Here is a 115343-nt window from a genome sequence, read left to right on the forward strand (position 1 = left end):
TGCCGATGTCGGCGACGATCGCCGAGCCGGTCACCGAGAGGATCGTCGCGCCTAAGAGCAGGACGCGGATGCCGAACGAGTGGGTGTTCGTGACCTGCATCGTGCCGACGATCGTGCCGCTCGGGCCGGAGAGGTGGACGACCTGGGAGACGCGCGCGACGATCGTCAGGCCGGCGTCCTGGTAGAGCAGGAAGTCCGTGCGGAGGATGTCCGGCTTCGCGACGACGGTCGCGAGGAGGAGGACGGAGAGGATGGGCAGGGGCGCGTAGTAGCGCTTGCGGCCCCAGGGCGCCGGACGGAAAGGGCTGCGTCGGATCTCACGCATCTCAACAACCTCGGAGGTGGGACGCGTGCATCCGACGGTCCCACCCGCGGGTGCACGCCGGTCCGAGGACTTAATGCTTCCCAGGGGTCGAAATTTTGGTCTAGGCGGCGTAGAGCTGGATGGTCTTGGCATCTGGGTCGGGCGCTGGCTCTGGATGAGACGCATGTCCGAACAGCACGACGGAGTGGTCTCTGTGGGCCGCGATCGACTTGGAGGCGAAGGAGGTCCTCGCCGTCCACCCACGACGACGCGGTCGCGCTTCGACGCGATGGTATTCTTCGCGAAGGTCTCCGCTGGTGTCGGAACCGGCGGCTCAGTCTCGATGGAGACGTGGTCCACTTCTACAATTGGGAGGCGTTAGGTTGACAGTCTCCGAACCTTCCGGCGCAACCCTATTATACCCTGACGGAAACTGCGCCACCGCCACCATGGAGAGATTTCGTGGAAGTCATTGACGACGCCGAGGCGGCCGGCCGGAGCCTCGAGGCCGAAGGCACGCGAACCGACTTCATTGTCGCGATTCCCGCGTTCAACGAGGGTCCGACGATTGGCTCGGTGGTCCTGAAGGCGAAGCAATACGCCGACGAAGTGGTGGTCGTCGACGACGGGTCCTCGGACGATACCGCGGAGGTGGCGGCCCTCGCGGGGGCGCACGTGATCCGCCATGCGAGGAATTTGGGCAAGGGCATGGCCGTCCGCAGCGCGTGGCTCTACGCGCGGGAGGAGGACGCGGACGCGCTCGTCCTGTTGGACGGAGACCACCAGCACGAACCGAAGGACATCCCTCGACTCGTGGACCCGATCCGAGCGGGACGCGCGGACGTCGTGCTCGGCGTGCGATGGGGGAAGACCTCCGGGATGCCGATGTACCGTCGATTTGGAAAGCGGGCCCTCGACTACGCGACGGCGGCCGCCGGGAAGAATGGCATGCTCACAGACTCCCAGTCCGGGTTCCGCGTCTTCTCCCGGCACGCCCTTGCATCGCTCGAACCGGCCGAAAACGGCCTCGCCATCGAGTCCCAAATGCTTCTGGAAGCTCAGGAGAAGAATCTTCGCATCGAGGAGGTTAGCATCGATGCCCGATACGACGTCGGAGGGTCGACAATTTCTCCGGGAAGGCATGGCACGAGCGTCCTCGGGCGGATCATCACGCTGGTATCGGAGAAGAGGCCGCTTTTTTTCTTCGGCGTATTCGGCGCCATCCTCCTGTTGATTGCCGCAGCGCTCGGAGTCATCCTGCTCCAAATCTACTACACGAGCCGCGATTTCGCCATCGGCTACGCGTTCATCGTGGTGCTCTTCGGAACTGTAGGAATCGTCTCAATCTTCATCGGAATCACCCTTAACGCGCTGCGGCGGATATCCCCGAAATGATTATTCCACTTTGAGGCAGGGACTTCTTGGCCAAAGAGAATGGGAAACGGGCGTTGGTCGCTGGCGCGGGCGGCTTCATTGGACACCATCTTGTGAAACATCTGAAGACCAAGGGAATCTGGGTTCGCGGCGTGGATGTCAAGAAACCTGAATTTGAGCCGAGCCCGGCTGATGAATTCTTGGCTGCCGACCTAAGGGAGTACGCCAACTGTCGTCAAGCGGTCCAAGGGGTCGAAGACGTGTACCAGCTCGCCGCAGACATGGGAGGCATCGGCTACATAACCTCGAACTTTGCCTCCCTGACGCGGAACAATGTCCTCATCAATTCCAACTTGCTGGAGGCGGCCCGCGAAGTGGGAGTCGCTCGGTATCTGTACGCGTCTTCTGCGTGCATCTACCCCGGCCATCTTCAGAAGAGCGAAGATGTGGCCCCTCTCAAGGAGAAGGACGCGATCCCCGCCGATCCCGAGCCCGGGTACGGATGGGAGAAACTCTTCACCGAACAGCTTGTGCAGTACTACCGTGATGACTACGAACTCGACACGCGAATCGTTCGCCTCCATAACGTCTACGGACCCCAGGCCACTTATGAGGGGGGGCGAGAGAAGGCGCCCGCCGCAATCTGCCGCAAGGTTGCGGAGGCCGAGGCAGAGTCGGCGATCGAGGTTTGGGGGGACGGTGAGCAGACCCGCAGCTTCTGCTATGTCGACGATTGCGTCGAAGGTCTCTCACGGCTCATGGACTCCGGCTTCCCGGAACCCCTCAACCTCGGAACCGATGAACTTGTCAGCGTGAACCAGCTCGTGGATATGGTTTGCGAGATCGCTAGAAAGCCCCTGAAGCGGGAATACGACCTGACCAAACCGCAGGGTGTTCGCGGCAGGAACAGCGACAACAGCCTCTTGCGGAAGGTGCTGAGGTGGGAGCCGAAAATCAGTCTGAGAGGAGGCCTGGGTGTCACGTACCCTTGGATCTGGGACCGACTTAACGAAAGAGGACGAGCCAAGCCACCTGCACCGGTTGGGGTTCGCCGAGAACCCAGCGTGCGGGTACGAGCATGAAGATACTCGCATTAGCCTCAACACTGGACTTGAAATACGGGTTGGGGTGCACCCCGTCGTGGTGGCAGCTGCTGAAGGGATTCCAAGAAACCGGCAACGAGGTCATCGCGATCCCGTACCTCGGAGACCCCGTGCAGAGCCTATGGTGGCGCACCTACGAGAATCCGTGCTCTTGGCAGAGCAAACTCTTCAATGCTCTCTCCAGGGTTCGGTCCGATCATCTCAACGGCAAAGTTGGGCCCTCTGCCGCCGTCTCTAAGTTCCTCGTGAAGAACCACATACGCCCTCGCTGGAAAAGACACCTGGACTACGTTCTCTCGAAGGAGAAGGATGTGGACTTCGTCTTCATGATGAACATCCCGGTCAATCACTTCACCGGCCTGCCGAGCCACATGAGGGACGAGTACGGCGTGAAGGTCGCGTACTATGAGGGCGACATGCCCACCATCTTGCCCCAGCACGCGCTGGCCCGGGAGTTCAAGTTCAGCTACTACGTGGATGCCGACCTGTCGGAATACGACGTCTTTTTCTCCAATTCCAAAGGCGCGATTCCTGCCATCAAGAACATGGGAGGGAGAGATGTTCGTCCGCTGTATTGGGCGGCCGACCCCGACCTTTGCAAACCGCTTGAGGCAGCGAAAGAGTACGACGTCTCCTTCTATGGCCACGGGTCCCAGTTGCGCGAGGAATGGCTGGCGAAGCTCATTGCGGAACCGAGCCAACGAAATCCGGAGATTCACTTCGTCGTTGGCGGCAGAGACCTCCGCGTTCCCCTCGGGAAAGCAGAGTTTGTTGGGCCTGTCCCCTATTCCGAATTCGGTCGTTTTGTGAGCCGTTCGAGAATTAGTCTGAATATCACAAGAAGCAGTCATGCGACGGTCTACGCATCTGCGACTTCGCGGCCCTTCGAGCTTGCGGCGTTTGGGGCCTGCATGGTCTCCCAGCCGTACGAAGGCATCCAAGAGTGGTTCGAGGTCGGAAAGGAGCTGCTCGTTGTCGGAAGCGCGAACGAGGCTTCGGAAGTCTATGGCACACTCCTCGCGGACCGTGAGGCGGCGAACGAATTGGGCCGTCGAGCGCGGCGGCGAATCTTGACGGAGCATACATTCCACCATCGGGCCAAAGAGGTGGTTGCTGCGTTACGATCGGCGCCATGAAAGGGGTGTCACAAAGTGGGCCCTCGCAAGTGTGTCTCAGAGAGAGGGAAGAACCAGAGGCGTTGGAGTTCCCATCCATGCGCGTCAGAGCGGCAGAGATCGTCCCTTGGAACGTTCTCTTTCCAGACTGTATCCAATGAGACCCCACAAATACGTGAAGCCTACTCCGCGAGTCGCCAACGGACTCCGTGCCGAAGTCCTACGAAAGTAATGCGCCTGCGGCATAGAAGGAGTACTCACACGATGTACGGTTCATTGCCACGTTTAGAAAGACGCGAATAGTATGTCCCATTCCCTCGCCAAGAGGAGACTTCCAGCTAGCCTCCCGCCTGCAAAGAGCCGGGTTACGGGGTTCGAGTACATCCCAATGAGCTTTGTGGATGATCTCAAGCAAGCGTTTGAAAGGCTCAACTGGAGAAAGTTCATCAAGCGTGATTCTCGTGTGTTTGTGAAACCGAACTTCACGCTGCCATTCTACAAGCCGGGCGTCACAACTACAGAGTCTGTGGTCGAGGCCACGCTTGAGATTCTGAAGGATCGAGCCTCAGAAGTATTTCTTGGAGAGTCCGATGGAGGAGCCAATTCCTTCACGGCTGACTACTCGCTTCATGGCCACGGGATGCCGGAGATTTGCCGTCGTACCGGTGCGACTTTGCTGAACCTTTCAAGTGCGCAACGAAGGAGAGTTAAGGAAACCATCAACAGGATCCCGGTTGAGGTCACTCTACCAAAGCAGCTACTTGAAATTGATGAATCAGTTTCGATACCTGTCATGAAAGTCCATGCCGTAACGGGCGTGTCCCTATCCTTGAAGAACATGTGGGGATGCCACCCCGATGGGATGCGGCTTGTCGATCACACGCATCTTTCGGAGCGACTCGCGCTAATCGCAAAGGTTGTTAACTTGAGATTCGCAGTAGTAGACGCCATCTACGGGCTCACCAGACGCGGTCCAATGCATGGCGACCCAATAAAAGTTGGAGCAGTCCTGGTCGGCGACAACCCGGTCGCTATCGATGCGACAGCAACACGGATGATGGGGTTTCGTGCCGAGGAAATCGATCACATAATTGGGGCAAATAGGGCGGGCCTTGGTCCTCACCGAGAAGGGGAAATTGATGTAGTCGGGGACTTGTCACCGTTCCAACAACACTTCAAGCTCAAGTCCACAATTGTTGACCGACTGGGAAGCCTCACATTTCGCAGTGAGTATCTTACGAGACTGGTTTTCGATTCGGCGCTCTCTAGGCCGATATATGCGGCGGTAGGTCGCAAGTTTCGAAAGAAAATCCTAAAACCCGGAGACGAACTTTGAATGCCGAGATCCCTCCGATTGCTCCAAGTTACCCCATACGCGGCGGCAGGTCCGAGGTTTGGAGGGATACCACTCTCGGTAAGGGTTACGTCTGACGCACTAGAGGAGAGAGGTCATCATGTTACGGTCTGGACGAGCGATTTGGGAGCGAATCCCGGAATCGACTCAGAGTCGACGAACACCGGGGTATGTATTCGTTACTTCCCTGCCAAGTGGAAATCGGTCGGGGAAAAGATCAATTCACCTATCGTTCCAGAGATCATGCTGGCAGGAAGAACTGGCTTGGCTGAGTTCGATCTCATTCACATGCATGGATATTGGAATCTCTTTGCGCCCAGCCTTGCACGAGTCGCCTCGATCGCGAAAGTTCCTTTTGTGGTCCAGCCACGAGGCTCACTATCGGAATACGCACTGCGTGGCTTCGCGAAACGAGTATTCGACTTCTTGTTTCGACGGACGATCGTGAGTCGTACGACACTGGCAATTGCTCTGACTCCAGCCGAGAAACGGGAGATGATCGCAAGGGGTTTCGAAGAGTCGCAGACTGAGGTTATCCCAAACTTCGTCACCGGTCCTTCATTTGATTTACCCACTCGAAAGGCAGCCAGAAGGCATATTGGGCTGCCGCCGAATCGCCCAGTAATCCTGTTTCTTGGACGACTCCATGCTGCGAAAGGAATAGAACGTCTCATTTCGGCCTTCGCTGATGTTAGGCGGATCCTGCCAGAATCGATTCTTGTTGTCGCCGGTCCAGATGAAGGTCGGTTGGCAGATCTTCTCGGCCACTCCAGGTCACTGAATTTGCCAGATGTTCTTTTTCCGGGGCCTCTGCACTCCGACTTGAAATGGCTTGCTCTTCGTGCTGCTGATGTCTTTTGCCTGCCCTCGCGCTCGGAAGGATTTCCGCGCGTGCTGCTGGAGGCGATGGTTGTTGGAACGCCTGTGGTGCTTTCGAATCAAGTGCACATACAGTATCTGGCGGAAGAAGGCGCTGCTCTATTCGTCAACCCGACACCAAAAGACCTCAGTGAGTCTCTTGTGACTGTATTGAGGGATAGTGGTTTGAGATCCGAACTTGTGCGACACTCTCAAGAGTGCCTGGAGAAGCACTTTAGCAAGACTATCGTCACGAGCCATCTCGAAGAGGCTTATCTAAGAGCGATTGATATTCGTCGAGGGGAGTCAGCCAGCCACTCTAGGAATCATTCCGGGAGAGTTGATGATGCCGCCTACTCCTGAACCTCAAAGATCTGTGGAAAATCAGTTGGCTTTGGCTTTCGACCAAGACGGCCGAGTGCCCCAGGGTGCGCAGACGCAGGTGATTGACGGCCGCCTTAGGCAGGTCCAAGCAGCCCTCCGGGTTTCATCCGAAGAGACCAAACCAGATAACTTCGCCATCCATACAATCAGGATGCACCAGGCCAACCCATCCAAGCTCCTTCCTGAACCGTAGGTTCGGACATGTGCGGGATCGCCGGTTACGTCGGACCCGATTCCCGCGCAGCACTGAAGAAGACGATTGCGATGCTGTCGCACCGCGGACCTGATGACTTAGGAATCTATTTGTCCGATGGCATTGGACTCGCAAACGCCAGGTTGAGTATCATTGACATAGAAGGAGGGCACCAGCCGCTTGCGGGAGAGGATGACCTTGTCTGGGTCACTTTCAACGGGGAACTTTTCAACTTTCCCGCGGAAAGATCAAACCTAGAACGAAAGGGACACAGATTCCGAACCAATTCAGACACAGAGATTCTTGTTCACCTGTACGAGGAACATGGACCGCTCTTCGCCGAGCGACTGAACGGCATGTTCGCGTTCGCCATTTGGGATGAACGCCTGCGAACTCTCTACCTAGCGAGAGATTACGCCGGCATGAAACCTCTGTACTACACCTCAGCCAACAACAATACCTTTTGGTTCGCATCAGAAATCAAAGCTCTCCTCCCAACTCAGAGCCACCCCTCACCGAATGTCGAAGCACTTTCAGACTTCCTCCGACTTGGCTACATTCCGGATCGTAGAACAATGTTTCGAGGTATATTCAAGCTGGGGGCGGGGCAAATCTTGAAGGTGTCATCCGAAGGTCAGCAACTGACATCTTACCACAAGTTCCACCCGGATCTGGGGGTGATGCTTGACGATCGGGCTTACGAGGCAAAGCTCCGTTTCGAACTCAATCGGGCTGCCGATGACTGGCTGATGTCAGACGTTCCGGTGGGATGCTTCCTTTCGGGTGGACTCGACTCGAGCCTCGTGGCCGCTTTGGTCGCGAAACGCGTTAGGGGGGAGATACGGTCTTACACAGCTTGGTTTGGCCCGGATTTTTCCAGCGAGTTGCGGGCGGCAAGAGCTGTCGCGGAAAAGCTGTCCCTTCTCTCAGAGGAGGTGCTGGTTGGTCCAAGCCAGGTAGTCAAGGATCTCCGATCAATTGCGTGGTCGCATGACGAGCCAGTGTCCGATCCCGCCGTAATACCCACTTTTTTCGTTTCAAAGGAAGCCGCGCGGAACGTCAAGGTCGTCTTCGCCGGAGAAGGTGCAGACGAGTTGTTCGGGGGATATCCTCATCACCGATTCTTTGGGTACTGGATGGCGTTCAAGAGCGGGAGATTTCACCACCAAGCTGCCAGGATGCCGCAACCCACGAGTCACCTGGTGTCATTGGCCAGCAAGGTGGTAATCCCAGGTTACTCCTTCGCCGAGCGGTACCTAACTTTCCAGACGATCTTCGAACCGGAACTTGTCCGCAGGCTCGCTCCCAGCCTTCCTCCAGGAATTTCTGCTTCTCTTTTCGCTGGGATACTTCACGGGAACGGATTGCCTAGCCTGAACTTGATGCTCCTTTGCGATACGATGACGCGTCTAGCGGAAAGTTACATGATGAAAGCCGATAAAGCAACCATGGCCCACTCAGTTGAGGAACGATCGCCCTATCTGGACAAGCCTTTAATGGACTTCGCCTTCTCAGTTCCTGCCCGTCTCAAGATTACACCTCCTAGGGGGAAGCTTCTTCTGCGAAAGGTTGCGAAAGACCTGCTCCCTCGCTCGATCGTTCGACGACGGAAGGTTGGGTACGGCGTACCGGTTCGAGGATGGGTTCGGAGCGAGGTGGGCGAGTGTTTGGAGGCGCATATCTTTGAGAGCCAGTTGGTGAAGAGCTTGATGGACCAGACGGTAGTTTCTCGAATAGTGCGGAGTCGTCAGATTAGGCCTTACCAATTTTGGCTCTTAGGCAGCTTGGCACTCTGGGACTCGGTTTTCTTCCGAGAGAGTCTTCCAAACTTCGCATAACAATTCATCCTTGATGGTGAGGAGGGCAAAGATGAATCGTCTGATCGGAGTCCCGGTTGCGATCCTCTACGAGGTCTTCTGGACCAGATTTGTCCCTGTGAAATGCTTGTGAAGTGATTCAAATGGCTACGCTGGCGTTTGTAACTGACTGCCCTCCGGATTCCCAAAGCGCGGTACACCGAGTGAGCTACGTTGTTGAGGAACTCGCCAAACAGGGCCATCTGACTAAATCATTCTTCGGAAAACGGGGTGGCATCGCCGGTCATGTTTACTCTCGAATGACGCTCGGCGCCGCCGTGAAGTGCCTGAGTGCTATCCCCCAAGCGGACGTCCTAGTCGTACACAGGGCCGGAGATCCGATTACGGCACTTCTCATCAAAGTTCAAAAAAGGCTGGGTGGGATGTTGGTTTTTGATATCGACGACGCTGTCTACCTCCGATGGAACATCCTTACAATGTCCATCCCGCAAATTGTGAAGGCGAGCGACTTCGTAGTAGTCGGAAGTCACGAGATTGCGAACTACTGCCGACAGTGGAACAAGAACGTACATATCATTCCAAGCGGCGTTGATACTAATCTCTTTCATCCAAGTTCTCGGGTGAGGAGTAAGCACAAGCCGGTCGTTGGATGGCTCGGAGATGGACGCGTCCATGGAAGGAACCTTGAGGTCCTCGTAGAGCCGCTTTTGGCTCTAGCGGACCGCTGCGATTTCAAGTTCAAGATGGTGAGCGCGCTCGGATCCTCGTATATTCGTGGAGCATTCTCCAAACTTGCCGCCCGCATCGAGATCGACTTCGGCCTTCGACGATGGGTAGACATTTCACTCATACCTGAAATGGTCAGCGATTTCGACGTTAGCGTTATGCCATTGATCGATGATGACTTCAACCGCGCCAAAGGTGGTCAGAAGCTGCTCGAATCCATGTCGATGGAAATACCAGTGGTTGCGAGCGCTGTCGGCGAAAACAAGTATATCGTAAGTCACGGCTCTGACGGGCTTCTTGTCTCTTCAGCCGATGAGTGGGAGGCAGCGCTCGCGTCGCTTCTGAACGACCCAGAACGACGTCACACCTTTGGAAAAGCAGGCCGTCGAAAGATTCTCGAGCGCTATTCCAAGGACGTTTGTGCTTCTCACTTCGCGAGAATCTTGGAAGCCACGAGAACAAGGACGACAACATAGGATGGACGGAATTGAAGCGACTTAACGTCGTGCTCGCCTTCATACTACTGGGCATTCTCGGCTGGCTGATACGCGTATCCTCCTGGAGCGGTCTCTCTCCCGTTCGCGGAAGATACACTCCTGGAGTTGACTTCGCTGCCTTCTACACGATAACTCACGGCAGAATCCAGCCGCTCATCCCGTCAACGACTTACACGGGCAACCTCGCCAACGGAATGATCTACCTCGGCGAATACGCAAGAGCGCTACTTAACGCTCCCTTACTGCTCGTGACCGGCCTCGGGTCGTTAGACCAGGGATTGCTGTTCTATGCTGTCACCCCTTGGCCTGCGATACTTGTCCTCCCTCTTACTATCATCCTGGGCGTCCATGCCACCATGCTCGCTAGCCGGGCACCAGCGCAGGCTACTGCCAACGGGAAGGTTTACCTACTCGCGTATGGACTCGCGGTTCTTGGCTTTCCGTCGTTGATACTTCTTACGACCTCATCGGCGACAATGGATTACTTCGGCTGGATCTTCGCTGGGCTGCTATTCTACGTGCTGGTGCGACAACGAACGATTCTTAGCGCACGCTCAAAGTTCGCTGCGATGGGCATCTTGTTTCTTTTCAATCTTCAAGGCTATCACCATACCACGTCTCTCTTTGTCGCGCTGATGCTTGGGGGAGTGGTCGTTGTCCAGTACTATGTCCGGCCGCGAGTTAGAGTCCTAAGTCCCTCGCTTGTCGTCCTGTACGGGGTCGTGCTGGTCTCCTACATTCTCTACCTGACTCTCGCATTCAATGGATACTTCCTAGCCGTCACAGATTCGTTAGGAAACCTTCTGGATGGAATCCTCGGAATTGGCCGGTACGACCCTCTCGCAAGCATCAATGCCAGCAACCAATTTTCCCCGACAAGAATCGTTCTGAGAATCGTAGACGTAACTCTGATCATTGTGGTATTGTCGACCGTTTCCGTCCGAATCGCAAGGAGAAGAGTCGCAGACCCGACAGGATTGACAGTGGCAGGATTCACAGTGGGCATGGCGGCTGCCGCCATCTTCGCAGTCGGATGGGGTGGATTTGGAGAATCCTTCCTTCGAATCTCAGCAATCGCCGCGGTCGTATCGATACTCGGACTTGGCTGGCTGCTCGTCAACTCGGCTGAACGCCAGCGAAAAGCTCTTACCGTACTCGCTGTCTCGGTAATTATTGTTTCTCCGCTTGTCTTCCTGAGCGGCACACCGGCTCTTCGGCTAAACGAACACCAGTCCGAATGGTCAGCTATCGGATGGCTAGGTACGCGCGCGCCGAAGAACCTCACGGTTTTCTCTGACAGCAGACTTGCAAGTCCACTGATTTACTACGGAATTCGTACACCCATAGGTTTTGAGGACGAGGGGGTCTCCCTCGCGAATTCATCCGTCTTACTCGGCATCTACTACGACTTCTTCAGATCGGAAGGCCCCGACAACTCGACGCAAGCAATCTGTTCGATCAACAGATTGTACAGCAGCAACGTTGATTTCGTCCTCTACTCCAGGTACTTCGCCGACCCAAGAACCGGCGTAGTCGGCTATCTAGACACGTATGCGCCGGCGAACGATGACGCTCTTGCGCATCTTGAGAACTCAGCCACGTTCCAACTCGTTTACGACTCCGGTTCGACTTCGGCCTTCGCGTTATCCACCACCGCAAACATTTGCTAATAGCTCGCGTAATGAATTCCCTTTCACCATAAACAGGTGACATCAATGCCGCTCGCGGACCCGACTTGATGAGATCCTGTGCCCATTGCTATATCCTAGGACGACCGATTGATCACCCTACCAAGGTTCACCCTGGAGCGTGCGGTTGACAGTCACCGGAGGCACTGTGCGTCCCGGGCCTGGTTCGGCCAGGGGAACAACTTACCTATAATAGGCACGGCTCGTTTCCGCTGCTTCGTTGAAGTGCCTAGTGACCGGGTGCGCCGGTTTCATCGGAGCGCGTACCGCCATCCGTTTCCTATCCGAGGGCTCCGACGTAATTGGAATAGATAACTTTGATCCATACTACTCCCGGGAGGCGAAGGAGGCTAACCTATCGCGCCTGGAGCAGTACTCCGAGTTCAAGTTCGTGGAGGGGGATTTGAACGAAATCGAATTAGATCCCATTCTGGGCTCGACACACACAGTCATCCACCTCGCTGCACAGCCCGGAGTACGTGCAAGTTGGGGCGATGGCTTTTCCCGTTACTTGAGGAACAACGTGTTGACGACGCACCGACTCCTCGATCGATGCTCATCTATCCCCTTACGGAGTTTTGTCTATGCGAGCTCCGCCTCAGTTTACGGTCAGCCGTCCAAGTTGCCCGTCGAGGAAGACGATCCCACAGATCCGATTTCTCCTTACGGCCTCACAAAGCTTTTTGCGGAACACTTGTGCGTGATGTATCAAGGACGGTTTCGAGCACCGATAGCGAGACTCCGTTATTTCACCGTCTACGGTCCGGGACAGCGTCCCGACATGCTGATACATCGAGCAATCGATTCGGCCCTCCGGGGGCTTACGCTAGAGATCTTTGGAGATGGGCGCCAGAAGCGCGACTTTACTTTTGTGGAAGATGTGGCTCAAGCGAACTGGCTGGCTGCGACCAAACTTTTAGGCCCCTTTGTTTCCAACATTGCAAGTGGCCGTCCCGTTAGTGTCAACAAGGTGTTGGACCTCATTGAGGAAGAAACAGGCGGGAAAATACAGGTGCGACACCTTCCCAGAGCAGAAGGGGATCCTCAAGAGACCGTCGCAGCTACCAAGCGCGCGAGTGCAACAATCGACTTTCGGGTGATGACACCTCTCAAGGACGGAATACACAAACAGGTTGAGTGGCAACGAGCGCTCGAGTTCAGCGGATGGCGTTGAGAAAAGGGTTACTTCTTGTCCGCGAATACGAGACAGACTGGATGGGCGCCCGTCATGGCCCATTCGGCGGCGTGGCTGACAGAATGAAGCACGAGAGTTTGGCTCTCCATGGTTCGGAAACCGCGAACCGGGCGATTCGTCGTGTGATTAGCTGGGCAGCCATCGCTCTTGGCCCGTACATGACCGCCCGGATTTCGCAGGAGCTTGCATCGCGCCGCGGCGTGGATGCCTGGGTACAATTCGCTTTCGATCCCAAAGTGGCAATCAGACCGGTGCTATTCCGGGTTCTCTTTTCCTTGCGTCCTCATCAGCGGCCGGCTGAGATACTCCAGCTACTTCGCCTGCTGGCCCCCGAACGGCCTCGGCGCGTACTAGAGGTCGGCAGTGCCGCTGGGGGAACCCTATTTCTTTTCGCTCGCGCCTCGGCACCGGATGCGCTTCTGATTGGGATGGATCTTGCGCCAAGACACGGTGGAGGGCTCTCAAACTGGAGGGCTGCATTTTTCGAAAAGACGTTTCCACTCCCCCCTCAAATTGTACGCGTCGTACGCGGGGATTCGCACGATCGCGCCACTGTTGCCCGAGTCCGGGAGACGCTGGCCAACGAGCCCCTGGATTTCCTCTTCATCGATGGGGACCACTCCTACAACGGGGTCCGCCTCGACTTTGAGCTGTATTCACCCCTCGTGCGCACTGGTGGACTGATTGCCCTCCACGACATTATGCCTGACTCCTTGCATCGCTGTGGACGCCGAACGATTGCCGACACTGGAGACGTACCACGATTCTGGTCGGAGCTAGTCGGACGCCACCGAACTGACCACGAAATCATCGAAATTGTCGAGAATCCTGACCAGGACGGGTTCGGTATCGGAGTCTTGCGGGCGTGACCAGGAGTACCTCTCAGCCGAGCCTAAGGTGGACGTCGAACCGGCCCCTTCGAGGCGATACCTGTCGGGAAGAAGCGCCGGGGGGGAAAAACTAAACAAGGGCGATACTTGTCCTTTCTCGAGAGGATTGCAGTGCGGCTGCACTTCCAAGCGAAGCCATGGGACCTGTACCTCTCCTTTGCCTATACGACCGTCATCTCGGTTGCCCTCCTCTCCATCGGCATCGGCAATTACGTCGCGATATTCACCGTCATCTTTTTTCCCGGCTACGTCCTACTCTCGGCTCTCTTTCCAACGAGGAATGAGATTGATTGGATTGAGAGAATTGCCTTGTCCTTCGGTTTGAGCATCGCCGTCACTCCCTTGCTGACCCTCGTCCTAAACTTCACGCCCTGGGGCATCAACCTTGTCTCGGTGGTCGGCGCGATTGACCTGTTCATGGTTCTCGCAGGAATCCCTGCCTATCGGCGGAGGATGCGCCTTCCAGCAAGCGATCGCCTCTCAATGACCTTTGATGTAACGTGGCCCTCCTGGGGGGACTACACAACTAGTGACAAAATTCTAACGGCGTGCCTTACGATGAGCATTGGCATTGCAGGCGCCACGCTCGCCTACGTACTCACGTCCCCGGAGCTCCGCGAACGCTTCACGGAGTTCTATCTCCTCGGCCCCGGTGGAAATGCCTCCGGCTACCCGACGGCCCTCAACATCTCCCAGCGTGGTTCCGTCATCCTCGGGATCGTAAACCACGAGGCCATGAGCGTGAGCTACACAGTCCGTATCGATCTCGTCGGTGTGAGGGTCTCCTTTAACGCCACGTCGGGCTCCAACGAGACCGTCGAGGTCAACCGCACGACCTGGTCCACGTTCAACGTCACCTTGGCCGACGGCCGGAACTGGACTCAACCCTACACGTTCCAAATCAACGACACGGGCCTGTGGAAGGTCCAGTTCCTCCTCTTCAAGGACGGCGATGTCTCGAGCGCGTATCGGAAGCTCCACCTGTACGTCACTGTGACGTGACGCCCTTCAGATCCCCATCGCCTCCCGGTCCTCCCTCGTCAGCGCGACCTTCCGCGCGTGGACGTCGGCTCGGAGATCCTCGAGCAGCGCCGCGACCCTCGCGGCGTCCTCCGTCCGCACGATCACCACGCCCCGGATCAGCCGCACGTGGGGCACCTCGTCCAGGAGGCCCTTCCTCCGGTACACGTACTTCCCGCCGTGGCTCGACGTCCGCTGCCCGTACAGGCGCTTCGCGAGCTCGCTCGCCCGGTCCCGGTCGTACCGCGCCAGCCGGAAAGCAATCAGGACCCACGACGCCACCGAAGGCGTTGGCGAAGGAACCCGGACGAACGGCGCCTCTCCTCTCCGCCAGCCGGACACGGCCCATCGGCCCTTCGCCCACGGGCTGCTCGGTTCAATCCCCCTTCGCCCGGAGGGTCGGGCCGAGTCCGCGCGATACCGCGACCCGGGCTTCCTGAAGCCAGGCGGAGAGCGGCGGCAGCGGCTCCCGGGTCAGGCGCAGGAGCCCGGCACGGAGGAAGGGCGCCAGGGTGGCCTCCAGATCCTCGGGGAACAGCTGGTCCAGAGATCGCACGCGGACTCCTTTGAACCGGCACTTCGACGGGAAGAGGCGGCGGACGACGCCCCAGTCGAGCCGCCGGGCCTTCGAAAGCCTCCAGACGTCGTAGTAGTCGCGGACGCGGCGACGCTCCGCCATCGCGCGCAGCTTCTCGGAGACCATGTTCTCGAGGGAGTAGACGCGCACCTTCGCGCGGGGGTAGTCGAACTCGGAGGCGGGCAAGCGCCTCGAACGCAGGGGCCCGACGGGATCCTCGCGCGAGGCTTCGATCTTGACCGTGCCCGCCCCGATGGGCCCGTCGAACCGGACGCGGGCCTGGAGGTCGTCCTCCCCGGCCACGTGCGGCGCGTCTCGCAGGGCGACGCGCAGCCCGGGGGCGGCCTCCCGCACGAGGGACGCCAGATCGGCCGCGAGGACGGCGGCGACGTCCCGGGGTGCCGCGGACTCGAGGAGGGTGAAGTCCAAGTCCTCCGACAGCCGCCATGCCCCGGGGAAGTAGACCTTCGAGAGGGCCGTCCCGCCCTTCAACGCGAGGCCGGGCCCGGCCCGGGAACGGCCGATCCCCACGAGGAGCCACCCGAGGACGTAGTCCTTCTCGATGACGTCCACGGGGAACCGCCGGGTGCGGGCGAGGGACCGGAGCTCTCCGGGACGCAGCGCGTCATCCCTCCATCAGCTCGCGCGGCACGTTGATGCGGAGCTTCCACCGTTCCGTGGTCGGCCCCCTCGCGGGCAGCGCGGGATCCAGCCTCGGGTAGCCCTCGCGGAGGGGCACCTTCCGCAGGCGCGCGGCCTCCGCGGTGTGGCCGGAGGCCTCAAGGAGGTACCCGAGCCGTTTGAGGACCGCGGAGTTCCGGATCCGGCGGGCGTAGCGCAGGACCGTGGGGGAGTCCAAGGAGGCCCACGCCTCCTGGAGGGCCGCCGCGACGAGGGGAATGCCCCCGGCGTGCTCCGGATGGTCGAGGCAGTCCACGACCGTCTTCTCCGGATCCGAGAAGGAGACCTCCTCGCCCTCGATCCGCGCGCTCGTGGTACCGAACATTTTCCAGGGGCGCAGGGTGACGAAGACGATGGGCACGTCGAGCACCGTGCGCCGGCTCCGAGGCACGGTCGTCGCGACGAAGACGGCGGGTGGGGTGGCCTCCGTCATGCCATGGTAGTTGAGCGCGCTCCAGAACCCGATGTAGGAGGGGGACACGAGATGGGAGGCCAGGACGAGGCCATGGACGGTGTACGCCCGCGCGCCCTCGGGCCCGGCGTCGAGGGGCGCAATCAAATACAGGTTGCGCTTGACCCAAACCACCCAGCCCTTCTTCTCCAGCCGGTGCAGGAACCGCCTCGGGTCCACGCCGTAGGCATGGAGGTCGGCAGGCGTGAAGAAGGTCTTCCCTCGGAACGCCAGGTCCGCGAGGACCCGACTCTCGAGGCCTGACAGGCCCTTTCTATACTTGTTTCCCGTAAGGTGCCTGGACATGGTACGTTACGGAAAACGGATATCAGCCAACGCTATTATAGATTGCTGTGGGCGCCGCGACGATGGAGCGTCCCCCACGACATGTACTGCCCGGGCACCCCTTCCCTCGGACGCCTCCGCGACGACCTCGGGACCATCCTCGTCGTCTCGTGCGACGCGTGCCGCTCGATCCGGATCGATTCGGCGGACGGCCGCGGCTCGACGTGGAAGATCACCTACATCGATCCGGCGATACTCTAGGGCGAGACGGGCCTGCCGCCGGCCGGAGGCGCCTCCGCCAACGTCACGATGAAGATCCACGGGGTGCTTCAGGGTCCGGGCGGTTCCACGTCGCTGGACGGCACGCCGTACCTGCTCATCGGCATCGTGGGCACCGGCGCTGGCGCGGCCCTCGGCGTCGCATGGGTTCCTTCGGCGCAGGCGTCACCGACCGCCCGCTTCGCCGCCAGGCCCCCCGCCCTCCGACTGAGTTCGCCCCCGCGGACCTGAGGGTCGGTGGGATTCCACGCTCCGACCTCTCTCCAGTGTGGAAAGGTCCATATACCATGTCAGCAGTCTATTCTCTAGGGAACGGACGAATGCTTAGCAAGACGAAGATTTCAAAGGGATTCCAGACCGTCATCCCGTCCGCGGTGCGCGACCGCTTCGACGTCGAGCCGGGAGACTACGCGGAGTGGGAGGAGGGCCCCCAAGGCCTCGTGGTCCGCTTCCGGAAACGCAAGCGGCTTCGCGACCTCGCGGCGATCGGCACGGCCCTGGCCGACGCGGTCGAGGTCAAGAAACGCGTCCAGCGCGGGTTGCGATGATCTTCGTAGACTCCTCCTACTTCATCGCGGTCGCAAACCGCGAAGACCGATGGCATGGAGACGCAAAACGCCTCACGCGTCGGCTCGAGCGCGAAGACCTTCTCACGTCGGAGCTCGTGTTGTCGGAGGCGGTGACGGGTGTGGGCTCTGTCCTTGGAGGGAAGGCGGGCAAGGAGGCCTACGACGTCATCGTTGACAACTGCGCCATCGAACTTGCCACCCCCGAACGGTGCGCCCGGGCGATCACCGTGTTCCGCCACTACGACGGGTCGCTCTCCTTCGCGGATGCGGTCTCGGTTGTCCTGATGCAGGAGCGGGGCGCGCAGACGATCGCCTCTTTCGATAGCGACTTCGACAAGGTTCGCGGCATCGAGCGTCTCGCATAGCGGATGGGGATTCGGGTCGCGGGATTGTATCGGGACCGACTCGCTTCGGCCCGCCGCTGGCTTCATCCATCCGGTGGAAATCTATACAGCATGTACACAGCGTATGCCTAGAGGCGCGGGATGGCTACGAAGACGATTGCCCTGGACCGCGAGGCCTACGAGCTTCTCCGGAAACGCAAACGGAAAGGAGAGAGCTTCAGCGATGCCGTCAAGCGAATCGCCCGCGAGCCCCGACGCTTGTCGGACTTGCAGGTGCCTAGCGAAAGCACCTCTCCGGGAGCGAGATCCGGGAAAACGAGGGTGTCGAAGTCGGTTGCGATGAGCCCTCCGTTTCGTCGGTTTCTCGATCGGCTCGCCCGGGACCTTCGACCCGAGCGGGTCGTCCTGTACGGGAGCCGGGCTCGAGGGACCCATCGTCCGACCAGTGACTACGATATGCTCATCGTTGCGAGGCGGTTTCAGGGCGTCCCTTGGGTAGAACGCGCGGCCCTCGCGATTCGCCTTTGGGACCTTCCCGTGGACCTCGAGCCAATCTGCCTCACCCCGGAGGAGTTCCGCCGGCGGTCCAAGGAGATCTCGATTGTTGGCGTGGCAGCGCGAGAGGGGATCGTAGTTTTCCCCTGACGGGTCCGAGTTCGAGTCAAGAAAGGGAATCCCATCTCCCGGCGAGGAGGGAGCCGGGAGGACGTCCGCTTCCTCGGCGCATTCGCCCCGTTCACCGACCCGGCCGAAATCTGTATGTATCATCTACACGGCTCATGCGGACAGGCGCGACATGGAAACGAAGAAGATCGCCCTGGACCGGGAGGCATACGAGCTTCTCCGGAGACGCAAACGGAAGGGAGAGAGCTTGAGCGATGCCGTCAAGCGAATCGCCCGCGAGCCCCGACCCCTGTCGGACTTTGCGGGAGCCTGGCGGAAACATCTCTCCGAGCGCGACATCCGGGAAATCGAGGAGGCGATCGCGCGGGGCCGCGCCGCGGATCGGGAACGGATGCGCAAGAGAATACGGCGGCTGGGATGACCGGCGCGCTGGGACACGGACTTCGCGCGGATCCCCGGCTCGCGATCGAAGGCTACTGACTGCGGCCGGGGACAGGGACACGCAACGAAAAGTAAGCGTCGCCAGGATCCCAATCTTCGACGCGTCGACCGCGTGGCGGCACACGTGACAGCCCCTCTTGCTCGAGGCAACATCGGTTTGCAGGGTTCCAGGCGACGAGGAACAAACAAAAATAGCAGCCGACAGCTGCAGGTAGGGGCGATGGAGGGGGCGAGTAACTCATCGAATCGCGCGGCGACGGCTCGCCTGTGGACGAGCGTGAGGATCGCGGCCCTCAGGCCGTGGCCCTGGTTCGTCGCGGCGGGGATCGCCGCGCTCGCCGTCTACGTCGCCAGCGTGCTCTCGACGGCTACATTCGGATGCATCGGATGCCCTGCCGAGGTCCCGCCGAATCCTTACAATAGCGCGTTCGTCGTCTTCCTGATCCCGGCCGCGACGTTCCCGTCCCTCGCCGTGCTGGTCTTCTGGCCGGTTCTCAAGCGCCTGACCGGCCGAGGCGCGGAGGACCTCTCCGTGGAGAGTCGACTCGTGACGCACCTGGGTTCCGTCCTCGTGTTCACGATCGCCGCGGCGATCACATGGCTTGCGTACTTCATCTATGCGGGCCTCCTCACCGGGTCATTTTTGGCCGCGGTCTACGTGCTACCCCTCGTGCTCCTCACGATCCCGCTTGGCCTCATGTTCCAATTCCTCCTGGAGATGGCGAGCAGCGTCCTCAAGGGACAACGGCCTGCAGGGGCGGTCATCGTTGCGTACGCGCTCCTCGTCTCGCCGCCGCTCCTCGCCCGCTCGGGGGTATTCTCGCTCTTAGGACCCGTCGGATTCCTGATATCCGGCCCTCCCTTCGCCTACTATCTTGCGACCGCGGCGTATGGCGGGAACTACGGCTACGTCGGCGGCGCCGGGCTGGCCCAAGCGATTTTCTTCGGATGGTTCGCAGTGATCTCGGCTTGGTGGGTGGCGTGGGCTCGACAGAAGCCGAAAGCCCGCTGAGGCCCGCCGGGTCAGCCCGCTCCCGCAGTCCGGCGTGCGGACCGACGCGCCTTCCGGAGGGATCGGGACCGCCCCGCGAGGACGGCGAAGAACACCCAGGATTCCTGTGAGGGTTTCCTCCCCGCGTCTATAAATAGTTATGACTCATTATAACGAATGATGAGCCTCACGACGATCCCGGTTTCCAAGGAAACCCGCGACCAGCTGAAGCGGCTCGCCTCCAAGGGAGAGACGTACGACGATCTGCTGCGCCGCCTCATCGAGGATGCGGGGGCCCGCCTCCTGTACGAGCGGGAGAAGCGCATCCTCGAGACCGAGGAGTTCGTCCCCCTTGACGAAGCGTAGGGTCCTCCTCTCCAAGACCGCCACGCGCCAGCTCGAGCGATTGCCCCGGGATGCCAATCGGCGAATCCGGGAACGGCTCAAGGCCCTCGAGGACGACCCGGTTCGTCCCCGGCCCGGCGCGGACATCCGCCCCCTCTGGGCCCACGACGATCCTCCGCTATACCGGCTTCGAGTCGGCGACTACCGCGTGTTGTACTTCGTCCTACCGGAAGACGTCCGTGTCACGGAAATCGTCCATCGCTCGCAGGGATACCGCGGACTGGACTGAGGCCCGAGGCCCTCGGACCGGTCGTGAAGAGGTCCGAATCCCGGGCCTTGAGCTCAAGCAACAGGCGGGTCTCATGGGGACCCAGACGAACTCTTTTTGTGACGGTCATGACGTCTGACGTAATACTGTTACAAGATCGATAGATCTTCTCCCAGGAGCTGTGAATGGGGCGCTCGGGTCCTCGAGTCAACGCCACCGCGTGCCGCAATCCCCTCGATGCGCGAGGGCACGTCATCTCCACACCCTCTCGTTGGGCCCGGGAGCACTCGATCGGCGCGGAGGACACCGTCGACGGGCGGCTCGTCTACAACGCCACATAGGGATTCAACGAGACCGTCGAGGTCGACCGCACGACCGGGTCCACGATCAGCGTCACCCGAGCCGACGGCCGGAACGGGACCCAGCCGTACACGTTCCGGATCAACGACACGGGCCTCTGGCCCCCGGAAGGGTTATATGTTCGGCAACCCATACATATGTCCAGTCTATTGGACATATGACCGGACCTCCAGACACCCCCTTCGCCACGTTGCTTGCGGGCATCCTGAGCACCCGCGCGAGGCTCCGGGTCGCGATGCTCCTCGTGCGCCTGCCCGAGAAGGAGTTCACGGGGAGAGAGACCGCGAGGCTCCTTGGGCTGAGCCCCTCCACGGCCCTCGAGTCGCTGAGGATCCTCGTCTCCAGTGGACTCGCCCGCCAGCGGGCGATCGGACGCGCCTACGTGTTCCAGGTGAATCGCGACTCCTACCTCTTCGCGATTCTGGACAACCTCCTCCGGTCCGAGGACCGCATCCGCGAGGAGATCCTCGAGATGGCTCGCTCCACACTGGGAGAAGGAGTCGTCTCCATCGTCCTCTTCGGGAGCTACGCCCGGGGGACGCCGGGGCCCTCCAGCGACCTGGACCTCCTCGTCGTCACAGAGGACCCGAAGAAGATCGGGGAGCGATTGGACAAGCTGGAGGCGCTGTTCCTTCGTCGCTACGGGCTGCACGTGGACGCCAAGGTCCTCACCCCCCGGGAACTGAGGGCACGGGCGTCCCTCCCGTACATCCGGATGGCGCGCTCGGAAGGCATCGTGGTGGGTGGCAAACCCCTGGAGCAGGTGATCGGCCGTGGCTCGTAAGACCCGTCCTGTCTCGAAGGCGAAGTATCTCAACTACCTCCGGAAGTCGGACGAGTTCCACCGATCGGCGAAGCAGGCCTTGGACCGAGGGGATTGGAACGCGGCCGTGTCCCATGCCATCCACTCTGCCCTCTGCGCTTCCGACGCCGTCACCGTCTTCTATTCAGGGACTCGGTCGGCCGCGGAAGCACACGCCGAGATGCTCCGGCTGCTCGCGGGGCTCAAGCTCGACCGCAGGGAGCTCGATCGGAACCTCGCACATCTGCGGGCGCTCCTGCAGTTGAAGACGACCTCGGAATACGAGGACCGCCTACTCGGCGAGCGGGATGCGGCCGCAAGCGTGCAACATGCGGACCGCTTTCGCGAGTGGGCGCTGGCGAAGCTCGCGGCGAGTGGCTAGGGATAGGCCAGCCGCGCGTGCTCCACCCCCCGGGCCCCGTTTGATCCGTCCTCCTGGCGTGGTGAACAGACGGTCCGCATCGACCTCGTCGACGTACGGATCGTCCACAACGCGACGTCGGGATTCAACGAGACCGTCGAGGTCAACCGCACGACTTGGTCCCACTCGTAACGTCGGCCTCGCCGAAGACTCGATCTGGACCCAGCCCTACACGCTCCGCATCGGCCTACCCTCGTTGGGAACCCCTCCGGGCTTTCCCCGACCGCAAGGCGGATACGAGCAGACGGACCGTTTCGTCCCGCGTCCTCTCGGAAACTCGGCCCACGACGGAGTGGATCAGGGCGCGATGGATCGTGAACAGCTTCAGCGGCCGAATCTCGCTCGGCTTCGGGAGGCGCCCCTCGACCATCCCGCGGTCCTCGAGCCGGACCGTGTCGGCGCCCCGGGAGAGCTTCGACGTGACCCCGCAGAGAACCACGTCCTCGCGATGCACGACCAGCACGAGGGCCGGGCGGCGCTTCACCGCGGACAGGTCCGTGAAGGGGAACGAGACCGTGACCAACGACCCCGCGAGGAGCCGCATGGGCCTTCCGCCTCACGCGTCGTTCCAGACATCGTCCTCGGGGTTGTCCCACAGATCCTTCAGGGCCCGTTCCGAGGCACGGAGGAGCGGAACGAACTCGTCCTTCAGGATCCCCTCGACGTCCTTCTTCTTGCGCAGGATGAGCGCCTCTCCGGCCTCGAGGAGCACGAGATCCGCGTCCCGGCCCAAGCGGTGACGCTCGCGGACCTCCTTCGGGATCACGACCTGGCCTTTGCTGGACATCTTCACGACGTGCACGAGCGAGTAAGTCCAGTCTTACCTCATAAACCTTGCGGGGGGTGCGAAGGCATGTTCTCGTCGACACGCGGCACCCGGCAGGCATCCGCTGGCGTCGAGGTCCTAGCAGCCATCTTCCTCAAAGCCCTCGGAAGATATATTAATCTCTCGACGCATATGCTAACTAATGTTCGCACATCCTCGCACGGGGACGGAGGCGCTGCTCGGTTCGACCCTGAAGATCCGGACCCTTCGCGTCCTCTCCCGCTACCCGACCCGGGAGTTCACCACGCGGGAGCTCGCCGGGGAGGCCGGTGCGAGCGACGTGGGCGTCGGCAAGGCCCTCGATGACTTGGAGGCCTACGACGTCGTGCGGAGGCGGCGCATCGGTCGCGCGTACGCCGTCCGGGCCAACCCGGGCTCCGCCCTCTTCCAGGCGGCGCGGGAGCTCTTCGGGCGGGAGGAGGAGCGGGGCGCGCGGTTCCGGAGGGCCGTGCAGCGGTGGTGCGCCCGGGAGAACGTCGAGTACGCCGCCCTCTTCGGCAGCGCGGCGCGGGGCGAGATGGGACCGGACAGCGACGTGGACCTCCTGGTCGTGTCGCGGACCCCGAAGGCGGTGTTCGACGCTCTGGCCGACCTCGCGGAGGAGACCCGCCGCTTGGTCGGACGGCCTCTCTCGCCTCTGGTCCTGGACCCGGAGGAGTTCCGCAAGGCGCGGTCCTCGAGCCTGGGCGAGGGCTTGCGTCGGGAGGGGATCCCCTTGTACGCGAGGAAAGGGAGACGGTGAGGACCCGGTCCGTCGCGAGGGACCGGTTCAAGGTCTTCTTGGATCGGGCCACGGAGTTCATGGACTCTGCACACGGGAGCCTCTCCCGCCACCATCACCAGGCGGCCGCATCGAATGCTGCGCACGCCGCGATCGCGGCCGTGGATGCCGTCACGGTGTTCCATGCCGGAAAGAGGAGCGCCCCGCAGAGGCACGAGGATGCCGTGCATCTTCTCCAAACGTTGGGACTGCCTCGCTCGGAGGTCGAGCCGCGAGCGCGCCAGCTCATGCGGATCCTCGGGCTCAAAACGAAGGCGGAATACACCGATGAGCTCGTCACGGCTCGGGAGGCCGAAGACGCCGTCCGCACGGCCGAGCGCATCGTCGCCTGGGCACGGACTCAGCTCCCCCGCGTGACCTAGCCGGGCGGAGGGTGCGCCCCGACGCCCCTCTCGCCCCCACCCGTGGCGCCGTCTCCGGGATCGCCGCCCGCGGGCCGCCTCCGAGGCTCCGCCGAGGGCCCTCAGGCCCGACCCGCACGGACCGTCCGCAAGCGTGCGCGCACTGTGTCCGCCACGGCTTCGAAGGGCGGGACCTGTCCGAGCAGCGGCTCGAGGTCTCGCCGCCACGTGGCGCCGATGCGATCGATCCGGGGCCTGAGTTCGTCCGGCCGGAAGGCCATCCCGTCCTTCCACCAGCCTAGCTTCGCCTCGACGACCTCCGAGTCCACGGCGACGCCCTCCCGCAGGAGGAACCACAGGTCGTACAGGTCCCGGGCCTGGCTGCGCATGAAGAGGGAGCGGATCTTCTCCGCCGCGATCTCACGCAGGTCCATCGTCGGCATCCGCGCGTCCCGCGGGACGACGCGGTACGGATCGTGGATCGGCCGAGGCTCCGCCGGGAGGAGGATCTTCTCCCGCAGGCTCAACTGCACGAGGACGTGGTTCGGGTGGAGGTTCATGTCCTCGTACCGGATCTTCAAGGTGCGCCCGCTCCTCCCGCCCGGCACGCGCTCGACCCGCACGAGGCGCACCCCCGCGCGCCGCCCGGCTTCCAAGAGGCGGGGTGCGGCGTCCGAGACATCGTCCGAGACGTCGCGCGCCGCGGTGAAGTCGAGGTCCTCGGAGAACCGGTAGCCCTCGAAGTACATCTTGGACAGCGCCGTACCGCCCTTGAACGCGAGGTCGCGCGCGCACGGTTCCCGCGCGAGGACCCCGAGGACGAGGGTGAGGACCTGATCCTTCTCCATGGTCCCGAGCGCGGTGCCCGTCCTCCCTGCGAGACGGCGCAGGTCCGTCGGGTCCACGCTAGACCCGCCTCCAGGCCAGCAGGTCTTCCCGGGCGACGTTGAGGAGCAGCCCCCACTCCTTCGAGACGCCCAGACTCCGGCGGGGGGCAGAGGGGTCGAGCCACCGGAAGCCGGTGAAGGCCCTCCGCCGGGGCCGGACGTCCATGCGGAGGACGCTCCGGAGATACCCCAGCCGCCGGGGGACCGCGTCGACGCCGAGCCGTCCCGCGTACGCCTCCACGCGGTTCCAGCTCACGTCGTGGCGCGCGGACCAGAGGGCTTTCGCCACCTCGGGGATCCCACCGGAGTAGCGGGGCTCGAGAAGGCCGTCGACGAGGGTCCTCTCCCGGTCCGAGATCCGGAAGGTGCCTTTCCCGAGCGGCTCCTCGGTCGCGCCGAAAATCCTCGCGGCTCGGAGGGTCACGAACCGCACGCGCTGCCCCTGGAACTCGAAGGGGCGGTGCCTCCGGGAGCTGACCACATGGACCGTCCGCGGGACCTGCTCCGTCATGCCCCAGTAATTCATCGCGGACCAGAACCCGACGTAGTAGTCGCGGTCCACGACCGCGTCGATGACCCGGTAGACGCTCGCAGACCAACCGCCCTCGGGACCCGCCCGGGCGGGGACGAGGAGGTAGCGCCCCTTCCGGACTTCCGCGAGCCGGCCCTTCCGACGCAGGCGGTGGAGAACAGGCGCGACATCGCGCAGGCCAAGAGCTTTCCGAGCCTCGTCGGTCGTGAAGAAGTCCGACTCCCGGGCCTCGAGCTCCAGCAACAGGCGGGTCTCATGGGGACCGAGTCGAATTCCCTTTGTGACGGTCATGGCGTCTAACGTAATAATCGTTACAAAATAGATAAATCTTCTCCCGAGGGCTGTAAATAGGGGCGCTCGGGTCCGTGAGTCAGCGCCACCGTGTGTCGCGATCCCCTCGATGCGCGAGGGCACTTCATCTCCACACTCTCTTGATGGGCCCGGGAGCACCCGATGGACGCGGAGGACATCGTCGACGGGCGGCCCCGTTTACAACGCCACCTCGCGGATACAACGAAACGGCCGAGGTAGCCGCACGACCTGGTCCACATTCAACGTCACCCTGGCCGACGGCCGGAACGGGACCCAGCCCTACACCTTCCGGATCAACGATGTCGGCCTGCGGAAGGTCCAATTCCTCCTCTTCAAGGACGGCGATCTCTCGAGCGCGTTTCGGGAGCTCCACCTGTACGTGCGCGTGACGTTGCAGGCAAGCCCTCTAGCCTACATCCCCCGGCGTTCTCGCGGTAGGCGCGGGTATTCGAATCCGCCCAAGTGGGGCAGCGCCGTGCTCCTGCCGCCTACCGATATCCGAACAATCGATCGTAGTCCCTGTGGGACAGGATCTCCAAGATCAGGACCACCGTGCCAACCCCCGCTGCGGACTGAACCGTGTAGACTCCGCGGTAGGCAAGGGGCAGCTCGAATCGCCATGCGTTGGTCAAAGGAGAAGGGAGGCCGCTCCGCGCTGCGAGTCGCGCGGGAATTCATCCTTCGAAATCTGGTCTCCGGCAAATGCGTCTTGCTTCAGGCGCAAGACCCACCATTCGAGCTTCTTTCGCTGTTTGGGCCGAAGCTCCGCCTCCGCGGCTCTTGCGCGAGGTCCGAGCCGGACCTCGCTTGCCGAGAAACGAGCCAGGTCACCGAGCCTCCCACGTCTCCACAACCTTCCAGAACGCGGGCTCGACGTTGAGCGTCCACATGACGCCTTTCGAGCCTTCGGTGACGCAGCCGAGGCGCTTGTAGTGGTCAATGGCCTCCCGGAGTGTGGCGTGCATCATCTTCCGCGGCAGGAGCCCCTTGATTCGGTTGAGGCTCAGCGGTTCGTCGAACTTGCGGAGCACGGACTCAACCATGTGCAAGGTGTCGAGGGTCGGCCCCTTGTGTTCCAACCTGGGAGGCATGGGCGGCGCTCGCATCGGCAGTGGGTATGAGTTCATGTAGTATATCAACCTGTACCTGAGGTCCGCGAAGCACAGGAAAATCCCGTTCCTCCTCTTCAAGGACGGCGACGTCTCGAGCGCGTACCGGGAGCTCCACTGTGCGTGCGCGTCGCCGAGCCGGGGAAGGATCGGGGGAGCGGCTCTACTTCACCCGTCCGGTCCGATTTTCCTTCGAACCCATTCCAAGAATCGCGCCGCGTCTCGGAGCACGCGTTCCGCCTGGGCCTTGGAAGCGGATATGCCTAGATAGCCAAAAACCGATCGTTGATCCAAATCGCGTTTCAGAAGGTCCCGTTGAGAGGCCCCGCCGAGGAGGCGGACGACGTCCGCATGCAGCCGCACCGCCTCTCGATGGTCCATGGAGGCCACCGCCCCGAGGAAGCGGGCGGTGAGGGCGTCGTTCGCGTTGATGAGAGATTGGACCGCGTCGAATCCTGCGGCATTGTACCGCTTCTCCTCGAAGTTCTTCCGCGCGGACTCCAGGAATTCCAGCGCCTGGCGGAGGAACCTCGCGGTCGCGTCCCGCCCTACCGTGCGAGCCACGTCGCCTTCCCCCGAAGGAGCCGCCCCTCGGACGCGATCGTCTCGAGCAGGGGATCGAACGCCCCGAGGCGCCGAGCCACCTCGCCCCGCGTCAGGACCAAGGGCGACACGTTCGCGTCGGACCGGTCCAGCATCGACGCTGCGGCCTTCCGTACCTCGGCAACCTGGCGGCGCTCGCCCACGACGACGAGGACATCGACATCGCTCCGGGCGCTCGGCTCGCCCCGCGCAACGGATCCGAAGAGGATCGCGGCGTCGACTCCCTGCCGGGGCAACGCGGAGGCGAACTCGCGGGCGACGTCGACGAGGGCCGACGTCTCGCTCCGGAACAGTGACGCCAACGCCTTGAACTGCGGATGGGAACGATTGATGCGAACGAGACGCGAGCGACCGACTCGGCGCGTGAGGACGATGCGAGTCGCGAGGAGCTGCCCGAGCGCGGGGTGAACGGATCCGAGGGACTGGCCGAGATGCAGACCAATCTCGCGGGTCGAGAACTCCCGAGCGGGATGGGCGCAGAGGACCCGGAGGATCCTCACCTTGGTTCGCGACCCCAGGATGCCTTCGAACACGCGTCCGCCATGAAGGCGGGAGTGATATATCGATTTTTCGATTGCATGTACGATTTTTCGAATCCAGGACAAACGAGGTGCCTCCCCATCCGCCGGTATCGGCATCGCCCTCCGTGGCCCGGTCGTCGTCCATCTTACTTCGTCCTCGCGGAAGGGGTCCGCGTCACGGAGATCGTGCACCGCTCGCAGGGCTACCGCGGGCTCGATTGACCGCGAACGGAGGAGCATGCGGCGACCGCGCGGCCGCGGAAGCGGCGGCTCTCCCTGGACCGGACCCTGGAGAAATCCGCGTCCACCGGAGGATGGCATCTTTATCCGGTAATGCTCAGATGGGTGGAAAGGCCTAAGTACGTCTGATGCCATGGGATCCCCATGGCCCATGCGGCTCGAGGGAAGGTCGGCGCCAAGGGCGAGCTGTTCCCGCCGAAGAAACTCCGGGACGAGGTCGGCCTCCGACCCAGGGCCGACGTGCGGTACCGCGCCGAGGAAGGTCGCCTCATCGTTGAACCACTCCCCACCCTGCGCGAGGTACTGAGCGAACCGCCCGATGTCGTCGTCGCCCCCGCCGAGGTCCGCGCCGTGCGGTCCAAGCTGTCGCAGGAAGTGGAGCGATGAAAGCCCTGCTCGACACGACATACCTGCTCCCCGCGATTGGCGTCGCGGTGTCCGGCGTGGCCCGGGATGCGGTCCTGCGGGTCCGGGAGGCGGGCCATCGGACCGTGGCCTCCGCGGTCTCCGTGCTCGAGGTCGCCGCGAAGGGCGGGAAGCTCGTCGCGGAACGGAGGCTCGACCGACGCCGCCTCGTGCGCGGCCTACGGGCGATCGCCGCGGACCGGGAGCTTGACGTGGTGCCCGTGGAGAGGGAGGACCTCCTCGTCGCCGCCGCGGACCTGAGGTCGCTCCATCCGGATTTCCTCGACTGCGTCCTCCTCGCGACCGCCGCGGCGGAATCCGACGTGTTCCTCACCGAGGATCGAGGCTTGCTTCGACTCGCACGCAGCGAGGCCTTCCGTCGCATCGCTCGGCCCGTGGCCCGGGGGTTTGCGACCCAGCGGGCGGCCCAGCTCCTGCGGCCCGAGGAGGGACGTCGGGGTCCCGCCGGGGGCAAGTCCCGCGAACGCCGTTAGTCGCGAGGACCCGGGTGCCCGACGGACGCAACGGGGAGCCAGGGGTACGATGTCTCGATCCTACTAGCCGGGCCAGGATTGAGGAAGCGGTTCTGTTCGTTCGATTTTCCGAACGAACCCCGACGCGTCGCCCATGAGAGGCCCCTACTCCCCCGGAGTCACGCCGGACACTGGACATAACGCGCGCTGGCCGGCCAGGCTTCGGCCTCCTCAAGGTCGGTCATAGAGCACCTCTCCCGCACGGAGGATCCGGGCGAGTCGCGAGTCTCCTCCGAGCTCACCGGGGCTGACGGCGATCGGCACCAACCGCAGGCCCGCTTCATCCTGCACCTCCGCCGCCATCCGGAGGAGCCGGTCCATGGTCCGGTCCGTTCGCCGGTCCAAGACGACCGCGACGTCAACATCGCTCCCGGGACCCGAGGTCCCCCGCAAGGCGCTGCCGAAGAGGATGATCCGACGGACCTCGCGCAAGCGGGAAGCCCGACGGGCAAAGAGGAGCGCGGCGCCTCGGTGAGGCCGTAACCGGAGCGAGACGATGCGCTTCAGCTCGGGCAGCAGAGGAGACGTGGTGTTCAGGGAGACGACGCGAGCCGCACCCACACGCCTCTCGCGGAGCGCTCCCAGGGCCCGCAGACCGTTCACCGTCCGCCAGGTCGTGGCGTAAGGAACTCCGCTCTCCATGGAAAGTTCGCGGACCGTGAACTCCCTTCCCGGGGTGCGCAGGAGGCGCTCGAGGAGGCTCCGATGACGAAGCAGGCCCGCCACCTCGGGAGCGTCTGCAGAAGGCGGACCGCGGGGCGAGACGCTGTTATTCATCCGTGGATAGCGTTATCCATTCATGGATAATTAACCTTCGGTTCGGGTGGCTGAATTCGGGCAACAGGGCATCGACCAGATTCCGAGGTGACTACACGCCAAGGATTTTCCGAGCGTCGTCGGTCGTGAAGAGGTCCGACTCTCGGGCCTCGAGCTCCAGCAACAGGGGGGTCTCATGGGGACCGAGTCGAATTCTCTTTGTGACGTTCAGGGCGTCTAACGTAATAATCGTTACAAAATAGATAGATCTTCTCCAAGGGGCTGTGAATGGGGTCGACGGGCCCATAAGTCGATGCCACCCGCACCGCAATCACTTCGATGTGCGAGCGGCGCTTCATCTCCACGCTCTCGTGATGCGGCCGGGAGATTGAGCGCCGCATGGGCAGGAGCAGGGCGCACAGACGATCGCCTCCTTCGACCACGACTTCGACAAGATCCGCGGCATCGAGCGGCTCGCATAGCCGATGAGGAGGGAGCCACGGGGCTCAGTACGTCGCGACCTCAAGACCAGGGACCCGTTCGAAGTGCTTCGCGTTCCGCGTCAGCACCGGGAGTCGTTCCTCGAGCGCCATCCCTCCAATCTGGGCGTCTACGGGGTCCAGGGTCGTCCCGCGGCGAAGGAGCGCTCCCGAAAGCCGGCCGGCCCGCGCGGCGTGGGGGCGCTCGAACGCCAGCACGGTGTAGCCCCCGAGCACAGTGTCGATCCTGCGCGCCTCCTCCTCCGGACGGTCGGCCCGCTCCACGCCTTCCCAAAGCTCGAACACGGCGGGGGTCGGAACCCAGAGGAGGACGCCTTCGGATTCGAGACGACGCACCTCCCGCTGGGCCGCCTCCCTCCTTCGCAGCAAGTCCACGAGGAGGGTCGTGTCGGCGATCACGACAGGCCGAGCTCCTTGCGGCGACGGGCCAACCGGTCCCGGCGGTTCGCCTCGATGGCCTCGGCGATCGCGTCGGCCGCCTTTCGGTCCACGACGCCGGCCAAGTCCGTCAAGGACCGGCGGCGCGCGAGGCGCCGGACGACATCGCTGAACGATTCACCGGGTCGTTTCGACGCCGCGAGCGCCTGGTACGCGTCCTCGGAGAGGGAAATCGTCCGGGCACCCATAGAGTGTGTGTCTATAGACTCTGTGTATATAGACCTTATGCATCCAAGGGTCGAGACCCAATCCTCTCAACCGCGCGGAGAGCTACTGATGGGCGACCGAACGAGGCCTTCTTGGGTCGCCGGCGATTTCCCACCGCAATACCTCCTGTGAGCGTCGTCCGGTTCCTTGGTTTCGCGGCAGGAATCACAGTAAGATTGTAGACTACAAGATGCCTTATACGCCGACCGCGTTGCACAACGCATGACCGTGACCACGACCAAGGTGAGCCGGAACGGTCAGGTCGTCATCCCGAAGGAGATCCGCGACAGGCTGGGCCTCCGGCCCGGCGACTCCCTGGTCGCCGCGGACGTCGGCGGTAGGATCGTCCTCTCCCCCGCGCGAAAGGAGGCGCTCAAGGAAGAGTTCGATGGGCTGATGGCCGAGTTCGATCGAAAGCTCCGCGGGTTGCGTCTCCCCGAGGGGGAGGTCGTGCGGATCGTCCGCCGCGTGCGACGCGGTCGGTGATCGGATCGCCTACCTGCTCGACACGAACGTCCTCGTCAGCGCAATCCTGGGCCCGGGCCACTCCCGACGTCTCCTCGCCAGGGTCCTGGCCACTGCAGAGCTCGTCGTGAGCGACGCGATTCTCGCCGAGCTCGACGAGGTGCTGAGGACCGAACCCCGACTCGCTCGGAGGATCCCTGCGCGACTCCGAAGCGAATATGTGGCCCTCCTTGCCCGGGGCGCGCGCTTGGTTGCCCCGCGGCCGGTGAAAGGGCTGCGCGACTCCGGGGACGCGCCGATCGTGGGCACGGCCTTGGCGGCGGGGGCCACGCTCGTGACGGGAGACAAGGAGTTGCGAGAATCCGGGGGGACGATCCTTCGGACTCTCTCCGTCCGGGAAGCGCTCGTCGAACTCGGCTTGCGGCCGTAAGCGTCTTCGCACACGGACGACCGACGGCCTACGCCCGTGCCGTCCCGCGTGCGGCCCGACGCGCCTTGCGGACGGAAAGCGCCCGTCCCGCAAGGAAGGCGAAGAACACGGCGAGCCCGCCGATGGTTTTCGCTTCGTCCGACGGCCACGACATCCAGAGACGGCTCAGGAACTCGACCCGGACGCCCTGATACGCGACGAGCACGAGGATCGCCATCAAGAGGGAGAGCACGCTCACGATGAAGAGAAAGAACGCGAACAGATTCCTCGGGCCCAGTCCAACGAACGCCGCGAACCCTCCCCGCGCCACGCCCGGTAATCTTGCCATCCCCCCAAGAAGGTTTTGCTTGCCCACGCGCCTTCTGCGCCCTGGGTCCGCGATCGGGCGGTCGGCGAATCCTTCGATTCGCATCGCCCGCGGGCTCTGGGCGCCTTCGGAGAAACGGATCACGCTCGCGAAAGGAGCGGATGTCGAAGAGGACCAAGCCCCGCCCTTCCGCCCCGATTCGCCAAGCCGGGAAGAAGGTATATTATGGGCGCCTTCCCTAGCATCCGTTCGATGGGGCTCTTCCGGATTCGCGTGGCCGTCTACAGTCTTGAAGACGAGCGTCGCAGCGAGGAAATGGACCTCGTCGTGGACACCGGCGCCACCTATCCGGTCATCCCGTCTCCAGTAGCGGAACGCTTGGGGATTCGGCGGTCCGAGGAGATCACCTTCACGCTCGCGGACGGGACCCGCCGGCCTCGCAAGGTGGGCTGGGCGGGGCTCGCCTACGACGGGCGCAAGACCCACACCCGGATCGTCTTCGGCGAGGCCGAGGACGTCCCCCTCCTCGGCGCGTTCGCCCTCGAGGGCCTGGGCGTCGAGGTCGACCCCGTCGCGAAGACGTTGCGGCCCGCAACCCAGTATCTGCTCTGAAAAGGGCATGTCGGCGGCACGGTGTCTCCGCCGTTCCTCCATGGAAGCGGCGATTCGCTTCTCCGCGCACAAACTCTAAGAGCGTCCCGCTCCATCGTTTGGATCGAGATCGATGGGGCTCTTGCGCGTCCGCGTCCGAATTTTCAGCCTCCGAGACGAGCAAGATTCCCGGGAGCTGGAGATGGTCGTGGACACCGGCGCCACGTATTCCGTGATCCCGGGGAAGGTCGCAGACGACCTCGGGATCCAGGCGACGCACGAACGCACGTTCACCCTCGCGAGCGGCCGGCAGATGTCCCGACGGCTGGGCCGAGCGGGGTTCGCGTACGACGGCCTCGAGGCGGCGAGCGTTGTCGTCATCGGCGAGCCCGACGATGTGGCGCTCCTCGGCGCGACCGCCCTCGAGGAGCTCGGGATGGAAGTGGACCCGGTCGCGAAGGCGCTCCGGCCCACGACGCAATACCTCCTGTGAGCGTCATCCGGCGAGCGGCGCGGCTTCCGCGGACGCGGTCGAGGTCAAGAAACGCGTCCAGCGCGGGATCCGATGATCTTGGCGGACTCTTCCCTGTTCACCGACCGGTAGAAATGCCTATGAGGTCCCTCCACGACCTCGTGTGAGGCGCATGGGCTTTTCGACCCACGCCTCCGCGGGCAACCCTTCGAGCACGAGACGGATCGTCCGGTAGGACCCGGTCCCGGCGACGAGCCACGGTCCGCGCATCCTGCGGCCTCGACATACGAGGCGCTCGCCTCGAAGGCCGTCTCCCGGCTCGGTCCCGATCATTTGATGCGCCCCTCCTCCACGAGCTCGCGAGTCGCGCGCATGGTCACGGCCAAGTCGAGGCCCCGCTCCGCGGCGATGTCGCTCGGATACGCCTCCTCGTTGTCCCGGAGATACCGAAGGATCTCCTTCTTGGCCTCTTTCAGGTCGGTGGGTCGTTCGACGATGAGGCGAATCTCCGAGAGCTTGTCCCGGACCGCAGCTCGTACGAAATCGGAGACGTTGAGGTAGTGCCCCGCCCGAACCAGTTTCTCAATCTGCTCGACCTCCTTCGGCGCCAACTTGGCTGAGATCGTGTCCACGTTCGGCACGATCCCTGGTATAGCATGGTATACTTTATTCCTTTCCCCTCGATGTGGTGTACATGTAACCAAGCGCCCTCCGGGTCCCGGCCTCCGTGAGATTCGAGCCGTGAAGCACCCATGCAGCCACGCGACGTAGGCGAGGGCAGCGTCCAAGGTTTGGGCGTTTCACTCGGCCGCAGGTTCCTCGCGAATCCGGAGGGCGATCCGGCCGAGCAGGCGACCCTGCACGACCCGAGTGTGGGCCGCGGCGGCCTGGTCGAGCGGGTAGACCGCCGCGAGCGGGACCTGGAGCCGGGCCTCGCCCGTCGCGCGCGCGAGCGCCGCGAACTCCGTCGGCCCGTATTCGCCATCGTACGCGAGGACTCGAAGGCCCGGTCGTCGGCGCGGCTCCGGCTCGACTCCGTTTGGGTACCCAACACGACCACCCGGCCGAAGGAAGTCGATGCATCGCTCGAGCGATTCCCCGCCGGCCAGGGCCAAGATCGCGTCGATCCCGTCGGGCACCGCCGACTTCAAGCGGCCGACCAGGTCCGATGCGCGGGCGTCGATCGCCTCGTCCGCGCCAAGCCGTCGGACGAGCGCGGCGGACTCCGACGTGGAGGCCGTCCCGAGCACGCGCGCACCGCGACGCTTCGCGAACTGCACGGCGAGGGAGCCCACGCCCCCGGACGCCCCGAAGATGAGCACGGTCTCGCCTCGATGCAGCCGCAACGTGTCATCGATTCCTTGGAGGGCGGTCAAGCCCGTCGTCGGGGCGGCGCCTGCCTCCAGCAACGTCAGGTGCGCCGGCACCCGCCCGACGCTATCCGCCTCCACGGCGATGTACTCCGCGTAGAATCCGCCCTTCGGGTTCGAATAGTGGCACGCCCACACCCGATCGCCGATTCGGACCTTCCGCACGCGGGCGCCCGTCGCGACGACGATGCCCGCGCCATCGGTGCCCGGCACGATCGGGAACCGGGCCTTCTGCCCCCACGGCCGCCAGGACCCGTCGACCACGAGGGCGTCCCAACTGCCGACGCCGGCCGAATGGAGAGCGATGAGGACCTCCCGCGGGCCTGGCTCGGGGACGGGGAGTCGATGCGGCGTGAGCTCGGATGGCGGACCATATCGGTCGTTCGCCGCAGCCTTCATCATCGCCGGCACGTCCGGTCGTCCCGCGCTGGCGCCCCTTCGCTTCGTCACGGTCTTCCCTCCCCTGCGTTCGAGCCGGCTCGATCCTCCGGCCTTGGGCGGGAACTCGAATCGCGATATAAGGTTGCCCCGGGCCCCGTTTTCGTCGCCGCGGTCTCGCGCGAATCGGGCGTCCCGCGTTCGCGGGAGTTGGTCAGATCTTTCATGAGCCCATGCTGCCGGGATCGGGCAAGTCCGCCAAGGATTCGCCTCCCCATTCGATGCGTTGAAGTGCATGACAAATCATTACATCGTCAAATGAAGAGCCTGCAGGTCCGGCTCGGCGAGGACGAAATCGAAGTCCTCGACGAACTCGCCGAGGAGATGCGGATCTCACGGTCCGAGCTCGCCCGGAATGCCTTGCGGGAGGGCGTGCGCAGGCTCCGGATGGAGAAAGCCCTCACGCGCTACGTGAACCTCGAGTTCACCTTGAGCCGGGCGGCCCAGTACGCGGGCGTGACAATCCAAGAGATGGCCGCGGCCGCCCGCGACCGCGGAATCCCGTACTTCCGCTACTCGCTCGAGGAGCTTCGGAGGGACCTAGATCGGGCGGCGAAGTGGATGAAAGGCTGAGGCATGCGGACCTGGGCCGACGCCCCCGCGCTCATCGCGCTGGACGCATGCGGAGAACTGGACCCCTGAGAGCTTCTTCGAACGGATCGGGCCGGTCCGTTCTCCTTAATGATTCTTTCGGCGCGGGCTTTATCGGCCTCAACCCTTCCTGGGCCGCGCCCATGGTGGCGCCCGGGAGCCGGCACGTCCGCGAGAGGACGTGGGACCGGATCACACAGCCCAAGAAGCCGCGACCGACCGCCCTCGCGTGGATCCTGTTCCTCGTCATCGGCATGCCGCTCGGCGTCATGGCGGCGCTCGGCGTCCTCGCCGCGACGGGAATCTACGTCGACGTGCTCCGGCCGCTCTGGCGCCCGTGGCCGTCCGACCCTCTGAAGTCGTTCCTCGGCATCGCGGGGTTCGCCATGACGCTCGCGTACCTGAGCTATCGGAAGGGGCGGGAGAGAGGATACAAGTCGGGCACCGTGACGGCGGTCGCCACGTTTCGGAACATCGCCGAAGGCCGCGACGAGGCGTCCCCTGGATCGTCTCCGGGAAGCTCACTCCGGCCGCCGCTTTAGCTGTCTCCGTGGGATCGGACGTCCGGCTTCACCGGCTCGGCGCGAGCGCCTCGACGGGAATCGCCGACCCGTGGCCGGAGGCACGGTCTCGCCCTCGACGCCTTCGGCCATCGTCTCCGGGATTCCAGGCGCGGACGGTTGGGACCGCTTCGACGGGGCGCGGGCGCCGAGCAGACCCACTCCCACGAGAGCCCAGGCGATGAGGCACGTCCATCCGTACGCGAGGAAGAGCACCGCCGCCGTGTTGAGCTGGGGGTGGGTGGTGGCGAAGCTTTCCGCGCCGGGGAGCATCGTCCCCGCGACGATCGCGAAGGTCAGGCAGCCGACGAGCGGGGCGGCGACGCTCTCCATGATCCGGGCATGGGCCGCGAGCGCGTCCCCGCGTTGCCGGATGACCTCCTTCAGCACCTCGCGCCGGGTCTTCGCCGACGTGATCGCCGTCGACACGTCGACGAGCGTGCCGGCGACCTCGAACTCCTCGACGCCGCCTTCCGTCGGCACCGACTCGATCCGGTTCATGAAATCGTCGATCTCCGCGTCGCTCGGCGGCAGCAAGTCGACGTCCCCCGGGCTCGGCTCGTGGTCCTCGGGCAGCCGCATCGCCTCCGGGAGGCCGGCCAGGCGGAGGTCGAGGGACCGCACGATCTCATCGAGGCGCCCGGCGCGGCTCCCCGCCATCGAGACGAGGAACGCCGACAGGACGATCGCGCCGAGCAACGAGATGGAGTAGACTTGGGTCGACACGGCCGCCCCAAACCACGGCCCGGACGTGCCCAGGGCCGTCGCGGACGCCAAGGCCGCGACCACGCCGAGCATCGTCGCGAAGGCGCCGTGGAGCATCCACGCCCGCCAGATCACGTCATGCCCTCTCGGTCCCCCGTGGCGCGGGTCCCTTTTAAAGCCAGAGACGCGGTTATCGTCCGCGACAATCTCCCGCCATACGCGTCTCGGTGCGCGCCGCGACGGCGACGCCGATGCGTTCATATGGCGGCCGGGAGTCTCCGACGACAGGGGGCGGCAGGGTGCGGTCCGAGGTCCTGAAGGCGAAGGTCTGCCTCGTCGGCGACCTCGCCGTCGGCAAGACGTCCCTGATCCGGAGGTACGTCCTCGACGCGTTCGAGGACCGCTACCAGACGACGCTCGGCGCCAAGGTGACGAAGAAGGTCCTGCAGATCCCGATGCCCGAACAGGACGTCGACGCGCACATGGACCTGACGATCTGGGACATCATGGGTCAGCCGGGATTCCAGGAGCTCCTGCGCGAGGCCTACTTCTACGGCGCCCGGGGCGTCCTCGCCGTCGCCGACCTGACGCGCCGCAGCACGCTGATCGACCTGGCGGGCTGGATCGACGGCGTCGAGAAGGTCGTCGGCAAGGTGCCGGTGCTGATCGCGGTCAACAAGGCGGACCTCTCGGCCGATGCGGATTTCGGGGAGAGGGAGATCCGCAACGTCTCGGAGGCGTACGACGCCGACTTCATCCGGACGTCCGCGAAGACCGGCGCCGGCGTCGAAGCGGCGTTCGCGCGCCTCGGCGCCGTCGTCGCGCGGCACCAGCTGGAACGGGTGCCGGGAGAGGAGGAGTAGGGCCCGTTTCGCTTCGCCGGATGGAAGGTTGATATATATGGACCTCTAATGTCCAATTGGCCATGAGATGTCCAAGAGGAAGACCTACACGATCTTCCTATCCCTGGAGGACCGAATCGATGTCGATCTCGAGTTTGAAAGGAGGCCTCGCAACCAGCCACGGCTGTCCCGGTTCGCGATCACGTACTCCGCGCGAATCGCCGATCGCTGGAGGGAGATCGTCCGATACGACAACTTCCACGGCTACCTCCATCGCCAGAGGCTCTGGCGTTCGTCCCGACCGGAACCTCTCTCCGAGATGGAGCGGTTGCCCGCAGGCGACATCCTGGCGACCTGTCGGGATGACCTACGGCGAAACCGGCGGAGGAACCGAGCCTTGATGGAATCGGCGATCGAGGAGGACTGACATGGACAACACGGAGATGCAGCGTCGGATTGACGCCGCGTTCGAATTCATCGGCCGGGTGATGGAACGCCCCGATCGATTTCCCGATGAGGCGGTGCTGTTCCTCATGGATCCGGCCGAGGTCGCGTCCGTCATCACAAAGGAGCGGCTCCGCATCCTGGGAAAACTCGAAGAGGAGGACTATCCGAGCATCGTGGCTCTCGCCGACGCCCTCGGTCGGGACGTGAGTCGGGTTCGGAAGGATCTTCTGAGCCTGGAGCGCCTAGGACTCGTCAAGCTCTCGAAGTCCGGGAACCGCATTCGCGCGCGGCCAACCGCAACCGGAATCTACATTCCCCTCTTCTCCTCGAAGACGCCACGTACGGGCCCCACGACCGTGACCAAGACGGCTTCCGCGTAGCGAGCCTCCGGGTGGGTCCCAAGTGCGTCGCGGAACGAGGAGTATGGGTACGCTGGGATCGATTTGGCGCCCATCCCGACATGAAGCCTTTCCTGCACCAAGACTAAACGACCGCATTTAGAAGCGGGTCGTAGGGAACGGGGTGCGCAGGAGCCTTTCTTCCGCCGTGTGAAGGAATCCCCCGCGACGGAATGCGTCGGCGAGGTCGACCGCATCGAACACGGTCGCGATCTCGCCGGAGTCGAGCGCCTCGGCCGCCGTGTAGAGGACGTCTCGACCCTCCAAGTCGAAATGGGCTTCCGTCGCCCCCAACGACTCGACGTAACCGAGCCGGAACCGCTTGGCAACGAACAGCAGCTCGAGGCCTACGGAGAACGGGACGAGGAGCCGAGGGCGCGTATGCAGGTGCCGAAGCGCCCGCGCTCGGAGGGCATCGACGGGCTTGATCACCGCGAGGACCAGGTTCAGGTCCGCAGTGTCCGTCACCGACCCGCCTCGCGCTCCGCCTCGTCTTCCCCGGTGTCGTGAGCGCCGGGGGGAGCTTGCCTCGGTCCGGGAGCGTATCGGGCACCGGACGGAGGAGCACTCCATGCGGCGTCAGGATCTGGACGACCCGGTCCCGCAAGACCTTGCGGTAGGCCCGCCGAATCGTCAGCCGCCCGCGCTCATCCAAGCGCGTGCCATCGCCCATGGCTACGCGTAGACGTGGGTCATTCTTACATCTTGCCCACAGGACCGTGGATCGGGGCCATCACCGGGATGATTCAGGTTCGCTCCGAGCGAACGAGGCGACTGCGACGCCGAGTGGGATCGAATCGCTCTCTGCGAAACGAGAAGGAAAGGGTGGGCGTGCGCGATCGCACGCCCGTTGCCGCACACGTCTCACGGGCTGTCGCGGACCGTGAAGCTGACGGAAGCCGGCGAGCCGGCCGTGTCGAACGTCAGCGCGCCGTTCAGCGGCGTGTACGTCGACGCGAAGTCCGCGGTGATCGTCGAGCCGGCCGGAATGTCCGTGTACGTCACCTCGAGGACGAGCGTCACGGATTCTCCGGGCGCCAGGGCGATGCCCGACCAGGAGAGCGTGCAACCCACGAGGGTCGTGTCCGGAGACGACGTCGAACAGGCGATCGAGCCGCCGCCGAGGTTCGAGGCGCTCACGGCCAGGCTCCCGTAGACGAGGGCGTCCGCGGTGCCGAAGTTCTTCAGCGTCATCGTGTACGTCGCGATGCCCGATCCGAGGCCGTCGCCGTGGACGGTGTCCGTCGGCTCGTTCGAGAACCCGAACAGCGTCAGCTTGACGAACGGCCGGGTGATCTGCGTGTAGCACGTCGACTCCCCGAGGATGTGGTTCGTCAGGCCCGTCTCCGGGTCGATCTGCATGTCGACCGACACGGTGTTCGTGAGGGTGTCCGGATCGTTCGCGAGCACGACGCGCTGCGGGGTGACCTCGACGGTCGAGCCGATGCCCAGGGAGGCCGGGAACGTGCCCGTGATGTCGCCGAGCAGCGAGTCCTGGACCAAGTGGAAGTTCAGGGACACGTCGCCCGTGTTCACGATTCCGATCGCGTACGTGATCGTGTCGCCGATCGCGGCCGTTCCCGTGCACTCCTTCGTCACGGCGAAGCGCGGGTGCAGGAGGGTCGTCGTGAAGGACGCCTCCCGCGGGAACCTGTTGTCCAGGCCGGTCGCCGGGTCGATCTGGTACACGACGAACACGGTGTTCGTCAGCGAGTCCCCGGCGCCTTCGTCCGGCGTCACGGTGTGGCTCGCGAAGATCGTGCACGACGCACCGACGTCGAGGAACCGGCACTCGTCCGGGACCAAGAGTTCGCCGATGAGCGGATCCTCGATCGAGACGAGCATCAGCCCGACGTCCCCCTCGTTGCGGATCGTGATCACGTAGTCGATCGTGTCGCCCGTCTTGCCGAACGCGGAGCCGGTCTTCGTCACGGACAACGCGGGCTGCAGCAGGATCGTGGTCCACGACGCCGACGACGTGATGTCGTTCGTGAAGCCGAGCGGGTGGTAGTGCACCTCGACGGTGTTCACGAGCGGGCTCGTGTCGGTCGGCTGCACGACGTACGAGAAGTCGAAGCTCTCGCACGCGCCGGGCGCGAGGCTCGTCGAGAACGGCGGGCTCAAGGGGCCGAGGAGGCTGTCCAGGAAGCTGTCCAGGATCAGGTCCGGGCTGTCGGATGAACCGACGTTGCAGACCCGGATGTGGTAGACGGCCGTGTCGCCGACCTTGCTGAACTCGGGGCCGGTCTTCGCCACGAGCACACCGGGCTGGAACAGGTTGACGATCCACGAGGCCCGGGCCATCAAGTCGTTCGGGAAGCCGACCGGGCGGTAGTGGACCTCGACCGTGTTCACGAGCGGATCGGGGTCGGTTCCTTGGACCGTGTACGGATACGAGTGCGTCTCGCATTCGCCGGGGGCGAGGCTCTGCGTGAAGTCCGACGTCTTGTCGCCGAGCAGGCTGTCGAAGACGGACGTCGCGACGAGGTCCGGGCTGTCGAACGAGCCGTCGTTGCACACGCGGATCGTGTACGTCACGGTGTCGCCGGCCTTGCTGAGCTCGGGGCCCCTCTTCGTCACGCTGACGAGGGGCTGGAACAGGTTGACGGTCCACGAGTCCCGGTCCGCGATGTCGTTCGTGAAGCCGAACGGGTGGTAGTGCACCTCGACGATGTTCACGAGCGGATCCGGGTCGCCCGGTTGGACCGTGTAGTCGAACGAATGGGTCTCGCAGTCGGTCGGCGCGAGGCTCTGCGTGAACGAGGCGGTCAGATCCCCAAGCAAGCTGTCGTCGACGAGGTTCGGGATGAGCGCGGGGCTGTCGTCCGAGCCGGTGTTGCAGATCTGGATCGTGTATGTGACCGTGTCGCCGATCTTGCTCAGCGTCGGGCCGCTCTTCGTCACCGTGACGCGGGGCTGGAACAAGTTAACGGTCCACGAGTCCCGGTCCGCGATGTCGTTCTTGAAGCCGAGCGGATGGTAGTGCACCTCGACGATGTTCACGAGCGGATCCGGGTCATTGGGCTGGACCGTGTACGGGAACGTCCTCGTCTCGCAGGTTCCCGGAGCGAGGCTTGCCGAGAAGGAGCCCGAGAGGTCGCCGAGGAGGCTGTCCGCGAAGGAGTCCAACATCAGGTCCGGGCTGTCGCCCGAGCCATCGTCGCACACTCGGATCGTGTACGTCACGGTGTCGCCGGCCTTGCTGAGCTCGGGGCCCGTCTTGGTCACGCTGACGTGCGGCTGGAACAGGTTCACCGTGGCGAAGTCGGTGGCCATCAGGTTGTTGTCGAATCCTTCCGGATGGTAGTGCACCTCGACGATGTTCACGAGCGGATCCGCGTCGCCTTCGCGGACGACATACCGGTACGAGTGCGTCTCGCATTCGCCGGGGGCGAGGCTCATCGTGAAGTCCGCCGTCTTGTCGCCGAGGAGGCTGTCCATCACGGAGATCGCGACGATGTCCGGGCTATCGGCTGAGCCGGCGTTGCACACTTGGATCGTGTACACGATCGCGTCGCCGACCTTCGACAAGGTGACATCCGATGTCTTCTCGACGATCACGGCGGGCTGGAACAGGTTGACGCTCCATGAGTCTCGCGCCGTCAAGTCGTTCGGGAAGCCGAACGGGTGGTAGTGCACCTCGACGATGTTCACGAGCGGATCGGGGTCGCCCGGCTGGATCGTGTAGTCGAACGAGTGCGTCTCACAGGCGATCGGAACGAGACTTTGCGTGAACGAAGCCGTCAGGTCGCCCAGGACGTCGTCGAAGACGCTGTTCGGCAGGATCGGTGGGCTGTCCAGAGATCCGATGTTGCACACCGTGATCGTGTACCGCACCACGTCGCCGGCCTTGCTCAACGTAGGCCCGGTCTTCGTCACGCTGACGCGGGGCTGGAACAGGTTCACGGACCACGAGTCCCGGTCCGCGATGTCGTTCGTGAAGCCGAACGGGTGGTAGTGCACCTCGACGATGTTCACGAGCGGATCCGGGTCGCCCGGCTGGACCGTGTACGGGAAGTCGAAGGTCTCGCACGCGCCGGGCGCGAGGCTCGCCGAGAACGGCGGGCTCAGGCTGCCGAGCAGGCTGTCCGAGAACGAGTCCAGGATCAAGTCGGGGGTGTCGGACGATCCCGTGTTGCATACCGTGATCGTGTAGACAATTTCGTCGCCGGCCTTACTCAGCGTAGGCCCGGTCTTCGTCACCGTGACGCCGGGCGTGAACAGGTTCACGGACCATGAGTCGGACCCGAAGATGTCGTTCGTGAAGCCGTTGGGGTGGTAGTGCACGGTGATCGTGTTCACGAGCGGGTCCGGGTCCCCGGCCCGGACAACGTAGTCGTAGCTGACGACATCGCACGTGCCGGGCGCAAGGCTCGCCGAGAAGAGCCCCGTCACGTCCACGAGGGTGTCGACCGCGCTGTCCAGGATGAGGACCGGGCTGTCGGCGGAGCCGACGTTGCACACCTCGACCCTGTACGTGACCGTGTCGCCGACCTTGGAGAGGGAGGGCCCGGTCTTGTCGACCGTGATCCTGGGCTGGAACAGCTCGACGACCCACCTGGACGAACCGAAGACGCGATTGTCGAATCCTTCCGGATGGTAGAGGAGTTCAATCGTGTTCACGAGCGGGTCCGGAGAGCCCGGCGGGATCAGATACGTGTACGTGACCGTCTCACAGACGCCGTGGCCCAGGGTCGGCGAGAAGAGGCCCGTCACGTCCACGAGGCTGTCCGTGGCGCTGACGAGGATCAGGTCTGGACTGTCGTCGGAGCCGACGTTGCACACCCGTACCGTGTACGTGACCGTGTCGCCGACCTTGCTCAGTTCCGGTCCGAACTTCTCCACGGTGATTCCGACCGTGAACAGGTTCACGGACCATGAGTCGGACCCGAAGATGTCGTTTGTGAAGCCGTCGGGGTGATAGTGCACCGTGATCGTGTTCACGAGCGGGTCTCGGTCGCCGGCCTGCACGATGTAGTCGTATGTGACAATATCACAGGCGCCGGGCGCGAGGCTCAGCGCGAACAGGCCCGTCACGTCCACGAGGGTGTCGACCGCGCTGTCCAGGATGAGGACCGGGCTGTCGGCGGAGCCGACGTTGCACACCTCGACCCGGTACGTGACGGTGTCGCCGACCTTCGACAGAGAGGAGCCGGTCTTGTCGACCGTGATGCCCGGGGTGAACAGGTTCACGAGCCACCTCGAGGAGTCGGTGATGTCGTTCTCGAATCCGTCGGGATGGTAGTGGATCTCGATCGTGTTCACGAGCGGATCCGGCGAGCCGGATGGAATCGTGAAGGCGTACGTGATCGTCTCGCAGACGCCGGACGGGAGGGTCGGGGAGAGCAGGCCGGAGACGTCGCCCACGAGGCTGTCGATCGCGCGGTCGAGGACGAGGTCCGGGGCGTCCGTACTGCCCGTGTTGCACACCTCGACGGTGTACACGACCGTGTCGCCGACCTTGCTCAGCGTGGGGCCGGTCTTCGTCACGGTCAGTCCGGGCTGGAACAGGTTCACCGTGGCGGAGGCGGTGGCCATCAGGTTGTTGCTGAATCCCACCGGATGGTAGTGCACCGTGACCGTGTTCACGAGCGGGTCGGGATCGGCGGGTTGGACCGTGTACGCGTAGGTGTGGGATTCGCACGGACCGAACGGCGCGAGGCTCTGCGTGAAGTCCGCCGTCTTGTCGCCGAGGAGGCTGTCGAAGACGGAAATCGCGACCAGGTCTGGGCTGTCCGACGAGCCGATGCTGCACACCGTGATCGTGTACAGAATCGTGTCGCCGACCTTGGACAGGTCCACGTTCGCGGACTTGTAAACAATCACCGCGGGCTGGAACAGGTTCACGGACCACGAGGCCCGGGCCGTGATATCGTTCGGGAAGCCGAGCGGGTGATAGTGGACCGTCACGGTATTGTCGAGCGGGTCCGGATCGCCGATCTGAATCGTGTACGGGAAGTCGTGGCTCTCACACACGCCGGATGCGAGGCTCGAGGCGAAGGAGCTCGTCAGGGAGCCGAGGATGGTGTCCGCGACGCTGTCCAGAATCAGGATCGGACTGTCCGAAGATCCGATGTTGCACACTTGGATGGTGTACACGACCTCGTCGCCGGCCTTGCTCAGCCTCGGGCCCGTCTTCGTGAGGGTAATGGCGGGCTGGAAGAGGTTGATGCTCCACTGGGCGCGGTCCGTGATGTCGTTCGGGAAGCCGTCCGGGTGGTAGTGGACCTCGACGACATTCACGAGCGGATCGGGATCGCTCGGCTGGATCGTGTAGTCGAACGTGTGCGTCTCGCAATCGGTGGGCCCTAGGGATTCGGTGAAGGAGCTCGTCAGATCCCCGAGGACGTTGTCGACCACGCTGACCGGGATGAGTGCGGGGCTGTTGGCCGAGCCCACGTTGCACACCATGATCGTGTACGTGACCGCGTCGCCGACCTTGGACAGCGTCGGGCCGGACTTCGTCACGTCGATGGCTGGGTGGAACAGGTGGGTGACGTGGGTATCGGTGACGACCTTGGCCACTCCCGTGAGGTCGGCGTTCGCCTTGTACGTGGCCGTCACCTTGTTCGTGAGGGTGTCTTGGGCCCCCTCCGTCGGCGTGATGACGTGCTCGGCGACGATCGTACAGGAAGAGTGGGGCCCTAGGGAGGCACCGCAGGTGCTGCTGATGACCTCGGGGTTAGAGAGCTCGAGGATTCCGATCACATCGTCCACGATGCTCTGCTTGTAAAGGGTCGCCGTACCGTTGTTGCGGATCGTGAATGTGAAGACGGCCGTGTCGCCCGTCTTGCTGAGCTCCGGCCCGGTCTTTTCGATCGAAAGCTTGCAGACGTCGAACGGCTGGGGTCCCGCGAAGTCCTTCAGTTCCGCGGTGAACGACTGGGAGCTTCGAGTCTTGCCCATGATCGACGTGAGGCACGGCCGGTTACCGATGAGCCCTTGCACGTCGAGCCCGAACTCCGTGAAGGCGTTCGTTGGCAGGGTCGTGATGACGGCGCCGTGACGATCGTAGTTGGGCCAGGCGCCTCCGTCGATCGGACCGCCGTTGTTGAAGGCGCACGCCGTGTCGGCGGTGTTGCAACCCTCCCCAGTGAGGGTGACGATGGGCGCGCCATACGAGGAGCCCAACCATTCGCGGACCGTCATGGAGCCGAACGATCCGCCGACCTTGAAGTCCATGGACACGATGACGTCACCAATTTCCCGGGCGCCAGAGAAGTGGCATCCGTTGTCCCTGTCGACGGTATTGTTCTGGCAGAGGCCCGTGGCATTGTTCCTGCCGTCGAGCCCGATCTGATCCTGAAACAATTCGACGTCGACGTGGCTGTCGCCGCTCGGGTCGAGGCGCTCGAAGCCTGCATAGATGATCAGGTGATTTGCGAATTGACCGGAAGTAGGCACGGTTGCGTACGCGTATACGTTGACCAGATCGTCCTTCGCCGGGACGTTGCCCTCATCCCAGTGCCAGGTGTCGCCAGGAGGCGCGATCTTGTCGTTGTTCTTGTTTGAGCCGCCGGCCCCGGAGAAGGTCGTGCGGTCGGTGGAGCCGCTCTGCGAGGTGTCGTCCTTGAGGAATGAAGCGGCGAGGCCACCGTAGGGGGCGAGGCTTTTATTGGATCCGTCCGCGTTGAAGATGTCGTTCCAATCGGGTCCATTCGCCGCATCGCCGTCGCCCAGGATATTCGTCCTCCCCGATTCGTCGGTGGCCTTGCCGGGGCCGAGCTCGAAGTAACCGTCGTCATGAACCGCGGTGAGGATGGGCGCAAGGGGCGTGAGTGCCATGACGCCGATCAACACGACCGCGAATGCAATCGTGATCGCCGAGTGCCTCCGTCGAGCAGGCTGCGCGACGCCGCTAGGACGACTCGATCCGAGAGAGGGAGAAACAGGGCGGACCCCTCGAACCCGATGGACGGGACGGACGGCGGGCGTCGGCGCGACGGACGAAGTGCTTTCAACAGCTACTCCTCGGGCGGAGGACGCCGATTCTTCCACGGAGGGTGCGGAAGCGACTGGCGCCATCCCCGGATTCTCTCCCGTGTTTTCTCCCCTCGCGTCCGCGACGCCTGCGAGGACGCTCCGAAGGAGCTCGACCTCCAGTCGCCGCATCTCGGCGAGAGCCTCTTCATCCCGGCGCGCGGCTGCGAGCCAGCGCGTGCGCTGGATCCGAGCGAGGAGGGTGTCCGTGGGGACGTCATACACCGCCGAGGCCTGGTACAGCGATCGCACCCGCTTCGCCGTCTCGAGCAATCGTTCCCTCGACCGCAAGACGGCCGAGGCGTCGGTCAACCACGCGACACTGTCGTTCGATGGGACGTTTTCATCTGACATCCTAGAAAGCCTCCTTCAACCTGATGAGATGGGCAGAAGCCCTTCGCGACTCCGGATGTTGCATCGGCTATATTCCGGCTGTGGAACAGTTTTTGCGGAATTTTCAGCGGACTCGATTCGCCGCGCAACGGGCGACCTCTGCGCCAATTTCGGCGGCGGGAATTACACTCCGACGAAGCGACGATCGCGCTCCGTCCGACTCCCCGGAACGCCCGCTCGAAAAGGCCTTCGAAGCCAAACGCCAACGCAAGAATGCCCGCGCCATGACGCAGCTATGTAGCCCGACGACGCGCGAACGGTCTGCGGCGATTACGGTACCGTAATCGGCACAATTCCGGTATCGATTTCAGTTCTCAGCGCAACTGATTCTCACCGGCCGCGGGTTTGCTCCGACCCGTTAAGTTGTGGGACCAACGATGGTGACCGCCTTGGGGCCCCCGAACGGGGCCCCCAAGCCATGCCGGGCGCTGCCCATGTACACCGTTCGTCGGTCCGCGGTGCGAGCATCCATCCTCGCGTTCATCGTGTGTGCCGGGGCACTGTTGGCCCCCCTGCTGGCCCGAGCGAGCGGGTCGGGGTCCATTCCTCCGACGTTCAGCGGGGACCCTGCGGGCTCCTACATCAACGTGAACGGCTTTCACTTCGATCCGCTCCTCAGTCCGCCGGAATCTCCGGAAGCGCTTCGATATGAACGCGTGCCCCCCGGCGAATCGGCGTACTACCTGTTGCAACTCGAGCCTCCGATCACGGCCGCGATGAAGGCGAGGCTCGCCTCCGAAGGATTCGCCCTCCTCTACTACGTGAGCTTCAACGCATTCGTCGTCCGGGCGAGCCCGTCGGACGCGGTGAGGGCCCGCGACATCCCAGGAGTCCGATGGATCGGCCTGTACGAACCGGCGTTCAAGCTGAGCGCGCACCTCGCCGAGGTCGATTTCCAATCGACGTATGGCGAAACCGCCACCAGCGATGCGGCATCCGCGCCCGACGCGGCGTGGGTCGCATGGTCCGATCCATCCGCCGAGATCGCGGCGGGAGGGCCCCTGTCCGATGGGTCGACGTCGCCCCGGCTTCGCGTGACCGTCCTCCCGTTCGAGGTCTCCCGGGTGCTCCGGGTGGCGGCTGCGATCGACTCGCTCGGAGGGTCGCGCATCACGTGGTCCGATGCGTCGTCCGGCATCGTCCGCGCGGAGATCGGACGGGATGCGCTCGTGGCGCTCGCTCGAACCCCCGACGTCATGTGGATCGACCGGGAGCTCCGGCCGCGGACCCTCAATGACATCGCGCGATGGGTGATCGAGAGCGGGAACGGGACGTCGCATGCGGCGCCGCTCCACGACCACGGCCTCTTCGGCACGGGGGAGATCGTCACGGTGGGCGACACGGGCCTCGACTACCAGCACGACGCCTTCGAGGACCCGTCCAACGCGACGCCCGGACCCGATCACCGCAAGGTCACCGCGTACTACACGCCCTCGGACGCGCGAGGCGACGGCACGGACAACGGGATCAACCACGGCACGCACGTGGCCGGCACCGTCGCCGGGGACGACGGCGTGTGGCACGTGTACGACGGCGACGCGACCGGATCCAACGGCACGGCGGGACCGCACGACGGCCAGGCGTTCGACGCGACGTTGCAGATCCAGGACCTATCCACCGACGGCACGTTCATCTTCCCGCCGTCCGACCTCCACGACATGTATCAAGCGGCGGCGGATCGCGGGTCCTACATCCACACGAACAGTTGGGGCTCGTGCTGCAGCGATTACATCGTGGAGGCGTCCGAGACGGACGACTTCGTCTGGACCCACCCGGACTTCGTCGTCCTGTACGCGGCGGGCAACTCGGGGCCGTCCTCCTCGACGATCAACCCGTACGCGGTCGCGAAGAACGCCATCGCGGTCGGCGCGAGCCAGAACGGTCCGAACCGGGAGAAGATGGCGTCCTTCAGCAGCCGAGGCCCCGCGGGCGACGGGCGCCTGAAGCCGGACGTCCTCGCGCCCGGCGTCGCGATCTGGTCGGCGCACGGGTGCGATCCGAGCGGGCAGTGCGACGATTACGCGCAACTGAGCGGCACGAGCATGGCGACGCCCACCGCCGCGGGGGCCGTCGCGCTCCTCCGGCAGTACTACGTGGACGGCTGGTATCCGACGGGCACGCGGCAGTCCGCCGACGGGTTCGTCCCGTCCGCCGCGCTCCTGAAGGCGACGTTGATCAACGGCGCGGCCGAGATCACGGGGACCGGCGCGTACGACAACGGCGAGGCGCGCTATCCGAACGACAACCAGGGATGGGGCCGCATCCTCCTCGATGATGGGATTTTCTTTCAGGGGGATTCGCGGCGGCTGTTCACCGACGACCACCGGATCGGCGTGAACACGGGCGATTCCGTGATGTATCAGCTCGCGATCGGGGATGCCTCGGTGCCCGTCGAGGTGACGCTCGTCTGGAGCGACTATCCCGGGGCGCCGATGTCGACCCCGAACCTCGTGAACGACCTCGACCTCGTCGTCATCGCTCCGGACGGCACGATCTTCGCGGGGAACCAGTTCACCGGCTACAACCCGGGGGAATCGACGCCGAACCCGGGCGGCTCGGATCGCCTGAACAACGTCGAAGGCGTCCTCGTGCGGAGCGGTGTCCAAGCGGGCATCTGGACCGTCCGCGTCTCGGCGTACAACGTGCCGCAGGGACCGCAGCCCTACGCCTTGGTCGTCACGGGCGGCATCTCGCAGCACCGCGGGTTCGTACGGATGGACCGGAACCACTACCAATCGACCGCCTGGGTCGGCATCGAGGTCATCGACCCGGACCTGAACGTCGACCCGAACGCGCCGGACACCACCACGGCCTCGATGACGAGCACCACGGAGACGACGCCGGAGACCGTGACCTTGACCGAGACGGGCGCGTCGACCGCGATCTTCACCGGATCGATCCAGCTGCAAAACAGCGGCCTACCGACGAACGACGGCCGGCTCCAAGTGCGCAACGGGGACACGATCACGGCGGCGTACTACGACGCGGACGACGGGACGGGCGGAGCCGGCAACGTCTACGACGACGCGACGGTCGACGACACGCTGCCCGTCATCTCGGGCATCGCCGCCGACGGCCTGCGGTTCTTCCGCGTGACGATCGGCTGGACGACCGACGAGGCGAGCGACTCCGTCGTCTACTGGGGCGCCGGCTCGCCGTCGATCCGTCAAGCGGACGCCGCACGCGTGACGAACCACTCGCTCGTCCTCGCGGGGCTCACGCAATCGACGACGTACTCGTATTACGTTCTGTCCACGGACGAAGCGGGCAACACGGCGCGGGCGGATAACGGGAGCGCGTACTACACGTTCCGCACACCGGCGAGGCCGCCCGACTCGCCGCCCTCGGCGGAGTGGCCGCAGTTCCACGCGAACCGCGAGCGGGGTGGCGTGAATCCGACGCCGTACGCGTTGCCGCTGACGGCCCGATGGAACACGACGGCCGGCGGCTCCCGGATCCACTGGAGCGCCCCCGTCATCGACGATCACACAGTCTTCTATACGGAAAGGGAAGGGACGGTGACCGCGCTCGACCTCGGGACCGGCGCGGTCGCATGGCGGGTGTTCCTGGGGGATTTCGGCTACGTGCACGGCACGCCGGCGCTCGATGGGGGCACGGTGTACGTCGCCCTCGTCACGGGAAGCGGGGCGGCCGTGACGTTGTACGCGCTCGATGAGGCGAGCGGCGCGGTCCTCTGGAAACGCACCGCCCCGGCCGTCGGCGCGTCCGCCTTCACGACGCCGGCCGTGGATGGGACGTCCGTCTATTGGACGGACAACAGCGGGAAGAAACTCCATGCGACCGATGTGGCGACCGGGACCGACCGCTGGACGTACGCGATGCCCGACAAGGGATTCCAGGGCCCGACCGTCTGGGCGGGCATCGTCTTCGTCACGGATGCCCTCGGGGACATCATCGCGGTCGACGGGTCGACGGGGATGGAGTTCTGGCGGTCGCGGGTCGGCTCCCCGATCACATCGGCGCCGACCCTGGCGGACGGCGTCCTGTACGTCGGCGACTACTCGGGATCCGTGTACGCGTTCGACCCGCTGACCGGGGCGCGGCTGTGGAAGGCCCCGCAACTGGGGAAGGTCGTCGACGTCGCGTCGCCCGTCGTCGCCGCGGGGCGTGTCTACGTGGGCGTGTTCGCGAATGAGACGGGCGCGGGACGGATGTACGCGCTCGATGCCGCGACGGGGCGCGTGGTCTGGCAATCCTTCATGGCGAAAGGCCCGGTCGGCGCTTCGGCAGCGTACGACAACGGCACCGTCTTCCTCGCGGCATGGGATGGGAAGCTATACGCATGGGACGGCGCGACCGGGCGGCTCCTCCAGCAGTCGCTCGTCTCCCCGGCGGGCAGCACGTCGTCCGTCGCCATCGGGGACGGCTATCTCGTCGTGGGCGATGAATCCGGGAAGGTGAGCGCCTACGGATTCGTCGGGGGCGGTTCGGTCCGTCGCGTGGACGTCACGCCCGCCTCCGTGGACGTCGCCATAGGCGGATCCGCCGCGCTGACCGCACGCGCATATGACGCCTTCGAGAATCTCGTCGGGGGCGCTTCGTTCGCTTGGTCCAGCGAGGCCGGACTGGGTACCGTAACGCCGGCCACGCCGTCGGGCGATGCGGCGGTCTACGGAGCCGGCATGACCTCGGGGACGGACACGGCCGCCGCGACGACCGCCGGATTCACCGGACGAGCGACGGTGAACATCGTGCCGGGAAGCCTCGCCGAAATCGAGGTGAGCCCGGCGACCGTCTCGGTATCGGCCGGAGGAACCGCACAGTTCACCGCGACGGGTCGCGACCGTTACGGCAATGCGGTGGCGCTCTCCGCCGTCACGTGGGCGGTCGGCGGCGGCATCGGCACGGTCGACGCGGCCGGGCGATTCACCGCCGGGATGAGCGTCGGCAACGGTACCCTAACGGCGATGAGCGGAGGCCTCTCCGGCACCGCCACGGTGCGCGTGGTCTCGGCGGCGCTCGCGTCGATCGCCCTCTCGCCACCAACGATCGACGTCGAGGCGGGCGCCACGGTGGTGTTGCACGCCCTCCCCGAAGACGCATTCGGGAATCCCGTCGAGGACGTCACGATCGTTTGGACCCCTACCGCGGGGGACGTCTCGCCGATCGACGGTCGCGGGATGTATGCGACGTACCGTGCGCCCGTCTCCGCGATGACGGCCTCCGTGACCCTCGCCTCGGGATCCGTCTCGAACACGTTCCCGATCCGCGTCGTCAGCGGCACATTGGAACGGGTCATCGTCATGCCGGCGCCGGTCACGGTCCGGCTCGGAAGTGCCGTCGAACTGGAGGCGCTCGCACTCGACCGGTACGGCAACGTCCTGGGCAACGTGACGTTTGCCTGGTCGTCGACGATCGGCTCGCTCGAAATCTCGCCGGACGGCCGGAGCGCCACCCTCACGAGCGGCGACCACACGGGGAGCGGGACGCTGACCGTCGTCGCGGGCCCGAGGTCCGCGACGGTCGACGTGACGGTCGTCGAGGCGGGATTCCCACCCGAGCGGATCCTCGGGATGCCGACGGCGCTGCTCTTGCTCGTCGTGGCGGCTCTCCTGGCCGCCACGGTGCTCGTGCTGACGTCGAAGAACCGGCGGCTCGCGCGACGCCTCGAGCAGGGCGCGCCCGCCCAAGCCGCGGAACCGGAGAAAGCGTCGGGGGACGAAGAACTCGACGAGCCCATCGAAGACTATCCGACGTAGGGTTCCGTCCGCGGAAACCGGTAGGTTTACGGTACCCTGAACGCATCCCTATCCACGGCAACTCACGCGGTTTGTCCACTCTGCGGCAAGTCCTCGAGCCTCCAATCGTTCCCCTCCGGGAGCGGCACCGATATCTCGCTCCAGTCGTTCCGCGGGAAAGGACGCGGGCTCGGATTCGAGGCGATCCGCGAGGGCTCGGGTATGGACGACCCGATGTTGGCGATGGCGGTCCGCGACAAGCTCCAAACGATTGCGCGGGAGTTGGATGCGCACGGATTCCCGGTCGTGGATCCTTCCCTGGCGGACGCGCGCTCCGAGGCGGTGGCCCTCCGCGATCGCACCGCGACCCTCGAGCAGGAACTGGATTTTGAGCGGAAGTCCCGCGACCCGCTCGAGGTCCGCGTCAAGGAGCTTACCGCCGAACTGGAGCGGGACCGTCAGTGGCGGCTCAACACGCTCGCGCGCGTCCTCAAACTGTCGGCGCAGCTCGACCGGGCGAAGGCGACGCAGGAACAGCTGTTCGCGGCGTCGCGTCAGTGCATCGTGAGCTTGCGCGCGATGCGGCAGCAGCTGAGGGGCGTGCCGTTCGCGGCGCGGTCGATGTCTCCCCTCGTGCACGATGTAAAAGGGCTCGTCGACCTGATTCAGGAGTTGCGCTCTCTCTCGTCGATCCGCTCCGCGGCGGACGATTTCGTCACCCGGTAGCGGCGATTTTGCGACGAGACGAGCCCTTTCTGCTCCAGGCGGCGGAGATGATAGGCCGCGAGCTGTCGCGTGATCCCGAGGGCCGACGCGATCCGCGTCGCCGTGCTCTCGCCGCTGCGGTTCAACGCGCTCCAAATGCGGAGTCGCAGGTCGCGGAAGCCCCAGTGCTTCCCGAACAGGTCGTTCTTCGCGAGCTGTTCCGGATTTCCCGCGACGTAGTAGCGGGACCGGCCGTCCGCCTTTCGCTCGTACACGAGGCCGTCCCGCACCATGATCTGGAGGTGATGGCGCGCCGTCCCCACGCCGATGCCGAGGGAGCGCACGATCGAGCGGAAGTGGTCCCCCGGGAGGAGGAGCAGGTGCTCGTACACCCGGCGGCGCGTGCCCTGCTCGAGTCGCCGACGGGCCCCGACTTGGCGGGACGATGCGGTCCCCTTGGTCGAACGTGCCGGATTCGCGGCCGTCTCCCTGCCGGCGGAAGCTCCGTGGCGCCGGACCGGTGGATTTCCCTGCATGCTCTGCGCTTACCCCGGGGTCACTCCCTGACGACGATCGACGCGCGGGACCGCGGTTCTGCGGACGCACGCTGGGACTCCTTCCGCACGATCCTCCGAGCCACCTGCCGCAGGAACCCCTCGGTCGCGGACTTGGGGGCCACGAGGATGAGTTCGTCGATCCCGAACTTCGTCGCCAGGAGGCGCCGGGACTCCGTCTCCACGACGACCTCTGATGGGCTCGGGTCTCCGAGCGTCTCGGCGATCGTCTGGATCGAGGCGAACATCGTCGCCGCCATCACCGTGATCACGTTGTGCGGCACGGCGGTCCGCGTCCAGCCTGCGACGAGCACTCCGGTCTGACGCAACAGCAGTGCGGCGTCGAGCGGACCGTCCGGATCGACGATCGACAAGATGGATGCACCACGCTCTTCCAAATGGCCCATGACTCAGAACCCTCCCCTAGACGGCTTCCCCGACGACTTCCCGGAGTGGTATTGAGAAGGATGGATAAAAAGAATTTGTTCATTCGACTGCGAACCGCGTCGCGAGGCGGCGCGGTCCCGTCGTCGCATTACCCTCGATTTTGAACAGACGACGCGACCTCTCGGCCCCGTCGAGGTTTCCTACAGAGGCTTGATCGGCCTCGATATCGCGATCGCCGTGACGGTCCAGGCGACCAAGACCGGCCAGCCGTAGGCCAAGAACAGGATGAGCGTCGTGTTGAGCTGGTAGTTCCACCTCGCGAAGCCGTCCACGGCCGGGAGCATCACCGAAGCGATCGCCCCGAAGACGATCGCGGCAGCGACGGCGGGGGCGATGGCCCACCGGACCCCGGCGAGGCTTTGCCGCACCGCGAATCGCTCGCTCACGAGCTCCCGGATGAGGCTGCGGGCCTCCTGCATCGTCGGCACGCCCGGTCGCCGAGTCACCGGCATCGGTGTACGTACCTCCACGACGGCGACGTCGCGCTCCATCGTGCCCAGCGTCGCGTCGAGCTCGGCATCGACATCCCGGTCGGCCACGGCGGAGAACCTCATCTCGGCTCGAGCGGATCCGCGGACCACGGCGATCCGTTCGTCCAGCCTCGCGACCTCACGGCCGATCGAGGCGACGTGGAGCGATGCGGCGATCGCCAAGCCGAGGACGAGCAGGACCGAGCCGATGAGCGTGACCACGTACGACTGTGACGCGACGGAGGGCGTGAACCATTCACCGCCAGTCCCGAGCGCCGTCGCCAACGCGAGGACTGCGATCAAGACCAGGGTGGCGACGAACGCAATCGTCACTACTGCTACACGCTTCCCGGCCAACGCGACCCTCTCCCCTGCGTGAGCAGTAGGCTCTTGCTACATGATAGTCCTTTCGGCGATGGACGGGCCCTCTCGCCCCTCGCTGTTGAGGGGTCGACCCCGCACCAAAATAAGGGTCCGGATCGGGAATCCGGTCATTCTGGGGAACCTATTTAGCCCGTGCCACCTCTCCCTATCCGCAACGGGGGCAGGGAGCGTGGGGGGTACCTTTCGTTCATTGAGTGCGTTGTGCCTTGCGATCGTCATGGTCGGCGCGATCGGCGTCGTGCCGGTCGCCTCGCTCTCGCAGGCCGTTGGACGAGCGGTCAATTCCGACGCGCTGGCGCTCGCGAGCGCGGATGCGGCCGCGGCCTTGCGCGGCCCGCAACGGTGGGATGGCGGGCCCGTCGCGGTCCGTCCGGTCTTCTCGGACGTGAATCGACCGATCGAAGTCATCATCGAAGTGGGCGGCCGTTCATTGGCGGCCGAGCAGTCGTACCGCGCGTCGCGGGGGATGCCTTCCCTCGACGGTGCCGCGCAGCGAGCGTACGTCGCGTCGGTGCGCGCGTCCCACGCGGACGTCCGCGCGGCAATCGCCGCGGCGGGCGGGACAGTCCGCTACGAGTACGCGATCGTCTACAACGGGATCGCCGCCGTCCTGGATCATGCGGCGCTCCTCCAGATTGCCGGCATGCCGGGAATCGTCCACATCTCCCCGACGCAGGTCGCCACGATCGCCCTCGATCAGAGCGTGCCGTTCATCCTCGGCGGCAAGACGTACGAGGAGCTCGGTGCGGACGGCACGGGCGTGCGCATCGCGGTCATCGACACCGGGATTGATTACACGCACGCGGCGTTCGGCGGGAGCGGAGACCCGGCTGATTACGCATCGAACGACCCGAGTGTCATCGAGGACGGATCCTTCCCGACGGCGAAGGTGATCGGCGGGACGGACCTCGTCGGCGAGGCGTACGACGCCCGCGGCGCGAGCGCCCCCGGCGGCGCTTGCAGCGCGACTCCTCACCCCGACCCCGATCCGCTCGACGTCAACGGCCACGGGACGCACTCGTCCGACACGGCCGCGGGCATGACGGTCGAGGACGGGGATGGGAACGTTCTGACGCCTCACGGCGTGGCCCCGGGCGCCTCCTTGTACATGATCAAGATCTTCAGCGCCTGCGCCGCCGACGGGAGCGCGAGCACCTCGAATGCGAACGTCATTGCGGCGATCGAGTGGGCGACGGACCCGAACCAGGACGGCGACACCTCCGACCACGCGGACGTCATCAACATGTCCCTCGGCGGCGCCTTCGGACGCGACACGGAGGCAGGCGCCCAAGCGTCGGATGCGGCGGTGGACGTGGGCGTCATCGTCGTCGCGTCCGCCGGCAACTCCGGCAACATCCCGTACATCACGGGAGCGCCCGCGGCGGCGACCGAGGCGATCAGCGTCGCGGCGGGGAACGACCCCGGCATCAAGCTCCAACTCCTGACCGTGGCGAACAGCGCCGGCGCGGACGGCGACAAGGAGTCCGTCGAGGGCGCGTTCACGCCGCCCCTCGCGGAGACGGGGACGAAGTCCGGCCTCGCGGCGAGGCTTGGTGACTTCCTCTCGCCCGCGGCGCAGCTGTGCACCGCCCTTCCCGCCGGGAGCCTCGCGGGGAAGATTCCACTCGTGTCGCGCGGCACGTGCACGTTCCAGCTGAAAGTCGAGAACGCGCAGGCCGCCGGCGCGATCGCCGTCGTCGTGTACAACAGCGTCGGCGGAGACCCGATCGTCATGGGAGGCGTGGGAGGCGTCTCGATTCCCGCGGTCATGGTGAGCATGGCGGACGGAAGCGCCCTCACGAACGCGATCGACGCCGACACGACGTTCACACTGGACCCGGCGAACCAGAAGCCGATCCCGGACCGACTCGCCCCGTTCACATCGCGCGGTCCGCGCTTCAACGACGCCTCGATCAAGCCGGACGTCACCGCGCCGGGCGTGTCGATCCTGTCCGCTCTCGTCGGTTCGGGCACCGGAGCGACTTCGGTGTCCGGGACGTCGTTCTCCTCTCCGCACGTCGCCGGAGCGGCCGCGATCCTCCGCCAGCTCCATCCCGATTGGAGCGTCGAAGAGATCAAGTCGCTCCTCATGAACACCGCGACGGACGCGAAGCCCGGCACGACGACCCCGTACGCGACCTCGCTCATGGGCGCCGGCCGCGTCCGCGTCGACGTCGCGGCGACGACCGAATCCCTCGTGGTCCCGGGGAGCGCCTCGTTCGGCGTCGCGGAGTCGAGCGCTTCCGGGACACAGCAGTACGACGTGAATCTGGAACTGCGCAACAAGGGAGACGCGTCCAAGTCGTTCGCCCTGAGCTCGGCGTTCCGGGTGCCGGGGGACGTCGGCGGGGCGATCACCCTCGTCCATCCCGCCACCCTGTCCGTCGACGCGGGCGGCTCGACCGACTTCACCCTGAGCTTGGTCGTAAACTACAACACCCTCGCAGGGTCGCTGTTCGAGAAGGACGGTTTCCTCACCCTCACGGAATCGGGGGGCGGGGACATCCTGCGCGTGCCGTTCCTCTTGATTCCGATCGCCAGGTCCGCGGCCCACGCATCCGCGGCGGACATCGCCCTCGGCTCGTCGTTCATGGTGCAGAACCCGGGGGTCCGCGCGACGCGCGTCGACGTGTATCAGCTCGGCGCGACCTCGCCGAACGAGGACTTGATCGCGGAGCCCAACGGCCTGCCGAACGATCCGGACGACTGGTTCGACATCCGCGCGACCGGTGTGCGGTCGTTCGGCAAGGATCCGGTCGGCTCGAAGGCGGACCAGGTCCTCGAATGGGGCATCTCCGTGTGGGGCCGCCGGAGCGCGCCAAGCCTCCTGGTCACGGACATCGTGATCGACGTGGACGGGGGCGGGCCGGACTACCTCGTCGAGGTCGCCGACCTCGGCCTCCTGACGACGGGATCCTTCAACGGCGCGATGGCGTCCGCCGTGTTCAGCCTGAACCCGAAGCCCGGGAAGCCGTCGGGATTCCTCGAGTTCATCGTGCCGAACACCTTGCACGCGTCGTGGCAGAGCGCACCGCTCTTCCTCGCGGACCTGAACACGCTCGCGCGGGCGAACAACCAGCCCAAGATCGGCCTCGCGAACGAGCCGTTCTCGTACGTCGTCATGACGACGGACCTCGAGACGGGATCGTTCGACGTGTCCCCCGTCGGGATGTTCAACGCGAAGCAGGTCCAGCTCAATGCGGTCCCGAACACCGTCGCGATCCTCGCGGCCGGGGGCAGCGCGGGAATCACCGCGGTCGGCGCCACCCCGGGCGGACTCCTCCTGATCTACCGCAACAACGTCGCGGGCGCGGACCAGAGCGAGGTCGTCACGGTCCACGCGTAGCCCGCCCGCGTGCCGCGGAAGGGATCCGACAAGGCGACCTCGGCGGGAGCCGCCTCGAATAACGTACAAATAGGGTCCGCTCCATCGAGTCCGCCTTGCTCGACATCCGGCTCGTCCGCGAGAGCCCGGAGGTCATCCGGCGCGACCTCGCGAAACGCAACGTTCCGGAGAAGGCGAAGCTCCTCGACGACGTCATCCGATGGGACAAGGAATGGCGGGAGGCGCTCGCGGGCGCGGACGCGCTGAAGCGGCAGAGAAACGAAATCACGCGGCAGATCGCGGACGCCAAGAAGGCCGGCAAGGCGACGGAGAAGCTGCGGAAGGAAGCGGCCGACCTGCCGAAGAGAATCGAGGCGCTCGACGCGAAGAGCGAGGCGCTCGCGGCGAAAGTCCGGGAGGGCCTCCTGCGTTTGCCGAACCTGCTCCACGAGAGCGTCCCGGTCGGGAAGGACGACACGGAGAACGTCGAGATCGCGAAGTGGGGGACGCCGCGGAAACTCGAGTTCGAACTGAAGTCCCACGGCGAGCTGCTCGAGGCGCTGCGGCTCGCGGACTTCGAGCGCGCGCGGAAGATCGCCGGCGCGGGGTTCGTGTACCTCCTCGGAGACCTGGTCCGGCTGGACCAGGCGCTCCTCGCTTTCGCCCTCGACCACATGGTGAAACAAGGCTTCACGCCGGTCTTCCCGCCGTTCATGATGCGCCGCGCGGCGTATCAGGGCGTCGTCGACCTCGGGGATTTCGAGACGGTCATGTACAAGATCGACGGAGAGGACCTCTTCCTGATCGCGACGTCGGAACATCCGATGGGCGCGATGTACATGGACGAAATCATCGACGAGGCGGATCTCCCGATCGCCCTCACGGGCATCGCGACCCAGTTCCGGCGGGAGATCGGCGGGCACGGGGTCGACACGAAGGGCCTCTTCCGGATGCACCAGTTCAACAAGGTCGAGCAGTTCGTCTTCTGCCGTCCGGAGGACAGCTGGACGTGGCACGAGAAGCTCCGCGCGAACGGTGAGGCGATCTACCGCGCCCTGGAGATCCCGTACCGCGTCGTGAACTGCTGCACCGGGGACATCGGGACCATCGCGGCGAAGAAGTACGACGTCGAAGCGTGGTATCCGCGGCAGAAGAAATACGGCGAAGTGATCAGCTGCAGCAACTGCACCGATTACCAAGCGCGGCGGCTGAACATCCGCGCAGGGAAAGTCGGCGGTGACAAGTTCATCCCGCACACGCTGAACGCGACCGCGATGGCGACCTCTCGCGGCCTCGTCGCGGTCCTCGAAAACTACCAGCGGGAGGACGGGAGCGTCGAGGTGCCGAAGGTCCTGCGACCGTTCATGGGCGGGGAAGAGACGATCGGGCGCGTCGGCCGAGACCGTGAGTGACGCGCGGTGGCCTTCTGCCGGTCCGATCACCGCAACGTTCATCCCTACGTCCCACGCTTCGACGATCCCGTGGCGGATGCGCTCGCGGTGCGAGGGATGCGGAAGCGCTTCGGGAAAGTCGTCGCGGTCGACGACCTGTCGCTGTCGATTGCCCACGGCGAGATCCTTGGGCTCGTCGGCCCGAACGGGGCGGGCAAGACCACGGCGCTCCGATGCCTCTGCGGCCTCCTCCGGACGGATGCGGGACAGGCCTGGATCGAAGGCCACGACATCGTCGCGGATCCGCTCCCCGGCCCGACACGCGCTCGCTTTCATCCCGGAAGTCCCGCACCCGTTCCCGTTCCTCACCGCGAAGGAGCATCTGATCTTTGTAGCGCGGACGTACGGCCTTTCGGACGGCTGGGAGGCGCGGGCGGACCGCATCCTCCACGCGCTCGACCTCGATGAGAAAGCGGACAGCATCGCGATGGAGCTGTCGAAAGGCCAGAAGCAGAAGATCCATCTCGCGATGGCGATGGTCCGCGATGCCACGGCCCTCGTGCTCGACGAACCGCTGATCGGGATTGACCCGAAAGGCGCCCGCGTCCTGAAGGAATGGATCCGCGAGCGCGCGCGTTCGGGGGCCGGAGGGATCGTGAGTTCCCACAGCCTACCACTAATCGAGGCCGTGTGCGAACGGGTTGCGATCATGGACCACGGGAGGATCGTCGCCCAGGGGACGATCGACCAGCTGCGGGAACAAGCGGCGGCCGAGCGCGGGACGTCATTCGAGGACGTCTTCTTGCGGATCACGGAGGGCGCGGAATATCGAGCGACGTGACGAGTTCGCGATCCTCCGGTGGATCTCGGCGCGCACAATCCGGAACTGGCTGCGGTGGGCGAGCCGCAAGGTGTGGTTCTGGGCGACGATCGTCCTCTACAGCTTCCTCGCGATCCCGGTCCTCGTCGGGTTGATCGGCTCCAACGCTCGCCCCGAGACCCTCGGAGCGATCCCGTTCTCCTCCGGCCTGCTGGCGGTGCTCGTGCCGGGCGCGTACGCCTTGGTCGGCGTCGCGGTCGGCGCGTTGAGCCTCATCATCCGTCCTCCGGTCGCCGAGATCGTGTTCCCGGCACCGATTCGGCGGGCCTCGGTCGTCCAGGCCCGCGTCCGTCGGGCGTTCGTGCGGACGACGGGGGCGACCGGGGTCATGGCCCTGCTCGCGGGGCTCGTGATCGGGAAGTTCTTCACGGTCCCCGGGTGGCTCGAGGCATCACGGATCTTCGCGGTCTTTGCCCCGCTCGTCGGCACGATGTGGACGGGGGGCCTCCTCGTCGCGTACGGCCTGAATCGGTCGAAGGAGAAGACCCAGGTTTTGGTGGGCCTCACCGCCCTCGGCGTGTTCCTGCTGAGCGTCCCATCCGTCACCTTCCTGGACGGGAACCTATGGGACGATCCGCTCCTCATTCTGCTCGTGTCCCTGGCCATCCCGCCGGCGAAACTCCTGCTGGATTTCCCGCTCGGAGCCGCCGATATCCTCGCAATCTCCCTCGGGTGGGTCCTCTTCGCGGCGCTCCTGTTCCTGGCGCATGAGTGGCCCTACCAGGTCTACGAAGACTTCGGAGGGAGGCGAATGGGGTCCTTCGAGGCGCTGTCCCGCGAGCGAGCGCCGAGCTCGGAACTCGTCCGACGCATCGCCCTCCGATTGCGCGCGCGATACCGCGACGTCGGATCAGGCATGTGGGCCCTCGTCGGCCGGAACCTCACCGCCCTCCTGCGATTCCCATACGTCGTCGTGAACGGCGTGTTGGTCGGAACGGTCCTCTTTGTCGTGGCACCGGTGGGCGTCGCCGCGGACGCGGGCGGCATCCACGCCGCGGGGACCGTCGTCATGTTAGGCGTGATCTTCGCGGTCCTCCTGCAGATCGGCTCGCTCAGTCCGTCGAGCGAGATGCCCCAGCTCGAGACGATTCGCCTCCTCCCGCTTCGGCCTTCGCAGGTGATCGGCGGGTACCTGATTGCCGGCGCTGTCCTGCCGGCGGCCTTCGCGTCGGCAGTTGGTTTGGTCGCTGGATTCGTGGCGTCCTCGCCGCTCCTCGGCCTCCTCGGGTTCGGCGTCGTCGAATCCGTGGCGCTTGCGTCAATTAGCTGGGCCATCCTCGCGGGCACATTCGCACCGCCCCTATCCGTCGGGGAAATGGGTCTCCGGCAGGGAGGGATGATCTTCTCGCCGTGGGCACTCGTCATCGCGTTGTCAATCTCGATGGAGGGCTTTCCGCTGCTCGCCGTGTGGGGCGACCCGTCGACCTTCCTGATCGGAGGCATCATCATTGGGTTGAACGGATTCCTCGCGGGAATCGCTCTCGCCGCGGCCGCGGCTCGATTCGCACGGCCGCCACGCAAGTGACCATGGTCCGCAATCGGCCCCGCCAAAAGTTCCTTAATGATTCGGGTCCTTGCCCTCGTTGGTCCCCATGTCCCTCCTGTGCCCGATCGACTTTCGCTATGGGAGGCCGAAGATGCGGGGCATCTTCGAAGAAGACGCGCGGTTGCAGCGGCTCCTGTACGTCGAGGCGGCGCTCGCTCGGGCAGAGGCGAAGGTTGGGCTGATCCCGAAAGAGGCAGCGGCGGAAATCGCGAAGAAGGCCACGACGAAGAACGTCACGGTGAAGCGCGTCGAGGAACTCGAGAAGGATACCCGGCACGACCTCATGGCGGTCGTCCTCGCCCTCACGGAGGCTTGCGACGGCGACGCGCGGAAGTACGTCCACCTCGGCGCGACGAGCAGCGACATCCTCGATACCGCCACCGCGCTCCAGCTGGGCGACGCGATCCGACTCATCGACGACGACCTCGATGGCTTGATCGACGTCTTCGCATCGCTCGCCTCGAAGCACAAGCGCACGATCATGCTCGGCCGCACACACGGTCAGGCCGCCGTGCCGATCACGTTCGGATTGAAGATGGCCGTGTTCGCTTCGGAAGTCGCGCGGCAGCGCGAGCGGCTCCGGCAGGCGACCCCGCGGATCGTCGTGGGCAAGATGTCCGGGGCTGTCGGCACGGGCGCTGCGTTCGGGCCGCACGCCGCCGAGATCCAGAGGGCCGTCCTGGGCGACCTCGGCGTCGGCGTGGAGGACGCCGCGACCCAGGTCGTCGGCCGCGATCGCCACGCGGAGTTCGTCGGCGTGATTGCGAACCTCGCCGCCTCCCTGGAGAAGTTCTGCACGGAGGTGCGCAACCTCCAGCGCACGGAGATTGGGGAAGTCGCCGAGGCGTTCGAGGCGAAACAGGTCGGCAGCTCGACGATGGCGCAGAAGGAGAATCCGGTCGCCTCGGAGAACGTGTGCAGTCTCGCCCGGATCGTCCGCTCGCTCGTGACGCCGGCCCTCGAGAACGTGCCGCTGTGGCACGAGCGGGACCTGACGAACAGCGCGGCGGAACGAATCCTCCTGCCGCACGCCTGCGTCCTGATCGACGAGATGCTCGCGCGCACGACGGAGATCTTTCGCACGCTGCGCGCCTATCCGGACCGCATGAAGACGAACCTCGAGGCGACGAAAGGACAAGTCATGGCGGAGTCGGTGATGATCGCCCTCGTGGGTAAGGGGCTCGGACGGCAAGAGGCCCACAAGCTCGTCCGCGAGACGGCGCAGATGGCGCGATCGAAGGGAATCGATCTGCGGGACGCGCTCCTCGCGGAGCCGAAGGCGACGAAGCTACTCTCGAAGAAGGAGATCGATGTGGCAATGGACCCGGCCGCATACCTCGGGGACAGCGTGGCGATCGTTGACGCGGTCGTGAAGCGAGTGCACTAGTCCGTTCAAGGACGGAGCCACGCAATCCGCACTGGGCTAGGGATTGCCGCGGGATCCCCAATCGCGGTTGTCCCGCGAACCCTTAAGAATCATCCGAGGCTTTCGAACGCGATGCAGTTCGCCCGTGTCGTCGAAGCGTACGAGAAGATCGAGGCGACGACGAAACGGCTCGAGATGACGGACCTCCTCGTCGGTCTCTTGCGGGAGATCCCGAAGGAGGATCTCGACAAGGTCGTGTATCTCACGCAAGGGCGGATCCATCCCGACTACGAAGGCATCGAACTCGGCCTCGCGGAGAAGATGGTGATCCGGGTCCTCGTGCTTGCGACGGGGCTCGACGACGCCCGCGTGCAGAGGCTGTGGAAGGAAAAGGGGGACCTCGGTCTCGTCGCGGAAGAGGCGCTCGCCGCGCGTCGGCAGAAGCCGCTCGAGTCCACGCCGCTCACGACCGCGAAAGTGTACGCGAACTTGGACGCAATCGCCCGGGAATCGGGCGAAGGGAGTCAGGATCGGAAGATTCGTTTGCTGTCCGACCTGCTCGGCAACGCCACGCCAGGGGAGGCGAAGTACATCGTCCGCATGGTCGTCGGGCAGATGCGACTCGGCGTCGCGGACATGACGATCGTGGACGCGCTCGCCTCCGCCTACGCGACAAAGGCGGATCGAGACCGCGTCGAGCGCGCCTACAACGTGTCATCGGACCTCGGCGAGGTCGCGCGCGCGATCGCGGCGAAGGGTCTCGGCGGCCTGGAAGAAATCCATCTGAAACTGTTCCGCCCCATCCGCGCGATGCTCGCAGAACGGCTCGAGACGCTCGAGGAGATCTTCGAGCGGATGGGTGAGGCGGCCCTCGAGTACAAGTACGACGGCCTCCGGGTCCAGGCGCACGTCTCGCCGAACGAGATCAAGCTGTTCTCCCGCCACCTGGAGAACATCACGGGACAGTTTCCCGAGATCGTCGCAGGGCTGAAGGCCGCGATCCGAGGGAACGGGGCAATCGTGGAAGGCGAGGCCGTGCCGGTCGACCCGAACACGGGCGAGTTCCTCCCGTTCCAGGAGGTGAGCCGCCGGCGCGGGAGGAAGACGGAGGTCGAACGGATGGCGAAGGAGTTCCCGGTCACCCTGTTCGCCTTCGACTGTCTCCTCCGCGGGGACGAGGACTTGACCGCTCGGCCGTACACGGAGCGCCGCAAGGCGCTGGAAGCCGCGCTCACGCCGAATGAGGGGATCCGGCACTCGACGGTCCGCGTGACGGACGACGTCAAGCAGGCCGAAGCGTTCTTCGACGAGGCGCTCCAAGCGGGCTGCGAGGGGCTCATGGCGAAGGCGCTCGACTCGACCTACGACGCAGGCGCTCGCGGGTATCAGTGGATCAAGTTTAAGCGGGAGTACAGCGCCGCCTTGAGCGATACAATCGACCTCGTGATCGTCGGGGCGTTCGCGGGGCGCGGCAAGCGCGCCGGCTCCTATGGCGCACTCCTGATGGGGGCCTACGACGATCAGGCGGATACATTCCGGACGACGTGCAAGCTCGGCACGGGATTCGCCGACGAGACCTTGCTCGCGTTGCCCGAGAAACTCAAGGCCGCCAAGAGGGATCGCAAGCCCGCGCGGGTCGACTCGAAACTCGAGGCCGACGTCTGGTTCGAGCCGCAAACCGTCCTCGAAGTGCGGGGCGCAGAAATCACCGTGAGCCCTGTCCACACGTGCGCGTGGGGTGCAGTCCGCGAGGGCGCAGGACTCGCCGTGCGGTTCCCCCGGTTCACGGGGCGGTGGCGAGACGACAAGGGACCGGAAGACGCGACGACCGCGAAGGAACTCCTCGAGATGTATCGCCAGCAGCTCAAGCAGGCGAAGAAGCCGTCCGGATGACTACGGCATCCCGAACCGACCGGTCGTCGCCCGTCGGTGGAGGACCGTCTCCAGATCCGTGAGACGCGCGAGACGGATGAACCCAGGCGGCCCTACCGCAGTGTCGTAGAAAAGACCGCGATCAATCAGGGCCGTCGACAACCCGAGTGCGTCGGCGCCTCCCAAGTCGACCGGGGAGTCGGAGACGAAGATGCTTTCGCCGGGCGAAGCCTTCAATTCCTTCATCGCGGCTCGATAGATTTTCGGGTTCGGCTTGTACGCCCGCACCTTTTCGGAGATAATCGCGGCATCGAAAAGAGGCCGCAGGCCGAGGCGCTCCACCACGGGCGTGACGGCGTCGGTGTCGCCGTCCGTCACGAGCGCGAGGCCATCGGAGCGAGACCGGAGGGACCGAATCCAGTCGACCGAGGCGTCGTCGTGGAGGACGCACGTTTGGGCGAAGTCCGCCCATGCGCCGCTCACCAAGCGGCCAGAGTCGAAGGAAATGGCCCTTCCCGTGAGGAGTTCGGCGAGCGCCTCCGCCGCGAGGTCGCGCTGGGGGCGAAACTTTCGACCTTGCGCGCGCGGCAGTCGGTCCGCCGTCCGCCGCGCCCACTCTAGCGCGAGTCCGTCCGCCTGATCAGGAGCGATCCCCAGATCCACTTGGAGACGCTCCGACATCGAGGAACCGATGCCCCGAAGGTCAACCAAAGTCCCGCCGAGGTCAAAGAGGACGAATGATCTCGTTGTCAGTTCGGTCCCACCCGTCTATAGGTCATCCCGGAGACCGGAAAGAACACGGGTATTTATTTGGCGTTTCTTATATCGCAGACGACGTAGGGACGTCTGGATCGGACGATGGCGGACTGGATCAGCACGGTCCTCAAGAGCGCGCCCCTGGTCTCTGCGGCGGCGTGGCTGCTCCTAGCCGCCCTGCAGGTCTACCGTGACCGGTGGCACACCTGGACTGAGAGATTCTTCTTGCTCTCCTGTTTTTTCGCAGGTTTCTACGCGGTCGGCGACTGGCTTTTCTTTAACGCGGATCCAAACAGTCTGCGGGCGCTGGAAACCGCCGCCACGATCAGTCTCACGGGGCTCGTCCTCGCCGTGAACTTCTTCCTGCTTTTCACGCTCGTCTACGTGGATCGGATGAGACGTAGGTATTGGGCTTTCGTCTTCTTGACCGTGGCGGTGCTGATCATGGTGTGGACCACTTCGATTGAGAGCGTGGTCCCTCCGTCGGGCGGAGGCGTCCCGATCGCCATCTTCGCGCCGATCCCGTTCGCGCTTCTGCTCGTGTACGTCCTCGTGTACGCAATCATCGGAATCTGGAATCTGTACCGGCTCTACCGCATCGTCCGCGAGAGCAGCAAGATGCTCGCCAGGCGGGCCGCCGGGCTCATGGTCACGTTCACCCTCGTCTTGGTCTTGGGACTCGGGACGAACGGGCTCTTAGGCGTCATGCAGAACCATGATTTCCCGCCCCCTCTGTCGACGCTCCTCATCTTTGTGGCCGGGAGCGCCTACTACACGCTCTATCCCGTCGGCAGGCAACGGATCTCGGAAGCGATTCGTCTCTTTCAGGCCCGCCGGTACGCGATCAAGGCCGTCTTCCTCACCTATGGGGACGGCACCTTAATCGGCTCGAAAGTGCGGCCCGGGGAAAAGGTGGTCGACCAGGATTTGTTCGGTGCGACGCTCGACGTCATCCAGAATTTCATGCGCACTTCGTTCCCGATCCTCCGCGGGAAGAGCCTCAGTGCGATCACCCACGGGAGCTACACGCTGATCATGGAGCGCGGACGATACGCATACATCACCGTCGTCCTCGAGGGCGAGGAGTCGGACCAACTGCGACGCCAGATGAGGGACTTACTCCTCAATTTCGAGGCAGAGAACCGACAGGTCCTCATGAAGTGGCAAGGTGTACCGAGCGACGCGAAGGGGACGGAAGAGATGATGACCCAATTCTTCATCGAGTCGCCGCTCGTCTAAGCGTACACTTGGATGAGGCCGATCGGGGAACCGAGGACGAACAGTTTGCGGGGCTTCGGCGTGAGACGCACGATCTTCTGACGCAGCTTCAGCTCCCGTTCGCGGTAGCGCGCCTTGATCTCGTCGATCGACGCGTACTTCTTCGAGAGCGCCTCGCCTTGGTGCAGGAGCTTCGCCAGATACGTGACCGCGACCATCGCGGCGTACTCGTCGAAGTTCCAGTTGCTGTGCACGGTGCCGTTCTGCGAGTAGACGTACGCGGATTTTCGCATCCGGATCGGGATCCATCCACCCGCGATACCGAGCTTCGTGTGCCGCACCACGACGTCGATGGTCGGGAGGACCTCGAGCAACTTTCGTCCTTCCGCAGTGAGAAACCACTCCTCCTCGTAGTCCATCAGGAAGTGCGCGTCGAACTTCGGCTCCCTCGGCGGCGGGAATGCGCGGCGGAAGGTGTCTTCGAGCTCGTATCCTGGGTGGATCCCCTCGAGGCGGATCGCGAGGCCGTGGCGGCGCGCGTATTCGCGGAACGGCTCGATGCCCTTCGCCAGGATCTCCAGGAACCGCTTCGTGTCCTCCGGGCCGCGCTCGCGGTTGTACACGGTGTGTGTCAGGATCACGTTCGTCCGCGCGCCGAGGCTCGCGAGCGTGTGCACGAGGGCGAGGCAGTACAGGCCCGCGTCCGCCTCGACGTCGTACGCCACGGGGACGGACAGCGTCGACCGCGTGCCGTCGGGGATGTCGTACATCACAAGGTCCTGGATCCCCAGCAGCGCCTTCTCCGGCTCGATGCCGAGCCCGAGGGAATGGGAGAGGTTGTCCCACGAATCCGCGAACGCACCTCGAATCGCCTCGGGCGTGGCCAGTTGCAACGCCCCTCCACTCCGGGCCGGGAGTGGTGTTCGTCCGTCGACGTAGTCCGCCGACTCCACGAGGCTCTGAAACAACTCCTCATGGAGGCGGTGTTCCACGGCGTCGGGTTCGATGGAATCAGGGGGTTCCAGTCCTGGTTCTTCGGGGGGCGCAGGGCGCGCCTTCGACGAGATACTAGCGGTCACGGGCCACCCTCTCCCACTGTTACCAGAACTGATTACCACCTATTTAGATGCTACGGTTGATACCGAAAGATAGGATATGTTAAGAGTTATAGGAACCATCAAATACCGCCACGGCGTTCCCGGATCGATGTCCGGGACGGGGGACAAGGTGCAGTTCAACATCCGCGTGGACCGCACGGTCCTCGATCGGTTCCGGGAGTACTGCCGACGGAACGGCTTGGACCCGCACGGCCAGATCGTCCTCTTCATGAGGCGGGTCCTCGAGACGGAATTCGACTTTCAGGAACGGCTGTGGTCGGCGTTGAAGGAAGAGGGCTCGTGAAGAGCGAGGCCGGCAGCGGAGCGTCGAAGCGGCGCGCGAGGATCGCGAGGTCCCGACGCCCGATCGCCTCCGGGGCCGCCGTGAGGAAGAACCGGCATCCGTGGAGGCTCGCGATGTCGAGGCAGTCCTTCACGAACGGGAGCCACGTCTTCAGGTCGACGTAGAGGGCGACCTGTTCGAGCCCGACGAGGACGAGGTCGCTGCCTGGATGCGAGGAGGCGAAGTTCGTGAGGGTGCGCCGCGCCTCCGTGTCGAGCGCTTTCGGGCGCACGCACACGACGCCGGGCTGCGGGTGTTCCGTAATCCAGACGATTTCGAATCTCTCGCCATAGCGCACGCGCGCCTTCGACGGATGTTCCGTCGTGAAGAGCAGCCCGTGCCTCGCGCCGACGAGGGGCAACGCCACGGGGACGTCCTCGGCCGGGATCGTCAGGAGGACGGGATCCGTGGGGCCGCTCGACGCCGGCCCGGGCGCCTCGACGATCTCGAGGAACCGGTCGACGGACCCTCGGAGGATCGCGATCTGCTCCGGCGTGAAGGTCCCGACCCCCGCCGCCACGATCACGGTGCCCCGCGAAGCGCTCGCCTGGTTCGTCACGCGCTTCAGGAATCGCGCGACCGCGTCGAAGCCGGCGAAGGTCGCGAGGTAGTCGAGGTCGTCGAGGACGACCACCGTCCCCGGATTTTCGCGGAGGAACTTCAGGACCGTGTGGACGAGCTCGAAGTCGAGGCCGTTCGGGCGCACGGTCCGCTCTTCGCTCGACGCCGTCGTGACCCAGAGGATCGGCGTGCGCTCGAGCCCGAAGCGGGATGCGACGCGGCTCGGCGCGAGGCCGGTGACGCACAGGCCCGGCGTCGTCGAGACGATCTCCCGGAACGCGCCCATCGCGGCGGTCCGGCCGTTCTCGACGACGAGGTAGTTGAGGCCGCGCTCCAGGCGGTGCTTCGCGGCACTCGGGGCTTTCGCTTCGACGACCGGCGGAATTTCGAGATACTGATATCGCGCAACCGCGAAGGCGATGAAGACCGACCACATCATCGTGTACACGGATCCGAGGCCGAGCCGGGTGCCGCCCGCCGTCAGGAGAGGCCAGAAGAGCTCCGTCACCGCGGCCGGGACCGTCCCGAGCAGCAGGCCGAGGAGCACGACGCCTTGCACCCGACGACTCGGCGTCTTGCGGACCCGCCACCACGAACCAACGAAGAGCATGACGGAGGTGAACATCCACACGAAGAAGAGCGGCGCGAAGTACACGTACGTCGGCGCGACCCGGGCGCTCGGGCCCAGCCAATTCGAGGACATCCCGGCGATGATCAGGTCCGTCCCTACGACCAGGTAGGCCCAGGCGACGAACGGGAGATAGATCGCGAGCAGGACCCACGGTCGCCGGAAGCGAGGGGGCCGGGCCGGATACGTGACCGCGAGGTGGTACAACGCCGCCGGCACGAGGGTGATCGCCGTCCACACGACACGGGCCCAGACGAACAGGGCGTCGGGAGACATGGACGCGAACGAACGCAGCACCGCTTCGCCGAGGTCCCACGTGACGAAGGCGATCATCACGACGACCACGGCCCGGTTCGCGGGACCGCGCGGGTTCAGCCCGAAGACGTACGCGCCGAGGAACCCGCTCACGGCGAGGGCCGCGAGGGATAACACCCCGCCGCCGGTCAGCGTGAAAACGTCGGACGTCGTGGTCATTCGGACACGATCTCGAAGGTCCCGCGCTCGACGAGGAGCGGGTAGTAGTCCAAGTCGTGCTCGACCCCGCGCATCTTCACGACGCCGATGTACCGTCGCACGGAGGTGCTCATGCCGACGTCGACCTCGCGCATGCGCAGGTGGATGATCGTATCCGCGAGGAACTCCTCGACGCCGAAGTGCGCGAAGTTCACGCTGTCCCGGGGCATCTCCGAGACGAGGAACGTCGTCGCGTTCAGATCCCGCAACTCCTCGAAGAATTGGAAGATCTCGTTCCGCGGGCTCTCGAACGGGGCGAGGGCGTAAAGCGCATCAAGGCTGTCCAAACAGATGAGGTCGCAGCCCATCTCCTCTTTGTACCGTGCGAGCTGGCGACGTAGGCCGAGGAGCCACCGCGGCTGCTCCCGGACCTCCTCGATCTCCCGCCGCAGGCCGCGGACGTCGATGATGTGCACGCCTTTCGCGTGGCCCGGGTCCATGCCGAGGGACGTCATCTGCGACATCAGCGAGGCGCGGCTCTGCTCCATCGACAGGTAGAGCCCCGAGGCGCCGTGCTCCTTCGCCTCGTTGAAGAGGATGCGGTACACGAAGGACGACTTGAGGGATCCCGGCGGGCCCGCGACGAGGGCGATGTGCCCGCGCGGGATGCCGCCGCTGAGACGGTCGTCGAGGCCGACGACGTACGTCGATATCCGATCTGGAGTAGCCTCGGACAGCACAGAACCCCCTCCCGACCCGGACGGGCTGTACGGACATCGGTGTAGGCGAATAAAACGGTATCGCGCGTGTGCCCGGCGAGCCGATCCTCGGGGACGCCGCGGAACCATTAAGGCGACGTCGTTGTTCCTTCGGAGAATCCGATGCCCGCCACCGTGGCCGTCGGCACGCAGTTCGGGGACGAGGGCAAGGGCAAGATCATCGACTTCCTCGCGGACCGGGCGGACGTCGTCGTGCGGTTCCAGGGCGGGGCGAACGCTGGGCACACGGTCCAGGTGGGCGAGGAACTGTACGCCTTCCACCTCCTGCCATCAGGCGTGCTTCGCACGCGGACGATGAACGTCATCGGGAACGGCGTCGTCGTCGAACCCGCGCAGCTCCTCAAGGAGATCGACGAGACGCGCGAGCGCGGCCATCCCGTGAAGAACCTCCGCATCAGCGACCGTGCGCACGTCGTCATGCCGTACCACAAGATCCTCGATGCGCTCGAGGAGAAGCTGAAAGGAAACCTCGGGGCGGGCACGACCTTGCGCGGCATCGGACCCGCCTTCGAAGACAAGGTCGGACGCTTCGGCATCCGGATGGCCGACCTGATCGACCCCGAGACTCTACGGGCGAAACTCCGGACGATCGTGCCGATCAAGCAGCGGGTCATCGAGGCGTACGGCGGCGACGACCGCCTCGACCCCGAGTCGATGTTGGCGGAATCCACCGCATACGGGGAGCGGCTCGCGCCGTTCGTGATCGACACGTCCGCTTGGCTCGATGCGGCCCTGCACCGTGGGAAGCGCATCCTGTTCGAGGGCGCGCAAGGCACGCACCTCTGCATCGACCACGGCGTCTACCCGTACGGCACGTCGAGCGACTGCGTGGCGGGCGCCGCCTCGGTCGGCGCGGGCGTTGGGCCGCAATTCCTCACGGACATCCTCGGGGTCGCCAAGGCCTTCACGTCGAGGGTCGGCACGGGTCCGTTCCCGACGGAACTCGAGGGCCCGGTGGCGGAGCATCTCCGGGAGCGCGGGGGCGGGGAGTACGGCACGACGACCCGCCGGCCCCGACGGGTCGGATGGGTCGACCTCGTCATGCTCCGGATGTCCGTCCGCGTGAACGGGCTGACGGGCCTCGCCCTGACGAAGCTCGACGTCCTCGGAGGGCTCGACCGCGTCCGAGCGTGTATCGGCTACCGCCACGCGGGCGCGACCCTCAAGGAGTTCCCCGCGAGCATGCGCGTCCTGTCGGAGTGCGGCCCGATCTACCGCGACTTCGAGGGATGGCCCGAGTTCTCCGAGGCCGACTGGATCGGGATCGCGAAGAAGGGCCGGCGCGCGCTCCCGGAAGCGACGCGCAAGTTCGTCGCGTTCATCGAATCGCATCTGAAGGTCCCCGTCCGGATCGTGTCCGTCGGGCGGTCGCGCGCCGCGACGATCGGTCGGTGACCGACGTCACGGGATCGGCTCGGCGATGTCTGCGCCCACGATGCGCGCAAGACGCTCGCGCAACTCGCACGCCTTGCACACGGCGTGGACCGTCGGCTCACCGCACCGGGCGCACGCGTTGAGCGTCGCCGGCGGGTACTTCCCCTGGAGGAGCGGTCGCATCTCATCGTATCCGCGGAGGATCGCGTGGCGGGTCCCCGGGCTCTCCTCCTCGAGCCGGTGCACGATCTCCCGGAAGCGGCCGCGTTGCGCGCGCTCCGCGTACGGGCACGTCGCATCGTGGAACTCGATCCCCCGCAACATCGCGTACAGGTAGACCTCCTTCTCCGGGATCATCCGGAGCGGCTGGATCCGCGGCACGAGTCCCGGCTGGCGGACTTCATGGGGCCCGAGGCGCGCGAGCCTCTCGACGTCCCCCCGGGCGACGTTCATCAGGATCGACTGCGCGGTGTCGTCGAGGTTCAGGCCCGTCGCGACGTAGTCGGCGTCGAGCCCGCGGGCCGCGCGGTTCAGGGCATGCCGGCGGAAGGGACCGCAGTAGCTGCACGGGATCGCCCCCGGGTCGAGCGCGACGACGTCGTCCATCTCTCGGCCGACCGTGTCGGCATACGCGAGGACGCGGTGCTCGATCCCGAGCTTCGCGCAGAGGCGGCGTGCGTGCTCGATCCCTCCCGGCCGGTAGGAGGCGATCCCCTCGTCGATCGTGATCCCGATCAGTTCGACGTCGCGACGGTTCGCGAGGAACTTCGCGAGCAGGAACGCGGTCGCGCTCGAGTCCTTCCCGCCGCTCATCCCGATGGCGACGCGCTCGCCGCCGCGGAACTCGACTTGGGAGCGCACCTCCCGCTTCACGCGCCGTTCGACGAACCCGAGGAAGTGATCGCGACACAGGTGCTCGCCGCTGTACCGAATCCACTCGACGGAAGGCGCGTCGCAGCGGTCGCACGTCACGCGGCGTCGAAAGGGCGGCGGGGCTTAAGCCTTCACGGACCGGGCTGCCTCGGCGGCGCCGGTGGCATCGGAGCCGTCGGCGGGGCCGGCCCGGGGGGCGGGGTCACGGGAACGGCGGGCGGTGCCGTCCCCATGGACGGGAACGGGCGGACGATGAGGTCGTAGGCGACCGCCGCGAGGATGACGCCCCAAGGCGCCACGATCGCGCTCGCGAGGGCGGCGGCGACGAGCGAGACGGCCGGGTTGCGGAGGATGCCCGCAGGGGCGGCGATGGCGGTGGCGACGACGGCCCCAAGGAGAACCACGGCGAGGATCGCGCCGAACAGGGAGAGCCGATGGCCCTTCGTGATCGCCCAGCTCCGGCCCAACCCTCCGACCGCACCGACGCCTTCCATCATGACCACAGGCGCGTACAGGCTCATGCCCACGGATACGTAGAGCGCGATGATGCCGCCGACGACGAGGGCGATGAGAAGGCCGCAGACCAGGGTGAGGGTGGCATTCGTGGGCCCCCCGACCGCGCCGAACGAACCGACGACGAGCCCGAGGAGGAGAATCAGCGGCACGACGACGAGGGCGAGGACGATCAGCGCCAGGAGGAGGTTGGCGCCGAGGATGCTCAGGAACCGCTGGATGCCTCGACGGATCGCATCCTCGACGTTCATCGATTCGCCACGGAACCGGCGCACCGCGAATTCGGTCATCCCTCCCAGGACCACGCTGCTCAGGATCGTGGAGGCGACGACCCCGGCCACCGCAAGGAGGAGGAGGGAAAGCAAGGTCGTGCCGCTCGGAATCTCGGACGGAGTCCCGGGGACGAATCCGGTGCCGGTCCCGAATCTGTTGAGCACGGCGAGGGACAACGCGCCGCCGATCACCCCCGAGATCGCCGCGAGCACGAGGTATACGACGAAATACGGGACGAAGTTCTTCGACCAGACCTCGAAGGTCCCGGAGAGCATGTCGCCCGCCCCGCTGCCGCGCATCGGGGGACCCCACGCATAGGGCGGGTAGCCGCCCGGGTACGCCGGCGGGACGGGCATCGGATATGCGGGCGGCGGCGAATACGCCGGGGGATACGCAGGCGGATATGCGGGCGGATACGAGGGCGGCAGAGGAGCGGGACCCGTCGGAGACAGCCGCGTCCCACACGTGAGGCAGAAGTTGTTCGACGGCGCATTGGGGGCCCCGCAGGTCGGACACGCGATCGGCGCGGACACCGCGATTCCCCTCTTCGCCCGGCATCGGGCCGCGGGGTAGTTGAGCCTTTTGGCGGCGTGTCGTCGGCGTCCTGATTATGCCGCGTGAGAACCGCCGCGGTTCCTTTATTTGCGACGGCCGGGATTCGGTCCCTCTTCCCGCGGAGGGAACGCGACGGACATCAACCAGCTCGGGCTCCTGCTCATGGGCGTCGTCCTCGGATGGTTCCTCCTGTTCGCGGTCCGCCGGTACCGGGTGCAGTGGGGCGCCTTCGCCGCTTTCATCGCGGTCGTTTTCGGCGTCGGCATGCTCTCGTTCCTGTACCTACGCGAGCTGCTCGGGTACTACGGAATCGGCATCTTCCTCGGCTTCGTCTCGAACATGGTCGTCCGGGTCGCCGGCACGACGGCGGGCGGGAAGCTCGGCGAAGGCCTCCTCGAAATCAGCGCGTTCGAGCGGAAGGAGTGAGGCATGCCGCAGGACGGCGTGCAGGCGGCGAAATCGATCCATGAGGGGGCCCTCTTCGCCCGGGCGAACGTCGTCGGTGTGGCGGTCGGGACCAAGGTCATCGGGGGCCAGGAGACGACGGAGCGGTGCGTCGTGGTCTTCGTCGAGCGGAAGCGGCGGGAAGACGAGCTCCGGAGGCGGGACATCGTCCCACGCGACCTCGGAGGCGTCCGGACGGATGTCGTCGAGACGGGACGGTTCCGGGCGCTGCGGATCCTCGAGCCGGAGGCCGTGGACCGCACCCGAGCCGTCCGCCCCGCGCCGGGCGGCGTGAGCATCGGCCACGTCCTCATCACGGCCGGAACGCTCGGGGTCGCGGCCCACCGTCGGGGGCGTCCGATCATCCTATCGAACAACCACGTCCTGGCGAACGCGAACGACGCGCGTCCGGGCGACCTGATCCTGCAACCCGGCCCCGCGGACGGAGGGCGCACGCAAGACGCGATCGGACGCCTGACGGACTTCGTGCCCATCCAGTTCAACGAGGGGCGCCTCGGGGCGATCGGTCGGCTCCTCGAACGGGCGCTCCGCCCGGCCCTGGCCGCCGCCGGACTCGGACTGAAGCGGCTCCCGAGCGGGAGGACGAACCTGATCGACGCCGCCATCGCGGACCCGATCTCGGCGGACCTCCTGGACCCGGAGATCCTCGGCATCGGCCGCGTCGCCGGGGCGGCTGAGGCGTCGATCGGCATGCGCGTCCGGAAGAGCGGTCGGACGACGTCGACGACGGAGGGCCGGATCTCGGCGCTCGACGCGGTCGTCGAGGTCGATTACGGCGGGAAGACCGCGGTCTTCCGTCAGCAACTCGTGAGCAATCTCCTGTCGCGAGGCGGGGACAGCGGCTCGCTCGTCGTGGACGACCGGAACCGCGGCGTGGGACTGCTCTTCGCGGGCGGCTCGACGACGACGCTGATGAACCCGATCGGCGCGGTCTTGCAGTTTCTCGAGCTCTCGCTGTCGTAGGTTCCGCGACCCCCGCCAAAGCCTTATTACGCATGCGCCGGATTCCGCGCGTCGGGGGAGCGATGAAGGAAATCTGGGTCGAGAGGTATCGACCGAAGACCCTGGGCGAAGTCGTCGGCCAGGACGACATCGTCGAGCGCCTTCAATCGTACGCCAAGGCGGCGAACCTGCCGCACCTCCTCTTCGCCGGTCCCGCAGGCACGGGCAAGACGACGTGCGCAATCGCCCTCGCGCGCGACATGTACGGCGAGGACTGGAAACAGAATTACTACGAGCTAAACAGCAGCGACGAGCGCGGCATCGATGTGGTCCGATCGAAAATCAAGGAGATCGCGCGCATCGCACCGTTCGGCGGCACGGAGTTCAAGATCATCTTCCTCGACGAGGCGGACAACTTGACCGCGGACGCGCAGGCCGCCCTGCGCCGGACGATGGAGACATACTCGAAGACGTCGCGGTTCATCTTGTCCGCGAACTATTCGTCGCGGCTCATCGAGCCGATCCAGTCGCGCACCGCCGTGTTCCGATTCCGGCCGCTTCGGCCGGAGGCGATCCGCGAATACCTCGGCCGCATTGCGAAGGCGGAGAAGCTCAAGATCACGGACGATGGGATGGACGCGCTCATCTACATCGCGGAGGGAGACATGCGCCGCGCGGTGAATTCCCTCCAGGTCGCCGCATCGCTCGGTTCGACGATCGACGCAGACGTGCTGTACAAGGTCGCGAGCACGATCAAGCCGGAAGAAGTCAAGGGACTCATCGAGAAGGCCCTGACCGGCGACTTCCTCCGGGCCCGCGAGGTGCTCGACCGCCTGCTGATCGAATACGGCGTCTCGGGAGAGGACATCCTCCGGCAACTCCATCGTTCCGTGTTCGACATGAACGTCCCGGACGAGTACAAGGTCCGCCTGCTCGATCGGATCGGAGAGACGGACTTCCGCCTCATCGAAGGCAGCAACGAACGCATCCAGCTCGAGGCGCTCCTCGCCCACTTCGCGCTCATCGGACAGGAACTGAACAAGAAGTGATCACGCCGCGAGGACGGGCGTCCAGGCGGCGTACGCGGCCTGGTCTTTCGGCGAGGCGGCGATCATCTTCGCGAGCGCCATCGCGACCTCCGGCGGCCTCGTCGCGAGGAACTCCGTCGCGCAGACGTCCGCGAAGATCAGGTTAATCCCGTCGTTCGTGATCGCAGAGTCGCGCGCGGCGTAATTCGCGAGGACGTCCGTCAGCCGGGAAGCGGAATATCCGTGCGCCACGTACGACCGGGTTCGCGCCACCGCCTCCATGGGCTTGCGCGCATCGAAATCGCCCGCGAGGTGGCAGAGCGCCTCGCCTTCCCCCGGCGGATCCGATCCCGACGTCGGCGCGATCGGCGGCTCCGGAGAGCGGACCCGCAAGCCCGCCTGGAAGAGGGCGTAGAGTCGCTCCGAGGTGCGGCTGAACCCGAGGACGAACCGGGCCGCGTGGACGAACATCAAGGCTCGCGCCGTTCCGAGGTCGTAGCCGCCCGAAGCGATGACGCGATTCGCCGCTTCGACCACCAAGCCTTCCGCGATCGACGTGGCCGCGTACCCGTCGTGAAGGGTCGCGAGCGATGCTTTGACGCAGGTGGTGGGGTCTTGGGCGGACGCGATCGCGCGCACGCGAGCCCGACCGGTCTCATCGAGCGGACGGCCGCCGGCCGCAAGCGTCTCAAGATCGACCCAGTCCTTTCCGAGGACGGACATGATCAGATCGTACGACGTACGGTCGCGGGGACCCTTCACGAGGTATTGCACGGCCGGCCGCAGGATCGCCCGCGCCTCGTCGAAGCCGAGCGAGCGGGCGAGCTGCCACGCCTTCACCGCGAGGAAGAACTTCCGGCCGGCCTCGCCCATGTCTTCGACCGCCGCGCGGAACAGCATGTCGCCCGCCATCCTCCGTTCCCACCCTTCGTCGATCATCCCGAGGAAGATCGATTCCGCTTCGACGGGATCGCCCGCCCGGACCGCGAACAGGAAGGACCGACCGAGGTGCGTGACTTCCCCGGAGACGACGAGGGGCGGCTTCGCCGCCACGGGGGCTTTCTTCTCCGACGCGATGAAGGCGATCCCCTGAAGCGTCGGAAGCGGGTGGAAGTGCGGTTGCATCCGAGCGAGCAGATTCGCCGCGGCGGCGAGCACGGCGAGGCCGCGGGGCGCGACGCCGTCGTAGCGCGGGGCCGCTCCGCGGGCTGCGGCGCGGATCACCTCGAGAGGGGGCGTCTTCGCGGCGAGCGCCTTCACCGCCGCGTCGACGGCCTCCCGCTCCCGGGACGAGCGGACCGCGGATTCGATCTTCTCCAGGAGGGACGAGGCGTCCGCCGCCGCCATCGAGCGCGACGCATCTCGGGTGGCTTAGAAATACCTTCGCGCGCGCCGCGACGAACCCGCAGGACGTGCGGTCTCTGACGCCAGACGCGCGCCTCCGATCGACCGAGCGCAACGGTCAAATCCAACCGGCTCTTAGGGGCCGCGCGGGCGAGGCGCTTGGCGACGCGGTTCGCGTTCTGGCGGAAGATCGAGGAGGACGCGCTCGCGGAGAAACACGCCCAGCCCGGCCTCTTGTCCGACTTCATCCTCGGCAGCCAGGACGGACTCGTGAACGTGCTCGGCGTGATCCTCGGCGTCGCGGTCTCCGCGCGGACCCTCGGCGTCTCCGACCCGCTGACGATCATCCTCGCCGGCGGACTCGCGGCGACGTTCGCCGAGTCGATCTCGATGGGCGCGGTCGCGTATACGTCGACGCTCGCGCGGCGGGATCACTACCTCAGCGAGGTCGAGCGGGAGAAGCGGGAGATGGTGGAGCTCCCGGACCTGGAGCGGCAGGAGGTCCGCGAAATCCTGGAGCGTTGGGACTTCCACGGACCGGAACTCGACGACATGCTCGAGCGGATCGTGTCGAAGCCGAAAGCGTGGCTCGAGCTGATGATGTCCCACGAGCTCAACCTCGCGCCGGTGGACCCGACGCAGGCCCGGAAGAGCGCGGTCCTCGTCGGGTTCGCCGCGATCGTGGGCTCGCTCATCCCGCTCCTCCCGTTCGTCGTGATCGGGTCGGACATCCTCCTGGGGATCGCCGTCTCCCTGGTCGTCAGCACCCTCGCGCTGTTCGCGATCGGTTGGTGGAAGGCGCGGACGACGGTCGGACGACCGGGACGCAGCGGCGCGCAGATGGCGGTCATCGGGATCGCCTCCGCGATCGCGGGCTTCGGGATCGCCTATCTCGTGAGCGGCGGCCGCGGTATCTAGGGAGGCGAGTGCGGTGCGCGGGATTTGAACCCGCCTTATAGCCTTGGCAAGGCTATGTCCTAACCAGACTAGACTAGCACCGCGTGAAGGGGGACGAAGGCGAAAGGCTTTGAAAAGATTGCGGGACCGCGTCCGAGGAGGGGTCCCCTCCGCGGAGACGACGGCCACGCGTACGCACTCGGCCCCCCTCGCGCGCTCGCGCGGAAGCGAATCCGTCCGGGCAAGATCACCGTGACCCCGGATCAATGGCGCGTCCCCTCCTCATGCGGGGCTCCGCGAGCGGAGGAAGGAGTGCGGATGGCCACCGGCAGGGAAAGTGGAAGTGCGGCCTATTGCGCCTGTGCCGCTGTCAAGGTGATTTTTGCACCGATGCCTTTATTTGAGCAAAACCGGGTGTCGCCGCCACCCGGGATGGGATTCAAATGACACACGCCCGAATGACAATCGTCCTCGTCGTGAGCTTGGCCTTTGCCCTCTTGGCAGCCGCCGCTTTCGCGCCTCCCGTGGCGGCGACAACCGTGAATTACACTCTCTACGGCGGCCGCGGGGCCGCGGCTCCGGGCACCGGATGGAGCTTCAACGACACGCTCCTGAGCATCCCCGGACCGAACCTCACCGCGACGGTGGGCGAGACCGTCGTCATCACGGTGAACGCCACCGACGGACGGGCACACAGTTGGTACCTCGACTACAACAACAGCGGCACGTGGGACACCGCGGTCGAACCCGGCGCGGACTTCCCCAACGCCACGGGAGCAGCTGTCACGTTCAGCTTCGCGGCGGATCGGAACGGCACGTTCCAGTACCGGTCTAGCCACAAAGGCGATGTCGCGATGGTGGGCACGTTCATCATCTCGCCGGCCAGCGGCCTGCTCGGCGACAACACCGTGCTGGTGATCGCGGGCTCCGTCGTCATCATCGTCGCGGTCCTCGCCTTCGCCGCGTTCTTCTGGCGCCGGATGAAGACCCCGCCTCCGCCGAAGAAAGAGTGAAGTCGGGCGCGGCACCCCCGCGCCCATCGCCTTCTTTAGTCCCCGCCGCATGGCGGACGGCGTGGCGAAGCTCTCCGACATCGGCGAGCGCGCAGCGATCGAGGTGCTCGCGCGCATCTACGACCGAGGCCAGCCGATCGGCCTGGGCCACGACTGCGGGGCGGTCGAGTGGGGCGACGACTACCTCGTCGTCACGACGGACGTCGTGAACGCGAAGACGCACATCCCGCCGGGCGCGACGCCGCAGCAGATCGGCTGGTACGCGACCGCCGTCAACCTGAGCGACATCGCCGCCGCGGGCGCTCGGCCTCTCGGCTTCGTTGCGGCGCTCTCGATGCCCCCCTCGACCGACGTCGAGTTTCTCCGGGGCCTGGGGCAGGGCATGGAGGAGTGCGTCCGGGAGTTCGGCATCGCGGTGCTCGGCGGGGACACGAAGGAGGCGGACACGGTCTCGATCGCGGGCACGGCGTTCGGTCGCGTGCGGAAAGACCGCATCCTCTTGAGGACCGGCGCGCGGCCGGGGGACGCGATCGTCGTCACGGGGGACCTGGGCCGCGCGGGCCACGCGATGCGGATCCTCCGGGACCCGTCCGCCGGCCGGACGGAGGCGCTCAACCAGCTCCTCCGGCCGTATCCGCGGATCTTTGACGGCATGTTCTTCTCCGAGTGCGGCGCCGTGACGAGTTGCATGGACATCTCCGACGGCCTCGGGGCGAGCCTTGCGCAGATGGCGGCGATGACGCACCTCGCGTACCAGGTCGACGAGGCGTCCCTCCCGGCCTACCGCGGCCTCGGGTCCCTTCCTCCCGCGGTCGCGAGGGACCTGCTCCTGTACTACGGCGGGGACTACGAGCTCATCGCGACGGTCCGCGCGGACGGCATCCAGACCGTCCTCGAACGGTACGCTCAGGCGAAGCCCTCCGAGCGAAATCGGCTCACGGTGATCGGCAAGGTCGCCGCCTCCGGCGGGAACGTCCTCGTCACGAAATCGGGGGTGGAACCGCTCCTGAACAAAGGCTGGGAGCACTTCCGTCCCTCTGCGATTCGGTAACGCCTGCCAAAGGATTTTAACCCGAAACGGCCCGTGTATGGTGGATGATTTCGGAGCGGGAGATCCTCGATGTCCGCGAGCCGCCGGGCAAGGCGATGGGCAAGGTCGCCGAACTCTGGAGGTCGGTCGAGGGCACGAACAAGATCATGTGCACCGCGTGCGCGCGGTACTGCAAGATTGGCGAAGGCCAGGTCGGACTCTGCGGGATCCGCGGCGTGCACGAGGGGAAGCTCTGGCTCTATGTGTATGGGCGCGTCATCACGGGCCACGTCGATCCGATCGAGAAGAAACCCGTGTCACACTGGCGGCCGGGATCGAAGATCTTCAGCATCGCGACGACCGGGTGTAATTGGCTCTGCCACCCGGCGGGAACCCCGATTTCGCTCCTCGACGGAGACACGAAACCAGTCGAGGAGGTCGTCGCGGGAGACATCCTCAAGTCGTTGGACACCCGTGATCGGGTCACGCTGCCGGCCGTTGTCACTGCGGCGGGCAAACGGAAGGCCGCCTCTTTTCGTGTGTCGGTGAATGGCCTTCAGGACCCTTTCTTCGCCACCCGAGAGCATCCTGTCCTAACGCCGATCGGATGGCGGCCCGTGGAGAGTCTGAAGCCAGGTGACGCAGTCCTCATCTCCCGAGGGACGACAACTCGGATTGCCCCTCCCGCTAAGTCAATCCCGATCCCTGATCATTCTACTTCAATTCACCCTGAGGCAACCTCGCGGTTCTTGAGGGAGTGGCACGGTTTCTCCGGTAGTGCAACTCGGTATGACTGGGCGACCGTCCGCTCGGTCCGGTCAGAAGCCCCCCTGGAGCAAGTGTATAGTTTCGAGTGCGTTCCCTTCCATAACTACGTCGCTGGACACGTCGTCGCCCACAATTGCCGCTATTGCTTCCTCCCGGGAACTCGTGTATTGACCGACGAGGGCCACGTCGAGATTGATCAGCTCTTTCGCGAGGCGCGGCCTACGGACGATCCTGAAATCCGAATCGTTTCCGAGCGACTCGCCCTGACCCATCGGGGACGCTGGCGACAGATCCGGAAGGCCTTTGAGCATCTGTATTCCGGTCCGGTTCTCCGGATCCGGCCATTCTACCTACCCGGATTCGAGTGCACGCCCGATCATTCGGTGTTTGCGTCGATCGGAGGTGGCCGTGTAACCAAGGTAGAGGCGCAAAAACTCCGGGTGGGCGATTTCCTCGCTGTACCTCTGCCGAAATCGAGCCGAGAGGATCCTCTGGATGTCGAGAAGCTTCTGCGTAGCGAGAATCAGCCCTCGTATCGCAGGGGTGGCGACTTACAGAGGGTCCATGGCCGTGTCCGGCGTTCGGCGGAGCGTGGACTCGGGGTGCCCGCTCTTCTCCATATCACGCCACGCGTGGCACGCCTGTTCGGGTACTACTGCGCCGAGGGATCGCTCGCTTGGGCGCAGAGAAGGCCGAACAGCGGATCCGTGTGGTTCAGTTTTGGCGCAAGCGAGGAAACTCGAATTCGCGAAGTGGAGAAAATCCTGAGAGAGGTCTTTGGAGTTCGTCCACGTCGGGTTCGACAGAAGAACCGGATCGCGGTCATCGCTCCCGGGGCCGGCCTCGCGAAGATTTTTCACCGTTCTTGCGGCGACTCAAGCGCGACCAAACGAGTGCCCGATTTCATCCTTCAATCCACGAACCGGCGAGTTCTGAAGGCCTTTCTCGCGGGGTATCTCAATGGGGACGGCTACGTTACCAAAGGCAAAGGTGGATTCGTCCTCGGCAGTACTTCCGTTTCTCCGGTCCTCACCTATGGAATCGCGCAGATTCTCTTGACGCTGGGCGAAGTACCACGAGTCTATCGCTCCCACAATGACCCACACTACGAGATCGAGGGTCGGACAGTCAACCGCTCGGACGACTATATGATGCGGCTCCTTGTTGACGAGGTAGAGGTGACTCCACAGGAAATCGAATGGCAAGCGTCGGAAGCGCGTGTCGTGCGACGGAAGGGCCATCTGCTCATTCCGATCCGAGAGATATCCCGCTTCGACTACGTCGGCCCGGTCTACAACATCGAAGTGGATGACGACCACAGTTACACCTCGAACTTCATGGCTGTCGCCAATTGCCAGAACGCGGATATCTCCCAACGTCGCAAGGTCGAGGGCATCGAGGTCGAGCCGCAAGACGTCGTCCGCATGACGCTCGAGCAAGGCTGCCAAGGCCTCGCGTACACCTACAACCAGCCGACGATCTTCATCGAGTTCGCGCGGGACATCGGCATGATGGCCCGGAAGGCAGGGCTCATCAACATTTTCGTGTCGAACGGGTACGACACCCCGGAGACTGTCGCGGAGATGCCGAAGTTCCTCGACTGCGTGACGGTGGACTTCAAGGGATCCGGCGAGACGAACTTCGTCCGCAAGTACATCAACATCCCGAACGCGGACCCGATCTTCCAGACGCTCCTCGACACGCGAGACACGAAGAAGATCCACATCGAGATCACGGACCTCATCGTACCGCAAGTCGGCGACAACCTCGATGCTGCCCGCCACCTGTCGAAATGGGTGTACGACAACCTCGGTCCCGACACCCCGATCCACTTCTTGCGGTTCCACCCGGACTACAAGATGATGGAGTTCCCCTGGACGCCCGTCGAAACGCTCGAGAAGCACTGCGCGGTCGCGAAGGAGGAAGGCCTGAAGTACGTCTACATCGGGAACATGTCGGGCCATCGGCTCGAGAACACGTACTGCCCGGGCTGTGGTGCGGTCGCGATCAAGCGGTACGGGTTCGACATCACCGGCTGGTACCTCGACAAGGACAACAAGTGCAAGAAGTGCGGGTACCAACTCGCGATCTTCGGCCGGCTCGAGCGCACCGCGAAAGAGAACCGCTTCTACAGCGTGCTGTACCACCGCTGACGAGCAAGGAAAACGTTGGTCCGTCGCGCCTAGGCCACTCGTCTCCGCTTTCGCATCACTACGAAGCCGCTGACGACCGCGACGGTGATCACGGCCAGGACGATCGCGTAGAGGGGCGCCGCGCCGTACGGGCCCGACGAGCTGAGCGGGTTCGTGTCGACCCGCACCGTGAATGCCGTGGACGCTTCGTTCCCCGCCCGATCGATCGCCCGAATCACGATCGTGTGCAATCCGTCCGCCAGCTGGAACGAAGCCAATCGATGAGTTCCGACGGACTCGAAGGTGCCGCCATCCACCCGGACCTCGTAATGATCGATTCCCGATCCCGCGTCGGTCCCGGTCCACGAGAAGGTCACCTGGGACGTCGTGACGAGACGAGCCGGCGGGGCCGAGACGACCGGTGCGATCGTGTCGATGCGCACGAATGTCGATTGGATCGACCCTCGGTGCCCGGCCGAATCGACCGCGACGTACTCGAGCGTGTGGTCCCCCTCTGCCGTGAGCAGGAAGGATCCGGCGTACGTCTGCCACGCGCCGCCGTCGATCCGATAGAATATGGAGGCGACGCCGCTCAACGCGTCCGAGGCGGTGATCTCTATTGGAATCGGCGAGGTGTACCAGCCGGAGGCCGCAGGCGGAGGAAGCGACGCGCTCACCGTCGGAGCCGCGGAGTCGATGGAAACCGTCTGCGTCTGGACCTCCTCTTGAAGGCCCGAGTCATCAACGGCGTAGTAGTCGAACATGTGCACGCCGGTATCGAAGAGGAGCGGGCTTGTGTACCTCGTCCAGCTGCCGCCATCCACGCGAACCCAGATCGTCGGCGTTCCGAGCGCGTCGGTCGCCGCGAGCGTCACTTGCACGGCGCCGACGTACCATCCGTTCTCTCCCGGCGGTCCCGCGATTTCCGCGGTCGTGATCGGGGGCGTCGTGTCGATCCCGAACGACCTCGAGACCACCCAGCCGCTCGTTCCCGCAACGTCGACCGCGTACGCATCCACGGTGTGCTCGCCCTCGCCGACATCGAAAGGTGCGGAATACGTCGCCCAAGTGCCGCCGTCGAGACGATACTGGATCGAGTCGACGCCGCTCCCTGCGTCCGTTGCGGCGATGTCGACCGTCACGATTGAATGGAACCAGTAGTCGTCACCCGCGGCGCCGTCGAGGGAGATCGTGGTCAGCGGGGCCGTCGTGTCGATCCGGAATCCGACTCTGTGCGACCCCTCGACGTTCCCCGCGTTGTCGGTCGAGTAGAAGTCGACCGTGTGCTCGCCGGTGCCGCGGACCGCTATCCGCGACCCGTACGTCTGCCAGGCGCCCCCGTCCACACGGAACGAGGTCGACGCCACGCCGCTGTTGTCGTCCGAGGCCGTGAGCGTGACGTAGACGGTGGACAGCCACCAGCCCTCGTTCCCGAGGTGCCCCGAGAGGGAGGCGCTCGTCACCGGAGGCGTCCCGTCGGGCTCGGCGAAAACCGCGCCCGAACGGGGCCCCTCGCCGTACGCGTTGATCGCACTCAGCTGGTAGTAGTACGTCTCGCCGTTCGTCACGTTCGAGTCGGTCCACGTGTCGACGTTGCCGACCTCTGCGAACAGCGCCTCCTGTCCCGGGGCCGTGGAGCGGTAGATGCGGTAGCCGGTGATCGGGGACATGCCGTCGTCCGGAGGAGCCCGCCAGTGAAGCTCGAGAGTTCCGTTGCCCGGCCGGATCCAGATGTCGTCCGGCGCCGAGGGGGGGCCGGGCGCGGTGGCGAGCGCCCACGTGTCGTTGTAGTCATCCCCGCTGCCGCCGCCGAACATGATCGTCCGCGCGGACTGCGAATCGTACGCCATCCCCTGGAACGCATGGTCGGGCGGAGAGTGGTGCGGGCGCAGGAGGCTCCAGGTGTTGTTCGCGGAATCGTACGCCCACGTGTAAGTATCGCCGCCCGGCGCCCCTCCGAAGAGGATGCATCGATCGACCCCGGAATCGTAGGAGAAGCCCATCCCCCATTTTCCGGACGGCGATTCGGGCGGGCTCACGTTCGTCCACGTGTTCGTGTCGAAGTCGTACGCCCAGGTGTCGTTGTAGGGTGAGTCGAGCCCCGGTCCTTGAACGCCGCCGAACAGGATGATCCGGTCCGCCTTCGAATCGTACGCCATGCCGGGCGATCGCCGCCCGGGCGGCGCGACGGCAGGCGTCATGTTCGTCCACCGGTTCTGGGTCGCGTCGTACGCCCATGTCTCGTTATCGTATCGGTTTTCGATTGTGTGGCCACCGAAAAGGATCGTTCGGGCCGACTGCGCATCGTACGCCATGCCCTGCCTCGATCGCGCGGACGGATGCTCGGCCGGGCTGAGGTTCGTCCAGGTATTCGATGAGAAATCGTACGCCCACGTCTCGTTCGAGTACGTTCCATCGCTCACGGTCCCCACCCATCCTCCGAACAGGATCGTCTGCCGGGATCCGCTGTCGTACGCGGCGCGGTCGAGCCAGCCCGCGGGGGGATGCGCGTCCGGGTTCCGGTCCGTCCACGTGTTCGTGTCGAAGTCGTACGCCCACGTCTCATCGGTCCCGTGATCGCCGCCGACGTAGCCGCCGAACACGATCATGCGATGGGCGTCGGAGTCGTAGACCATTGCCATGTTCGCAAACGCGGCCGGCGCATCGCTCGGGTCCATGTTCGTCCAATCGGTCTCGGACCCGAACGGCAGCGAGTTCGGCAGCACGGCGCCTCGGGCCGACGCGGTCCCGTAGAAGTCGCCCGCGAGCGTGCCGACTGAGAGCAGTACGGCAACCGTCGCGACGGGGAAGAGTCCCCGCAAATCCCTCTCTCCCGATCCCCATCGGCCTCCAGCTACTTGGCGTTTCCTCAGGGACGGCACGGGGCGGCCCACGCGGCCCGCTCCACGTCCTCGCGGCCGCCGCGGAACAAGAGCTATATAACGAAGGGCGCATCGGCCCGGCATTCGGAGGGGCCCTCCTTGCCCGTCGCGGTGGAAGCATTGCGGAAGATGCTCCGGGAGTTCAACGGCCGGACGGGCGCTCGCATGTCCGCGGTCGTCTCGCGCTCCGGCGTGCCGGTCGCATCCTCGATGCCCGAGGACGTCCAGGTCGACAACTTCGCGACGATGGCGGCGACTCTTCTCGGCGCGCTCGAGGTGATCTACTCGACGCTCGACGTGGACGCGCCGAACAACGTCACGGTCGAGGCGGAAGGCGGCATCCTCACGGTCCGCGAGGTGACGGGGAAGATGTTCTTCGTCGCGCTCGCGGAGGAGCGCACCGCCGCGGACGCGAAGGCGATCGACGAGGCGATCGCTAAGGCGAAAGGACTCCTCGGAGAGGCCTAGGGACTCGCGCGATGTTGGTGGGGGATCTTCGAGAGGACCCCCGACCGCAGCCGACGATAGCGGTCCGAGCGGCGGCTCATCCACTCCATCGCGGCGGCGAGGGCGATTCCGAGCACGGCGCCCGCGATGACGTCGGACGGCCAGTGCACGCCGAGGTAAATCCGGCTCAGGCCGACGAGGAACGCGAAGGCGAACGCGGCTCCGCCCGCGCGCCGGCGGAACCGAGAGGCGACGAACGTCGCCAAGGCGAACGCGCGGGATGCGTGACCGCTCGGGAACGAGGGATCGATCTCGGTGTCGCAACCGAAGCCCGCGATCCACCGGACGTTGCTCAGGACCTCGCATGGCCGCGGGCGCCCGATCGCGAACTTCAGCGCTTCGGTCACGACGATCGCGATTCCGAGGAGGACGAGGAGATCGAAGGCGGCCTCGCGATGACCCCGCCACCACAGCGGGACGACGAGGAGCGCGACGACGTACCCCGCGCCGAGGATCGTGAAGGCCACCATGGCGGCGTCCGCGATTGCGTTCGTCCCGGCGAGGTTCAGCGCGCGGAACCATCGCTCGTCCGGACCGACCGAGACGGTCGCGAGGAGAGGTTGCACGCGCGCCCGGATGGTCCGTCTCCCTTAAAGCCGCGGGGCATCGGCAATCCTCAAAGGCCCGGTCCGTCTTCGCGGCCGACTTGATGGACCGGACACGCGAGGTCTACGAGCGACTCCTCGAGCACTACGGTCCGCAGGGGTGGTGGCCCGCCGACACGCCGTTCGAGGTGATCGTCGGCGCGCTCCTGATGCCGCAGACTGCATGGCGGAACGCCGAGGCGGCAATCCGGAACCTCAAGGCGGCGGGCCTCTTCGATCCGTCGACGATCGCGGGTGCGCCGATCCCGATCCTCCGGAGGCACGTGCGCGTCGCGGGCCTCTACCACACGAAACCGGCGAGGCTGAAGGCGTTCTGCCGCCACCTCCTCGAGCGGTCCGACGGCGATCTGGACCGCTACTTCGGTCGCCCCACGGAGGTCGTGCGGGCGGACCTCCTGGCGCAAGACGGCGTCGGACCGGAGACCGCGGACTCGATCCTGCTCTATGCGGGCGGCCATCCGGTGTTCGTCGTCGACGCGTATACCGTGCGGATCGGACACCGGATCGGATGGTTCGACGCGGACGCGTACGACACGGTGCAGCGGCACTTCGAGGCCCGGCTGCCTCGCGACCTCGCGATGTACCGGGAGTACCACGCCCTCCTCGTCGCCCACGCGAAGTCCCTGTGCCGGCCGACGCCGCGATGCGGCGAATGCCCGCTCCGCACCCGATGCGAGTTCGGCCGACGACGGGCGCGAGGACGCGCGCACGATTAAGTAGCGACATCGCGATACCTACACAGCGGAGGGGGCGGAGGGAGTCTCGGGAGTCACCGTCGGAGAGCGGGTAATCGTCCACCTGTCCGGGTTCCTCCGCCACGCGGATGCGTACGAGTGCCCCGCCGAGATGACCCAAGACGGGATCGCGGCGGCGCTCGCGATCAGCCGCGCGCACGTCGCATTGGAGTTGAAGCGGCTCACGTCGACGGGCAAGGTCGCTCAGCGGATGGCGCACGTGGCCAACGCCCGCTCCCGCCGCAAGGTGTACGAGCTCACACCGGCCGGGCAGGAGATCGCCCGGCGGATGCGGGAGCACGCGAAAGCGCGCGCGGTCGTCCTCCTCACGCCCGACGGACGTCGGGAAGTGGCGGGACATGAGGCGATCGAGGCGCTCCGTCGCGCCGGCCTCCGGGAGTCGGAGGCGGTCCAGCGGATCCTGTCGTCCGACGTCGTGGACCTCCCGCGTCCCGAGTCGAAGGTGGCGGCCGTCCCGAGCCGCACGTTCTTCGGCCGCGCCGCCGAGCGGCGGATCCTCGAGGATTGGCTCGCGTCCGGGCCCGCGCCGGTCGCGGTCGTGATCGGCGTCGCGGGCATCGGCAAGTCGGCCCTCGTCGCGAACGTCCTCGCAGCCGAGGCCCGGCCGACGTATCTCCGGCGGGTGTACGCCCACGACGACGGGCACGGCGTCCTGTCGTCCCTCGCGGACTTCCTCGCGCGCCAAGGCCGGCGTCGCCTGAAGGCGGTGCTCGTCCGGCCCGCCTACGATCCGGCGGACGCGATCGCAATCCTCCGGGAAGACCTCGCGGGCACCGTCGTCGCGTTCGACGACGTGCACGCGTCCCCCGCGGCGGACGGCGTCCTGCGGTCCTTGTTCGAACGCGGCTTGGACGCGAAGATCCTCGTCGCGAGCCGCACGCAGCCGTCGTTCTACGAACGGCCCGACGTCGTGCGGGGCCGCGTCCTCGAGGTGCGACTCGAGGGGCTCGACGAACCCGCGGCCACGGAGCTGCTCGCCGCCCGAGGGGCGACGATGGATCGGGCCGACCTGGATCGCGTCGTCGCGGCGACCCACGGCCATCCGCTCGCGCTCGAGCTGTTCGCGGCGAGCGGCCTCGATGCGGGTGCGGTCGAGACGGAACGATACGTGCTCGAGACGGTCCTCGAGGGCCTGGACGACGCCTCCGAGGCGATCTTGCGGACGTTCGCGATCCTGCGGCGGCCGGCGCGATCCCCGGAGGCGCTCGGCGCCACGGCCGCGCAACTGCGCCGACTCGCCCGACGCGCCCTGCTCCATCACCGCGCGGACGGGTACCAGCTCCACGATCTCGTGAAGGAGTTCTTCTTGCGGCGCATGACGACGGAGAGCCGACGGGACGCCAACGCCCGTGCCGCGGCGTACTGGACGACGCGGGACGACGGCCTCGAGGAAGCGTATCACCGGCTCGAAGCGGGCGATCCGGACGGCGCGGCGGCGCGACTTGTCGAGATCGGTCCCGCGTTCGCGGAGAGCGCCCGCGCGGGCGACCTGGAGTCCTGCCTGCTGCGGCTGCCGCGGGACGTCCGGCTCGACGAGATCCTCGCGGAGACGCAGATGTTCCTCGGGAAGTTCGCCGACGCGCGGCGCGTGCTCGAGGGGATCGCGGCCCGCGGATCGGCGGACGCCCGCCTCCGGGCGCGCATCCAGACCGGGCGGATCGCCACGCGCCTCGGATCGTACGCGGAGGCGCGGGCCCTCCTAGAGGCCGCGGCGGCCGAGGCGTCCGCGATGGGCGCACGCGGGCTCGAGGGCGAGGCGCTCCGGTCGCTCGGCGGGGTCGAGCGGCGACTCGGCGATCTCCCGGCGGCGCTCGGTCACCTCGCAGGGGCGGCGGACCTCCTGGCCGACGGCTCGACAGAGAAGGTCCGAGCCCTCACGGAACTCGGCGCGGCGTTGATCGCGCGGGGCGATCTGGCCCGCGCACGCGACCGCCTCACGGAAGCCGCGCGCATCGTGCGCCCGGGGACGCGGGACGACGCGACGATCCAAAACAACCTCGCCATCGTGCAGAGCCGGGAGGGGGACGCCCGCGGCGCGGCGGATTCGTTCGATCGATCCGCGGACGTCGCGATGCGGACCGGCGACGTGCGGTTCGCCTCGTACGCGCTCGCGAACGCGGCGGACAACCTGCTCCGGCTCGGCGACACGGAAGGGGCGGGGGCGAAGGCGGAGCGGGCGCTCGACCTGGCGCGCACGATCGGCGACCCGGTCGCGATGTCGGCCGCGCGGGCGAACCTCGGGCTCGTCTCCGCGAAGCGCGGGGAGTGGGCGAAGGCCGAAGAGCACCTCCTCGAGTCCGTCGAGATGATCGCGCGCCTCGACAACCCGTACTCCCTCGCGACGCGCTTCGAGGAACTCGCGCGGCTGTACGAAGCCCAGGGCCGGGCGACCGACGCGGCGCCGTGGCGGGAACGCGCAGATGGCCTCTTCGCGCAGCTCCGGGACGGGAGCCCCGCGAGGCCCGGGACTCCGTGACGGCGCGGCATCGCGGACGTCAAGGGCACCGTCGGACAACAAGCCGACCAAACGATTAAGTAGGTCAGACATAATGACGCCCCGTCCGCGGGGCCTCGTCCCCGCGCGCCGATGGGATGGGACGCCGATGAGGTCCGCCGCACGAGCGAGGAGCAACGCGCCTCGCGCCTTCGCCTTGGGAATCGCGATCGCGATCTTGACCGCCGCCTTCGTCCTCGCCGCGCCGACGGCCCGGTCCGAGGGCGGAATGGTCCCGGCGGACGTCCTGAGCGTCACGCTCGTCCTCGGGAAGACGTCGTACGTGAGCGGCGACAACGCGACCGCCACGGCGATCGTCTACCGGACGCCGGGCCCGGCGAACTACACATACGACTGGATGGTCCGCGACGGGTTCTTCGGCACGGTCCTCGCGACGCTTTCGAACGGCCCGTCGACGTACACGTACGCGATCCCCGCAGACTACCAGGGCACGCTCTATTTCTGGCTCACCGTCAACGACGACACGAGCCTGTCGCAGACGACGACCGCCCACGCCGAGGTCGCGGCCGGGTACGTCGCGCTCACGCTCGATCGATCGGAGTTCAACCCGGGGGACCGGATCACGGCATACTACGGCCTTCGCTCGAACGTGATTACAAGCCCCTCGTGGACGTACACCGTGGTCGACTTCGAAGGGACGACCGTCCTGTCGGGCGCGACGAACGGCACGACGTTCTCGTACCTCACGCCGAACCCCGCGAGCCGTTGGTACACGTTCACCGTCACGGCATCGGGGACCGGCGGGTCCGCAACGGCGTCGCTCACGACCTCCCAGGCGGGCGGGTACGTGCTGAGCATCTCCCTCGATCGCGCCTCGTACGCGCCGGGCGACACGGTCCGCGTGCACGTCAGCCTCGCGGCGCGCGGGACCTCGAGCCTGCCCTCTCAGTTCCGCTTCGGCGCGACCCTGCTCGGCGTCGGCAGCGCGTCAGCAATCACGACGTACCAGGAAGCCTACGTCTCCCTCACCGTGCCCCGGAGCCTCAGCTCGGGGGACCTCTTGCTCATCGTCAACGAGTTGAACACAGGGGCGAGCGGCTTCGCGATGGTCCACGTCGGGGCCGGCGGCTCCTTCTGGTCCACGGACATCGGAGGCGTGCCGGCGTACGCCGTCGCGCTCTCGCTCCTCGTCATCGTCCTGCTCATCGCCGTCCTGACGATGTGGCGCCGGGCCGGTGGCGGCATGCTCGGAGCCCCGCGCGGTCCGCCGGCGCCGCCCCCGGAGGGGCCCGTCCGCGCGCCCGCGGCGTCGCCGATGACCGTGATGTGCCGCCGATGCGGCAAGCCGATCGACATCACGACGAGCAAGCGGCCGATCGAGGTCATGTGCCCGTCGTGCGGCGAGACGCAGGTCGTGGCGTGACCGGAGCGAAGCAAGGTTCATGGCGTCGGGGCCGCATCCGTCTCCTTCTCGAGGAGAAGGACGATGACGGACGAAGAGGCGCTCCTGGCGGCGGTCCAGAAGAACGATGCGACGGGGGTTCGGACGATCCTGGACCGCAATCCCCTAGTCCTGCGGACGCGCACGCCGAACGGGACGCTCGTCCTCACGGCCGCGTTCTACGGCGCCACGGACGCGCTGAAGATCCTCCTGGAGCGTACGCCGGAGGACGCGCTGAACCTGTACGAGGCCGCGACCGTCGGAAACGAGCGGCGGCTCAAGACGATCCTCGGGCAGTCGAGGACTCGGATCGACGACGCGACGAAGGAGGAGGGCTTCTCGCCCCTCGGCCTCGCGGCGTTCTTCGGCCACGTCGAGGCGGTGAAGGTGCTCCTGGAGAACGGCGCCGATGTGAACGCGAAGCCGCCGAGCCGTTTCCAGAACACCGCGGTCGATAGCGCGGTTTCGGGTGACCACGCCGAGGTCGTCCGCGTGCTCCTGGCCGCGGGCGCGGACCCGAACGTGCGGAGCGAGGCGAACTACACGACGCTGCACAAGGCTGCGGCGCACGGGAACCTCGAGATCGTCCGCATGCTCCTCGATCACGGGGCGGACCCGAAGGCGACCCGCGACGGCGGGAACACGCCGCTCGACGACGCACGCGAGAAAGGCAACGCCGCCGTCGTGGAGTTCCTCGAGGCCCGCGGCGCGGAGGCCTAGGCCCGCCGCTTATGCCCGGTTGGGCATAATGGCGCGGGCGTCACAGTTTCGCGAGGACCTCGCCAATCCCGCGCACGCCCTCTTGGATCGTCTCGCGCGACGCCGCATACGACAGGCGGATGTGACCTTCGCCCGCTCCGCCGAACGCCGTGCCCGGCGTCACGGCGACGGAGGCCTCCTTCAGGACGCGTTCGCACAGGGTCGCGCTGTCGACGCGCGCGTCGATCCGCGGGAACACGTAGAACGCCCCGGCCGGCCGCTCCGCCGAGAGACGGTCGATTTTCTCGAGCTCCCGCAGCACGAGATCGCGCCGCGCGCGGAACTCCGCCACCATCGCCTCGAGGGGCGCGGTCGGCCCCCGGAGGGCGGCGACGCCGGCCTTCTGCGCAAACGCCGTGGCGCACGTGATCGTGTGCTCCTGGACCTTGACGATTTCCCTGAAGAGGGGCGTCGGCGCGACGAGCCATCCGAGCCGCCAGCCCGTCATCGCGTACGTCTTCGAGAAGCCGTGCACCGTCACCGTGCGCTCGAACATGCCGTCCAGGGACGCCGGCGAGACGTGCTCGCCCTCGTAGAGGATCTTCTCGTAGATCTCGTCGCTCACGACGATGAGGTCGTGGTCCGCTGCGAGGTCGGCGAGGGCCCGCACCGCGTCGCGCGAGTACACCGAGCCGCCGGGGTTCGACGGGGAGTTGAGCATCAGGAGGCGCGTGTGCGGCGTGATCGCCTGCGCGACCGTTTCCGCCGACGGCACGAAGCCGTCCTCGTCCGCGGCGCCCACGGGCACGGGCTTCGCCCCTGCGAGGGTGACCATCGGCCCGTACGAGACCCAGCCGGGATCCGGGATCAGCGCCTCGTCGCCGCGGTCCAGCAGGGCCATGCACGTGAGGAAGAGCGTGTGCTTCGTCGGCGCGACGATCACGTTCTCCGCCTTCGCGGGGATCTTGTTGTCCGTTCTGGATTTCTCCGCGATCGCCTCCCGCAATTCTCGGATCCCGGGTGCTGGCGTGTACTTGGTGTAGCCGTCGTCGAGGGCCTTCTTCGCCGCCTCGATGATATGCGCGGGTGTCGGGAAGTCCGGCTCGCCGATCGCCAGCGAGACGACCTTCTCGCCGCGCGCTTTCATCTCCGTGACGAGCTCGCTGATGCGGACCGTTGGAGACGACTCGATGGAAAGGACGCGCTTCGCGAATCGGGCCATGCATGAAGGCAACATGGAGGACTAGAAAAGGGTTCACCCAGGGTATGAGTAATTGCTCATACGGGCGGAGCGCCACGCCGGGCCGCGGTCCGCTGCCGTTTGCCGAAAGCGACATGTGGTGATTATGAGTAGTTACTCATACAGACGCAACCGACCTCTTCGGTGGGAGCTCCCGTTTATCCGTCGGGGGCTGAGGCGTGCCTCCGAACGGGATCGTATCCCAGCGACGCGAAAATCGTCTCTCCCAAGGAGGCGTTCGTCGTCACATGCTCGACGCCTTGGGCTCGGAGGAATCCGCGGAGGTCCTCGAGCCTCTCGGGGATTACGAATAGCACGGATTGGCCGAGATAGCGGACGCCTTCCCGCTCGACAAAGCCCGGGTACCCATATTTCCTTCCACTCTTCTCGAGGACGTAACCGAAGACGAATCGGTGAAGGCGCGCACAGAGCGAGCGGTCACGGCTGTCGACGTCCCAAGTCACGATGAACCCGGTCTGGCGAACGCCTTTCTGCCTACGAGCTCTCCTTACCGACGCGGATCTTCGGGCCATGGTATGACCAATTGCTCATACCCGGAGAGGAATAAGTAGGCGGACTGGGGAGAGGGCAGTGAACGTGAATGCCTTCGGGACGACAGATTCATCGGTGGGCGAAGTACGCTCGGACCTCGGCCGTGCTCACGTGGTCGATCCGCGCGAATCCGACCCGCTCGAACTGCACCACGTCATCGACCTTGAGGGTCGCGATTAGGGGTTCGCCGAGGCCCCGTCTTGCCTCCGGTGTCGGCGAATCGGACGCGTCCGGCAGGACCATATGGACATTCACCCCGTGCGTGACCCACTGGATCTTGGGAATCTCCTTGTTCTCCATCGAGACGAATCGTGCGCGGTGGTCCAAGACGACGTTGCAGAAGTCCTTCAGACGCACCTCCTTCCCGCGGAACTTCTCGAAGTCCTCGCGGGCGACCTGGACCTTCGGACCCGCGGGAATCTCTCGCACGCCGCGGGCCGGGAAATCGGGGTGGAGCGGCGCCTTCACCCGCTCGATCGGCGGCAGTCCGGCGATCTGGACCGCAGTGGGATCGGGGACGAAGAAGTAGCGGTTCGCGTCCTTGTCGATCAACTTGCGGTTCTCTGCGTACAGCGTCTCGGCGGGCACCTCGATGTCGTTCAGACTCAGGCCGAAAGAGAGCACGAACTCTCGGAGGGCCGCCGGCCGGATGCCCCGTCGGCGCAACGACTGCAAAGACCAGGTGCGAGGGTCGTCGATCCCGGTCAGGCGGCCGGCCGCGATTTCCTTTCGGTACCGCGACTTCGAGAGCTCGATGTCCTTGAACCGCAAGATGCCGAAATGCACGAACGCCGGACGGCGGGCAATCTCGAGGACATCCCAGATCCGCGCTTCCATCATGTCCTCCATGACCAGGTCCTTGCCGCGGATCACGTGCGTGATCCCGAGCAGATGGTCGTCGACGGCCCAGGAGAACTCGAGCATCGGCCACACGCGGTACCGCGTCCCGACCCGCGGGTGCTCCCGCTCCGCGATCCGGAACAGGACGCGGTCGCGGAACGCGGGATTCGGATGGGCCATGTCCGTCTTCAGGCGGACGACGGCTTCGCCCTCGCCGTACTCCCCGGCGAGCATCGCCTTCCACATCGCGATCGTCTCGTCGACGTCCTGCGTGCGGTGCACGCACGCCCGCATCCCCTCGCGATTCTTGCGGAGCGTATCGGCGTCGCACTCGCACACGTACGCCTCGCCCGTCGCGAGGAGCTTCTCCGCCCACTCGTAGTGCAGCGGGATGCGGTCGCTCTTGTACAGCACCTGATCGTACTCGACGCCGGCCCAATCGAGGCCCTCCTTCACCTGGTCGAACGCCTCCGGCAGGAGCGGCTTCTCCTCCGAGCCGATCGTGTCGTCGAAGACGAGCAGCAGCCGTCCATGGTAGCGTTTCGCGTACGCGTCGTTCAGGACGAACGCCCGCGCATTCCCGATGTGGAGCGGCCCGCTCGGATATGGCGCGAGTCGGAGGACGACCTTGCCGTCCACCGCCCCGGGCAGCGGCGGGAGTTCCTTCGGCCCGACGTCGGCGCGGGCCCTCTCGAGGAGCTCCGGCGCGATCGACGTCAGCTCGGCACGTTGGGCGTCCGGGGAGAGGCGGTTCACCTCCGCGACGACGCGCTCGACCTCGCGCGCGGCCTCCTTCGCGCGGCTCCGCAACGACGGATCCTCCGAGAGCAACCGGCCGAGGACCGCCCTCGCGTCGGCCTTGCCGTCGTGGAGGACCGCATTCTGCAACGCGAACTTCCGCGCCGAGTTCACGGCCACGTGCGTCCGGAGCGGCGGGGCGGTTAAAGAATCTTCGACCGAGGGGCCGTATCGCAACCCCGGCGTGGGCCGCCGTGTTCCCGCGGCTGAGACCGTCCCCGCCCGCCGACTCTCGGGAATTCGCCTAAGGAATGTTTATGGTCCACGGGACGCACGTCTTCCTCGTGGGTCGATGGTGGGGTCGCCTCTCCCCACGGGAACGCGCGGGGGTCGCGTTCGCGGTGTGGGCGTTCGCCTTCTTCGCCCTCTCCGTCGCGGCCGCGACCCCGGGCGGGCCTCTCGCTGCGCTTACCGCGGACGACCTCCATCCGATCGTCGGGCAGACCGTGCACTTCGACGCGTCCGCGAGCGTGTCGCACGACGAAGGCCTTGGGCGGATCGTCTCGTACCGATTCGACTTCGGCGACGGCGCGGGCACGGCGGGGCAGATTCCCGCGACGGCGGGCCACGCCTATGCGGACGTCGGCCCGAGGCGGGCGATCGTCATCGTGCGCGACGCCCGGGACAACGTCGGCACGGCGTCCGTGACGATCGACGTGCGGCCGAGGCCCACGCCGACCGGACCCGAGCCGGACCTCACGCCGAGCGCCGCGTCGACGGATCCCGGGAGCCCGCTCGAAGGCCAGGTGGTCAGCGTCGGGATCACGATCGTGAACCACGGCGGTGCGACGGCGGATTCCGCGACGATCGACGTCTACGACGCGCGGCCGGACGGCACGACGGTCGCGATCGGCCAGATCGCGCTGCCCCAGCCCCTTGCCGCCGGCTCGTCGGCCACGGTCTACTCGCAGTCGTTCCTCGCCGTCGGTGTAGGGGACCACGCGATCCGGATCGTCGTCGGCAACGTGACGCCGACGGAATCGAACACAAGCGACAACGCGCGGGAAATCCCGATGACCGTACGCGCATCGACCGGATCGCCTCCGAACGGCGGCGAGATCCCGCTCGGCAACGTGGCGGTCATCGTCGGCTTGCTCGCAGCCGCCATCGCCGCACTCGTCGGGGCCGCCATCCTGCTCACGCGTCCGCGCAAGCGGAGACCGCTCGAACCGCCACCCGCCGAGCCGCCGGACGAGTCGCCGCCGCCGATCTGGCCCCCCTAGTGGGACCGGCGCGGAACCGCTTCCGTCGAGGGCCCCGCAACGCCTAAAGAGCCGGACCGGTTTCGCGGGCGAGAGGACTTGCATGACGCTGCGCGAGTGGCTGGAACGGTTCTCCGACGACGTCATCCGGATCGAGGCGGACACGAGCCGCGATCTCGCAGCGACCCGCGTCCTGTTGCGAGAGCCCCGCAGGCCCGTCCACTTTCGATCGATCGACGGATCCGAGGCCGTCGGGAACCTGTGGTCGACCCGGGCGCGCGTGGCCGCGGCGCTCCGTACGCCGGTCGAGTCGCTGCTCCCCCGGCTCATGGAAGCACAAGCCCATCCGGGCGACACGCGGATCGTCGATCGCGGGGGCTTCTTCGACCACGCGTCGACCGACGTGAACCTGCTCGATCTCCCGGTGCCGAAGCTGTTCCCGCGAGATGCGGGTCGATACATTACCGCCGGTGTCTGGGTCGCGGAATGGCAAGGAGTCCGCAACCTCTCGTTCCATCGGGTTCTCCTGCTCGACGAGACCCGGGGAGCGTGCCGCATCGTCCCGCGTCATCTGCGGCACATGTACAACGAGGCCATGAAGACGGGCGAGGAGCTCAAGGTCGCCGTCTGCATCGGCCTCGATCCGTGGAACCTCCTCGCGGGCGGGACCTCCGTCGAGTACGGGGTCGATGAAAGTCGAATCGCATCTGCACTGACGCAATCCTGCCTCGCCAAGCCTGTCGACATGGTCCGCATCAAAAACGGACTCACCGTGCCGGCGGAGGCGGAGTACGTCCTCGAGGGTCGCCTGATCAACGAGACGCATGACGAGGGCCCATTCGTCGATGCAGTCCGGACGTACGACCGCGTCCGCAAGGAGCCCGTCCTCGTCGTCGAGCGCATCTATCACCGGAACGACCCGATCTTTCACATCATCGTCGGCGGCCTCGACGAGCACTTCATGTTCATGGGCATGCCGCGCGAACCTGTTATCTATCAAGCGGTCTCCCGTGCGGTACCGCACGTGAAGGCGGTCCGCTTGACGGAGGGCGGGTGCGCCTGGCTGCACGGCATCGTGTCGATCCGCAAGCAGCACCAGGGGGACGGCAAGAACGCCATAATGGCGGCGTTCGGCGCGCACACGTCGATGAAACAGGTCGTCATCGTCGACGAGGACATCGACGTCTTCGACGACCGCGACGTCGAGTGGGCGATCGCCACGCGGTTCCAGGCGGACCGCGGCCTCGTCGTGCTGCATGGGGTCCGTGGCTCGTCGATCGACCCGAGCGCCCACGACGGCTTCACGTCGAAGGTCGGCATCGACGCGACGAAGCCCATCGGCGCGGATGCGGCGATGTTCGACAAGGCGACCCTGTGATGCGCCTCGACCCCTCGGTGATAACCCCAATCGCCGAGCCGGTGCATTCCACTACATGTAATGCGAGGATGTAATAGGCCTTCAGACATTGCATGTTCGTGACCATCACTAAGAGAGTCATCCAGACAGAGGTTGATTCCGCATTGTACGACTTCGTCGTCAAGGCAGCGAAGGCCAAGGGAATCACGCTCAAGGAGGCCACCCGCGAAGCGCTTCGTCGATGGGCCGCGATAGAAGGAGACCTCTCTTGGGATCCCCTCTTCGACCTCACGAAGACGGTCAAGTCGAAGAAGGCGACCGATTCGTCGAAGGTCGACGAAATTCTCTACGGCAAGAGACGATGAAGTTATTTCTCGACTCCGGTGCGCTCATCGCGCGGGCGATCAAGAACGACACAAACCACGAAGCCGCCAAGCAGGTATTTCACCGGCTTTCGCGGCGGAAGCTACCCTACCGCCTCCTTTATACTTCGAACTTCGTGATTGACGAGACGTTGACGTTTCTGCTCTACCGGGCCGGCGCGCGCACGGCGCTCGCCGTCGTGACCTGGATAAGGGAGTCCCCCAATGTCCGCGTGCTTCATGTATCCGAGGAAATCGAGCCCATCGTCGATCGGGAGTTTCGTCGCCACGCCCCGTCGGGGGTCTCGTATACGGATTGCGCCACGAAGGTGCTCATGGAGCGGGAGTCGATCGATACCGCGTTCGGATTCGATCGAGACCTCGAGGCCCTCGGTTTCCATCGGCTCCCGTAGTCGAACCCATAACGGTTCCCGGCGAGCGAGGCACTCGATACAACCCCGGTGTCCCTCGCGGACTCCGCGATGATCGAGGAATCGACCCCGGGAACGCGGGGCGATGTGCGCCCGCCGAAAATCGCGGGTCAAGGTTCATATGAACCTCCCTTATCGCGAACGACGATGCGGGCGGCGGTCTCCCTCCTCCTCGCCGTGCTCCTCGTCGGGCCCATCCCCCTCGCGTTCGCGCGCGATGCGCCGGCGCACGTGGACCCGCCGCGGGACGCGCGCCCCCACCTGATGCCGCCGCGGCCCGGCGTGCAGACGTGGCCGAGCGGCACGCGCCAAGGCAATCCGATCTTGCCGCCGTCTCCCGTTCAGACGACCGGCACGGTCCGCGTCCTCGTGCTGCTCGTCGACTTCACGGACGTCGCGCCGTTGTACACCGGCGCGTACTTCACCGCATTCTTCAACGATGCCTCGCCGGGAGCCCGTTCCCTCCAGGCATACTACCAGGAGGTCTCCCTCGGCGCGCTGACGGTCCAGGCGACCGTCATCACGACGTGGTTCGACAGCGTGCACCCGATGGCGGACTACGGCGCGGACAGCGCGAAGCCCCCCGACGATGCGAACGGTGACATCTACCGTCTCGTCACGGAGACGGTGCGGCTCGCCGACCCGATCGTCGACTTCGCGCCGTTCGACACGGACGGCGACGGCGTCGTGGACCACCTCGTCATCGTGCACGCCGGCGACGGCCAGGAGGCCGGGGGCAGCTCCGATCTGATCTGGTCCCACCGATGGGCCGTGTACGACGCGGACCCGGCCCTCCCCGGCACGCAGACGCTGATCGCCGACGGCGTCCAGATCTTCGGATACACGATGGTGGCCGAATCGTCCCCGGTCGGGGTCGTGGCGCACGAGTTCGGCCACGACCTTGGCCTCCCGGACCTATACGACACGGACGGCTCCTCGGACGGCGCCGGCCTGTGGGACATCATGGCCGGCGGCTCCTGGAACGGCGTGCCCGCCGGCACGTCGCCCGCGGACATGAGCGCCTGGTCCCGCATCCGCCTCGGCTGGATCACGCCGACCTCCGTGACGACGGCGCTCATCGGCACGTCGATCGCGCAGGCCGAGACCTCCGGGGCGGGGGTCTTTCGGCTCTCGATCCCCGGCGCGTCGCCCCTCGAATACTTCCTGGTCGAGAACCGCGAACCGTACGGCTTCGACGCGGCCCTGCCGGGCAGCGGGCTCCTGATCTGGCACGTCGACGACGCGCTTAGTTCGAACGAGGTCGACACGCATCGGCTCCTCGACCTCCTCGAGGCGGACGAGGGCCTCACTGGGGATCGCCCGACGGACGCCGGAGATCCGTGGCACGACACGGCGAACGGCTGGGGCCCGGACACGAACCCGGACAGCCGCGCGTATTCCGGGTCGGACACCGGCTGGCGGGTCCGGGACGTCTCCGCGAGCGGCGCGACAATGACCGCGACGATCGCGAGCGGGGTGACGCGGGACTTGGCGGTCTCGGCGATCCGCGTGCCGCTCCTCGAGGCCGTCGGGACGAGGGTGAACGTCTGGGTCGACGTGCGCAACGACGGGGCGCAGGCCTCGGATGTGCGGGTGGACATCGGCGTGTACCTCGACTCCGTCGCGACGGCGTCGCTCATCGTGCGGCAGACCTTCTTCCGCCCCGCCGTCGCCGCGCAGACGACGACCGCCTTCTCCCTGAACTTCACCCCGACCGTCGCCGGCCGATACCTCGTGATCGCGTCCCTCGTCGGCGCGGCCGACGATATCCCGACGAACGACGAGCGCGCCGCCCACGTCCTCGTGGCGGCGACGATCCCCTTCCGCGACGCCGTCGAGGCGGGCGCGGGCGGATGGACGCTCGACGGCTCCTCGACGGACGCGCACCGCTGGCAGATCGTGAACGACACGGACCCCGACGGCGCGGCGCACAGCCGCACCCACGCGTGGCGGTTCGGGTACGTCAACACGCTCTTCCCGAACCTCTTCCCTCCGGAGTGGCACACGCTCACGTCGCCCTCGATCAACGTGACCGCCGGTCCCACGTTCCTGATCTTCTTCGGCCGGTACGACCTGACGGGCCGGACGGTGCCCGTCCTCCCGATCGGATCGAACGACACGGACGATGCGTACGTCGAGGTGAGCGTCGCCGGCGGGCCGTGGATCGCCCTCGTCCACTACAGCGGGCGCGACCTCACGTGGCGGGGGATCTCGTTCGACCTGACGGCAAACATTACCGGCCCGACGACCCTCCGGATTCGGTTCCGGGTCAGCGCGAACGTGCTGGCGAATGCGGGCGGGTGGTGGATCGACGACGTCACCGTGGCGTCCTCGGGACTCGGACGCGCGGTCCTCCTCCTCGGGGCGTCGGGCCCCTACCAGGGCGCCGCGAGCGGGACCGTCCGGGTCGGCGTGAAGGTGGCCAACGTCGGCGATGTCGAGACGGTCTTCCGCCTCGACGCGGCGCTGCCGGCGGGCTGGACCGCCACCCTTGCGGGCGAGCCTCCGGGACCGCTCTCGGGCCATCTCGTCCGGCTCGCGCCGGACAACGACGCCTCGCTCCGGGTCGACATCGTGCTCCCGTGGAACGCGGCTTCGGGCGCGCTCGTCTCGGTCCCGATCAACGCGACGGCCGTCGGCGACGCGAACGCGAATGCGTCGCTCGTCGTGCAGGTGCGCCTCGCTGGCTTTTCGATCGAGCTGCTCCTCGCCGCCGGCTCCATCGCGGCCATCGCCCTCGCAACCGTCGTGATCTTCGGCCTGAGGCGCCTGAGGCGTCCGCCGGTCTAGTCGAAAAGGTTATTCGCGCCCCCCGTCGTCGGGCGGACGTGTTCGTGACGCACGCGCTCCTCCGGCGGGGGGCCGTCGAGGAGCGCGCGTACCAGGTGAACATCGCCCGCGCGTGCCTCGAGCGGTCCACGCTCGTCGTCCTCCCGACGGGCATGGGGAAGACGGTGGTCGCCGCGATGGTCATCGCGGAGGTCCTCCGTAGCAAGGGCGGCAAGATCCTCTTCCTCGCGCCGACGAAGCCGCTCGTCGAGCAGCACGCGGCCTCGCTCCGCGAGATGCTCGTCATCGACCGGATCGAGCTGTTCACCGGCGAAGCGACCGCGCCGGAAGATCGCGAGCTCATGTGGCGGGAAGACAAGATCGTCGTCTCGACGCCGCAGGTCATCCGGAACGATCTCCGGGCCGAGCGCATATCCCTGGACGACGTCTCCCTGATCGTCTTCGACGAGGCCCACCGGGCGGTCGGCGACTACGCCTACGTCGACGTCGCGGCCGCGTACAAGGAGGTCCCGGGACGCCTCGTCCTCGGGATGACCGCCTCGCCGGGCGCGAGCGCGGAGAAGATCCTGGAGGTGTGCGGGAACCTCGGCATCACGGCCGTCGAGATCCGCACGGAATACGACGCGGACGTCGTGCCGTACCAGCATGCACTCGCGTTCGAGCGCGTGGAGGTCGACGCCCCGGACGTCTCGAAGGAGATCCGCGGACTCCTGGAGACCGTGTACGAGGAGCAGGTCGGACGCCTCAAGAAACTCGGTTTTCTCGCGGGCAAGCCGAAGGTCACGCTCAAGGACTTGCTCGCGGTCGGGGACGAGGCCCGCCGCAAACTCGACTCCGGTATTAAGGACGGCCGGCTGTACGGCGCGATGACGGCGCAGGCGATCGCGATGAAGGCGAACCATGCGATTGAGCTCGCGGAGACGCAAGGGCTCGGCTCCCTCCGGTCGTACTTCGAGAAGATGGAGGCCGAGTCCAAATCGAAGGCGGACGTCCAGTTCTTGAAACACGCGAAAGTGCAGGAAGCGATCAAGCTCGCCCGCGAGACGGACGTCGAGCACCCGAAGCTCGCGAAGACGGCGTGGGTCGTGCGCGAGCAGTTCATGAAGAAAGCGGATTCGAAGATCATCGTCTTCGCGCACTACCGCGAGACCGCGGATCGGGTGACGCAGGACCTCGCTCGCATCCCCGGCGTGCGACCGATGCGGTTCGTCGGGCAAGCCTCGCGCGGCGAGGACGTCGGGCTGTCGCAGAAGCAACAGGTCGATATCCTCGAGAAGTTCCGGGCCGGCGAGGTGAACGTGATCGTCGCGACGTCGATCGGGGAGGAGGGCCTCGACATCCCGCAAGTCGATCTCGTCGTCTTCTACGAGCCGGTGCCGTCGGAGATCCGGACGATCCAGCGGCGCGGGCGCACCGGGCGGAGCGCGGCGGGTCGCGTCGTGATGCTCGTGACGAGGGACACGCGGGACGAGGCGTACTTCTACAGCGCCCGCCGCAAGGAGCGGCGGATGCACCAGGAACTCGACCGACTTCGGCGTGAGCTGAAACAGAAGATCTTCGTCGGCGAGCCCGGCGGCGAGACGTTCGCGGTGGCGTCGCCGGAGGCCCGCATCGAGGCGCTCCGGGAAGCGACGCGGGAGGACGCCGCCCCGCCGCCGTCTCCGCCGCCTCCGCCTCCCGCGCGCGAGCGCAGGACCTCCCGCGAGAAGAAAGGCCAGACCACCGTCGAGGAGTTTTGACCCGTTCGATTTATACTCCTCACGCTCCTACGAGGCCGCAAGGCCCGCGATGGTCCGCTGCCCCGAATGCGGATGGGAGATCGATCCGGACGACGAGATGTGCCCGAACTGCGGCGCGTACCTCGCCGACTATGAGGACCTCGAGCCGAAGAACGAGTGAGACGCCTCAAGGGCCGAACGCGTCGCGAGCCGCCCCTCGGAGGAACTCGCCAAATCCGCCCGTCGGCGGGGGGATCTCCCCGCGGACGACCTCGCCCGATGCGCCGTCGAGGACGATCGCGTACGACCGCCCGCGATATTCGTACGTCGAGAACCAGATCGGCGCATGCAGGAACTCGGCGTCCTTCACGTCGACCTGAGTCGTCGCGTCCTCGACGAGGTCGACGAGGTCCTTCAGCAGGTCGCGCTGGTGCGCATCGACGTCCTCCCGGGCGAGCCGCTCCGCCTCGTCCTCGTCGACCTCCGCGTTCAGGAAGCGGGAATCCCGCACCATGCCGGTCGTGGTGAAGGGCACCTTCAATGCGAGGGGCAGCTTGTACTCCCGCGTCGGGAAATCCCCCGAACGGCGGCCGAGGACCTTCCAGAAGTAGTCCCGCCGCAGGCTCCCGCTCCGACGCTCGTTCGTGCCCGTCCGCGTGAGGACGCCGGCGTAGGCGGTCGTCGCATCGACCTCGAAGACGTAGAACGGGAGGTAGACGCACTCGAGGGACGTGACCCGCGACGCGCGTCGCAGGTCGTCCGGCTTCATCACGCCGCCCTCCAGCCAGCCGGCGATCGTCCGCGTCGCGCCGTCCCTGTCCAACCGGGCGGCGAGCATCGAGTGCCTCAGGAGGAACGGCTTCTCCCCCTCGATCCGCGACGCGGTGCCGCAGTACGGGCACGTCACGATGACCTCGCCCGTCGTCAGGTTCAGCGGACCGCCGCATTTCGGACAATTGATCGACTCGACGAGCTCCGGCATGCTTGCGCAATCCTCATGCGGAGGCCCATAATAGGCCTTCCCGTGGGTTCCCTCACGGCCTTGCGTCGGGGCAGCGTCTTCACCGTCGTCCTCGTCTTCGCGTTCCTCTCGATCCTGCTGCTCCTGATCCTCGCGGCCGCGGACTACGTCCTCCAGGCGCGGGCGTTCCCGGGGGCGTTCGGGATCGTCGTCGGGCTCGCGCTGTTCTTCATCTTCCTGCAGTGGCTCATCTCGCCGGTGATCGTCCGCTGGGCGATCCGCGGACGCCGGCCGATCACGGCGCAATCGAACCCGTGGCTCTATCAGGCCGTCGCGCAGCTGGCCGGCCAGGCCGGCGTGCCGCCGCCGACGATCTGGGAGAGCGGCGATGCCGCGCCGAACGCCTTCGTCTTCGGGCGGACGGTCGGGTCGTCGGAACTCGTCGTGACGCGCGGCCTGCTCGAGCGGCTGAACCAGGACGAGATCCGCGCGGTCCTCGCGCACGAGATCGGACACCTGCGCCACCGCGACGTGATCATCATGACGTTCGTCTCGGCGGTGCCGCTCCTGGCCTACATCGTCGCGCGATTCGGCTTCGAGGTCATGCGGAGCGGCGCGCGGTCCCGCGGCAAGGACGCGGGCCAGGCGATCCTCCTCCTCATCCTTTCCGCGGTCGTCTCGTACGCCGTGTACTTGGTGACGCAGCTCCTCGTCCTCCACCTGTCCCGGACCCGCGAGTACTACGCGGACGCGTACAGCGGCGCGGCGACGAGAGACCCGCACCTCCTCGCCTCCGCCCTGACGAAGATCACGTACGGCCTGTCGCTCGCCCGCGAGGACTCGGAGCCGTCCGGCCTGCGGGCGTTCATGATCGGCGATCCGGTCAAGGCCGCGGAAGACTACGACGAACTGAGGGAGAAGATGAACCAATACGACCTCGACCGAGACGGACAGATCGACGCCTACGAGCTCCAGCGGGCGATCGAGATGGAGCGGAAGAGCCACTGGCGCCGCGCGAACGAGCTGTTCGGGACGCACCCGCCGACCTACCAGCGGATCCTGATGCTCGAGGAGATGGAGGAGGAAATCAAGAAGGGCGGCCTCCCTCCGAACATCTACCACTTGGTCTGACGACCGATCGGCTCAGGGGATGTGTCGGCGCTGCGCGCGACGGACCGCGTCGTGCTCGGCGTCCCGCGCCATGACGAAGATCGCCCCGAGGACGATGATCACGAGGACGGACAGCAGGATGAGGTACAGCAGCTTCGCGAGGTCGCCCGAGCCTCCCGTGAAGATTGAGCCGTAGAAGCTGCCCGCGCCGATGACGAAGAACCCTCCGGCCAGGGGGCGCGCGATCTTGCGGTCGTGCGTCGCGGCGAAGAGCATGTAGAACCCGAGCGCGAAGATCATCGAGCAAAGTCCGGTCCACCAGAGCCGTTCGTCGAGCCGCATCGTCGCGACGAACAGGATGAACCCGAAGATGCTCGCTAGGACGATCGTGCCGATCGCGCCGATCGCCATGAGGACCGTCGTCGAGAGGTGGGGCACCGCGGGCCCGCCCGGTGCGGGGGCCGGAACCGGTTCCATCGGATCAGCCCTGGACGGCCTTGCCGCATTCCGGGCAGAACTTCATGTTGCCCGGGACCTCGTGGCCGTCCGGACACTTCCGGAACTGGGGCGCGCCGCATTCCCCGCAGAACTTCAGTCCCGGGGGCACGGGCTTGCCGCACTTCACGCACGGCTTGCTGCCCGCGGCGACGGTCGTGTCGGCCCCGCAGTTCCCGCAGAACTTCGTCGTCAAAGGGTTCATCGTGCCGCACTTCGGACACGGTTTCTGCGGGGGTTGCCCCTGGGCGATCATCCCCGGCACCTGCGACGCCATCCCGTATCCGAGGCCGATCCCGGCCCCGAGCCCGATGCCCGTGCCGGCGCCGCCGGAGGGGTTCGCCGCCGCGGATTTCATCGAATCCGCGAGGGCGAATTGCTGGTACGCCTGCGCGTTCGTCCGGCCGAGCACCTTCGCCGAGGCCATCTTCTCGAGGGCCTCCTTGATCGTGTCCGGGAGCGGGATGTTCAGCCCGCTGATCTGGATGATCTCCATTCCGAGGGTCACGAAGTGCGGCTTCGAGTTCGCAAGCGTGCCTTGCTCGATGTCGTTCAGGCTCATGGCGAAGTCGACGACCTTCAATCCGTTCGACTTCATCTTGCCGAGCGTGACGTTCAGCTGCTTGACGAGCTCCTGCTTGATCCGCTCCTCGACGTCCGCCGAGGTCGCGGCGCCGAACGTCCCGACGAACTGGTTGATGAACGTCTCCGGATCCTTGATCCGGTACCGGAAGTCCCCGAACGCCCGGAGCTGGACCATGTCGAAGTCCGGGTCCTGGAAGAGGAACGCGTCCTGCGTTCCGAATTTGCCGTCGAAGATGCGCTTCTGGAGGTAGTACACCTCCGCCTGCTGGACGACGCCGGACAGGGCCTTAATCAAGTTGCCCAGGATCGGCGCGTTCTGCGACGTGAGCGCGTACCGGTCCGGCCGGTCGAGGTAGGCGAGGACCTTCCCGTCGCGGTAGAACACCGCGATCTCGTCCTCCCGGACGACGATGTTGTCGTTCATCCGGATGTTGCGGGGGACCTTCCACATGATGTTGCTGCGCTTGAACTGGTCGTCCCACGCGATCGTCATGCTGCCGGTGAAGCCTTCCGTCCGGCCCGCCGTCTGATCCGTCCGTCGCCCGCCGCCGAAGAAGAACGCAATGGGGATCATCGATATCACCTCACTTGGATGCCAGTGACCGCGTTGGTCCGGGACTTCCAAGTCGACTCGAACCCCGCGATCGCCTCGCGGAGCCCCTTGACGGCCGCCTCGAGGCTCTTCGGGTCGCCGGCATCCCGGACCATCGGGACGACCGCGGCGGCCTTGTCGAGCGACTCGATCATCGCGTAGTCGTACTCGTACAGCCGGTCGAGCTCCGTCTCTTTGATCTGGATCGTCGCGCTGAGGCCGGAGTACCCGCCCTCCGCGTGCCGGATCTTCGCTTCGAGGCCTTCGATCGTGAAGATGACGTTCCCGATCCCCTGGAGGCCCAGTTTGCCGTCCATCGCCATGCCGTCGCGGATGTCCTCGAGGTCCCCGCGGACGCCCTTCAGCTGGTTCGCCAGCTGGATGCGCAGCAGGTTGTCCGCCGCGCGGATGTCCTCGCGCCGACGGTACCCGGCGTACCCCGGGATGACGAGCTGGATCTTCTTCAGGAGTCCTCGGTCTTGTTCGACGCGGTCACGGATGTCGGGCATGGTGTTGTTCTCCCGGCGCTTCACGCACTACGAGCTTCCGTCTGTATTTAGGGTTGTGGATGGAACTCCACGGGTCTCCCGCGTCTCACCATAGGGCGAAGGACGGCCTCTCGCCATCCATCACCTGTCCGGAGTGTCCGTCGATGAGGATGAACATCGCCTTGCCCTTGTGCTGGTACTCCATGAACCAGACGGGGGCGTGCAGCAACTCGCCGTCGTACGTCGTCGGATATACCTGGATCGACTCGAGCGTGTCGACGCGCTTCTTCGCTTCCTTCTCGATGAACTTGTGCGCGAGCGCTTGCGCCTGGGCTTTCGCCTCCGGCTCCCCGACATCGCCGCTCTGGACGTCGACGCCGCCCGTCGAGCGCTTGTCGAAGTTCAACTTGTTCTGCAGTTGGAACTGGAAGCCGTCGTCCGGCTGGTACTTCGAGTACCCGCGGACCGCGACGACCGGGATGTTGTACTGCATCTGGATCCGGTCCCGGACGCGGACGACCTGCGGCTGGGTCTGCACCGAATGCTGCTGCCGGTTCTGCGCGCCCGCGGCGGCCGCGGCGATCGTGAGGGCGAACAGCGCGGCGCCCGCGGCTTTCTTCGTGCCCGTGTCGCCGTGGGCCATCATGCCGACGCCCGCGCCCCCACCGACGTTCTTCGTCCCCTGGAAGTCCGCGACGACGGAGGTCGGGACGACCCAGTACGGGACGTATTTCAGGGTGACCTGACCGAGCTCCGAGCGCTCCGCGACCTTTCGGCGGAACACGCCTTTGTTCAGCCACTTGCCGCCCGCCTCGAGCGCCTGCTCGTTCGAGATGCGGCTGTCGAGCATGAAGTGCTTCTGGATGATCTCCGCGGCACCGCCCGCGCCCATCGTCGTCACCGCGCCGCAGTACTCGCACACGACGAGCGCGAGGCCTCCGGACGGCTTCATCGGGCCGCCGCACGAACTGCATTTCAGGCTCTGCGGCATCGGCGGCGCCGCCATCGGCTGCACGGCGACGGTCGGGTTGTACGCCGGGCCCATCGGAGCCGCGCTCGGGTATCCCGGGGCCACCGGCGGCACGCCGGGGGCTGCCTGAGCCGGAGCGACGACGCCTTGCTTGGCGCCGCAAACGTTGCAGAATACCGATCCGTCCGCGATCCGTCCGCCGCACTGATTGCAGAACAGGGAGAAGCCTCCTATTCGACGGCCTAGGCAACTTCGCCTTACTTAAGAATTTCTCCCTGAGTTTCGTTGCGCGTAGTTCACATCCGAGCCGCCGGCCCGCCTCAATGACCGGGGATAGCAAACCTATAACGTCGGGAGGCGTCTGCGCAGACCGGATCGGGAGGACGCCGTGACGGGTTTCATGAGCCGCACCCTTGCGACATTCTTCGCGCTCGGCCCCGCGGACCTTCGGAATCTCGCCTTCCTCTACTTCGCGACGTTCATCATGCGGGCTGCCGCGTTCGCGGGAGTGGCGGTGATGCAAGACGTGAGCGCCCGGACCCTCGATGCGTTCGGGCGCGGGCTCCTCTTCGCCGTCTATCCGCTCGCAGAGATCGCGACGGTCGGCTATCTCGGCACGCAGTGCGACCGCGTCGGGCGGAAGCGGATCCTCGTCTTCGCACATCTCGTCACCGCCGCGGCCGTGTTCCTGTTCATCCCGAGCATCAGTCCCGTCGTCGCTCCGGGCGTCCAACCGCTACTCATCGCGGCGTTTTTCGCGATGTTCGGGATCGGCGCGGCGGCGAAGGTCGCGTCGACGCTCGCGATGATCAACGACCACTCGAGCCGCGCGAACCGGGCGCAGCTCATGGCGTTCTTCGACCTCGTGACGTTCGGCGGCCTCGTCGGGGGCTTCGGCTCGGCGTTCCTCGCCCTCAACGCGTTCCACGTCTCGGATGAGGCCGTCCTCGCGGTCAGTGGCTTCGGCGTGACGGCGAGCGTCATCATGGTCCAGTTCCTCGTCCGGGAGACCCCCTTCACCCCGGAGACGCAGCGCGGGACCGTCGAGCTCCTCCGCACGGTCTTGCGGAACCGAGACATTCAGCGGCTCCTCCCGGTCTACGTGCCCGTGGTCGCCCTGTACGGCTACGTCCTCACCTTCACGGACAACCTCCTCGGAACAGGGAGCGAGGGTTCGGCGACGGCGGGACAACTCCTCGTCATCGTGGCGTCCCTCGGGATCCCGCTCGGCGCCTCGCTCGCGGTGAGCGGGCGGATCTCCGATCGCGCGCGGCTGCGCCGCCCGTTCATGGCCCTCGGCCTCGCGTGTTTCGGCGCCCTCGCGATCCTGCTGGCCCTGGCGACGCGGCCCGGAGGCGGCACGGACACGGCGCAGCTGGTATCCCGATGGCCCCTGATCGCAATCTTCGCGGCGGGCGCCGGGACGTTCCCGCCCGCGGCGCTCGCCTACCTGGGGGACGTCGTCGGCCACGCCGTCACCGGCACGGCGTTCGGAATCTACTCGGTCATCTTCGGATCCGGGCTGATCGTCGGGCCCGTCCTGGGCGGCGCGTTGACGCAGGCCCTCGGGCCCCTCGCGTTCGCCGTGATCGCCCTCGGCCTCATCGGTATCTCGGCCGCCGGCATCGTGTTCATCCGCGAGCCGCTGAAATTCCCGCGGACGCCGATGGGCCCGGAGACCGTCGCGCCGCCCCCGGGCAAGCGCTGATCCGCCGTCCGTGGGCGCACCTGATTCTGGCGTCGCCGGATTGAAGTACCCACGGCCTCGTCGCACGGGACGTGGCGTCGAGCACGTCGAGCCTCCTGGACCTCGACCCGATCGCCTACTTCGCGATGGGCGGATTCGCGCTGTTCTTCGGACTGTTCTTCCTCGTGTTCCTCTGGGACATCCCCCTCTTCCTGTACCTATGCGGGCCGATCACGTTCATCCCGGGCGTCATCGCGCTCACAATCGGCATCGCCCAGTGGCGGCGCGAGCGTGCCGTCCTCGAGTTCGCGGAGTGGGTCAAGTCGCAACGGCGCGTCAAGATGGACCTCATGGCCCAGCGGATCGGCAAGACGCGGTACGAGACGGAGAAGTTGCTCGGCAAGGCGCTGAACGAGGGCCTTGTGAAAGGAGCGATCGACCGCACGACCGACGAGTTCGTCCTTGAAGAGGCCGGGAGGGAGGAACACTTCGTTGGGCAGTGCTCGCATTGCGGCGGGAACGTGGACACGTGGTACTTCCCGGAGGAGCGGGTCACCTGCCCGTACTGCCAGCGTGCCGTCACGGTCGTTTCGGGCTGACGCGACCATCCGCGGACGGCCCGCCGCGTGATTCAAGTAGGATCCGCGGCCCTATCCCGGAGGGATGTCCTCGGAACCCTCGGAGCCGGTGCTGCCGCCGAGGTCTTCCTCGTGGCGGTACAAGGACACCACGTATTTCATCGTGGGTGCCCTCCTGCTCATGGGTGGCATCACCGGCATCACCGCGGAGCTCGTCGGGGAGCCGTCGGAGTCGACCCGGCTCTTCGCCTTTGTCATGTGTTCGGCCGTGGGCCTGTTCCCGGGCGCCCTCCTCGTCCTCTTTGGCTGGAGAGCGCACAAGGAGGAAACGAGCCTCATCGAGTTCTCCGCGTGGATCAGGACGTATCGCCGCATCCCGCTGAACGACCTCGCGCGGAATCTCGGGAAGACGCGGTTCGAGACGGAGAAGGTCCTCGCGAAGGCCGTGGACCGAGGGCTCGTCTACGGGGTCGTCGATCGGACGACGGACGAGTTCGTCGTCCAGACGATGCTCGGGCAGCAGATCTTCGTCGAGGTGTGCCCCCATTGCGGCGCACGCGTCAACCGATGGTTTCTGCCGGAAGACCGGTTCGTGTGTTCTTATTGCAACCAAGCGATCCTGGCGTCCGACGTCGGCTCTCCCTCGGGAACTGCGAGGTGAGAGGTCACCATTCTTAAATATCACATGCCGGTTAGGACGATCTCCTCCCGTCGGGGTGCATCGTGGCTCGCGGATTGTTCGCAGCGCGGAAGCTCAAGGGCGAACGCCAGACGCGACGCTGGTCCGACCGGTACTACAAGAGGCGCGTGCAGCACCTTAAGGAGAAATCGGACCCGCTCGAGGGATCGCCTCAGGGGAAGGGCATCGTCCTCGAGAAGGTCGCGATCGAGGCGAAGCAGCCGAACTCCGCGCTGCGGAAGTGCGTGAAGGTCCAGCTGATCAAGAACGGCCGCCAGGTGACCGCGTTCGCGGTCGGCGACGGCGCGATCAACTTCATCGACGAGCACGACGAGGTCCTCGTCGAAGGGATCGGCGGCCGCATGGGGCGCTCGTACGGCGACATCCCGGGCGTCCGGTACAAGGTCATCCAGGTAAACGGCGTCTCGCTCGACGAGCTCGTCCGCGGGCGGAAAGAGAAGCCCGTGAGGTGAAGGGTTGGAACCCGAGCCGACGCCCCCTCCGGAGACGACGCCACCGCTGCCTCCCGAGGCGCCTCCTCCGCCGCCCGAGGCCGTCCCGGCCATCGAGCCCGCGGAGACCACGGAAGTTCCTCCCGAAGCTCCCGCAGAAGGCGAGCCCGCTCCGGTGGTCGAGAAGCCGAAGCGCGAGCCGAAGAAACCCAAGAAACGGCCCAGCTACGAAATGAAGCTCTTCGAGAAGTACGACCTGACCGAGGTCGTCGTGCACGACGCCGGCCTCGCGAAGTACATGAATCTCTCGCCAATCGTCATCCCGCACACGGGTGGGCGGTACGCGAACAAGCCGTTCGGCAAGGCCAAATCGAACCTCGTGGAGCGGCTGATCAACGGCATGATGCGCACGGAGGATTTCACCGGGAAGAAGGCGAAGTCCTACCGGGTCGTGCGCACGGCGTTCGAGATCATCGCGAAGAAGACCGGGAAGAACCCGGTGCAGATCCTCGTCGATGCGCTCGAGAAGGCCGCGCCGCGCGAGGAGATCACGCGCCTCCGGTTCGGCGGCATCAGCGTGCCCCGCGCCGTCGACGTCGCCCCCTCCCGACGGCTCGACCTCGCGCTCCGCAGCATCACGACCGGCGCGGTCTCGGCGACGTTCAAGAACCGCAAGCCCGTCGAGGAGTGCCTCGCGGACGAGATCCTGATGGCGGCACGCGGCGACATGCAGAGCTCCGCGATCGCGAAGAAAGAGGAGCTCGAGCGGGTCGCGTCGTCCGCGCGATGATTCGCCTCACCTTCACCGAAGGCTTAATTAGTCTCGGCTATCTGCGACTCGCGTTCGCGTTCAGGAGCCCGAGAGATGGGACGAAAGGAAGAGAACATCAAGAAAGCCCAGGCGTTGCTCCATCTCAAGGACCGCATCCGCAACATCGGCACCGCGGCACACATCGATCACGGGAAAACGACGTTGTCGGATTCGCTAATCGCGGGCGCGGGGATGATTTCCGAGGAGCTCGCGGGCCAGCAGCTCTTTATGGACTACGACGAACAGGAGCAAGCGCGCGGCATCACGATCAACGCCGCGATCGCGTCGATGGTCCATGACTTCGAAGGCGGCCAGTACCTGATCAATCTGATCGACACGCCGGGCCACGTCGACTTCGGCGGGGACGTAACCCGTGCGATGCGCGCCATCGATGGCGTGATCATCCTCGACGACTCCGTCGAAGGGATCATGCCGCAGACGGAGACGGTCATCCGCCAGGCGCTCAAGGAGCGGGTGAGGCCGGTCCTCTTCATCAACAAGGTGGACCGCCTCGTGAACGAGTTGAAAATCAGCCCGGAGCAGATGCAGCAGCGATTCCAGAAGATCATCACGGAGGTCAACAATCGCATCCGGAAATGGCTGCCCGAGGACCTCGGAGAGAAGTGGATGGTGAACGTCGAGGCGGGCAGCGTCGCGTTCGGGAGCGCGTACCACAAGTGGGCC

The 115343-nt window shown here is 65.7% G+C and carries 112 protein-coding genes, 1 tRNA gene and 5 pseudogenes (1 of these 118 running past the window's edge); 75 read left to right on the forward strand and 43 right to left on the reverse strand.

The features are described 5' to 3' along the window. The coding region (locus tag VF992_00705) for a hypothetical protein (protein ID HEX9339683.1) at nucleotides 1–325 on the reverse strand (325 nt) is incomplete at its 3' end. Between the two features lie 441 nt (nucleotides 326–766). Between VF992_00705 and VF992_00710 the strand changes: the two genes are divergently transcribed. The 11 genes from VF992_00710 to VF992_00760 all read left to right on the forward strand — a co-directional run bounded on the left by VF992_00710 (nucleotide 767) and on the right by VF992_00760 (nucleotide 14500). After that, nucleotides 767–1699 carry a glycosyltransferase family 2 protein gene (locus tag VF992_00710; protein ID HEX9339684.1) on the forward strand — a complete coding sequence of 311 codons (933 nt, stop codon included), beginning with the start codon at nucleotides 767–769 and terminating at the stop codon, nucleotides 1697–1699. Nucleotides 1700–1725: 26 nt separating this feature from the next. Next, on the forward strand, nucleotides 1726–2760 hold the full coding sequence (locus VF992_00715; GenBank protein HEX9339685.1) for an NAD-dependent epimerase/dehydratase family protein: 1035 nt from the start codon (nucleotides 1726–1728) through the stop codon (nucleotides 2758–2760). Further along, nucleotides 2757–3917, forward strand: a complete 1161-nt coding sequence (locus tag VF992_00720) for a glycosyltransferase (GenBank protein ID HEX9339686.1) — start codon at nucleotides 2757–2759, stop codon at nucleotides 3915–3917. The genes VF992_00715 and VF992_00720 overlap by 4 nt, the downstream gene beginning before the upstream one ends. A 283-nt stretch (nucleotides 3918–4200) precedes the next feature. Continuing rightward, nucleotides 4201–5232, forward strand: coding sequence for a DUF362 domain-containing protein (locus VF992_00725; GenBank protein HEX9339687.1), 1032 nt, complete (start codon nucleotides 4201–4203; stop codon nucleotides 5230–5232). Beyond that, on the forward strand, nucleotides 5233–6471 hold the full coding sequence (locus tag VF992_00730; protein ID HEX9339688.1) for a glycosyltransferase: 1239 nt from the start codon (nucleotides 5233–5235) through the stop codon (nucleotides 6469–6471). Between the two features lie 222 nt (nucleotides 6472–6693). Beyond that, a complete protein-coding gene (asnB, locus tag VF992_00735; GenBank protein ID HEX9339689.1) occupies nucleotides 6694–8523 on the forward strand; it encodes an asparagine synthase (glutamine-hydrolyzing) in 1830 nt (609 codons plus the stop codon). Between the two features lie 122 nt (nucleotides 8524–8645). Further along, entirely contained in the window at nucleotides 8646–9704 is a 1059-nt protein-coding gene (locus VF992_00740) for a glycosyltransferase family 4 protein (protein ID HEX9339690.1), read from the forward strand. A 29-nt stretch (nucleotides 9705–9733) separates the two neighbouring features. Further along, entirely contained in the window at nucleotides 9734–11395 is a 1662-nt protein-coding gene (locus tag VF992_00745) for a hypothetical protein (GenBank protein ID HEX9339691.1), read from the forward strand. Nucleotides 11396–11645: 250 nt separating this feature from the next. Next, the gene (locus tag VF992_00750; protein ID HEX9339692.1) at nucleotides 11646–12587 is read left to right on the forward strand and encodes an NAD-dependent epimerase/dehydratase family protein; all 942 of its coding nucleotides are present in this window, start codon (nucleotides 11646–11648) and stop codon (nucleotides 12585–12587) included. Next, the gene (locus VF992_00755) at nucleotides 12578–13477 is read left to right on the forward strand and encodes a class I SAM-dependent methyltransferase (protein HEX9339693.1); all 900 of its coding nucleotides are present in this window, start codon (nucleotides 12578–12580) and stop codon (nucleotides 13475–13477) included. The genes VF992_00750 and VF992_00755 overlap by 10 nt, the downstream gene beginning before the upstream one ends. A gap of 108 nt (nucleotides 13478–13585) precedes the next feature. After that, on the forward strand, nucleotides 13586–14500 hold the full coding sequence (locus VF992_00760; GenBank protein ID HEX9339694.1) for a DUF1616 domain-containing protein: 915 nt from the start codon (nucleotides 13586–13588) through the stop codon (nucleotides 14498–14500). Nucleotides 14501–14506: 6 nt separating this feature from the next. Here the strand turns inward: VF992_00760 and VF992_00765 are convergent, their stop codons facing one another. The 3 genes from VF992_00765 to VF992_00775 form a co-directional block, all read right to left on the reverse strand. Continuing rightward, on the reverse strand, nucleotides 14507–14800 hold the full coding sequence (locus VF992_00765) for a hypothetical protein (protein HEX9339695.1): 294 nt from the start codon (nucleotides 14798–14800) through the stop codon (nucleotides 14507–14509). A gap of 94 nt (nucleotides 14801–14894) precedes the next feature. Then, complete coding sequence (locus VF992_00770; GenBank protein HEX9339696.1) at nucleotides 14895–15668, reverse strand: nucleotidyl transferase AbiEii/AbiGii toxin family protein; 774 nt, start codon at nucleotides 15666–15668, stop codon at nucleotides 14895–14897. Nucleotides 15669–15720: 52 nt separating this feature from the next. Then, a complete protein-coding gene (locus VF992_00775; GenBank protein ID HEX9339697.1) occupies nucleotides 15721–16533 on the reverse strand; it encodes a type IV toxin-antitoxin system AbiEi family antitoxin in 813 nt (270 codons plus the stop codon). Between the two features lie 81 nt (nucleotides 16534–16614). Between VF992_00775 and VF992_00780 the strand changes: the two genes are divergently transcribed. The 10 genes and pseudogenes from VF992_00780 to VF992_00825 all read left to right on the forward strand — a co-directional run bounded on the left by VF992_00780 (nucleotide 16615) and on the right by VF992_00825 (nucleotide 20394). Next, nucleotides 16615–16773, forward strand: coding sequence for a hypothetical protein (locus VF992_00780; GenBank protein ID HEX9339698.1), 159 nt, complete (start codon nucleotides 16615–16617; stop codon nucleotides 16771–16773). A 63-nt stretch (nucleotides 16774–16836) separates the two neighbouring features. After that, on the forward strand, nucleotides 16837–17022 hold the full coding sequence (locus VF992_00785) for a hypothetical protein (GenBank protein ID HEX9339699.1): 186 nt from the start codon (nucleotides 16837–16839) through the stop codon (nucleotides 17020–17022). 89 nt (nucleotides 17023–17111) lie between these two features. After that, the gene (locus VF992_00790; protein ID HEX9339700.1) at nucleotides 17112–17339 is read left to right on the forward strand and encodes an AbrB/MazE/SpoVT family DNA-binding domain-containing protein; all 228 of its coding nucleotides are present in this window, start codon (nucleotides 17112–17114) and stop codon (nucleotides 17337–17339) included. Continuing rightward, on the forward strand, nucleotides 17336–17725 hold the full coding sequence (locus tag VF992_00795) for a PIN domain-containing protein (protein ID HEX9339701.1): 390 nt from the start codon (nucleotides 17336–17338) through the stop codon (nucleotides 17723–17725). Before VF992_00790 ends, VF992_00795 begins: the two co-directional genes overlap by 4 nt. Before the next feature lie 120 nt (nucleotides 17726–17845). Continuing rightward, nucleotides 17846–17953, forward strand: a pseudogene (locus VF992_00800) (antitoxin VapB family protein). A 90-nt stretch (nucleotides 17954–18043) separates the two neighbouring features. Beyond that, complete coding sequence (locus tag VF992_00805) at nucleotides 18044–18349, forward strand: nucleotidyltransferase domain-containing protein (GenBank protein ID HEX9339702.1); 306 nt, start codon at nucleotides 18044–18046, stop codon at nucleotides 18347–18349. Nucleotides 18350–18500: 151 nt separating this feature from the next. Continuing rightward, nucleotides 18501–18749, forward strand: coding sequence for an antitoxin VapB family protein (locus VF992_00810; protein ID HEX9339703.1), 249 nt, complete (start codon nucleotides 18501–18503; stop codon nucleotides 18747–18749). A gap of 240 nt (nucleotides 18750–18989) precedes the next feature. Then, nucleotides 18990–19781 carry a hypothetical protein gene (locus VF992_00815; GenBank protein HEX9339704.1) on the forward strand — a complete coding sequence of 264 codons (792 nt, stop codon included), beginning with the start codon at nucleotides 18990–18992 and terminating at the stop codon, nucleotides 19779–19781. A gap of 156 nt (nucleotides 19782–19937) precedes the next feature. Next, nucleotides 19938–20126 carry a hypothetical protein gene (locus VF992_00820; protein ID HEX9339705.1) on the forward strand — a complete coding sequence of 63 codons (189 nt, stop codon included), beginning with the start codon at nucleotides 19938–19940 and terminating at the stop codon, nucleotides 20124–20126. After that, the gene (locus tag VF992_00825; GenBank protein ID HEX9339706.1) at nucleotides 20113–20394 is read left to right on the forward strand and encodes a type II toxin-antitoxin system RelE/ParE family toxin; all 282 of its coding nucleotides are present in this window, start codon (nucleotides 20113–20115) and stop codon (nucleotides 20392–20394) included. The genes VF992_00820 and VF992_00825 overlap by 14 nt, the downstream gene beginning before the upstream one ends. 304 nt (nucleotides 20395–20698) lie before the next feature. Here the strand turns inward: VF992_00825 and VF992_00830 are convergent, their stop codons facing one another. After that, nucleotides 20699–20824 carry a hypothetical protein gene (locus VF992_00830; protein HEX9339707.1) on the reverse strand — a complete coding sequence of 42 codons (126 nt, stop codon included), beginning with the start codon at nucleotides 20822–20824 and terminating at the stop codon, nucleotides 20699–20701. Between the two features lie 66 nt (nucleotides 20825–20890). On the opposite strand from VF992_00830, the gene VF992_00835 reads away from it, so the two are divergent. Continuing rightward, the gene (locus VF992_00835; GenBank protein HEX9339708.1) at nucleotides 20891–21517 is read left to right on the forward strand and encodes a nucleotidyltransferase domain-containing protein; all 627 of its coding nucleotides are present in this window, start codon (nucleotides 20891–20893) and stop codon (nucleotides 21515–21517) included. Beyond that, complete coding sequence (locus VF992_00840; GenBank protein ID HEX9339709.1) at nucleotides 21507–21917, forward strand: HEPN domain-containing protein; 411 nt, start codon at nucleotides 21507–21509, stop codon at nucleotides 21915–21917. The genes VF992_00835 and VF992_00840 overlap by 11 nt, the downstream gene beginning before the upstream one ends. A gap of 226 nt (nucleotides 21918–22143) precedes the next feature. On the opposite strand, the gene VF992_00845 is transcribed toward VF992_00840, so the two are convergent. Both VF992_00845 and VF992_00850 read right to left on the reverse strand, forming a co-directional pair. Beyond that, entirely contained in the window at nucleotides 22144–22500 is a 357-nt protein-coding gene (locus VF992_00845; protein HEX9339710.1) for a type II toxin-antitoxin system PemK/MazF family toxin, read from the reverse strand. Nucleotides 22501–22512: 12 nt separating this feature from the next. Continuing rightward, nucleotides 22513–22758: an AbrB/MazE/SpoVT family DNA-binding domain-containing protein gene (locus tag VF992_00850; GenBank protein HEX9339711.1), complete on the reverse strand. Its 246-nt coding sequence runs from the start codon at nucleotides 22756–22758 to the stop codon at nucleotides 22513–22515. Nucleotides 22759–22924: 166 nt separating this feature from the next. Between VF992_00850 and VF992_00855 the strand changes: the two genes are divergently transcribed. Both VF992_00855 and VF992_00860 read left to right on the forward strand, forming a co-directional pair. Then, on the forward strand, nucleotides 22925–23524 hold the full coding sequence (locus VF992_00855) for a nucleotidyltransferase domain-containing protein (GenBank protein ID HEX9339712.1): 600 nt from the start codon (nucleotides 22925–22927) through the stop codon (nucleotides 23522–23524). Next, complete coding sequence (locus VF992_00860) at nucleotides 23521–23925, forward strand: HEPN domain-containing protein (GenBank protein HEX9339713.1); 405 nt, start codon at nucleotides 23521–23523, stop codon at nucleotides 23923–23925. The genes VF992_00855 and VF992_00860 overlap by 4 nt, the downstream gene beginning before the upstream one ends. Before the next feature lie 101 nt (nucleotides 23926–24026). On the opposite strand, the gene VF992_00865 is transcribed toward VF992_00860, so the two are convergent. The 5 genes from VF992_00865 to VF992_00885 all read right to left on the reverse strand — a co-directional run bounded on the left by VF992_00865 (nucleotide 24027) and on the right by VF992_00885 (nucleotide 27880). After that, nucleotides 24027–24809 (reverse strand): nucleotidyl transferase AbiEii/AbiGii toxin family protein, encoded by a 783-nt coding sequence (locus VF992_00865; GenBank protein HEX9339714.1) that lies wholly within the window; start codon nucleotides 24807–24809, stop codon nucleotides 24027–24029. Between the two features lies 1 nt (nucleotide 24810). Then, nucleotides 24811–25614, reverse strand: a complete 804-nt coding sequence (locus tag VF992_00870) for a type IV toxin-antitoxin system AbiEi family antitoxin (GenBank protein ID HEX9339715.1) — start codon at nucleotides 25612–25614, stop codon at nucleotides 24811–24813. An 848-nt stretch (nucleotides 25615–26462) separates the two neighbouring features. Continuing rightward, nucleotides 26463–26741, reverse strand: coding sequence for a hypothetical protein (locus VF992_00875; GenBank protein HEX9339716.1), 279 nt, complete (start codon nucleotides 26739–26741; stop codon nucleotides 26463–26465). A gap of 171 nt (nucleotides 26742–26912) precedes the next feature. Further along, a complete protein-coding gene (locus tag VF992_00880) occupies nucleotides 26913–27308 on the reverse strand; it encodes a HEPN domain-containing protein (protein ID HEX9339717.1) in 396 nt (131 codons plus the stop codon). Further along, complete coding sequence (locus VF992_00885; protein ID HEX9339718.1) at nucleotides 27293–27880, reverse strand: nucleotidyltransferase domain-containing protein; 588 nt, start codon at nucleotides 27878–27880, stop codon at nucleotides 27293–27295. The genes VF992_00880 and VF992_00885 overlap by 16 nt, the downstream gene beginning before the upstream one ends. Nucleotides 27881–28252: 372 nt before the next feature. Between VF992_00885 and VF992_00890 the strand changes: the two genes are divergently transcribed. Together VF992_00890 and VF992_00895 are read left to right on the forward strand one after the other, a co-directional pair. Further along, nucleotides 28253–28495, forward strand: a complete 243-nt coding sequence (locus tag VF992_00890; GenBank protein ID HEX9339719.1) for a hypothetical protein — start codon at nucleotides 28253–28255, stop codon at nucleotides 28493–28495. Next, nucleotides 28492–29007: a PIN domain-containing protein gene (locus VF992_00895; protein ID HEX9339720.1), complete on the forward strand. Its 516-nt coding sequence runs from the start codon at nucleotides 28492–28494 to the stop codon at nucleotides 29005–29007. Before VF992_00890 ends, VF992_00895 begins: the two co-directional genes overlap by 4 nt. 210 nt (nucleotides 29008–29217) lie before the next feature. Here VF992_00895 and VF992_00900 read toward each other — a convergent pair whose 3' ends face one another. From VF992_00900 to VF992_00910, 3 genes are all read right to left on the reverse strand, one after another. Then, the gene (locus VF992_00900; protein ID HEX9339721.1) at nucleotides 29218–29823 is read right to left on the reverse strand and encodes a nucleotidyltransferase domain-containing protein; all 606 of its coding nucleotides are present in this window, start codon (nucleotides 29821–29823) and stop codon (nucleotides 29218–29220) included. Nucleotides 29824–30308: 485 nt separating this feature from the next. Next, nucleotides 30309–30701, reverse strand: a complete 393-nt coding sequence (locus VF992_00905) for a PIN domain-containing protein (protein ID HEX9339722.1) — start codon at nucleotides 30699–30701, stop codon at nucleotides 30309–30311. Then, complete coding sequence (locus VF992_00910; GenBank protein ID HEX9339723.1) at nucleotides 30698–30928, reverse strand: antitoxin VapB family protein; 231 nt, start codon at nucleotides 30926–30928, stop codon at nucleotides 30698–30700. Before VF992_00910 ends, VF992_00905 begins: the two co-directional genes overlap by 4 nt. A gap of 247 nt (nucleotides 30929–31175) precedes the next feature. Between VF992_00910 and VF992_00915 the strand changes: the two genes are divergently transcribed. Then, entirely contained in the window at nucleotides 31176–31433 is a 258-nt protein-coding gene (locus VF992_00915; protein ID HEX9339724.1) for an AbrB/MazE/SpoVT family DNA-binding domain-containing protein, read from the forward strand. A gap of 13 nt (nucleotides 31434–31446) precedes the next feature. Then, nucleotides 31447–31842, forward strand: a complete 396-nt coding sequence (locus tag VF992_00920) for a putative toxin-antitoxin system toxin component, PIN family (GenBank protein HEX9339725.1) — start codon at nucleotides 31447–31449, stop codon at nucleotides 31840–31842. Between the two features lie 28 nt (nucleotides 31843–31870). Here VF992_00920 and VF992_00925 read toward each other — a convergent pair whose 3' ends face one another. Further along, nucleotides 31871–32152 (reverse strand): hypothetical protein, encoded by a 282-nt coding sequence (locus VF992_00925; protein HEX9339726.1) that lies wholly within the window; start codon nucleotides 32150–32152, stop codon nucleotides 31871–31873. Nucleotides 32153–32401: 249 nt separating this feature from the next. Between VF992_00925 and VF992_00930 the strand changes: the two genes are divergently transcribed. Both VF992_00930 and VF992_00935 read left to right on the forward strand, forming a co-directional pair. Then, on the forward strand, nucleotides 32402–32761 hold the full coding sequence (locus tag VF992_00930; GenBank protein ID HEX9339727.1) for a retroviral-like aspartic protease family protein: 360 nt from the start codon (nucleotides 32402–32404) through the stop codon (nucleotides 32759–32761). A 112-nt stretch (nucleotides 32762–32873) separates the two neighbouring features. Further along, nucleotides 32874–33233: a retroviral-like aspartic protease family protein gene (locus tag VF992_00935; GenBank protein HEX9339728.1), complete on the forward strand. Its 360-nt coding sequence runs from the start codon at nucleotides 32874–32876 to the stop codon at nucleotides 33231–33233. 117 nt (nucleotides 33234–33350) lie between these two features. Here VF992_00935 and VF992_00940 read toward each other — a convergent pair whose 3' ends face one another. The 3 genes from VF992_00940 to VF992_00950 form a co-directional block, all read right to left on the reverse strand. After that, on the reverse strand, nucleotides 33351–33545 hold the full coding sequence (locus VF992_00940) for a hypothetical protein (GenBank protein HEX9339729.1): 195 nt from the start codon (nucleotides 33543–33545) through the stop codon (nucleotides 33351–33353). Then, nucleotides 33542–33853: a ribbon-helix-helix protein, CopG family gene (locus VF992_00945; GenBank protein HEX9339730.1), complete on the reverse strand. Its 312-nt coding sequence runs from the start codon at nucleotides 33851–33853 to the stop codon at nucleotides 33542–33544. Before VF992_00945 ends, VF992_00940 begins: the two co-directional genes overlap by 4 nt. 159 nt (nucleotides 33854–34012) lie before the next feature. Continuing rightward, nucleotides 34013–35032, reverse strand: coding sequence for an NADP-dependent oxidoreductase (locus tag VF992_00950; GenBank protein HEX9339731.1), 1020 nt, complete (start codon nucleotides 35030–35032; stop codon nucleotides 34013–34015). Between the two features lie 246 nt (nucleotides 35033–35278). Between VF992_00950 and VF992_00955 the strand changes: the two genes are divergently transcribed. Further along, nucleotides 35279–35593, forward strand: coding sequence for a UPF0175 family protein (locus VF992_00955; GenBank protein HEX9339732.1), 315 nt, complete (start codon nucleotides 35279–35281; stop codon nucleotides 35591–35593). A 161-nt stretch (nucleotides 35594–35754) separates the two neighbouring features. Next, a complete protein-coding gene (locus tag VF992_00960; protein HEX9339733.1) occupies nucleotides 35755–36153 on the forward strand; it encodes a hypothetical protein in 399 nt (132 codons plus the stop codon). On the opposite strand, the gene VF992_00965 is transcribed toward VF992_00960, so the two are convergent. Continuing rightward, complete coding sequence (locus VF992_00965) at nucleotides 36133–37011, reverse strand: hypothetical protein (GenBank protein ID HEX9339734.1); 879 nt, start codon at nucleotides 37009–37011, stop codon at nucleotides 36133–36135. The genes VF992_00960 and VF992_00965 overlap by 21 nt on opposite strands. A 164-nt stretch (nucleotides 37012–37175) precedes the next feature. On the opposite strand from VF992_00965, the gene VF992_00970 reads away from it, so the two are divergent. From VF992_00970 to VF992_00980, 3 genes are all read left to right on the forward strand, one after another. Then, nucleotides 37176–37739 carry a Rab family GTPase gene (locus VF992_00970; protein ID HEX9339735.1) on the forward strand — a complete coding sequence of 188 codons (564 nt, stop codon included), beginning with the start codon at nucleotides 37176–37178 and terminating at the stop codon, nucleotides 37737–37739. 67 nt (nucleotides 37740–37806) lie between these two features. Beyond that, entirely contained in the window at nucleotides 37807–38145 is a 339-nt protein-coding gene (locus VF992_00975) for a hypothetical protein (protein HEX9339736.1), read from the forward strand. A 1-nt stretch (nucleotide 38146) separates the two neighbouring features. Then, nucleotides 38147–38545: a hypothetical protein gene (locus VF992_00980; protein ID HEX9339737.1), complete on the forward strand. Its 399-nt coding sequence runs from the start codon at nucleotides 38147–38149 to the stop codon at nucleotides 38543–38545. A gap of 117 nt (nucleotides 38546–38662) precedes the next feature. On the opposite strand, the gene VF992_00985 is transcribed toward VF992_00980, so the two are convergent. Together VF992_00985 and VF992_00990 are read right to left on the reverse strand one after the other, a co-directional pair. Continuing rightward, on the reverse strand, nucleotides 38663–39031 hold the full coding sequence (locus VF992_00985; GenBank protein HEX9339738.1) for a hypothetical protein: 369 nt from the start codon (nucleotides 39029–39031) through the stop codon (nucleotides 38663–38665). Between the two features lie 396 nt (nucleotides 39032–39427). Next, nucleotides 39428–46897 carry a hypothetical protein gene (locus VF992_00990; protein HEX9339739.1) on the reverse strand — a complete coding sequence of 2490 codons (7470 nt, stop codon included), beginning with the start codon at nucleotides 46895–46897 and terminating at the stop codon, nucleotides 39428–39430. A 497-nt stretch (nucleotides 46898–47394) separates the two neighbouring features. Between VF992_00990 and VF992_00995 the strand changes: the two genes are divergently transcribed. Next, nucleotides 47395–52656 carry a PQQ-binding-like beta-propeller repeat protein gene (locus tag VF992_00995; GenBank protein ID HEX9339740.1) on the forward strand — a complete coding sequence of 1754 codons (5262 nt, stop codon included), beginning with the start codon at nucleotides 47395–47397 and terminating at the stop codon, nucleotides 52654–52656. Nucleotides 52657–52857: 201 nt separating this feature from the next. Then, nucleotides 52858–53361: a hypothetical protein gene (locus VF992_01000; GenBank protein ID HEX9339741.1), complete on the forward strand. Its 504-nt coding sequence runs from the start codon at nucleotides 52858–52860 to the stop codon at nucleotides 53359–53361. On the opposite strand, the gene VF992_01005 is transcribed toward VF992_01000, so the two are convergent. The 3 genes from VF992_01005 to VF992_01015 all read right to left on the reverse strand — a co-directional run bounded on the left by VF992_01005 (nucleotide 53301) and on the right by VF992_01015 (nucleotide 55168). Then, the gene (locus tag VF992_01005; GenBank protein ID HEX9339742.1) at nucleotides 53301–53876 is read right to left on the reverse strand and encodes a helix-turn-helix domain-containing protein; all 576 of its coding nucleotides are present in this window, start codon (nucleotides 53874–53876) and stop codon (nucleotides 53301–53303) included. The genes VF992_01000 and VF992_01005 overlap by 61 nt on opposite strands. Before the next feature lie 20 nt (nucleotides 53877–53896). Further along, on the reverse strand, nucleotides 53897–54301 hold the full coding sequence (locus VF992_01010) for a hypothetical protein (protein HEX9339743.1): 405 nt from the start codon (nucleotides 54299–54301) through the stop codon (nucleotides 53897–53899). 180 nt (nucleotides 54302–54481) lie between these two features. Continuing rightward, complete coding sequence (locus tag VF992_01015) at nucleotides 54482–55168, reverse strand: hypothetical protein (GenBank protein ID HEX9339744.1); 687 nt, start codon at nucleotides 55166–55168, stop codon at nucleotides 54482–54484. A 244-nt stretch (nucleotides 55169–55412) separates the two neighbouring features. Here VF992_01015 and VF992_01020 point away from each other — a divergent pair, with 244 nt between their 5' ends. The 6 genes and pseudogenes from VF992_01020 (at nucleotide 55413) to VF992_01045 (ending at nucleotide 65596) form a co-directional block, all read left to right on the forward strand. After that, the gene (locus VF992_01020) at nucleotides 55413–58541 is read left to right on the forward strand and encodes a S8 family serine peptidase (GenBank protein HEX9339745.1); all 3129 of its coding nucleotides are present in this window, start codon (nucleotides 55413–55415) and stop codon (nucleotides 58539–58541) included. Between the two features lie 95 nt (nucleotides 58542–58636). Beyond that, nucleotides 58637–59932, forward strand: a complete 1296-nt coding sequence (gene serS / locus VF992_01025; GenBank protein HEX9339746.1) for a serine--tRNA ligase — start codon at nucleotides 58637–58639, stop codon at nucleotides 59930–59932. Nucleotides 59933–60028: 96 nt separating this feature from the next. Continuing rightward, nucleotides 60029–60752 (forward strand): annotated as a pseudogene (locus VF992_01030) (ABC transporter ATP-binding protein). A gap of 70 nt (nucleotides 60753–60822) precedes the next feature. Continuing rightward, complete coding sequence (locus VF992_01035) at nucleotides 60823–62316, forward strand: hypothetical protein (GenBank protein HEX9339747.1); 1494 nt, start codon at nucleotides 60823–60825, stop codon at nucleotides 62314–62316. A 67-nt stretch (nucleotides 62317–62383) separates the two neighbouring features. Beyond that, nucleotides 62384–63724: an adenylosuccinate lyase gene (gene purB, locus VF992_01040; GenBank protein ID HEX9339748.1), complete on the forward strand. Its 1341-nt coding sequence runs from the start codon at nucleotides 62384–62386 to the stop codon at nucleotides 63722–63724. 111 nt (nucleotides 63725–63835) lie between these two features. Beyond that, on the forward strand, nucleotides 63836–65596 hold the full coding sequence (locus VF992_01045) for an ATP-dependent DNA ligase (GenBank protein HEX9339749.1): 1761 nt from the start codon (nucleotides 63836–63838) through the stop codon (nucleotides 65594–65596). Here the strand turns inward: VF992_01045 and VF992_01050 are convergent, their stop codons facing one another. Continuing rightward, complete coding sequence (locus tag VF992_01050; protein HEX9339750.1) at nucleotides 65597–66328, reverse strand: HAD family hydrolase; 732 nt, start codon at nucleotides 66326–66328, stop codon at nucleotides 65597–65599. 105 nt (nucleotides 66329–66433) lie between these two features. On the opposite strand from VF992_01050, the gene VF992_01055 reads away from it, so the two are divergent. After that, nucleotides 66434–67570 (forward strand): hypothetical protein, encoded by a 1137-nt coding sequence (locus VF992_01055; protein HEX9339751.1) that lies wholly within the window; start codon nucleotides 66434–66436, stop codon nucleotides 67568–67570. On the opposite strand, the gene VF992_01060 is transcribed toward VF992_01055, so the two are convergent. Continuing rightward, nucleotides 67567–68541 (reverse strand): hypothetical protein, encoded by a 975-nt coding sequence (locus VF992_01060; protein ID HEX9339752.1) that lies wholly within the window; start codon nucleotides 68539–68541, stop codon nucleotides 67567–67569. The genes VF992_01055 and VF992_01060 overlap by 4 nt on opposite strands. 214 nt (nucleotides 68542–68755) lie before the next feature. Between VF992_01060 and VF992_01065 the strand changes: the two genes are divergently transcribed. Beyond that, complete coding sequence (locus VF992_01065; GenBank protein ID HEX9339753.1) at nucleotides 68756–68950, forward strand: hypothetical protein; 195 nt, start codon at nucleotides 68756–68758, stop codon at nucleotides 68948–68950. Here the strand turns inward: VF992_01065 and VF992_01070 are convergent. Beyond that, nucleotides 68874–70652, reverse strand: a complete 1779-nt coding sequence (locus VF992_01070) for a DUF835 domain-containing protein (GenBank protein HEX9339754.1) — start codon at nucleotides 70650–70652, stop codon at nucleotides 68874–68876. The genes VF992_01065 and VF992_01070 overlap by 77 nt on opposite strands. After that, nucleotides 70649–71371 carry an ATPase domain-containing protein gene (locus VF992_01075; GenBank protein HEX9339755.1) on the reverse strand — a complete coding sequence of 241 codons (723 nt, stop codon included), beginning with the start codon at nucleotides 71369–71371 and terminating at the stop codon, nucleotides 70649–70651. Before VF992_01075 ends, VF992_01070 begins: the two co-directional genes overlap by 4 nt. 141 nt (nucleotides 71372–71512) lie before the next feature. Here VF992_01075 and VF992_01080 point away from each other — a divergent pair, with 141 nt between their 5' ends. Beyond that, entirely contained in the window at nucleotides 71513–72805 is a 1293-nt protein-coding gene (locus VF992_01080; protein HEX9339756.1) for an adenylosuccinate synthase, read from the forward strand. 6 nt (nucleotides 72806–72811) lie between these two features. On the opposite strand, the gene VF992_01085 is transcribed toward VF992_01080, so the two are convergent. Further along, nucleotides 72812–73756, reverse strand: a complete 945-nt coding sequence (locus tag VF992_01085) for a TIGR00269 family protein (protein ID HEX9339757.1) — start codon at nucleotides 73754–73756, stop codon at nucleotides 72812–72814. Nucleotides 73757–73788: 32 nt separating this feature from the next. After that, nucleotides 73789–74799, reverse strand: a complete 1011-nt coding sequence (locus tag VF992_01090) for a hypothetical protein (protein ID HEX9339758.1) — start codon at nucleotides 74797–74799, stop codon at nucleotides 73789–73791. A gap of 286 nt (nucleotides 74800–75085) precedes the next feature. Between VF992_01090 and VF992_01095 the strand changes: the two genes are divergently transcribed. The 3 genes from VF992_01095 to VF992_01105 all read left to right on the forward strand — a co-directional run bounded on the left by VF992_01095 (nucleotide 75086) and on the right by VF992_01105 (nucleotide 77454). Continuing rightward, nucleotides 75086–75424 carry a hypothetical protein gene (locus VF992_01095; GenBank protein HEX9339759.1) on the forward strand — a complete coding sequence of 113 codons (339 nt, stop codon included), beginning with the start codon at nucleotides 75086–75088 and terminating at the stop codon, nucleotides 75422–75424. Between the two features lie 3 nt (nucleotides 75425–75427). Further along, nucleotides 75428–76426: a hypothetical protein gene (locus VF992_01100; GenBank protein HEX9339760.1), complete on the forward strand. Its 999-nt coding sequence runs from the start codon at nucleotides 75428–75430 to the stop codon at nucleotides 76424–76426. 62 nt (nucleotides 76427–76488) lie between these two features. Next, nucleotides 76489–77454, forward strand: coding sequence for a replication factor C small subunit (locus tag VF992_01105; protein ID HEX9339761.1), 966 nt, complete (start codon nucleotides 76489–76491; stop codon nucleotides 77452–77454). Here the strand turns inward: VF992_01105 and VF992_01110 are convergent, their stop codons facing one another. Then, a complete protein-coding gene (locus VF992_01110) occupies nucleotides 77455–78780 on the reverse strand; it encodes a hypothetical protein (protein ID HEX9339762.1) in 1326 nt (441 codons plus the stop codon). It abuts the gene before it with no gap. 156 nt (nucleotides 78781–78936) lie between these two features. Between VF992_01110 and VF992_01115 the strand changes: the two genes are divergently transcribed. Next, nucleotides 78937–79695 (forward strand): VIT1/CCC1 transporter family protein, encoded by a 759-nt coding sequence (locus VF992_01115; protein ID HEX9339763.1) that lies wholly within the window; start codon nucleotides 78937–78939, stop codon nucleotides 79693–79695. A gap of 9 nt (nucleotides 79696–79704) precedes the next feature. On the opposite strand, the gene VF992_01120 is transcribed toward VF992_01115, so the two are convergent. Beyond that, nucleotides 79705–79778, reverse strand: a tRNA-Gly gene (locus VF992_01120). Nucleotides 79779–80117: 339 nt separating this feature from the next. Here VF992_01120 and VF992_01125 point away from each other — a divergent pair. The 5 genes and pseudogenes from VF992_01125 to VF992_01145 all read left to right on the forward strand — a co-directional run bounded on the left by VF992_01125 (nucleotide 80118) and on the right by VF992_01145 (nucleotide 84638). Beyond that, nucleotides 80118–80687 carry a hypothetical protein gene (locus VF992_01125; GenBank protein ID HEX9339764.1) on the forward strand — a complete coding sequence of 190 codons (570 nt, stop codon included), beginning with the start codon at nucleotides 80118–80120 and terminating at the stop codon, nucleotides 80685–80687. Nucleotides 80688–80736: 49 nt separating this feature from the next. Further along, complete coding sequence (gene thiL / locus VF992_01130) at nucleotides 80737–81738, forward strand: thiamine-phosphate kinase (protein ID HEX9339765.1); 1002 nt, start codon at nucleotides 80737–80739, stop codon at nucleotides 81736–81738. 95 nt (nucleotides 81739–81833) lie between these two features. Further along, a pseudogene (locus VF992_01135) lies at nucleotides 81834–82097 on the forward strand (AmmeMemoRadiSam system radical SAM enzyme). A gap of 459 nt (nucleotides 82098–82556) precedes the next feature. Beyond that, nucleotides 82557–83570, forward strand: a pseudogene (locus VF992_01140) (LAGLIDADG family homing endonuclease). A 267-nt stretch (nucleotides 83571–83837) separates the two neighbouring features. After that, a pseudogene (locus VF992_01145) lies at nucleotides 83838–84638 on the forward strand (AmmeMemoRadiSam system radical SAM enzyme). 29 nt (nucleotides 84639–84667) lie between these two features. Here VF992_01145 and VF992_01150 read toward each other — a convergent pair. After that, nucleotides 84668–87439 carry a kelch repeat-containing protein gene (locus VF992_01150; GenBank protein HEX9339766.1) on the reverse strand — a complete coding sequence of 924 codons (2772 nt, stop codon included), beginning with the start codon at nucleotides 87437–87439 and terminating at the stop codon, nucleotides 84668–84670. Nucleotides 87440–87598: 159 nt separating this feature from the next. On the opposite strand from VF992_01150, the gene VF992_01155 reads away from it, so the two are divergent. Next, entirely contained in the window at nucleotides 87599–87967 is a 369-nt protein-coding gene (locus tag VF992_01155) for a roadblock/LC7 domain-containing protein (GenBank protein ID HEX9339767.1), read from the forward strand. On the opposite strand, the gene VF992_01160 is transcribed toward VF992_01155, so the two are convergent. Further along, the gene (locus VF992_01160) at nucleotides 87964–88572 is read right to left on the reverse strand and encodes a phosphatase PAP2 family protein (protein HEX9339768.1); all 609 of its coding nucleotides are present in this window, start codon (nucleotides 88570–88572) and stop codon (nucleotides 87964–87966) included. The genes VF992_01155 and VF992_01160 overlap by 4 nt on opposite strands. An 83-nt stretch (nucleotides 88573–88655) precedes the next feature. On the opposite strand from VF992_01160, the gene VF992_01165 reads away from it, so the two are divergent. From VF992_01165 to VF992_01180, 4 genes are all read left to right on the forward strand, one after another. After that, on the forward strand, nucleotides 88656–89327 hold the full coding sequence (locus VF992_01165; protein HEX9339769.1) for a hypothetical protein: 672 nt from the start codon (nucleotides 88656–88658) through the stop codon (nucleotides 89325–89327). Nucleotides 89328–89457: 130 nt separating this feature from the next. Continuing rightward, nucleotides 89458–91842, forward strand: a complete 2385-nt coding sequence (locus tag VF992_01170) for a hypothetical protein (GenBank protein ID HEX9339770.1) — start codon at nucleotides 89458–89460, stop codon at nucleotides 91840–91842. Nucleotides 91843–91915: 73 nt separating this feature from the next. Further along, entirely contained in the window at nucleotides 91916–93244 is a 1329-nt protein-coding gene (locus VF992_01175; GenBank protein HEX9339771.1) for a hypothetical protein, read from the forward strand. A 63-nt stretch (nucleotides 93245–93307) separates the two neighbouring features. Then, nucleotides 93308–93982, forward strand: a complete 675-nt coding sequence (locus tag VF992_01180; protein HEX9339772.1) for an ankyrin repeat domain-containing protein — start codon at nucleotides 93308–93310, stop codon at nucleotides 93980–93982. 40 nt (nucleotides 93983–94022) lie between these two features. On the opposite strand, the gene VF992_01185 is transcribed toward VF992_01180, so the two are convergent. The 3 genes from VF992_01185 to VF992_01195 form a co-directional block, all read right to left on the reverse strand. Then, the gene (locus VF992_01185; protein HEX9339773.1) at nucleotides 94023–95183 is read right to left on the reverse strand and encodes a pyridoxal phosphate-dependent aminotransferase; all 1161 of its coding nucleotides are present in this window, start codon (nucleotides 95181–95183) and stop codon (nucleotides 94023–94025) included. Nucleotides 95184–95359: 176 nt separating this feature from the next. After that, complete coding sequence (locus tag VF992_01190; GenBank protein ID HEX9339774.1) at nucleotides 95360–95665, reverse strand: hypothetical protein; 306 nt, start codon at nucleotides 95663–95665, stop codon at nucleotides 95360–95362. Nucleotides 95666–95822: 157 nt separating this feature from the next. Then, the gene (locus VF992_01195) at nucleotides 95823–97511 is read right to left on the reverse strand and encodes a glutamate--tRNA ligase (GenBank protein HEX9339775.1); all 1689 of its coding nucleotides are present in this window, start codon (nucleotides 97509–97511) and stop codon (nucleotides 95823–95825) included. A gap of 164 nt (nucleotides 97512–97675) precedes the next feature. Between VF992_01195 and VF992_01200 the strand changes: the two genes are divergently transcribed. The 7 genes from VF992_01200 (at nucleotide 97676) to VF992_01230 (ending at nucleotide 105432) form a co-directional block, all read left to right on the forward strand. After that, on the forward strand, nucleotides 97676–98614 hold the full coding sequence (locus VF992_01200) for a PKD domain-containing protein (protein ID HEX9339776.1): 939 nt from the start codon (nucleotides 97676–97678) through the stop codon (nucleotides 98612–98614). 82 nt (nucleotides 98615–98696) lie between these two features. Beyond that, nucleotides 98697–99971 (forward strand): UbiD family decarboxylase, encoded by a 1275-nt coding sequence (locus VF992_01205; protein HEX9339777.1) that lies wholly within the window; start codon nucleotides 98697–98699, stop codon nucleotides 99969–99971. Nucleotides 99972–100069: 98 nt separating this feature from the next. Then, on the forward strand, nucleotides 100070–100315 hold the full coding sequence (locus VF992_01210) for a hypothetical protein (protein HEX9339778.1): 246 nt from the start codon (nucleotides 100070–100072) through the stop codon (nucleotides 100313–100315). Continuing rightward, nucleotides 100312–100725, forward strand: a complete 414-nt coding sequence (locus tag VF992_01215; GenBank protein ID HEX9339779.1) for a PIN domain-containing protein — start codon at nucleotides 100312–100314, stop codon at nucleotides 100723–100725. Before VF992_01210 ends, VF992_01215 begins: the two co-directional genes overlap by 4 nt. A 165-nt stretch (nucleotides 100726–100890) precedes the next feature. Next, complete coding sequence (locus tag VF992_01220) at nucleotides 100891–103533, forward strand: M6 family metalloprotease domain-containing protein (GenBank protein ID HEX9339780.1); 2643 nt, start codon at nucleotides 100891–100893, stop codon at nucleotides 103531–103533. Between the two features lie 38 nt (nucleotides 103534–103571). Beyond that, nucleotides 103572–105272 (forward strand): DEAD/DEAH box helicase, encoded by a 1701-nt coding sequence (locus tag VF992_01225; GenBank protein ID HEX9339781.1) that lies wholly within the window; start codon nucleotides 103572–103574, stop codon nucleotides 105270–105272. A 49-nt stretch (nucleotides 105273–105321) separates the two neighbouring features. After that, nucleotides 105322–105432 (forward strand): zinc ribbon domain-containing protein, encoded by a 111-nt coding sequence (locus VF992_01230; protein HEX9339782.1) that lies wholly within the window; start codon nucleotides 105322–105324, stop codon nucleotides 105430–105432. Nucleotides 105433–105438: 6 nt separating this feature from the next. Here the strand turns inward: VF992_01230 and VF992_01235 are convergent, their stop codons facing one another. Beyond that, nucleotides 105439–106233 carry a hypothetical protein gene (locus tag VF992_01235; GenBank protein ID HEX9339783.1) on the reverse strand — a complete coding sequence of 265 codons (795 nt, stop codon included), beginning with the start codon at nucleotides 106231–106233 and terminating at the stop codon, nucleotides 105439–105441. Between the two features lie 42 nt (nucleotides 106234–106275). Here VF992_01235 and VF992_01240 point away from each other — a divergent pair, with 42 nt between their 5' ends. Continuing rightward, a complete protein-coding gene (locus VF992_01240; protein ID HEX9339784.1) occupies nucleotides 106276–107343 on the forward strand; it encodes a M48 family metalloprotease in 1068 nt (355 codons plus the stop codon). A gap of 12 nt (nucleotides 107344–107355) precedes the next feature. Here VF992_01240 and VF992_01245 read toward each other — a convergent pair whose 3' ends face one another. The 4 genes from VF992_01245 to VF992_01260 form a co-directional block, all read right to left on the reverse strand. Continuing rightward, entirely contained in the window at nucleotides 107356–107760 is a 405-nt protein-coding gene (locus tag VF992_01245; GenBank protein HEX9339785.1) for a hypothetical protein, read from the reverse strand. A 43-nt stretch (nucleotides 107761–107803) separates the two neighbouring features. Then, complete coding sequence (locus VF992_01250; protein HEX9339786.1) at nucleotides 107804–108976, reverse strand: SPFH domain-containing protein; 1173 nt, start codon at nucleotides 108974–108976, stop codon at nucleotides 107804–107806. 5 nt (nucleotides 108977–108981) lie between these two features. Beyond that, nucleotides 108982–109503, reverse strand: a complete 522-nt coding sequence (locus VF992_01255; GenBank protein ID HEX9339787.1) for a hypothetical protein — start codon at nucleotides 109501–109503, stop codon at nucleotides 108982–108984. An 85-nt stretch (nucleotides 109504–109588) separates the two neighbouring features. Next, nucleotides 109589–110557 carry a hypothetical protein gene (locus tag VF992_01260; protein ID HEX9339788.1) on the reverse strand — a complete coding sequence of 323 codons (969 nt, stop codon included), beginning with the start codon at nucleotides 110555–110557 and terminating at the stop codon, nucleotides 109589–109591. Nucleotides 110558–110840: 283 nt separating this feature from the next. Between VF992_01260 and VF992_01265 the strand changes: the two genes are divergently transcribed. The 6 genes from VF992_01265 to VF992_01290 all read left to right on the forward strand — a co-directional run. Then, nucleotides 110841–112160: an MFS transporter gene (locus tag VF992_01265; GenBank protein ID HEX9339789.1), complete on the forward strand. Its 1320-nt coding sequence runs from the start codon at nucleotides 110841–110843 to the stop codon at nucleotides 112158–112160. 71 nt (nucleotides 112161–112231) lie between these two features. Continuing rightward, nucleotides 112232–112738 (forward strand): hypothetical protein, encoded by a 507-nt coding sequence (locus VF992_01270; GenBank protein HEX9339790.1) that lies wholly within the window; start codon nucleotides 112232–112234, stop codon nucleotides 112736–112738. 64 nt (nucleotides 112739–112802) lie between these two features. Then, a complete protein-coding gene (locus VF992_01275; GenBank protein HEX9339791.1) occupies nucleotides 112803–113378 on the forward strand; it encodes a PCI domain-containing protein in 576 nt (191 codons plus the stop codon). Nucleotides 113379–113440: 62 nt separating this feature from the next. Further along, the gene (locus VF992_01280) at nucleotides 113441–113869 is read left to right on the forward strand and encodes a 30S ribosomal protein S12 (protein ID HEX9339792.1); all 429 of its coding nucleotides are present in this window, start codon (nucleotides 113441–113443) and stop codon (nucleotides 113867–113869) included. A 154-nt stretch (nucleotides 113870–114023) separates the two neighbouring features. Beyond that, nucleotides 114024–114638: a 30S ribosomal protein S7 gene (locus tag VF992_01285; protein HEX9339793.1), complete on the forward strand. Its 615-nt coding sequence runs from the start codon at nucleotides 114024–114026 to the stop codon at nucleotides 114636–114638. Between the two features lie 75 nt (nucleotides 114639–114713). Then, on the forward strand, nucleotides 114714–115343 hold the start of the coding sequence (locus VF992_01290; GenBank protein HEX9339794.1) for an elongation factor EF-2. Its footprint extends 1569 nt past the window's final position; 630 of the gene's 2199 nt are visible here — the first part of the coding sequence; it begins with the start codon at nucleotides 114714–114716; the stop codon falls past the right edge of the window.

This window comes from Thermoplasmata archaeon (genome assembly GCA_036395115.1).
Lineage (GTDB): Archaea > Thermoplasmatota > Thermoplasmata > RBG-16-68-12 > RBG-16-68-12 > RBG-16-68-12.

Bases quoted from the DNA above. Each gene is read 5' to 3' on its own strand.
- VF992_00720 (HEX9339686.1), top strand. From the start codon at position 2,757: ATGAAGATACTCGCATTAGCCTCAACACTGGACTTGAAATACGGGTTG.
- VF992_00725 (HEX9339687.1), top strand. From the start codon at position 4,201: ATGTCCCATTCCCTCGCCAAGAGGAGACTTCCAGCTAGCCTCCCGCCT.
- VF992_00730 (HEX9339688.1), top strand. From the start codon at position 5,233: ATGCCGAGATCCCTCCGATTGCTCCAAGTTACCCCATACGCGGCGGCA.
- asnB (HEX9339689.1), top strand. From the start codon at position 6,694: ATGTGCGGGATCGCCGGTTACGTCGGACCCGATTCCCGCGCAGCACTG.
- VF992_00740 (HEX9339690.1), top strand. From the start codon at position 8,646: ATGGCTACGCTGGCGTTTGTAACTGACTGCCCTCCGGATTCCCAAAGC.
- VF992_00755 (HEX9339693.1), top strand. From the start codon at position 12,578: ATGGCGTTGAGAAAAGGGTTACTTCTTGTCCGCGAATACGAGACAGAC.
- VF992_00775 (HEX9339697.1), bottom strand. From the start codon at position 16,533: ATGTCCAGGCACCTTACGGGAAACAAGTATAGAAAGGGCCTGTCAGGC.
- VF992_00780 (HEX9339698.1), top strand. From the start codon at position 16,615: ATGTACTGCCCGGGCACCCCTTCCCTCGGACGCCTCCGCGACGACCTC.
- VF992_00790 (HEX9339700.1), top strand. From the start codon at position 17,112: ATGCTTAGCAAGACGAAGATTTCAAAGGGATTCCAGACCGTCATCCCG.
- VF992_00795 (HEX9339701.1), top strand. From the start codon at position 17,336: ATGATCTTCGTAGACTCCTCCTACTTCATCGCGGTCGCAAACCGCGAA.
- VF992_00805 (HEX9339702.1), top strand. From the start codon at position 18,044: ATGAGCCCTCCGTTTCGTCGGTTTCTCGATCGGCTCGCCCGGGACCTT.
- VF992_00810 (HEX9339703.1), top strand. From the start codon at position 18,501: ATGGAAACGAAGAAGATCGCCCTGGACCGGGAGGCATACGAGCTTCTC.
- VF992_00815 (HEX9339704.1), top strand. From the start codon at position 18,990: ATGGAGGGGGCGAGTAACTCATCGAATCGCGCGGCGACGGCTCGCCTG.
- VF992_00820 (HEX9339705.1), top strand. From the start codon at position 19,938: ATGATGAGCCTCACGACGATCCCGGTTTCCAAGGAAACCCGCGACCAG.
- VF992_00835 (HEX9339708.1), top strand. From the start codon at position 20,891: ATGACCGGACCTCCAGACACCCCCTTCGCCACGTTGCTTGCGGGCATC.
- VF992_00845 (HEX9339710.1), bottom strand. From the start codon at position 22,500: ATGCGGCTCCTCGCGGGGTCGTTGGTCACGGTCTCGTTCCCCTTCACG.
- VF992_00855 (HEX9339712.1), top strand. From the start codon at position 22,925: ATGTTCGCACATCCTCGCACGGGGACGGAGGCGCTGCTCGGTTCGACC.
- VF992_00870 (HEX9339715.1), bottom strand. From the start codon at position 25,614: ATGACCGTCACAAAGGGAATTCGACTCGGTCCCCATGAGACCCGCCTG.
- VF992_00875 (HEX9339716.1), bottom strand. From the start codon at position 26,741: ATGCGAGCGCCGCCCATGCCTCCCAGGTTGGAACACAAGGGGCCGACC.
- VF992_00890 (HEX9339719.1), top strand. From the start codon at position 28,253: ATGGCCCATGCGGCTCGAGGGAAGGTCGGCGCCAAGGGCGAGCTGTTC.
- VF992_00895 (HEX9339720.1), top strand. From the start codon at position 28,492: ATGAAAGCCCTGCTCGACACGACATACCTGCTCCCCGCGATTGGCGTC.
- VF992_00900 (HEX9339721.1), bottom strand. From the start codon at position 29,823: ATGAATAACAGCGTCTCGCCCCGCGGTCCGCCTTCTGCAGACGCTCCC.
- VF992_00910 (HEX9339723.1), bottom strand. From the start codon at position 30,928: ATGGGTGCCCGGACGATTTCCCTCTCCGAGGACGCGTACCAGGCGCTC.
- VF992_00930 (HEX9339727.1), top strand. From the start codon at position 32,402: ATGGGGCTCTTCCGGATTCGCGTGGCCGTCTACAGTCTTGAAGACGAG.
- VF992_00935 (HEX9339728.1), top strand. From the start codon at position 32,874: ATGGGGCTCTTGCGCGTCCGCGTCCGAATTTTCAGCCTCCGAGACGAG.
- VF992_00940 (HEX9339729.1), bottom strand. From the start codon at position 33,545: ATGATCGGGACCGAGCCGGGAGACGGCCTTCGAGGCGAGCGCCTCGTA.
- VF992_00955 (HEX9339732.1), top strand. From the start codon at position 35,279: ATGAAGAGCCTGCAGGTCCGGCTCGGCGAGGACGAAATCGAAGTCCTC.
- VF992_00960 (HEX9339733.1), top strand. From the start codon at position 35,755: ATGGTGGCGCCCGGGAGCCGGCACGTCCGCGAGAGGACGTGGGACCGG.
- VF992_00975 (HEX9339736.1), top strand. From the start codon at position 37,807: ATGTCCAAGAGGAAGACCTACACGATCTTCCTATCCCTGGAGGACCGA.
- VF992_00980 (HEX9339737.1), top strand. From the start codon at position 38,147: ATGGACAACACGGAGATGCAGCGTCGGATTGACGCCGCGTTCGAATTC.
- VF992_00990 (HEX9339739.1), bottom strand. From the start codon at position 46,897: ATGTCAGATGAAAACGTCCCATCGAACGACAGTGTCGCGTGGTTGACC.
- VF992_01000 (HEX9339741.1), top strand. From the start codon at position 52,858: ATGGACGACCCGATGTTGGCGATGGCGGTCCGCGACAAGCTCCAAACG.
- VF992_01005 (HEX9339742.1), bottom strand. From the start codon at position 53,876: ATGCAGGGAAATCCACCGGTCCGGCGCCACGGAGCTTCCGCCGGCAGG.
- VF992_01010 (HEX9339743.1), bottom strand. From the start codon at position 54,301: ATGGGCCATTTGGAAGAGCGTGGTGCATCCATCTTGTCGATCGTCGAT.
- VF992_01020 (HEX9339745.1), top strand. From the start codon at position 55,413: ATGGTCGGCGCGATCGGCGTCGTGCCGGTCGCCTCGCTCTCGCAGGCC.
- purB (HEX9339748.1), top strand. From the start codon at position 62,384: ATGTCCCTCCTGTGCCCGATCGACTTTCGCTATGGGAGGCCGAAGATG.
- VF992_01045 (HEX9339749.1), top strand. From the start codon at position 63,836: ATGCAGTTCGCCCGTGTCGTCGAAGCGTACGAGAAGATCGAGGCGACG.
- VF992_01055 (HEX9339751.1), top strand. From the start codon at position 66,434: ATGGCGGACTGGATCAGCACGGTCCTCAAGAGCGCGCCCCTGGTCTCT.
- VF992_01065 (HEX9339753.1), top strand. From the start codon at position 68,756: ATGTCCGGGACGGGGGACAAGGTGCAGTTCAACATCCGCGTGGACCGC.
- VF992_01070 (HEX9339754.1), bottom strand. From the start codon at position 70,652: ATGACCACGACGTCCGACGTTTTCACGCTGACCGGCGGCGGGGTGTTA.
- VF992_01080 (HEX9339756.1), top strand. From the start codon at position 71,513: ATGCCCGCCACCGTGGCCGTCGGCACGCAGTTCGGGGACGAGGGCAAG.
- VF992_01090 (HEX9339758.1), bottom strand. From the start codon at position 74,799: ATGCCCGTCCCGCCGGCGTACCCGGGCGGCTACCCGCCCTATGCGTGG.
- VF992_01100 (HEX9339760.1), top strand. From the start codon at position 75,428: ATGCCGCAGGACGGCGTGCAGGCGGCGAAATCGATCCATGAGGGGGCC.
- VF992_01105 (HEX9339761.1), top strand. From the start codon at position 76,489: ATGAAGGAAATCTGGGTCGAGAGGTATCGACCGAAGACCCTGGGCGAA.
- VF992_01110 (HEX9339762.1), bottom strand. From the start codon at position 78,780: ATGGCGGCGGCGGACGCCTCGTCCCTCCTGGAGAAGATCGAATCCGCG.
- VF992_01125 (HEX9339764.1), top strand. From the start codon at position 80,118: ATGACACACGCCCGAATGACAATCGTCCTCGTCGTGAGCTTGGCCTTT.
- thiL (HEX9339765.1), top strand. From the start codon at position 80,737: ATGGCGGACGGCGTGGCGAAGCTCTCCGACATCGGCGAGCGCGCAGCG.
- VF992_01165 (HEX9339769.1), top strand. From the start codon at position 88,656: ATGGACCGGACACGCGAGGTCTACGAGCGACTCCTCGAGCACTACGGT.
- VF992_01170 (HEX9339770.1), top strand. From the start codon at position 89,458: ATGACCCAAGACGGGATCGCGGCGGCGCTCGCGATCAGCCGCGCGCAC.
- VF992_01175 (HEX9339771.1), top strand. From the start codon at position 91,916: ATGACGCCCCGTCCGCGGGGCCTCGTCCCCGCGCGCCGATGGGATGGG.
- VF992_01180 (HEX9339772.1), top strand. From the start codon at position 93,308: ATGACGGACGAAGAGGCGCTCCTGGCGGCGGTCCAGAAGAACGATGCG.
- VF992_01185 (HEX9339773.1), bottom strand. From the start codon at position 95,183: ATGGCCCGATTCGCGAAGCGCGTCCTTTCCATCGAGTCGTCTCCAACG.
- VF992_01205 (HEX9339777.1), top strand. From the start codon at position 98,697: ATGACGCTGCGCGAGTGGCTGGAACGGTTCTCCGACGACGTCATCCGG.
- VF992_01215 (HEX9339779.1), top strand. From the start codon at position 100,312: ATGAAGTTATTTCTCGACTCCGGTGCGCTCATCGCGCGGGCGATCAAG.
- VF992_01220 (HEX9339780.1), top strand. From the start codon at position 100,891: ATGCGGGCGGCGGTCTCCCTCCTCCTCGCCGTGCTCCTCGTCGGGCCC.
- VF992_01230 (HEX9339782.1), top strand. From the start codon at position 105,322: ATGGTCCGCTGCCCCGAATGCGGATGGGAGATCGATCCGGACGACGAG.
- VF992_01235 (HEX9339783.1), bottom strand. From the start codon at position 106,233: ATGCCGGAGCTCGTCGAGTCGATCAATTGTCCGAAATGCGGCGGTCCG.
- VF992_01250 (HEX9339786.1), bottom strand. From the start codon at position 108,976: ATGATCCCCATTGCGTTCTTCTTCGGCGGCGGGCGACGGACGGATCAG.
- VF992_01255 (HEX9339787.1), bottom strand. From the start codon at position 109,503: ATGCCCGACATCCGTGACCGCGTCGAACAAGACCGAGGACTCCTGAAG.
- VF992_01275 (HEX9339791.1), top strand. From the start codon at position 112,803: ATGTCCTCGGAACCCTCGGAGCCGGTGCTGCCGCCGAGGTCTTCCTCG.